General features: G+C 57.7%; 100 protein-coding genes (2 of these 100 running past the window's edge). 49 read left to right on the plus strand and 51 right to left on the minus strand.

The window, feature by feature from the left end; translation table 11 throughout:
- The 5 genes from JJO78_RS14855 to JJO78_RS14875 form a co-directional block, all read right to left on the minus strand.
- Positions 1–1,108 carry the 5' portion of a DUF945 family protein gene (locus tag JJO78_RS14855; protein ID WP_226909981.1) on the minus strand. It extends 185 nt beyond the left edge of the window, so the window shows 1,108 of its 1,293 coding nt (coding positions 1–1,108); it begins with the start codon at positions 1,106–1,108; the stop codon falls past the left edge of the window.
- A 63-nt stretch (positions 1,109–1,171) separates the two neighbouring features.
- Positions 1,172–3,310: a polyphosphate kinase 1 gene (ppk1, locus tag JJO78_RS14860; RefSeq protein ID WP_036210827.1), complete on the minus strand. Its 2,139-nt coding sequence runs from the start codon at positions 3,308–3,310 to the stop codon at positions 1,172–1,174.
- 58 nt (positions 3,311–3,368) lie between these two features.
- On the minus strand, positions 3,369–4,364 hold the full coding sequence (gene hemB, locus JJO78_RS14865) for a porphobilinogen synthase (protein WP_036211905.1): 996 nt from the start codon (positions 4,362–4,364) through the stop codon (positions 3,369–3,371).
- A gap of 138 nt (positions 4,365–4,502) precedes the next feature.
- A complete protein-coding gene (locus tag JJO78_RS14870; protein WP_075194204.1) occupies positions 4,503–5,534 on the minus strand; it encodes a lipase secretion chaperone in 1,032 nt (343 codons plus the stop codon).
- Positions 5,535–5,713: 179 nt separating this feature from the next.
- Positions 5,714–5,935: a hypothetical protein gene (locus JJO78_RS14875; RefSeq protein ID WP_075194203.1), complete on the minus strand. Its 222-nt coding sequence runs from the start codon at positions 5,933–5,935 to the stop codon at positions 5,714–5,716.
- Positions 5,936–6,205: 270 nt separating this feature from the next.
- On the opposite strand from JJO78_RS14875, the gene JJO78_RS14880 reads away from it, so the two are divergent.
- The 4 genes from JJO78_RS14880 (at position 6,206) to panP (ending at position 10,886) form a co-directional block, all read left to right on the plus strand.
- Positions 6,206–6,838 (plus strand): TetR/AcrR family transcriptional regulator, encoded by a 633-nt coding sequence (locus JJO78_RS14880; RefSeq protein ID WP_041332505.1) that lies wholly within the window; start codon positions 6,206–6,208, stop codon positions 6,836–6,838.
- Between the two features lie 2 nt (positions 6,839–6,840).
- Positions 6,841–8,544: an acyl-CoA dehydrogenase family protein gene (locus JJO78_RS14885; protein WP_273623980.1), complete on the plus strand. Its 1,704-nt coding sequence runs from the start codon at positions 6,841–6,843 to the stop codon at positions 8,542–8,544.
- A 104-nt stretch (positions 8,545–8,648) separates the two neighbouring features.
- Complete coding sequence (locus JJO78_RS14890; RefSeq protein ID WP_273623981.1) at positions 8,649–9,083, plus strand: DUF503 domain-containing protein; 435 nt, start codon at positions 8,649–8,651, stop codon at positions 9,081–9,083.
- A 126-nt stretch (positions 9,084–9,209) separates the two neighbouring features.
- Positions 9,210–10,886, plus strand: coding sequence for a pyridoxal-dependent aspartate 1-decarboxylase PanP (gene panP / locus JJO78_RS14895; RefSeq protein WP_036210812.1), 1,677 nt, complete (start codon positions 9,210–9,212; stop codon positions 10,884–10,886).
- 6 nt (positions 10,887–10,892) lie between these two features.
- Here panP and JJO78_RS14900 read toward each other — a convergent pair whose 3' ends face one another.
- Both JJO78_RS14900 and JJO78_RS14905 read right to left on the minus strand, forming a co-directional pair.
- Positions 10,893–11,159, minus strand: coding sequence for a hypothetical protein (locus JJO78_RS14900; RefSeq protein WP_007154996.1), 267 nt, complete (start codon positions 11,157–11,159; stop codon positions 10,893–10,895).
- 105 nt (positions 11,160–11,264) lie between these two features.
- Positions 11,265–12,824, minus strand: coding sequence for an inorganic phosphate transporter (locus JJO78_RS14905; protein WP_075194201.1), 1,560 nt, complete (start codon positions 12,822–12,824; stop codon positions 11,265–11,267).
- Between the two features lie 229 nt (positions 12,825–13,053).
- On the opposite strand from JJO78_RS14905, the gene JJO78_RS14910 reads away from it, so the two are divergent.
- The 3 genes from JJO78_RS14910 (at position 13,054) to JJO78_RS14920 (ending at position 17,360) form a co-directional block, all read left to right on the plus strand.
- Positions 13,054–14,160 carry a GGDEF domain-containing protein gene (locus JJO78_RS14910; protein ID WP_075194200.1) on the plus strand — a complete coding sequence of 369 codons (1,107 nt, stop codon included), beginning with the start codon at positions 13,054–13,056 and terminating at the stop codon, positions 14,158–14,160.
- A gap of 86 nt (positions 14,161–14,246) precedes the next feature.
- The gene (locus JJO78_RS14915) at positions 14,247–14,693 is read left to right on the plus strand and encodes a flavodoxin (RefSeq protein WP_075194199.1); all 447 of its coding nucleotides are present in this window, start codon (positions 14,247–14,249) and stop codon (positions 14,691–14,693) included.
- Positions 14,694–14,795: 102 nt separating this feature from the next.
- On the plus strand, positions 14,796–17,360 hold the full coding sequence (locus tag JJO78_RS14920) for an EAL domain-containing protein (protein ID WP_075194198.1): 2,565 nt from the start codon (positions 14,796–14,798) through the stop codon (positions 17,358–17,360).
- Between the two features lie 14 nt (positions 17,361–17,374).
- Here JJO78_RS14920 and tesB read toward each other — a convergent pair whose 3' ends face one another.
- The 3 genes from tesB to JJO78_RS14935 form a co-directional block, all read right to left on the minus strand.
- Entirely contained in the window at positions 17,375–18,232 is an 858-nt protein-coding gene (tesB, locus tag JJO78_RS14925) for an acyl-CoA thioesterase II (protein ID WP_075194197.1), read from the minus strand.
- An 80-nt stretch (positions 18,233–18,312) separates the two neighbouring features.
- Positions 18,313–19,467, minus strand: coding sequence for an NAD(P)/FAD-dependent oxidoreductase (locus tag JJO78_RS14930; protein WP_075194196.1), 1,155 nt, complete (start codon positions 19,465–19,467; stop codon positions 18,313–18,315).
- Positions 19,468–19,503: 36 nt separating this feature from the next.
- The gene (locus JJO78_RS14935; RefSeq protein ID WP_007154989.1) at positions 19,504–19,671 is read right to left on the minus strand and encodes a rubredoxin; all 168 of its coding nucleotides are present in this window, start codon (positions 19,669–19,671) and stop codon (positions 19,504–19,506) included.
- Between the two features lie 264 nt (positions 19,672–19,935).
- Here JJO78_RS14935 and JJO78_RS14940 point away from each other — a divergent pair, with 264 nt between their 5' ends.
- From JJO78_RS14940 to phoR, 5 genes are all read left to right on the plus strand, one after another.
- Positions 19,936–20,493: a hypoxanthine-guanine phosphoribosyltransferase gene (locus JJO78_RS14940; RefSeq protein WP_036210787.1), complete on the plus strand. Its 558-nt coding sequence runs from the start codon at positions 19,936–19,938 to the stop codon at positions 20,491–20,493.
- Positions 20,494–20,509: 16 nt separating this feature from the next.
- Entirely contained in the window at positions 20,510–21,049 is a 540-nt protein-coding gene (locus JJO78_RS14945; protein WP_036210785.1) for a chorismate--pyruvate lyase family protein, read from the plus strand.
- Between the two features lie 84 nt (positions 21,050–21,133).
- A complete protein-coding gene (ubiA, locus tag JJO78_RS14950) occupies positions 21,134–22,021 on the plus strand; it encodes a 4-hydroxybenzoate octaprenyltransferase (RefSeq protein ID WP_075194195.1) in 888 nt (295 codons plus the stop codon).
- A gap of 101 nt (positions 22,022–22,122) precedes the next feature.
- Positions 22,123–22,815 carry a phosphate regulon transcriptional regulator PhoB gene (gene phoB / locus JJO78_RS14955; RefSeq protein WP_007154985.1) on the plus strand — a complete coding sequence of 231 codons (693 nt, stop codon included), beginning with the start codon at positions 22,123–22,125 and terminating at the stop codon, positions 22,813–22,815.
- Between the two features lie 58 nt (positions 22,816–22,873).
- On the plus strand, positions 22,874–24,190 hold the full coding sequence (gene phoR / locus JJO78_RS14960; RefSeq protein ID WP_036210779.1) for a phosphate regulon sensor histidine kinase PhoR: 1,317 nt from the start codon (positions 22,874–22,876) through the stop codon (positions 24,188–24,190).
- 18 nt (positions 24,191–24,208) lie between these two features.
- Here the strand turns inward: phoR and JJO78_RS14965 are convergent, their stop codons facing one another.
- Entirely contained in the window at positions 24,209–25,066 is an 858-nt protein-coding gene (locus tag JJO78_RS14965; protein WP_075194194.1) for a response regulator, read from the minus strand.
- A 287-nt stretch (positions 25,067–25,353) separates the two neighbouring features.
- Between JJO78_RS14965 and JJO78_RS14970 the strand changes: the two genes are divergently transcribed.
- The 3 genes from JJO78_RS14970 to JJO78_RS14980 all read left to right on the plus strand — a co-directional run bounded on the left by JJO78_RS14970 (position 25,354) and on the right by JJO78_RS14980 (position 28,371).
- Positions 25,354–26,556 carry a lytic murein transglycosylase gene (locus JJO78_RS14970; protein ID WP_227664841.1) on the plus strand — a complete coding sequence of 401 codons (1,203 nt, stop codon included), beginning with the start codon at positions 25,354–25,356 and terminating at the stop codon, positions 26,554–26,556.
- Between the two features lie 88 nt (positions 26,557–26,644).
- Positions 26,645–27,676, plus strand: a complete 1,032-nt coding sequence (locus tag JJO78_RS14975; RefSeq protein ID WP_075194193.1) for a metal-dependent hydrolase — start codon at positions 26,645–26,647, stop codon at positions 27,674–27,676.
- A 2-nt stretch (positions 27,677–27,678) separates the two neighbouring features.
- Positions 27,679–28,371, plus strand: coding sequence for a pseudouridine synthase (locus JJO78_RS14980; protein ID WP_075194192.1), 693 nt, complete (start codon positions 27,679–27,681; stop codon positions 28,369–28,371).
- Here the strand turns inward: JJO78_RS14980 and JJO78_RS14985 are convergent, their stop codons facing one another.
- Both JJO78_RS14985 and pbpG read right to left on the minus strand, forming a co-directional pair.
- The gene (locus JJO78_RS14985) at positions 28,372–28,851 is read right to left on the minus strand and encodes an asparaginase domain-containing protein (RefSeq protein ID WP_036210766.1); all 480 of its coding nucleotides are present in this window, start codon (positions 28,849–28,851) and stop codon (positions 28,372–28,374) included. It lies immediately after the preceding gene.
- Positions 28,852–28,877: 26 nt separating this feature from the next.
- Entirely contained in the window at positions 28,878–29,792 is a 915-nt protein-coding gene (pbpG, locus tag JJO78_RS14990; RefSeq protein WP_126811353.1) for a D-alanyl-D-alanine endopeptidase, read from the minus strand.
- A gap of 255 nt (positions 29,793–30,047) precedes the next feature.
- Between pbpG and JJO78_RS14995 the strand changes: the two genes are divergently transcribed.
- On the plus strand, positions 30,048–31,682 hold the full coding sequence (locus tag JJO78_RS14995) for an EAL domain-containing protein (RefSeq protein ID WP_075194191.1): 1,635 nt from the start codon (positions 30,048–30,050) through the stop codon (positions 31,680–31,682).
- 5 nt (positions 31,683–31,687) lie between these two features.
- On the opposite strand, the gene ilvD is transcribed toward JJO78_RS14995, so the two are convergent.
- Positions 31,688–33,364: a dihydroxy-acid dehydratase gene (gene ilvD, locus JJO78_RS15000; RefSeq protein WP_041332496.1), complete on the minus strand. Its 1,677-nt coding sequence runs from the start codon at positions 33,362–33,364 to the stop codon at positions 31,688–31,690.
- A gap of 246 nt (positions 33,365–33,610) precedes the next feature.
- Between ilvD and JJO78_RS15005 the strand changes: the two genes are divergently transcribed.
- Together JJO78_RS15005 and JJO78_RS15010 are read left to right on the plus strand one after the other, a co-directional pair.
- Positions 33,611–34,237 (plus strand): HPP family protein, encoded by a 627-nt coding sequence (locus tag JJO78_RS15005; protein WP_007154975.1) that lies wholly within the window; start codon positions 33,611–33,613, stop codon positions 34,235–34,237.
- Positions 34,234–34,629 carry a glutaredoxin family protein gene (locus JJO78_RS15010; RefSeq protein ID WP_036210756.1) on the plus strand — a complete coding sequence of 132 codons (396 nt, stop codon included), beginning with the start codon at positions 34,234–34,236 and terminating at the stop codon, positions 34,627–34,629. The genes JJO78_RS15005 and JJO78_RS15010 overlap by 4 nt, the downstream gene beginning before the upstream one ends.
- A 29-nt stretch (positions 34,630–34,658) precedes the next feature.
- Here JJO78_RS15010 and JJO78_RS15015 read toward each other — a convergent pair whose 3' ends face one another.
- The 4 genes from JJO78_RS15015 to ald all read right to left on the minus strand — a co-directional run bounded on the left by JJO78_RS15015 (position 34,659) and on the right by ald (position 38,991).
- Positions 34,659–36,398, minus strand: coding sequence for an alkaline phosphatase D family protein (locus JJO78_RS15015; protein ID WP_075194190.1), 1,740 nt, complete (start codon positions 36,396–36,398; stop codon positions 34,659–34,661).
- Between the two features lie 113 nt (positions 36,399–36,511).
- The gene (locus tag JJO78_RS15020) at positions 36,512–37,123 is read right to left on the minus strand and encodes a Yip1 family protein (RefSeq protein ID WP_036210751.1); all 612 of its coding nucleotides are present in this window, start codon (positions 37,121–37,123) and stop codon (positions 36,512–36,514) included.
- A gap of 153 nt (positions 37,124–37,276) precedes the next feature.
- Complete coding sequence (locus JJO78_RS15025; protein WP_075194189.1) at positions 37,277–37,849, minus strand: glutathione S-transferase family protein; 573 nt, start codon at positions 37,847–37,849, stop codon at positions 37,277–37,279.
- A gap of 29 nt (positions 37,850–37,878) precedes the next feature.
- Positions 37,879–38,991 (minus strand): alanine dehydrogenase, encoded by a 1,113-nt coding sequence (ald, locus tag JJO78_RS15030; RefSeq protein WP_075194188.1) that lies wholly within the window; start codon positions 38,989–38,991, stop codon positions 37,879–37,881.
- Positions 38,992–39,150: 159 nt separating this feature from the next.
- On the opposite strand from ald, the gene JJO78_RS15035 reads away from it, so the two are divergent.
- The gene (locus JJO78_RS15035) at positions 39,151–39,966 is read left to right on the plus strand and encodes a dienelactone hydrolase family protein (RefSeq protein ID WP_036210742.1); all 816 of its coding nucleotides are present in this window, start codon (positions 39,151–39,153) and stop codon (positions 39,964–39,966) included.
- Between the two features lie 10 nt (positions 39,967–39,976).
- Here the strand turns inward: JJO78_RS15035 and JJO78_RS15040 are convergent, their stop codons facing one another.
- The 6 genes from JJO78_RS15040 to cysZ form a co-directional block, all read right to left on the minus strand.
- Positions 39,977–40,672, minus strand: coding sequence for a lysophospholipid acyltransferase family protein (locus JJO78_RS15040; RefSeq protein ID WP_075194187.1), 696 nt, complete (start codon positions 40,670–40,672; stop codon positions 39,977–39,979).
- Positions 40,673–40,811: 139 nt separating this feature from the next.
- On the minus strand, positions 40,812–41,018 hold the full coding sequence (locus tag JJO78_RS15045; protein ID WP_007154967.1) for a cold-shock protein: 207 nt from the start codon (positions 41,016–41,018) through the stop codon (positions 40,812–40,814).
- 239 nt (positions 41,019–41,257) lie between these two features.
- Entirely contained in the window at positions 41,258–41,638 is a 381-nt protein-coding gene (gene crcB, locus JJO78_RS15050; protein ID WP_036210736.1) for a fluoride efflux transporter CrcB, read from the minus strand.
- 77 nt (positions 41,639–41,715) lie between these two features.
- Complete coding sequence (locus tag JJO78_RS15055) at positions 41,716–44,169, minus strand: acyl-CoA dehydrogenase (protein WP_198324923.1); 2,454 nt, start codon at positions 44,167–44,169, stop codon at positions 41,716–41,718.
- A gap of 103 nt (positions 44,170–44,272) precedes the next feature.
- Positions 44,273–47,137, minus strand: a complete 2,865-nt coding sequence (gene rapA, locus JJO78_RS15060; RefSeq protein ID WP_273623992.1) for an RNA polymerase-associated protein RapA — start codon at positions 47,135–47,137, stop codon at positions 44,273–44,275.
- 35 nt (positions 47,138–47,172) lie between these two features.
- Positions 47,173–47,928, minus strand: a complete 756-nt coding sequence (cysZ, locus tag JJO78_RS15065) for a sulfate transporter CysZ (protein WP_036211891.1) — start codon at positions 47,926–47,928, stop codon at positions 47,173–47,175.
- An 84-nt stretch (positions 47,929–48,012) separates the two neighbouring features.
- On the opposite strand from cysZ, the gene JJO78_RS15070 reads away from it, so the two are divergent.
- Positions 48,013–48,426: a VanZ family protein gene (locus JJO78_RS15070; protein ID WP_085678658.1), complete on the plus strand. Its 414-nt coding sequence runs from the start codon at positions 48,013–48,015 to the stop codon at positions 48,424–48,426.
- 464 nt (positions 48,427–48,890) lie between these two features.
- On the opposite strand, the gene JJO78_RS15075 is transcribed toward JJO78_RS15070, so the two are convergent.
- Positions 48,891–49,556 carry a class I SAM-dependent methyltransferase gene (locus JJO78_RS15075; protein ID WP_036210725.1) on the minus strand — a complete coding sequence of 222 codons (666 nt, stop codon included), beginning with the start codon at positions 49,554–49,556 and terminating at the stop codon, positions 48,891–48,893.
- Between the two features lie 134 nt (positions 49,557–49,690).
- Between JJO78_RS15075 and mnmH the strand changes: the two genes are divergently transcribed.
- The 5 genes from mnmH (at position 49,691) to JJO78_RS15100 (ending at position 54,279) form a co-directional block, all read left to right on the plus strand.
- Positions 49,691–50,782 (plus strand): tRNA 2-selenouridine(34) synthase MnmH, encoded by a 1,092-nt coding sequence (gene mnmH / locus JJO78_RS15080; protein WP_151983160.1) that lies wholly within the window; start codon positions 49,691–49,693, stop codon positions 50,780–50,782.
- A 158-nt stretch (positions 50,783–50,940) separates the two neighbouring features.
- On the plus strand, positions 50,941–51,774 hold the full coding sequence (locus JJO78_RS15085; protein ID WP_036210722.1) for a mechanosensitive ion channel family protein: 834 nt from the start codon (positions 50,941–50,943) through the stop codon (positions 51,772–51,774).
- A gap of 169 nt (positions 51,775–51,943) precedes the next feature.
- Positions 51,944–52,501 (plus strand): aminoacyl-tRNA deacylase, encoded by a 558-nt coding sequence (locus tag JJO78_RS15090; protein WP_036210719.1) that lies wholly within the window; start codon positions 51,944–51,946, stop codon positions 52,499–52,501.
- 86 nt (positions 52,502–52,587) lie between these two features.
- The gene (locus JJO78_RS15095; protein ID WP_269399782.1) at positions 52,588–53,874 is read left to right on the plus strand and encodes an FAD-dependent monooxygenase; all 1,287 of its coding nucleotides are present in this window, start codon (positions 52,588–52,590) and stop codon (positions 53,872–53,874) included.
- Between the two features lie 39 nt (positions 53,875–53,913).
- On the plus strand, positions 53,914–54,279 hold the full coding sequence (locus JJO78_RS15100; protein ID WP_036210713.1) for a histidine triad nucleotide-binding protein: 366 nt from the start codon (positions 53,914–53,916) through the stop codon (positions 54,277–54,279).
- A 174-nt stretch (positions 54,280–54,453) separates the two neighbouring features.
- Here JJO78_RS15100 and phoU read toward each other — a convergent pair whose 3' ends face one another.
- From phoU to JJO78_RS15125, 5 genes are all read right to left on the minus strand, one after another.
- A complete protein-coding gene (gene phoU, locus JJO78_RS15105; RefSeq protein ID WP_075194180.1) occupies positions 54,454–55,176 on the minus strand; it encodes a phosphate signaling complex protein PhoU in 723 nt (240 codons plus the stop codon).
- Between the two features lie 33 nt (positions 55,177–55,209).
- Positions 55,210–56,097, minus strand: a complete 888-nt coding sequence (pstB, locus tag JJO78_RS15110) for a phosphate ABC transporter ATP-binding protein PstB (protein WP_036210707.1) — start codon at positions 56,095–56,097, stop codon at positions 55,210–55,212.
- A gap of 11 nt (positions 56,098–56,108) precedes the next feature.
- Positions 56,109–57,383 (minus strand): phosphate ABC transporter permease PstA, encoded by a 1,275-nt coding sequence (gene pstA / locus JJO78_RS15115; protein WP_036210703.1) that lies wholly within the window; start codon positions 57,381–57,383, stop codon positions 56,109–56,111.
- A complete protein-coding gene (pstC, locus tag JJO78_RS15120) occupies positions 57,376–58,764 on the minus strand; it encodes a phosphate ABC transporter permease subunit PstC (RefSeq protein WP_036210700.1) in 1,389 nt (462 codons plus the stop codon). Before pstC ends, pstA begins: the two co-directional genes overlap by 8 nt.
- 142 nt (positions 58,765–58,906) lie before the next feature.
- On the minus strand, positions 58,907–59,959 hold the full coding sequence (locus JJO78_RS15125; RefSeq protein WP_036210697.1) for a substrate-binding domain-containing protein: 1,053 nt from the start codon (positions 59,957–59,959) through the stop codon (positions 58,907–58,909).
- Positions 59,960–60,154: 195 nt separating this feature from the next.
- Here JJO78_RS15125 and JJO78_RS15130 point away from each other — a divergent pair, with 195 nt between their 5' ends.
- Positions 60,155–60,559 carry an acyl-CoA thioesterase gene (locus JJO78_RS15130; RefSeq protein ID WP_036210694.1) on the plus strand — a complete coding sequence of 135 codons (405 nt, stop codon included), beginning with the start codon at positions 60,155–60,157 and terminating at the stop codon, positions 60,557–60,559.
- Here the strand turns inward: JJO78_RS15130 and arsJ are convergent, their stop codons facing one another.
- From arsJ to JJO78_RS15145, 3 genes are read right to left on the minus strand one after another with little or no spacing between them, the layout of a single operon-like run.
- Positions 60,560–61,756: an organoarsenical effux MFS transporter ArsJ gene (gene arsJ / locus JJO78_RS15135; RefSeq protein ID WP_091644630.1), complete on the minus strand. Its 1,197-nt coding sequence runs from the start codon at positions 61,754–61,756 to the stop codon at positions 60,560–60,562. It abuts the gene before it with no gap.
- A 1-nt stretch (position 61,757) separates the two neighbouring features.
- Positions 61,758–62,762 carry an ArsJ-associated glyceraldehyde-3-phosphate dehydrogenase gene (locus tag JJO78_RS15140; protein WP_228210035.1) on the minus strand — a complete coding sequence of 335 codons (1,005 nt, stop codon included), beginning with the start codon at positions 62,760–62,762 and terminating at the stop codon, positions 61,758–61,760.
- 25 nt (positions 62,763–62,787) lie between these two features.
- Positions 62,788–63,552, minus strand: coding sequence for a metalloregulator ArsR/SmtB family transcription factor (locus tag JJO78_RS15145; protein ID WP_075194176.1), 765 nt, complete (start codon positions 63,550–63,552; stop codon positions 62,788–62,790).
- Between the two features lie 91 nt (positions 63,553–63,643).
- Between JJO78_RS15145 and arsH the strand changes: the two genes are divergently transcribed.
- The 8 genes from arsH (at position 63,644) to JJO78_RS15185 (ending at position 71,635) form a co-directional block, all read left to right on the plus strand.
- Positions 63,644–64,360 carry an arsenical resistance protein ArsH gene (gene arsH / locus JJO78_RS15150; RefSeq protein WP_075194175.1) on the plus strand — a complete coding sequence of 239 codons (717 nt, stop codon included), beginning with the start codon at positions 63,644–63,646 and terminating at the stop codon, positions 64,358–64,360.
- Between the two features lie 10 nt (positions 64,361–64,370).
- On the plus strand, positions 64,371–65,438 hold the full coding sequence (gene arsB / locus JJO78_RS15155) for an ACR3 family arsenite efflux transporter (protein ID WP_075194174.1): 1,068 nt from the start codon (positions 64,371–64,373) through the stop codon (positions 65,436–65,438).
- A gap of 293 nt (positions 65,439–65,731) precedes the next feature.
- Positions 65,732–66,889 carry an EAL domain-containing protein gene (locus JJO78_RS15160; RefSeq protein WP_075194173.1) on the plus strand — a complete coding sequence of 386 codons (1,158 nt, stop codon included), beginning with the start codon at positions 65,732–65,734 and terminating at the stop codon, positions 66,887–66,889.
- 436 nt (positions 66,890–67,325) lie between these two features.
- Positions 67,326–68,057: a hypothetical protein gene (locus tag JJO78_RS15165; protein ID WP_127401928.1), complete on the plus strand. Its 732-nt coding sequence runs from the start codon at positions 67,326–67,328 to the stop codon at positions 68,055–68,057.
- Positions 68,058–68,572: 515 nt separating this feature from the next.
- On the plus strand, positions 68,573–69,817 hold the full coding sequence (locus JJO78_RS15170; RefSeq protein ID WP_127401929.1) for a hypothetical protein: 1,245 nt from the start codon (positions 68,573–68,575) through the stop codon (positions 69,815–69,817).
- A gap of 90 nt (positions 69,818–69,907) precedes the next feature.
- On the plus strand, positions 69,908–70,726 hold the full coding sequence (locus JJO78_RS15175; RefSeq protein WP_075195645.1) for a pentapeptide repeat-containing protein: 819 nt from the start codon (positions 69,908–69,910) through the stop codon (positions 70,724–70,726).
- On the plus strand, positions 70,726–71,355 hold the full coding sequence (locus JJO78_RS15180; protein ID WP_075195644.1) for a nucleotidyltransferase domain-containing protein: 630 nt from the start codon (positions 70,726–70,728) through the stop codon (positions 71,353–71,355). Before JJO78_RS15175 ends, JJO78_RS15180 begins: the two co-directional genes overlap by 1 nt.
- On the plus strand, positions 71,348–71,635 hold the full coding sequence (locus JJO78_RS15185) for a hypothetical protein (protein ID WP_075195643.1): 288 nt from the start codon (positions 71,348–71,350) through the stop codon (positions 71,633–71,635). The genes JJO78_RS15180 and JJO78_RS15185 overlap by 8 nt, the downstream gene beginning before the upstream one ends.
- A 184-nt stretch (positions 71,636–71,819) precedes the next feature.
- On the opposite strand, the gene uvrD is transcribed toward JJO78_RS15185, so the two are convergent.
- Positions 71,820–73,985 (minus strand): DNA helicase II, encoded by a 2,166-nt coding sequence (gene uvrD / locus JJO78_RS15190; protein ID WP_075195642.1) that lies wholly within the window; start codon positions 73,983–73,985, stop codon positions 71,820–71,822.
- 313 nt (positions 73,986–74,298) lie between these two features.
- Here uvrD and JJO78_RS15195 point away from each other — a divergent pair, with 313 nt between their 5' ends.
- Together JJO78_RS15195 and JJO78_RS15200 are read left to right on the plus strand one after the other, a co-directional pair.
- On the plus strand, positions 74,299–75,495 hold the full coding sequence (locus JJO78_RS15195; protein WP_075195641.1) for a hypothetical protein: 1,197 nt from the start codon (positions 74,299–74,301) through the stop codon (positions 75,493–75,495).
- A gap of 14 nt (positions 75,496–75,509) precedes the next feature.
- The gene (locus tag JJO78_RS15200; protein ID WP_081899327.1) at positions 75,510–75,941 is read left to right on the plus strand and encodes a phosphate ABC transporter substrate-binding protein; all 432 of its coding nucleotides are present in this window, start codon (positions 75,510–75,512) and stop codon (positions 75,939–75,941) included.
- On the opposite strand, the gene JJO78_RS15205 is transcribed toward JJO78_RS15200, so the two are convergent.
- Complete coding sequence (locus tag JJO78_RS15205) at positions 75,938–77,392, minus strand: NAD-dependent succinate-semialdehyde dehydrogenase (protein WP_036211077.1); 1,455 nt, start codon at positions 77,390–77,392, stop codon at positions 75,938–75,940. The two genes, JJO78_RS15200 and JJO78_RS15205, sit on opposite strands and share 4 nt — an antisense overlap.
- A 171-nt stretch (positions 77,393–77,563) precedes the next feature.
- Between JJO78_RS15205 and JJO78_RS15210 the strand changes: the two genes are divergently transcribed.
- Positions 77,564–78,577, plus strand: a complete 1,014-nt coding sequence (locus tag JJO78_RS15210; RefSeq protein WP_036211081.1) for a histone deacetylase family protein — start codon at positions 77,564–77,566, stop codon at positions 78,575–78,577.
- Positions 78,578–78,582: 5 nt separating this feature from the next.
- Here JJO78_RS15210 and thiI read toward each other — a convergent pair whose 3' ends face one another.
- Entirely contained in the window at positions 78,583–80,037 is a 1,455-nt protein-coding gene (thiI, locus tag JJO78_RS15215; RefSeq protein WP_075195640.1) for a tRNA uracil 4-sulfurtransferase ThiI, read from the minus strand.
- A gap of 162 nt (positions 80,038–80,199) precedes the next feature.
- Between thiI and ppnN the strand changes: the two genes are divergently transcribed.
- Positions 80,200–81,594: a nucleotide 5'-monophosphate nucleosidase PpnN gene (ppnN, locus tag JJO78_RS15220; protein WP_075195639.1), complete on the plus strand. Its 1,395-nt coding sequence runs from the start codon at positions 80,200–80,202 to the stop codon at positions 81,592–81,594.
- A gap of 12 nt (positions 81,595–81,606) precedes the next feature.
- Here the strand turns inward: ppnN and JJO78_RS15225 are convergent, their stop codons facing one another.
- Positions 81,607–81,948, minus strand: a complete 342-nt coding sequence (locus tag JJO78_RS15225; protein ID WP_075195638.1) for a c-type cytochrome — start codon at positions 81,946–81,948, stop codon at positions 81,607–81,609.
- 136 nt (positions 81,949–82,084) lie between these two features.
- Here JJO78_RS15225 and JJO78_RS15230 point away from each other — a divergent pair, with 136 nt between their 5' ends.
- Entirely contained in the window at positions 82,085–83,188 is a 1,104-nt protein-coding gene (locus tag JJO78_RS15230) for an enoyl-CoA hydratase/isomerase family protein (RefSeq protein ID WP_075195637.1), read from the plus strand.
- Between the two features lie 41 nt (positions 83,189–83,229).
- Here the strand turns inward: JJO78_RS15230 and JJO78_RS15235 are convergent, their stop codons facing one another.
- The 3 genes from JJO78_RS15235 to JJO78_RS15245 form a co-directional block, all read right to left on the minus strand.
- Positions 83,230–83,925: an ankyrin repeat domain-containing protein gene (locus tag JJO78_RS15235; protein WP_036211096.1), complete on the minus strand. Its 696-nt coding sequence runs from the start codon at positions 83,923–83,925 to the stop codon at positions 83,230–83,232.
- Positions 83,926–83,998: 73 nt separating this feature from the next.
- The gene (locus JJO78_RS15240) at positions 83,999–86,149 is read right to left on the minus strand and encodes a tRNA(Met) cytidine acetyltransferase TmcA (protein ID WP_273623993.1); all 2,151 of its coding nucleotides are present in this window, start codon (positions 86,147–86,149) and stop codon (positions 83,999–84,001) included.
- 4 nt (positions 86,150–86,153) lie between these two features.
- Entirely contained in the window at positions 86,154–86,534 is a 381-nt protein-coding gene (locus JJO78_RS15245; protein WP_041336370.1) for a DUF2237 family protein, read from the minus strand.
- A gap of 188 nt (positions 86,535–86,722) precedes the next feature.
- Here JJO78_RS15245 and JJO78_RS15250 point away from each other — a divergent pair, with 188 nt between their 5' ends.
- The 3 genes from JJO78_RS15250 (at position 86,723) to JJO78_RS15260 (ending at position 91,014) form a co-directional block, all read left to right on the plus strand.
- Positions 86,723–89,053, plus strand: coding sequence for an ATP-dependent helicase (locus JJO78_RS15250; protein ID WP_075195635.1), 2,331 nt, complete (start codon positions 86,723–86,725; stop codon positions 89,051–89,053).
- 147 nt (positions 89,054–89,200) lie between these two features.
- Entirely contained in the window at positions 89,201–90,409 is a 1,209-nt protein-coding gene (locus JJO78_RS15255; protein WP_041332481.1) for an OmpA family protein, read from the plus strand.
- A 128-nt stretch (positions 90,410–90,537) separates the two neighbouring features.
- Positions 90,538–91,014, plus strand: a complete 477-nt coding sequence (locus JJO78_RS15260) for a DUF4124 domain-containing protein (RefSeq protein WP_075195634.1) — start codon at positions 90,538–90,540, stop codon at positions 91,012–91,014.
- Positions 91,015–91,019: 5 nt separating this feature from the next.
- Here the strand turns inward: JJO78_RS15260 and JJO78_RS15265 are convergent, their stop codons facing one another.
- Entirely contained in the window at positions 91,020–92,267 is a 1,248-nt protein-coding gene (locus JJO78_RS15265; RefSeq protein WP_075195633.1) for a methyltransferase, read from the minus strand.
- Positions 92,264–93,535, minus strand: coding sequence for a D-amino acid dehydrogenase (locus JJO78_RS15270; protein ID WP_075195632.1), 1,272 nt, complete (start codon positions 93,533–93,535; stop codon positions 92,264–92,266). Before JJO78_RS15270 ends, JJO78_RS15265 begins: the two co-directional genes overlap by 4 nt.
- Positions 93,536–93,653: 118 nt before the next feature.
- Between JJO78_RS15270 and JJO78_RS15275 the strand changes: the two genes are divergently transcribed.
- Both JJO78_RS15275 and JJO78_RS15280 read left to right on the plus strand, forming a co-directional pair.
- On the plus strand, positions 93,654–94,463 hold the full coding sequence (locus JJO78_RS15275) for a TatD family hydrolase (protein WP_036211116.1): 810 nt from the start codon (positions 93,654–93,656) through the stop codon (positions 94,461–94,463).
- A complete protein-coding gene (locus JJO78_RS15280) occupies positions 94,460–95,668 on the plus strand; it encodes an HD-GYP domain-containing protein (protein WP_041332477.1) in 1,209 nt (402 codons plus the stop codon). The genes JJO78_RS15275 and JJO78_RS15280 overlap by 4 nt, the downstream gene beginning before the upstream one ends.
- Positions 95,669–95,672: 4 nt before the next feature.
- On the opposite strand, the gene JJO78_RS15285 is transcribed toward JJO78_RS15280, so the two are convergent.
- From JJO78_RS15285 to JJO78_RS15310, 6 genes are read right to left on the minus strand one after another with little or no spacing between them, the layout of a single operon-like run.
- Entirely contained in the window at positions 95,673–96,584 is a 912-nt protein-coding gene (locus tag JJO78_RS15285; protein WP_041332476.1) for a lysine exporter LysO family protein, read from the minus strand.
- 36 nt (positions 96,585–96,620) lie between these two features.
- Positions 96,621–96,992, minus strand: a complete 372-nt coding sequence (locus tag JJO78_RS15290) for a PA4575 family protein (RefSeq protein ID WP_036211122.1) — start codon at positions 96,990–96,992, stop codon at positions 96,621–96,623.
- Between the two features lie 18 nt (positions 96,993–97,010).
- Positions 97,011–97,331, minus strand: a complete 321-nt coding sequence (locus JJO78_RS15295) for a DUF2288 domain-containing protein (protein WP_036211125.1) — start codon at positions 97,329–97,331, stop codon at positions 97,011–97,013.
- A 2-nt stretch (positions 97,332–97,333) separates the two neighbouring features.
- On the minus strand, positions 97,334–97,729 hold the full coding sequence (locus JJO78_RS15300; protein ID WP_075195631.1) for a response regulator: 396 nt from the start codon (positions 97,727–97,729) through the stop codon (positions 97,334–97,336).
- Positions 97,722–98,867: a response regulator gene (locus tag JJO78_RS15305; protein WP_075195648.1), complete on the minus strand. Its 1,146-nt coding sequence runs from the start codon at positions 98,865–98,867 to the stop codon at positions 97,722–97,724. Before JJO78_RS15305 ends, JJO78_RS15300 begins: the two co-directional genes overlap by 8 nt.
- An 11-nt stretch (positions 98,868–98,878) precedes the next feature.
- Positions 98,879–100,576, minus strand: coding sequence for a diguanylate cyclase (locus tag JJO78_RS15310; protein WP_199480345.1), 1,698 nt, complete (start codon positions 100,574–100,576; stop codon positions 98,879–98,881).
- A 106-nt stretch (positions 100,577–100,682) separates the two neighbouring features.
- Here JJO78_RS15310 and JJO78_RS15315 point away from each other — a divergent pair, with 106 nt between their 5' ends.
- From JJO78_RS15315 to JJO78_RS15325, 3 genes are read left to right on the plus strand one after another with little or no spacing between them, the layout of a single operon-like run.
- On the plus strand, positions 100,683–102,497 hold the full coding sequence (locus JJO78_RS15315) for a cache domain-containing sensor histidine kinase (protein ID WP_273623994.1): 1,815 nt from the start codon (positions 100,683–100,685) through the stop codon (positions 102,495–102,497).
- Positions 102,494–104,956 carry a PAS domain S-box protein gene (locus JJO78_RS15320; RefSeq protein WP_273623995.1) on the plus strand — a complete coding sequence of 821 codons (2,463 nt, stop codon included), beginning with the start codon at positions 102,494–102,496 and terminating at the stop codon, positions 104,954–104,956. Before JJO78_RS15315 ends, JJO78_RS15320 begins: the two co-directional genes overlap by 4 nt.
- Before the next feature lie 6 nt (positions 104,957–104,962).
- The gene (locus tag JJO78_RS15325; protein WP_273623996.1) at positions 104,963–106,882 is read left to right on the plus strand and encodes a sensor histidine kinase; all 1,920 of its coding nucleotides are present in this window, start codon (positions 104,963–104,965) and stop codon (positions 106,880–106,882) included.
- Between the two features lie 63 nt (positions 106,883–106,945).
- Here JJO78_RS15325 and acnA read toward each other — a convergent pair whose 3' ends face one another.
- Both acnA and JJO78_RS15335 read right to left on the minus strand, forming a co-directional pair.
- Complete coding sequence (gene acnA, locus JJO78_RS15330) at positions 106,946–109,705, minus strand: aconitate hydratase AcnA (RefSeq protein WP_228210017.1); 2,760 nt, start codon at positions 109,703–109,705, stop codon at positions 106,946–106,948.
- A gap of 201 nt (positions 109,706–109,906) precedes the next feature.
- Positions 109,907–111,736 carry an ABC transporter ATP-binding protein gene (locus tag JJO78_RS15335; RefSeq protein ID WP_228210016.1) on the minus strand — a complete coding sequence of 610 codons (1,830 nt, stop codon included), beginning with the start codon at positions 111,734–111,736 and terminating at the stop codon, positions 109,907–109,909.
- Positions 111,737–111,854: 118 nt separating this feature from the next.
- Between JJO78_RS15335 and JJO78_RS15340 the strand changes: the two genes are divergently transcribed.
- Positions 111,855–113,309, plus strand: coding sequence for a hypothetical protein (locus JJO78_RS15340; protein WP_036211148.1), 1,455 nt, complete (start codon positions 111,855–111,857; stop codon positions 113,307–113,309).
- Between the two features lie 134 nt (positions 113,310–113,443).
- Here JJO78_RS15340 and JJO78_RS15345 read toward each other — a convergent pair whose 3' ends face one another.
- Positions 113,444–114,892, minus strand: coding sequence for a rhomboid family intramembrane serine protease (locus JJO78_RS15345; RefSeq protein ID WP_036211151.1), 1,449 nt, complete (start codon positions 114,890–114,892; stop codon positions 113,444–113,446).
- 334 nt (positions 114,893–115,226) lie between these two features.
- On the opposite strand from JJO78_RS15345, the gene JJO78_RS15350 reads away from it, so the two are divergent.
- Positions 115,227–115,343, plus strand: the start of a protein-coding gene (locus JJO78_RS15350) for an OmpA family protein (RefSeq protein ID WP_041335485.1). Its footprint extends 330 nt past the window's final position; the window shows 117 of its 447 coding nt (coding positions 1–117); the start codon lies at positions 115,227–115,229; its stop codon lies off the right edge, out of view.

The following is a 115,343-nucleotide window of genomic DNA, read 5'->3' on the forward strand; positions in this document are numbered from 1 at the left end:
TGCCGGTCAGCTGCTGCATCACCATCATCATCTGGTCTTTCTCGTCGTCAGACAGCGACGGGTGCTGCACCATGATCTCGCCATTGACCGGGCCATAAGGCGTGGCAAAGGACAGCTCCGGAAACCCGAACGAGAAACCGTTGGCCGCAAGGCCCAGCATGGCCTGATTGATGCGATTCATGGATTCCATCTGCTGCTGCATCATGGCACTCGAATCGCCGCCTGCGGTGTTCAGGGCAGCCGCCTGCATGTCCGTCATTGCCGTTGTCAGGTCACTCCAGCTTTGCACGTCCAGGCCACTTAACACCATTTCCATACGGTGAGGGCCGAAGCTCTCGTCGTCCGCCGTTACCTTTTCCAAAGTAACGACAGCCTCGGAATCAATGCTCTTGCCGTCATCGTCGGTGGTAGTCTCACCACTCATCGAAAAGTCATCAAAGCGAAGGGTCGGCTCGCCCCGTGCCGCCACTTCAAGTCGCGCCAGCGACATGTCCCCGTCACCCAGCCAGACGTCGCCTGTCAGGTGTTCCATGGTCTGTTCAAGGCGAAAATCCTCGATACTGATGCGCAGGTCTGGCCCCCGAATCACGGCGCCCGGCCAAAGCATGAGGATATCAGCCTGTGAACCGTTGCCACTGATTTCTGCTCGGCTAAAGCTTTCCGACATATCAAAGGACTCGCCGGTTTCCTCGTCGATCACACTCACAGCCGGCACGGAAAGCTCGGCGATCGCCGTTCCCCACAGGCGGGTCTCCAGGGTCAACCGGGGCTTTTCGTCGGGGAAGATCTTCTCAACTTCAGCGCCAAGCTCAGGAGGCGGGGTAAAATCAATCAGGCTGCCGGTAACCCCATGGCTTACCCGGGCCTGATAGTCGAATGAGTGCTCGTCACCGGTGTCCGGATCCTGGATCGTGATGGTGCCGGCGAACTCGGCTCCCATGTAGCCCCTGTTATAATCGCGGGTTTGCAGCTTGAACAGGGGCTGCGCCTGATTAACGTCCGCAGTGACCCTCTGCCACTGCTGTTCGGTTACATATCCAACGGCCCAGGGCGCAGCCACACCAACCGCCAGTACGGCTGCACCGGCAACCATCCATTGTTTCTTCAACAGCCTTTACTCCATTACAGCGCCCACATCGCCTCCACTGGGGCAGGCGCATGCGGGTTATCGTTATTTCCCGGTCAGGCGTTCAAGCAGGACCAGTTGCGACGCCAGGCGATCCTCGCCCTCGGCTGCCTGATTCTGAATGTAACTACCGTCCGGCTGCAAGACCCAGGACTGGCAATTGTCCGCCAGATAGGTGTCCAGGTCTTCGCGGACGCGGGCAATCAACGCCGGATCCTCAATCGGAAACGCCGTTTCCACGCGGCTAAGCAGGTTCCGTTCCATGCCGTCGGCGCTGGACCCATAGACTTCCGGCCGGCCGTTGTTGCCGAAATAGTAAACCCGGGTGTGCTCGAGGAAACGGCCAATGATGGAGCGCACCCGGATGTTGTCCGACAGCCCCGGCACTTCCGGCCTCAGGCAGCAGATACCGCGGATGATCAGGTCGATTTTCACGCCTGCCTGGGACGCACGATACAACGCCTTGATCAACTCTCGCTCAGTGAGGGCGTTAAACTTGAAAATAATCCGGCCTTTGGGCCCCAGTTCCGCTTCACGGTCCACCAGGCCCAGAAGACGGGTATGGAGTGTGAAGGGTGAGTGAAACAGTTTCTTTATTTTCAAGGCCTTGCCCATGCCCGTCAGCTGTTGGAACAGCTTGTTGACGTCATCACCGATGGATTCGTCGCTGGTCATGTAGCTGTAATCGGTATACAGGCGGGCGTTACCGGCATGGTAGTTCCCGGTACCCAGGTGTACGTAACGCCTCAGTTTTCCTTCCTCACGGCGCACGATCAGGATCATCTTGGCGTGGGTCTTGTAACCCACCACCCCGTAGACCACGATCACACCCGCTTCCTGCAGCCGGCTGGCCAGCTCCAGGTTTTCCGCCTCGCTGAACCGGGCCCGCAGTTCGATGATCGCAGTCACCTCCTTGCCACGCCGGGCTGCATCCATCAGCGCTTCGACAATTTCCGAGTCGGCACCGGTGCGATACAGGGTCTGACGGATAGCCAGGACCTGTGGGTCTTTTGCAGCCTGCCGCAACAGGTCGGTCACGGGACTGAAGTTTTCATAGGGATGCAGCAACAGCAGCGGGCGCTTGCGGATGGCATCGAACATGGATTCCTTGGCACGGATCTGCCTGGGAATCGACGGCGAAAAACCCGAATAGGTGAGGTCCTGGCGATCCACCAGCCCACCGACGGCCATCAAACGTGTCAGGTTGACCGGGCCGTGAACCTGATAAAGGTCACGATCCGTCAGTCCAAACTCGCGCAGCAGAAAATGCACCAGTTCTTCCGGGCAGTTGTCCGCCACTTCCAGCCGCACGCCGTCACCGAAGCGCCGGCTCAGCAACTCGCCGCGCAGGGCGGAGGCCAGATCTTCAAGGTCGTCTTCCAGTTCAAGGTCGGCGTTGCGGGTCAGGCGGAACTGATAGCAGCCTTTCACCTCCATGCCTGGGAAGAGCTCATCGGCATGGGCGTGAATCATGGAGGACAGGAACACCAGGTTGTCGCCACCGTTACAAACGTCATCCGGAAGCCGGACCAGACGCGGCAGCGAACGTGGCGCAGGCACGATGGCCATCCCGGTTTCGCGACCGAAGGCATCCTTACCGTCCAGCTCAACAATGAAGTTCAGGCTTTTGTTGACCAGGCGCGGGAACGGGTGGGAAGGGTCCAGCCCGATGGGGCTGACCACCGGCAGGATTTCCTCTTCGAAGTAACGGCGCACCCAGTCGGCCTGAGCTTCCGTCCATTCACGACGCCGGACGAAGTGAATGTTTTCCTGCTCCATCTCGGGGATCAGCACGTTGTTCAGGATGTCGTACTGTTCCCGGATGTACTCATGGGCCACCCGGCTGATTTCGCCCAACACCTGCTCCGGCATCATGCCGTCGGAGCCCAGGGTTTCACGGCCATACTTGATCTGCTGGCGCAGGCCCGCCACCCGGATCTCGAAGAACTCGTCCATGTTGCTGCTGAAAATGCAGCAGAACATCAGCCGGTTAATCAACGGATGCGTGGTATCCAGAGCCTGTTTGAGCACCCGGTAGTTGAACTGAAGCTGGCTCAGTTCGCGGTTGAAATAATTTTCCTGGGCGGCGACATCAACTTCCACGCCGGGGGATGGTGCTTCCACGGGAGCCGGCACGTCCGGAACATCGACAGCCTTTAGCTTGTTTGCAGATTCAGTAGTCATTGCTTACTGCTTCCATTTATCAGAGGCCTTAAGGCACCCTGCTGTTGACTGTAACCTGTCAGGTGCGGTTATCACGCATCAGCCGTGCAGCCCTGACGGCAAAATAGGTAAGGATGGCGTCTGCACCGGCACGGCGCATGGCCATCAGACTCTCCATCATCACGGCGTCGCCATCCAGCCATCCGTTCTCGGCAGCGGCCATGTGCATGGCGTACTCGCCACTGACCTGATAGACGAACGTTGGCACCTGCAGTTCCTGTTTTACCCGGTGAACGATATCCAGATACGGCATGCCGGGTTTGATCATCACCATGTCGGCCCCCTCGGCGATGTCCATCGCCACTTCCTGGAGCGCCTCATCACTATTGGCCGGGTCCATCTGATAGGTGGCCTTGTTGCCCTTGCCCAGGTTGCCCGCTGAGCCGACCGCATCGCGGAACGGCCCGTAATAACTGGAAGCATACTTGGCAGAGTAGGCCAGAATACGCGTGTTCACATAGCCAGCGGACTCCAGGGCGTCGCGGATGGCAGCGACCCGGCCGTCCATCATGTCGGACGGCGCCACAATATCCGCACCCGCGTCGGCATGGGACAACGCCTGATTAACCAGCGCTTCCACGGTCACGTCGTTCAGCACATAGCCGTCGTTGTCGATAATGCCGTCCTGGCCATGGGTGGTGAATGGGTCCAGTGCCACATCGGTAATAACACCCAACTCAGGGTAGGCGTCCTTCAGCGCACGCACCGCACGCTGGGCCAGACCATCGGAATCCCACGCGCCAGATCCGGACAGGTTCTTGTGCTCCGCAGGCACCACGGGAAACAGCGCCACGGCCGGAATCCCAAGCGCCACCAGTTCCGCCGCCTGTTCCACCAGAAGATCAACGCTCAGGCGCTCGACGCCGGGCATGGAGGGTACCGCCTCCCGCTGACCCTCGCCTTCCAGTACGAACACCGGAAAAATCAGGTTGTCGGCACTGAGCTGATTCTCCCGAACCAGACGCCGGGAAAAACCGTCAACCCGGTTACGACGCAGACGAGTGGCTGGGAACATGCGATTGGCCGAAAAGCTCACGGAATACCTCCTGTGGAAAATGGGGCTACCGCCCCATCATACACGCCCATAAGCGGCGGTGGCAGGGCCTACAGCCGAGCCACACCATCAGGCTACTACGTTCAGATGAAAGGACTGTTACCGGATGGAATCCAGGGCCTCGGCACGCAGCTTTTCAGCGCCCTCGAAATAATCATCCCTGAGCGCGTCAATGGCGGCTTTGCGCTCCGGGCCGGCAAGCCCCATGTCGTCAAGCTCCGCCAGGTCCTGGCTATAGGCCTGCCACTTGGCTTCCCATACCTTTTGTTCAGCTTCCACCTTCTCCAGCTCACGGGCAGCCTCGGCACCAAAGCGTTCCTCCCTCCAGGCGCGCAAGGCGTCGGGATCATCCGCGAATTCCGACTGCGCACGCTGATAGTCGGCGAATTTGCGGGTTTCCCGGCGTGCCTGACGAAGCGGTTCCGGGAGCGCCTTCTCGGCTTCTGCCAGCGCCTGCTCCCGCTCCTTTTCAGACAGAGACGGATCGGTTCGGATACGCAGTTGCTCAACCTGGAACTGGTCTACGGCCTCGTCCGTTGCAAAAAAGGCGTCGGCGGTTTGCGCATCCATCCAGGTGCGTCGCAGGGCGCGTATTTCTGCCATTCGCCGTTGCATGTCCTCTGCATTCGTCGTGGCGTCATGACCATAAGTGGCTTCCAGGTCGCCCAACGCCAGCTTGTAGTCCAGATAGTCCCCCAAAGTGTCGAGAGCTTCCGATCGGGCCGGCTCTTCAAGCCGGGCCAACGCCTGCTCTATCCGGGCAACCAGTTGGGGTAACGTCTCCTCGCCCAGAGCCGCCAGGTAATATTCAAACAACTGGCGCAACTGCGGCGTGGGGACCAGGGAGCCATTAGCATCGGTTTCGGCCCAGCCACCGGGCACGCTGGTTCCCGCCAACGACGCTGGCATTGTATCCGGCACCGCAACCGCGGTTTCGCCGACCAGTGTTGAAGGCACTCCACGTCCTGACGTGGAATCCAACATTGGCACAACGCTGCTTTCTGTATCGGCGGTTGTATCAACTGTCTCCTGGGCGGGGGTCGGGGTATCACCAAAGAAAATGACCATGCCTGCCGCGATCAGCGCCATGACGACGAGCGCCGTGGTTGCAAAACGAAGGAATCCTCTCATGAACGCGGCCTGTTTAAGGGTCGAATGTGGGGTGAGTAACGGTCATGGTGCACGGAACACGCTATCCTGCAGAACGCAGCATAGAGGAATACGGGATACAGCGGTGAGACCGGCGTCAAAACAACCGTAAGCCACGAACGCAAACAGGCCGCAGCCTCAGAGGCTGCGGCTTCATGAATTCAGAGGGAGCGATTATTGAAACCGACATCCACCTTGCGGGAAGGGTCCGAACGGAATGCTGTATCCACTTCCTGAATTCTGCCGCCCTGGCTCAGAAACGATTCAATATCCTGCTGAAGCTGAGCGCGGATTCGCGCACGGCCGGCAATGGAATGTGTATCGTCGCTGTCATGTGTCCAGCTACCGGATTGCTCCAGATTGCTTTCGTCGAATTCACTCATGATTTTCTCCATCAACGAAAACAGTACAACGAGCGCGCCAAGCCTGTTATGGCACGGCCGCCCCATCTCGGCGGATGCGTCTTACTACCTGCCTTGGCGTCTTTATAATCCGCTTTCAGTTGCAACGCTATTTACTGACAACGGTTTTTTTGTAAATTTTTGTAAGCAACTCCACGATATTGTTTTTAAAGAATAATATGAACCAAGCTATACTGGTCTATTGATTGACACAAAGAATGAATAATGATTCACTACTTATAAGGAACCCGCATGGCATATCGGGAAACGGAAAAGATGCGCAATCGCAAGGCAGAGGCCCGTAAGCGCATTATCGAATGCACATACGGATGCGTTGCCGACGGCGGCTTCCGCAGCGCCCAGATAACGCGCATCGCAGCGTGCGCCGGCGTTGCTACGGGAACCATCTACCGACACTTTGAGTCCAAAGAAGACCTGTTTGCAGAGATCTTCAGGATTGCGACACAACGGGAAGTCGACAAAGTCGCTGAGGCACTGGCCGCCGAAGATAACGCCGTTTCCCGTCTGGAAGTGGCCCTTCGCCAGTTTGCGGAGAGAGCCCTGAGAGGTCCGGTGATGGCCTGGTCGCTGATCGCAGAGCCGGTAGACCCGAAAGTTGAGGAAGAGCGCCTCAAGTTCCGCCGCGCCTACGCTCAACTTTTCGAGCAGGCCATCCGGGACGGCATCAAGGAGGGCTGCCTCCCGGATCAGGATGCCAGGCAAAGCAGTACCTGCCTTGTAGGTGCCATTGCCGAAAGCCTTGTGGGGCCTCTGTCCCCGGCACAGGCTGATACCACGGAGCAGGCAGAGACCAACGACCACGATCCGCTGGTCAACTCCATTATTTGCTTTTGCATGCAGGGGTTGACTGGCACCAGGAGATAAACATGAAGGCCCGCCAGCCCCTGCAGCAGGAAACCGCAACCCCCTCCAGTGACGACCGCTATCTGGCGGTTACCCACGAGGTCTTCAATCAGCCACCTGCTCTGGAGGATTACAACCTCTTCGAACAGGACAAGGCCCTGCAGGAGGCGATCGCCCGGGAGGGCGCCGCAGCAGCGACCAGCGACCTTAAGCAGTTTGGTGCTTTCGCCGGCGCGGCGGACACCATCGCGCTCGGCTTCCATGCCAACGAGAACAAACCGGCGTTCAATACCCATGATCGCTTTGGCCATCGCACGGATCAGGTGGACTTCCACCCCGCCTACCACCAGCTGATGTCCACAGCGATGGAAAACGGCCTCCACAGCAGCCCGTGGACCAATCCCGGCGCAGGCGCCCATGTCGCGAGAACGGCCAAGTACTACATGCACTCCCAAATTGAGGCCGCCCACTGCTGCCCCATTACCATGACCTTTGCCGCCGTTCCATCAATCCGCAAACAACCGGAACTGGCCGCGGTCTGGGAAAACAAAATCCTCGCCAATAGCTACGACCCCCGAAACCTGCCGGACAGCGAAAAACAATCCGTCACCATCGGCATGGCAATGACGGAAAAACAGGGTGGCAGCGACGTCCGGGCCAACACGACCCGTGCCCACGCTGTCGGTGCCGAAGGCCCGGGGCAACCCTATGAACTGGTGGGACACAAGTGGTTTGTGTCCGCCCCCATGTGCGACGCCTTCCTGGTGCTTGCCCAGACCAGAAGCGGCCTGTCCTGCTTCCTGATGCCACGCTGGCGGCCGGACGGCAGCAAGAACCCCTGGCAGATCCAGCGCCTGAAGAACAAGATGGGCAACGTCGCCAACGCCTCCAGCGAAGCCGAACTGCGCGGCGCCCTGGCGTGGATGGTGGGCGAGGAAGGCAGAGGTGTACCGACGATCATTGAAATGGTCGCCATGACCCGCTTCGACTGCATGATCGGCAGCTCCGCCGGCATGCGCCAGGCACTGGCCCAGGCGTCCCACCATTGCCGCCACCGCAGCGCCTTCGGTGGGCGACTCAGCGAACAGCCGCTGATGCAGAACGTCCTCGCCGATCTTGCACTGGAAAGCGAAGCCGCCCTGGCCTACACCATGCGAATCGCAAAATCCCTGGACAGCCAACATCTGGAGCACGAGCGCCTGCTGGCACGACTGGCAACACCGGTTGGCAAGTACTGGATCTGCAAACGCACCCCCAACCACGCCTACGAAGCCATGGAATGCATCGGCGGCAGCGGCGTGATGGAAGACTGCATCATGCCCCGACTGCTGCGGGAATCCCCGGTCAACGCCATCTGGGAAGGCAGCGGCAACGTCCAGTGCCTGGACACCCTGCGCGCACTGCAGAAAGAACCAGACACCCTCGACGCCTTCTTCAGCGAAGCCGCCGAAGCCCGCGGCGCCGACGCCCGCTTCGACCGCTTCCTGGCCCAGTTGCAGAACGACTTCGCCGACATCAGCGACTTCGAATACCGCGCCCGCAACCTGGTGGATCGCCTGGCCCTGTTGATGCAGTCGTCACTGCTGCTGAGAAACTCCGACCCTGCGGTCGCCGACGCCTTCTGCGCCTCCCGCCTGGAACACAACGGCGGCCTGAACTACGGCAACCTGCCCTCCGGCACCGACCCGGCCGCCATTATCAAACGGGCGACGCCTGTAGTAGGCTAATTTGGACGTTCATCAGTCTGTCGTGATGGTAGACTTAAGGGACTCCACCTGAATAGTTGGCGAACCGGTGGGGAAGGACTCTCCAAAACTGTGCGGAGCCATGGATGGCGGAGCTCAAGCGCCCCAAGGATGGGCCGAAGGAGCGTGTTTTGGAGAGTCCTTTCTCACCGGTTCCAGCACCAAAGCCGGAAGCAACCATGTCCGAAGCCCTGAAAAAGCTCCTGAACCAAAACAACCCCCAGCAACCAGTGATCACGCCCCACGTGGGCATCCTGACCCTGCACTTCCAGCTCTACGGCTGCGAAGACCTCAAAGCCAAACGCAAAGTCTTCACCGCCCTGAAAGCCGTCTGGGGCAAAGAACCCGACCTGGCCGTCGCCGAAACCGCCGACCAGGACGCCCTCGACTGCGCCACCTGGACCATCGCCGCCCTCGGAGGCTCATCGCAACAGATCGCCCAGCGCCTCGACCAGATCGAAAAAGCCATACAGGAACGCATCGACGCTGCCATACTGGACGTACACCGAGAGATACTTTGACCCTCCCGCCATGCAGGGCCCATGCTGTAGCGTATGGTTTCACGACACCGTATACTACGCCCCCTCAGGGAGAACGGAACGCCCGGGACAGGCTTTGCGAATGACCACTGATAGTGTGTGGCACCTATGACCGGAAAGAAAAAATCCGCCCAGGCCTCGGTAGAGGCCATGTATCGTGTATTCACCGTGCCCGAGGCACCTGAATCCACCTTGAGCAGGATTGACCAGAACATATCCCGCAACCTTGCCGGATTCCTCCAGGAACACATCGTTGCGGTCGAGCGGGATCTTTCCGAAGTCGAGAAAGACTTCTCGGACTACGCCATTCCGGAAAAGCCCATCTTCGTCTCCGAACAGGCCCAGTTCCTGCTCGACAAGCTGGTGGCCAACTCGGTACACACGGCGTCTCCCAGCTTTATCGGCCACATGACCTCGGCACTGCCCTATTTCATGCTGCCGCTGTCCAAGATCATGATTGCCCTCAACCAGAACCTGGTTAAAACCGAAACCTCCAAGGCCTTCACGCCCATGGAACGCCAGGTACTGGGCATGATCCACCGGCTGGTGTATGAGCAGGACGGTGCCTTCTACCGCAAGTGGATGCACGATCCCCGCTACGCCCTCGGTGCCATGTGCTCCGGCGGCACCGTGGCCAACCTGACCGCACTCTGGGTGGCACGCAACAACGCGTTCCCCGCCGAAGGCAGCTTCCGCGGTATCCATCAGGAAGGCCTGTTCCGGGCACTACGCTATTACGGCTGCGAGGGTGCCGCCATTCTGGTCTCCCGCCGCGGCCACTACTCACTGCGCAAAGCCGCCGATGTACTGGGTCTGGGCCGGGACTTCCTGGTGCCTGTCGACACCGATGACGACAACCGCATCAACACCGATGCACTGCGGGAGAAATGCCTGGAGTTGCACCGCCAGAAAATCCGGGTCATGGCCATCTGCGGCATTGCCGGCACCACCGAGACCGGCAACGTCGACCCGCTGGACGCCATGGCAGACATCGCCCGGGAGTTCAACGCCCATTTTCATGTGGACGCGGCCTGGGGTGGGCCGACACTGTTTTCCCGCACCCACAGGCACCTGCTCAGGGGCATCGAAAAGGCCGACTCGGTGACCTTCGACGCCCACAAGCAACTCTATGTTCCCATGGGGGCTGGGCTGGTGGTGTTCCGCGACCCGGGCCTGGCAAGCGCTGTCGAGCATCACGCCCAGTACATTATCCGTAAAGGCTCGCGGGATCTGGGTAGTACCACCCTGGAAGGTTCGCGGCCGGGCATGTCAATGCTGATCCAGTCGGGGTTGAGAATCCTGGCGCGGGAAGGCTATGAGATCCTCATCGACCAGGGCATCGACAAGGCACAAACCTTTGCGGAAATGATCAACGCAGAAACGGATTTCGAGCTCATCACCAAACCAGAGCTCAATATCCTGACTTATCGCTATTGCCCGGAGAAAGTGCAGCAGGCACTGGCAATCGCGGACTCGCTACAGGCCGAACGACTCAACACCTGCCTGAACCGCATCACCAAGTTCATTCAGAAAACCCAACGTGAACGGGGTAAAGCCTTCGTTTCCCGTACCCGGCTCGAACCGTCGCGTTATTATCACTTCCCCTGCATCGTGTTCCGGGTGGTATTGGCCAACCCGTTGACCACGAAAGAAATCCTCGCGGACATACTGAAGGAACAGCGGGATTTGTCATCGGACGAGGGCATCCAGGACGAAATCACCATCCTGGACCAGATGGCCGATGCCGTGTTGAAGCAGCATCAGCCCGGCGTTCGGCAGGCCTGACAAAGATCAGTAAAGCGCCTCTTCGTCATCCAGGACTTCGTCCAGGATATCGAGAAACATGTGATCCGCCCGACTCCAGCTCTCCGGAATACGGATCGTTGTGTTGGCGCTGATCTCACGGGCAATCAACTCATTGGCATTGGGCTGATTGCGATATTTGCGGGCAATTTCCACCGATTTCACCGCAATGGTCGGATCACTGAGGACCTTCTTGATAAACACCCTGAGCTCGTCAATGACCTTCGCCTGACGGCTTTCTTCTGCTGAACTCATGAATCAATCCCCGGACAGAGTGGCAACTTATTGGGAGGCAAACGCCTCCCGTATTGAAGAATAGTATGGGCCAAACAGGCACCTGACAACCAGCGCGACAATCCCTTACAGCATCAGCCCGCGCAGGGTGAAGAACAGAACGGCCGCCATGCAGGCCGACGCGGGCACCGTAATGATCCAGGCAGCAACGATACGAGTCAGGTGCGAACGCTTGACCATCTCCTCGCGGTAGATCTTTTTAAGGCGTTTGCGCTCCTTCTTGGAGAGCGGTACCTGTTTCTTTTTCTTGGCCTGTTGGAGCAGGTTTTCCATCTGCTCAACCGAGGCGTTACGGAAATCTTCCAGGAACGGGCGCAGACGCTCACGCTCCTCTTCCTCATGGCTGTCCATGATGTTGTGGAGCTGGGTGGCGTAGTTTGACTTCAGATACTCCCTCAGGAAACCAACACCAAACACACCACCGATGGCAATGTGGGTGGAACTGACCGGGAGCCCCAACTGGGAGGCGATGATGACGGTAAGCGCCGCCGACAGGGCGATACAGAACGCCCGGGTTTTATCCAGTTCAGTGATCTCAGTCCCCACGGTCTTGATCAGGCGTGGGCCGAACAGCATCAGACCAACGGCCAGACCAAGGGCACCAACCAGCATTACCCACAAAGGAATGGACGCTGCGGTGACCACTGCACCAGCCGACAGTGCATCGTTAATGGCCGCCAGCGGGCCGATGGCATTGGCCACATCGTTCGCCCCATGGGCGAAACTGAGTAATGCCGCGGCAAATATAAGCGGCCAGGTAAACAGGGTATTCACTCCGGCAGAGCTGTTTTCCATGGTTGCGGCACGGCGGCCGACCAGAACCCGCATCAGGAAGAAAATGACTGCGGCGAGCCCCAGACCAACCAGAGAGGCCCCCAGGAAGTCTACTTCAACGACCTTCTTGACCCCCTTCACCATCAAATAGGTGCCAAAGGCCCAGGCCATGATCGCCACCAGCCAGGGCACGAAGATTCTTGCCGCCGGCACCACGTTCTTGCGATACAGCACGGTCTTCTTGATGGCATACAGGAACAGCGCCGCCAGCACGCCACCCATTACGGGGGAAATCACCCAACTGGCGACAATTTTGGCCATGACGGCCCAGTCGGCAATGCCCCAGCCGCCGGCGGCAATTCCGGCCCCAAGAACGCCCCCGACAATGGAGTGGGTAGTGGACACCGGAGCACCCATCCAGGTGGCCAGGTTCAGCCACAGGGCGCCGGCAAGAAGTGCGGCTGTCATCAGCCACACGAAGGCGCTGACATCATCGAGCCTTTCAGCGGCAATAATGCCCCCTTTAATGGTCGAAACCACGTCACCACCGGCGATGATGGCACCGCCGGCCTCAAACACGGCGGCGATCAGAACCGCGCCACCCAGCGACAGCGCCCCGGACCCCACCGCCGGGCCGACGTTGTTGGCGACGTCATTCGCGCCGATATTGATGGCCATGTAGCCACCGATGACCGCAGCTGCCATCAGCAGCATGTTGTTGGGCATGCCGTCGCTGATCTGTCCCACGGCTATAAATATGCAGAGCAGGAACAGGAAGCTGAAGCCAACGCGATAACGCTCGGTCGATGGGCTGGTCAGGAGAGTATCGAGGAATCCGTTTTTGCCGGCCATAATACGTCAGGTCTCGCAACAGGGAGGATACGGGAAGCTACAGTTTCACAGTACTTACGGCGGCAACTATAAATTTTTTGCCATGAAATTGAAACATAACGGTCATAATGGTAATTGCTTGACCAAAGTCGCTGTACAGATTTCCCGCTTCGACTAATCTGATTCACTATCCCGGCTCACGCAGTCTGGACAAAGCACCAACAACAAATCGACAACAACAAAAAGTGTCATGACCAGACTCCCCGATACCAGCCAACAAGTAGCCGACGAAGGCGAGGAGGAACGCGTCTCCCGCCTGCTGACCGGTCTGTCAGCCATGGCCATCCTCTTCCTGCTGGGCATTGGCGCCAAGGCGTGGTTTGCAACCCACACTCACCACGCCTTCTCGCTCTGGTTCTTTGCGGGACTGGTGGCAATGAACATGCTGTCCTTTGCCCGTTCCCGCAACCGCCGCCATCAGAAGGCTGGCATGATCTCCATTGTCGGCCTGCTGTTCGGATACCTGATCATCACCGGTGGCGAGAGCAACACCGGCCCACTCTGGTTCTACGTGTTCCCGCCGCTGCTGTTTTACCTGACCGATCTGAAAACCGGCACAGCGGTATTGTTATTCTGCTGCCTGCTGGCGGTTGTGGTTTTCCAGTTCCCTGAACTACCGTTGGTGACCGCCGAATACAGCACAGACTTCAAGATCCGTTTTTTCGCCACGCTGACGTTCGAATCCATCTTCTGTTTCGTGCTGGAAGCCAGTCGCCTGAAGGCACGCAATGAGTTGATGGATATGGCCCGCACCCACCAACATGCAGCCCGTACTGACGAACTGACGGGCCTGTCCAACCGCAGGGACATGCAGCATCGGCTGAACGAGGAGTATTCAAGGTACCGGCGTTCCGGCCACCATTTCTCCATCGTTCTCATCGACCTGGATCTCTTCAAGCGTATCAACGACGACTACGGACACGACGCCGGTGACCACGTACTGCGGGCCTTCTCGGAATTGATGCAAACCGTTATCCGCCAAACGGATGTGGCCGCACGCTGGGGCGGAGAGGAGTTCCTGATCCTGTTGCCGGACACGTCACTGCTACAGGCTCTCACTCTCGCAGAACGGCTACGCTCCGAGGTCGCCAGTGCCGAGTTCTCCTTTACCGGCCAGCGCATGCCCGTCACCATCAGCGCCGGCATCTGCTCCATTGCCAAGACCGGCTCAGTGGATGAATTACTGAAACAGGCTGACGTCCACCTATACAGCGCCAAGGAAGACGGGCGCAATCGCGTTGCTCCCAGAGTACGAACCTCCCCCAGGGAAACCAGCCCTTCCGGAGCCGGATCTTGAGCGTTACCGCATCACCGGCTATGATCGGGCCCCAACGCAGACAGCCGTCAAAGGACGGTTGTCGTTACGAATCAACAGGACCATTCATGGCTTCAATCCGGATTCTGGTCGGCAGCGTTTATGGTGGCGCCCTGCTGACAGCACGTACCTTGAAGAAAACCCTGGAACCGGAAGGGCATCGGATCACGATCCTTGAGGAGCCCGACCTGGAGGACATCACCGGGAACGACGAACCGCTTTTGGTGTGTACATCAACCACCGGCCAGGGAGAGCTACCCCCCAACCTGCTACCGTTTTATTTGCGGCTGCGCGAGCAACTGCCCCAACAACCCGCGCGTCCGTTTGGCGTAATTGTGCTTGGCGACAGCTCCTACGGTGACACCTTTTGTGGTGCCGGTGAGCTGATGGAAGAGGCTTTATACGAAACTTCAGCCCGGAAAGTGGGGGATACCTTGAGGATTGATGCCCTGGAAACCACCGAGCCGGAGATGGAAGCCGTTCCCTGGGTACGGGAGTGGCTTGAACAGCTGTAACACCTGACACAAGTGACGTTCGAAAACCGGCATTATCAGCCTTGAGCCCCCCGGCAGATAACGCCATACTGAGCCAGACAATCACAACAAGATCGGTACTACGTGCGCCATATTGCTCAGTTTTTCGCCCTGGCGGGCGCATTGATCATGATGGCTTTCGGAACCCAGGCAAACGCGGCTTCGCCCGGCTTTGCAGAACCGGATATGGACTATATTCGGGTGGCACCTTCGGAACAGATGGATCTCAGGGAAGCCCTTGCTTCCGACCGATGGCAGTCACTGGAAGGCGAAAGCCCCAACTTCGGCTACATTCGCGACACCGTGTGGCTCCGCGTTCCTGTATCCGCCATACCCAGTGACCGTAAGCTACTGGAGATACGCTACCCCCAGCTCGACGATATCACCTTCTACCTGATAGAGAATGGCGTCGTCAGGCAACGCATCTCAACGGGCGACCACCTTCCCTTTGCGCAGCGCCAGATTCAACACCGCAACTTTCTGTTTTCCTTCGAAACCGATCCGCTAAGCGATTACCAGGTGTTTTTGCGTGTTCGGACTCAGGGCGCCATGCAGATCCCCATCAGACTGTGGGACCCTCGAACCTACTTCGAAGCCACGTCCATCGAAGACCAGATGCACGCGATCTATTACGGCATCCTGATCATGGTGATCTTTTTCAATCTGTTTATCTTCCTGGCACTGAGAGAGCGCATGTACCTGCTGTACGTGCTCTCCACCCTCAGCTATCTGATGTTTATTGGCAGCCTGAATGGCAGCACCTACCAATTGCTCTGGCCAGAGTCGCCCTGGCTGCACAACCAGACCATGGTTCTCACCGTGCCGGTGGCATTAATATTCACCCTGTTGTTCTCACGTGCCTTCCTCAACCTGCGCGTCACCAGCCCGCGCATGGACAAGCTGGTGTGGTATATGGTGTTGGTGAACGTCGTGGTGGCGGTGGCAACGTTCGTTACCGACTACAGCGTTGCCAGCCGGCTCACGGTTGCCCTGGCAATCCCCAGCTGCCTGCTGTTGACCGTTATGGGGCCGATACAATGGATTCGGGGCAACCCCCAAGCCGGCTACTACACCATAGCCTGGGGCCTGCTCACCCTGGGCAGCGCCATCACCGCAGCCAATAAATACGGCTTCGTGCCCAACAGCTTCGTGACGGCCTACGGCATCGAAATCGGCTCCGCGCTCGAAGCCGTCCTGCTGACCATCGCCCTGGCCGCCCGGCTCTACCAGGAACGCGAAGACAAGGTTCGCGCCCGCGAAGCAGAGATCACCGCCATGGCGGCACGGCGCTCGGCAGAGCTGCGACTGATCGAACAGGCCCTCCACAACCCGCTAACGGGGTTGCCCAATCGCGCCTGCCTGGAAATGACCATCAACGAACTGATCAACCGAGAGCCGGAAAAGCGCCTCTCCATTGCGGTGATCCACCTAAGCAACCTTCCAGCCATCACCAAAACCCTGGGGCATCGCAACACCGACCGGCTGCTCGAGCTCGCCGCCCGGCGTTTCAACAGCATCGTCAGCGAACTGCCCGGCATCTGTGCGGTCGAGACCAATGATCGGAAGAGTTTCTACCTGGCCTCACTGGAGTCGGCCACCTTCGGGTTTATCGTGGAAGCAGATGTTATTTCGGAAACACCCCGTGCCATTGTTCGTGCCCTTGAGGAAATCCGTGCACCGCTGGACTATCTGGGCATGCAATTGCCGCTGGCCCCCCACACTGGCTCGGCGATCTACCCGGATCACGCCACCGACACCAATACCCTGATCCGGCGCGCCTTTATTGCGCAGGGCTCGGACGACGCCCGAGACCGTGGGCTGGCCTATTATCAGCCGTCGCGGGACTCCTACAGCGCGGACCGCCTTACCCTGGTGTCCGAACTGCAACAGGCCCTTCAACACGGTGAACTCTCCCTATACCTGCAGCCAAAGCTGTCACTGAGAACCAGGGAGGTGGTCGGCCTTGAAGCGCTGATTCGCTGGCCCGGCCGGAAAAAGCCCATACCCGCCGACGAGCTGATTGCCCTGGCCGAGCAGACCGGACTGATCAAACCATTGACACGCTGGGTACTGGAACAGTCACTGGCACTGAGAGGGCAATTGCTGGAGAACGGCTACCCGCTCAATATCTCGGTGAACATCTCCCCCAACAATCTGCGGGAACCGGACTTCCCGCTGTACGTCCAGCGCCTGATGGGCAGTCATCACACGCATCGCGGAACCATCATCCTGGAAGTCACCGAGACCTCAATGATGCAGGATCCGGTCAACTCACTGCGCGCTCTCGACTCCCTTCACACCACAGGTATCCCGCTGTCCATTGACGACTTTGGCTCCGGCTACTCTTCGCTGTCGTATATCAAGCGATTGCCCGCCAGCGAGATCAAGATCGACCGCTCACTGATTACAGACCTGGCTTCCCAGGCTGGTGACCGCGTCATCGTTCAGACCACGATCGAAATGTGCCACAGCCTGGGTTACGCCGTTGTGGCCGAGGGCGTGGAAAGCGCAGAGACGATGGAACTGTTGGAAAGGATGGGCTGCGACATGATCCAGGGCTATATTCTGACGCCACCACTGCCGTTCGACGACATCATCGTTTGGCTGGGCGACTACAAGCATCATGAAAGAAACCGCAAGCTTGGCTAACTATCTCCGCTGACCTATCCCCGCTCACGGATGAGGGCTTCCTGGGTGGTTGATGCCACCAGCCGGCCCTGGCGGTCGAAAAAGTTGCCGCGATTAAAGCCGCGGCCGCCAGAAGCGCTGGGGCTGTCCTTGTCGTAGAGCAACCACTCGTCCATACGGAACTCACGATGAAACCAGATGGAATGATCCAGGCTTGCGACCTGCATCTTCCTGTTCATAAACGACACGCCATGGGGGTTCAGTGACGTCCCCAGGAAAGAAAAGTCTGATGCGTAAGTCAGCAGGCAACGGTGCAACACCGGGTCATCCGGCAGGTGCCCCTGGGTACGCAACCAGCTCTGCCGGTATGGCGGACGCGGTTCCGGCTTCAATGGGTTGACCGGGTCTACAGGCCGGATTTCGATGGGGCGATCCCGGGTCAGAGTATCACGGAGATGTTCAGGAACATGAGGCGCCAGCAGTTCGCCGTACTCCTGCTCGGATTTCAGGCTTTCCGGATCAGGCGCCGAGGGCATGTCGAGCTGGTGCTCGAAGCCTTCCTCGGCCACCTGAAACGACATGGAGCCGGTCAGGATCTCCTTGCCACCCTGGCGCGCGATCACACGCCGGACAGAAAAGCTGCCCCCGTCCCGAACCCGCTGAACCTCGTAGTCAATGGGCATGCTGTGATTGCCGGGGCGCAGGAAGTAGGCATGGAGCGAGTGTGGCAGGCGACCTTCCACCGTGCGGCTGGCGGCCATCAGCGCCTGCCCCAGAACCTGGCCGCCAAACACATTGGGAAAGCCGAGATCTTCACTGTCCCCCTGGAAATGGTCGTCACCGATGGGGGAAAGATCCAGCAGATCCACCAGTTTTCTGGTTACTTCAAGCATGCCAGCTCCTGTCAATATCGTTAGCTCACGAATGAGTTTCTACCGCAAGCCGGGGATTTTCGCAATCCTGATATCGCCCATCAATCATGAATCGGAGGCACTTCCTTCGACAGGGCCTGCTTTTCCATCGCATAACCACCGGTTACCGCAAAGCCCAGAACCTCGCCAGACTCACTCTTGAACAGGGCACGGACGTCCTGACCGTCCGCATCCACTTCCCAGCTGCCCGACGCATTCGCCGGGGGCGGACACACCGCCGTTGGGCAACAGGGGGTCTTTACCATGACCGGCATGGTGCCGTACTTCACTTCCGTGCGTTCACTCACCAGCGTCTTTGCCAACGCACGGGCGCACGCCATCAGCGGCAGCACATACAGCAGCACGTGACCGTCGACTTCAGCGCAGTCACCCAGTGCGTAGACGTCGGGCACCGATGTCTCCAGGGCGCGGTTGACCACAATGCCACGCTGGGTCTCCAGGCCCGCTGCTGCAGCCAGCTCCGTGCGTGGACGCAGCCCGACCGCGGAAATAACCAGGTCGGACTCCAGTTCCTCACCATTGGCCAGGGTCAGGCGAACACCATCCCCGCTATTGGCAATATGCTCCACCACCGTTTCCAGATGAAAACGGACGCCCAACCCTTCCAGTCCATCGCGCACCGCTGCCGCAGCGGCCGGTGGTAAAAGTCCCGGCATCAGGGCATCAGAAGGAGCAATCACATCCACGTCGACATCGCCGTTGCGAAGGTCGTTGGCAAACTCACAACCGATCAGGCCCGCACCCATGATGGCCACCCGCTTCTTGCCCTTCAGAGCTTTGCGAAAAGCACGGTAGTCCATCAGGTCGTTGATGGAAAAGACACGCTCATGGCCGTCACCGGCAATGGACAGGCGAATCACATCGGCACCCCAGGCCAACACCAGTTTGCTGTACCCTAGCCGTTCGTCCCCCAGCACAAGTTCGTGGGCATCCGGATCAATGCCGGTCACGGTGGTGTAAGTACGCAGCTGAAGGTTCAGTTGCTCCACCATTGCCTCCGCCGACGCCTGCGCCAGTTCATCGGCCTCTTTGCCCTTGGTAAAGCCAGTGGAAAGCATGGGCTTGGAGTAACTATAGCCATCGTCCGCCGTTACCATGACGATTGGTGTGTCCTTGTCCTGCTTACGGATTTCCTTAGCCAGCGAATAGCCTGACATTCCGGTACCCACAATCACGATAGGGGCGTCTGCGCTCATTACTGCTCTCCAAACCTGTTCAGCGGTACCGGCGTGTCAGCCGATTTCAATCATCTCGAAGTCTTCCTTACCCACGCCGCAGTCCGGGCACTCCCAATCTTCCGGTACGTCTTCCCAGGCGGTTCCGGGCTCAATACCGTCTTCCGGCCAGCCTTCCGCCTCATCGTAAATAAATCCACAGACAACGCACTGCCACTTCTTCATGTCATTCCTCCGAAACTCATTGGGGCGCGATGATAATTGTCAGACAATTATGCGCGCAAGTCTTTCATGCACCGAGTTGGCACCATTCACACTGGGAAACCATCATACCCACCGCTGCGGCATTGACCAATGCCGTCGCCGACGGCTATTCAACGGGTTTTCTGCCAATCGCCAGAATTTCCATCAGGCGAACCGGGAAACGCCCCTCCCTTCAGCGTGCCACCTCCGGTATAATCGGCCGTTTTACGATAGGACCCCAGTGCTATGACCGACACCGTCGCCGAACTGAATCAGGTAATGGCCGAAGCCGACTGCCTGGTGAGCGAACAGCAGGTACAGGCTGCCATCCAGTCTCTTGCAGAAGAGATCACCGGGCGCCTCAAGGACACCAACCCGCTGTTGTTCTGTGTGATGAATGGCGGCCTTATCCTCACCGGCCACCTACTGCCAAGGCTGACGTTTCCCGTGCAGGCGGAGTACCTTCACGCCACTCGCTACCGCCAGGAAACCACCGGTGGCATCCTGGAGTGGAAACTGCAGCCGGAAGCCAATATGAATGGCCGCACGGTACTGATCGTTGACGACATCCTTGACGAGGGTACGACACTCTGCGCCATTGCAGATTACTGCCTCGCCCATGGCGCCAGCGAGGTTCTGACGGCCGTATTGGTCGACAAACAACACGATCGCAAGGCAAAGCCAAACCTGAAGGCAGACTTTACCGGCCTGGAAGTTGAGGACCGTTTCCTGTTTGGCTACGGCATGGATTACAAAGGTTACTGGCGCAACGCCCCGGGAATTTATGCCGTCAAGGGACTTTGACCGGTACGCACCCAGCATGTTTGAGGGTGAAAACGCCATCTCCACCCCCGCTACGGACTGGTACCGCTCTTTTTCAGCAGCTGCGCTGAAGAACCCGGCCATCCACGGGCCGCTCAGCCACTGGCTGACGCTGGAGGGCTCACTGACCCGGGCGCTTCAACTCCGATGCCGCGAGCACTTTCACGTGGATATCCTCCAGGAAGGTTTTGCCCGCCCCACTGTGGAGGAGGCCCATACCCTGGGTATTCCGGTGCGCCAGAATGCGTGGATCCGCGAGGTTTGCCTGAACGGCGACAACACCCCCTGGGTGCTCGCCCGTACGATCATTCCATTGGCAACCCTCTCAGGGCGTGGACGCCGCCTGCGCAACCTGGGGCGCCGCCCTCTCGGCGCCTATCTGTTCAGCAACCCACAGTGGCAACGGGGGCCGTTCGAGACCGGTCTTTGCCATCGGGCTAACCGCCATCAACCCATGGCGGCCCGCCGCTCCCGTTTTTTCAGCGGTCATCATAGCCTCTTGGTCGGCGAGTATTTCCTGCCCACGCTCTGCCCCTGACGCAGCGGCTCTTTTAACCGAACCTCACCGCTGGCTATAATCCCCGCTCAGCCTCAGCAACATCATCCCGGACGGACCAGACCTATGCTGCCCAATGCCGTGCCAGATCACATCCAGGCCCGCCTTGCAGAATACGCCCGACTGCTGCGAGTCGATCGCCCCATCGGCAGCCTGCTCCTCCTATGGCCAACCTACTGGGCACTTTGGCTGGCCGCAGACGGCTTCCCCAGCGTTGGCAACTTTATCGTCTTTACCCTCGGCGTATTCATGATGCGAGCTGCCGGTTGCGCCATCAACGATTTTGCCGACCGCAAGGTGGATCGACACGTCAAACGCACCAAAGACCGCCCACTGACCTCCGGTCGCATTGAAGCCTGGGAAGCTGTCGCCCTGTTCGCGGGCCTCTGCGTGACAGCCTTCCTGATGGTGGTGCTGTTCACCAACACGCTGACTCTCTATCTGTCGTTCGGGGGTGCAGTACTGGCGTTCATCTACCCGTTCATGAAGCGTTACACCCATCTGCCGCAACTGTTTCTTGGGGCCGCCTTTTCCTGGGCCATTCCCATGGCCTGGGCCGCCGAGGCCGGTGAGGTCACAAAACTGGCCTGGCTGCTGTTTACCGCCAACGTGCTCTGGACCGTTGCCTACGACACCCTGTACGCCATGGTGGATCGTGATGACGACATCCGGATTGGCATCAAATCCACGGCCATTCTGTTCGGAGACGCCGACCGGGCGGTTATCGCAATCCTGCAGGCCCTGGTGGTGCTGATTCTCATCCTCGTGGGACAGCAGGCCGAGCTCGGCGTTTTCTATTACCTCGGGCTCGTCGCCATGGCGTGCCTGTTTGTCTTCCAGCAGCACTTGGCCCGCTTCCGCGAACGCGACGGATGCTTCAAGGCCTTTCTCAACAATAACTGGGCGGGCTTTGCAGTTTTCACCGGTCTGTTGATTGACCGGATCATCAGTTAGTCGAACAAATCCAGTCACAGCCTGCTACTGTCATATACTTGTAACACTACCCGGTTGTAATGAGGCAGCAACAATACTCGGTATGACACAGGTTAATGCTCATGACTGGAAAAACTGTCCTGATCGTCGATGACGAGGCACCCATCCGCGAAATGATCGCTGTGGCCCTCGAAATGGCCGACTACGACTACCTTGAGGCAGCGGATGCCCGCGAAGCGCATGCCCTGATCGTTGACAAACAGCCCGACTTGATACTCCTTGACTGGATGCTGCCAGGCACCAGCGGCGTGGAACTGGCCAGGCGCCTGAAAAAAGAAGAGGCAACGGCTGAAATCCCCATCATCATGCTGACGGCCAAGGTCGAGGAAGACAATAAGATCCAGGGCCTGGAAGTGGGTGCGGATGACTACATCACCAAGCCCTTCTCGCCGAGGGAGCTGGTGGCCAGGCTGAAAGCCGTATTGCGCCGCACCACGCCGCCCGGCGTGGAAACTCCGATCGAAGTGGATGGCCTGACCCTGGACCCGGTCGGCCACCGGGTCACCACGGAAACCGGCGCACTGAACATCGGCCCCACGGAATATCGGTTACTGCAGTTCTTCATGACACACCAGGAACGGGTTTATACTCGCTCCCAGCTGCTTGATCAGGTGTGGGGTGGGAACGTCTATGTTGAAGAGCGAACCGTCGACGTTCACATACGCCGTTTGCGCAAAGCCCTTGGCGACCAATATGATCACCTGATCCAGACAGTGCGTGGCACCGGCTACCGGTTCTCAACCAGAGCAGCATAACCACAACCGGCGCCCTTTACCCCGAAAAGGGCCCGGAACTGATTCAGGGGCAGCTGTAATGCAACACAACTGGTCAAAGTACCTGCGATGGATTATCACGCTCCTGATAGCCTGCACGGCCGTCGGGCTTTTCTTTGGCGAGCCCCTCTACGGGCTGACGGCAGGGCTGCTGGCTTACCTGTGGTGGACTCTGGCCCAGGCCAAACGTCTGTACCATTGGCTCGGCAATCCCAGCGGCAGTGACGAAGCCCCTCAGAGTGTTGGTCTCTGGGGCGACATCTTCGACGGCCTACACAGGCTTCACCAGAACCACCTACGCACCCAGGACAAACTTCGCGCCCAAATCAACCGGGTCCAGGAGTCCACCAACGCCATGCGGGATGGTGTGATCATGACCGACTCGCGGGGCGCCATGGAGTGGTGGAACGGCTCAGCGGAGCATCTTCTGGGCTTTCGTCGCAGTTCGGACCGCGGGCAGTTTATTCACAACCTGATCCGCAACCCCGCGTTCAAGGCCTACTTCGACTCCCGCGACTACCGGGAACCATTGGAACTGAACTCACCCGCAAAACCGCACATTCACCTGCAAATCCAGATCAGCCTGTTTGGCGACGACGACCGCCTGATTGTGGCCAAGGACGTAACCCGCCTGTACCAGCTTGAACAGATGCGACGGGATTTCGTTGGCAACGTCTCCCATGAGATGAGAACACCCCTGACGGTGATCAGCGGCTACCTGGAAACCCTGGTGGACAACGCCGACGACCTGCCGCCCAAATGGCGGCGCGCCATCAACACCATGGCGCAGCAGTCCTCGCGCATGGAAGCGTTGATTACCGACCTGATATTGCTGTCCAGAATTGAAACCGGCGAGCAAACCATCAACGATGCGGTCACGGATTTACAGGCGATGATCCAGCAGATCTGCCACGACGCCAAGGCCCTCAGCGGCGAACAGGGCCACGAATTCAACGTCAGCATTGGCGATCGCCATCTGCTGAGGGGCGACGAAAGCCAACTGCGCAGCGCCTTCTCCAACCTGATTTTCAACGCCGTGAAGTACACACCTGCCGGTGGACTCATCACCATCATCTGGAAAACAGACCGCGACGGCGGGCATCTGTCAGTGAAAGATACCGGTATCGGTATAGACCCGGTTCATATCCCACGGCTTACCGAGCGGTTCTATCGCGCCGACCCCAGCCGACACAAGGAGACCGGTGGCACCGGCCTGGGGCTGGCGATCGTCAAGCATGTATTGCTCAACCATGACGGTAACCTGGAAATTCGAAGCCGGATTGGCGACGGCAGCGAATTCATCTGCCACTTCCCCCGGGAACGATTGGCGGAAAGGCTTCCTGAGACCGCGTCCTGATTGGGATAGCTTTCGTGGCTAACCGCCGCTGCGGAAACGGGCGATAAAACGGGACAGGTCTTCCAGCTTTTTCGGGTCTTCGTCCACAAATCGGATGGTCACGCCCACAAAATCCGTGTCCTGGCGTTTGTCCACCGCCTGCAACTGGTGGACGTAACCATTAAGCCGCGCTACCTGCCCTTCGGACACTTCGATATCCACCACAGCCTGATCAAGGATGCCCGGAAACTGCTGGTCCCGCTTGGCGATCACCCGCACTTCCGTGAGGGTGATGTCCTTGACGACTGAGCGCAGAGTGCTGTCTGAAAAACGCACCGACGCCACGCTCATTGGCGGCCTGGCTGTCGACCCGGAGGCAGAGGACGTGGACGACTTGCTGGCACGGACTGGTGCCGGAGAAGCAGCTTCCCGCTTCTGGGTCAGCAGGCTGGCGGATTCGCGAAACGCTTCCGCCGGCCCGGCCATGGACTTCCCGCCGCGATCCATGGCGTCCTTGAGGCGGCGCCCCATCACCTTGATGATCTTATTGCTCAGGCCCTCAGGGCTGAAGGGTTTCCCCAGATACTCAGAGACTCCCCCCTTGACGGCTTCAACCACATGATCCTTGTCACCACGGCTGGTGATCATGATGAAGGGCGTTTTTTCATACTGTGGCTGTTGGCGCATCCACTGCAACAGCTCCAGACCCGACATCTCCGGCATTTCCCAGTCACAGAGGATGAGATCAAACGTTGTGCGCGACATCAGTGATTGCGCCCGGCGGCCGTTCTGGGCATCCGTGGTGTCAATCACTGGAAAACGCTGACGCACCGTTCGCTTGACCAGATCCCTCACAAAGCTGGCGTCATCCACCACCAGCGCCTTCAGCGTTGCCATTTTCGGACCTTTTGTCTTTCAGAAAGTTGTCGTATCGTTCTGCAAACTATAGAACAAGCCGATGGTGGGGAATAGCAGGACTACAAAAAGACGACACATCCGATGCGGTGTGGAACACCAGGTTAAAGAATTGTCACCGGAATCCGGTAACAACAGTGTTTCAGGGCCACAAAAACAGGCTACCATGAGCCAGAAACATCCACTCCAGACCGAGGTTTAGCGTGCCGAGCATATTCACAGGGACATCAAAGAGCCAACGGACGATTCGACACCTTTCACTCAGCGGATTGTTCGTCCTGAGCAGTGCGTCCGTGTCCGCGGCCGCTGACGCCGACCTGGAAAACCGTTTCCCCCAGTGCATCGAACACCTGGAAAGCCAGGCCATCGAGGCGGGTGTGTCATCACAAACGGCGGGCGAAGTGCTGGCAGGCGCAGAATACCTGGAGCGAGTGATAGAGCTCGACCGCCGCCAGCCCGAATTCACCACCACCTTTGCGGACTACCTTAACCGCAGGGTCAACTCCGACCGGGTAAGCCGCGGGCGGGAGTTGCTGGACCAACACGAAGCACTGCTTGAACGCGTCACCCGGAAAACCGGCGTGCCCGCCCCCTATCTCGTGGCGTTCTGGGGCCTGGAAACCAACTTCGGTTCCTACTTTGGCAAGATGTCGGTGCCCAGCTCCCTCGCCACCCTGGCGTGCGACGAACGGCGCAGCCAATTCTTTACCGAACAGTTGATTGCAGCCCTGAGAATCATTGACGAGGGCGCGATACCCGCCGAGCAGATGGAGGGCTCCTGGGCAGGCGCCATGGGGCATGTGCAGTTCATGCCAACCGTCTTCCTGCGCCATGCGGTGGATGGCGACGGCGATGGCAAGCGCGACCTGTGGAACAGCTTGCCGGACGCGATGATGTCAGCTGGCCACTTTCTACAGGATCTCGGCTGGGATGGCGACTACCGCTGGGGGCGGGAGGTTCTTCTGCCCCAGGGGTTCGATTACAGCATGGCGGACGGCCGCCGACTACCCCTGGAAAAATGGCGCACCCTGGGCGTAACCGACGCCTTCGGCAATAAACTGGCGAACGAGCCCATCGAAGCCGCGCTGGTGGTCCCGGCCGGGCACCGGGGGCCTGCATTCCTGGCCTACAAGAATTTTAATGTGATCATGGGCTGGAACCGCTCTGAATTCTACGCTATCGCGGTTGGACATCTGGCGGACCGCATCGCCGGTGCCGGTAAACTGCAGAACCCGCCACCGGAGGATATGCCAGCGTTGTCACGGAACAACATCCTTACCCTGCAAAAAGCGTTGAACGAGCAGGGATTTGATACCGGGAAACCGGACGGCATCCTTGGCCCCAACACGCGGTCGGCTATTCGCGGCTACCAGTCAGAAAATGGCCTCGTTGCCGACGGCTATCCCGGCGACACGGTTCTCAATGCCTTGGGGGTAGACCTGACGTCTGAAACGTCCGGGAGTGATACCTGACAGCCATCTGCCGACCATCTGGGGCGTGATCCGACAACCGATTCCGCGCATAATACCTGCCGGACTTAAATGACAAGGTGTTATCCCGATGGATTCGATTACCCAGGCGGCACTGGGCGCCTCGCTGGCCGGTGCCGTTGCCGGAAAAACCCTTGGCCGTTCAGCCCTGCTGGTCGGTGCCGTTCTCGGCACCCTTCCCGATCTGGACGTCATCATTGATTACGGCACGGCGGTCGCCAACTTTACCCAGCACCGCGGATTCAGCCACTCGCTGTTTGTCCTGCTGCCGCTGTCCGTATTGCTGGCTTTTGCACTCCATCAGTGGCGCCCCCATCTCGGCTACGGGCGTTGGTTTGCGCTCACCGCGCTTGTGCTTATGACGCACCCTCTGCTCGATGCCTTTACCACCTACGGAACCCAGTTGTTCTGGCCTATAGGGCCACCTGTGGCCATCAGCAGCATTTTCATCATCGACCCGCTTTATACCCTGCCGTTACTGATCGGCATCACGGCGTTCCTCATCCGCGGGCCACAAACCAGCGCCATCATGGCCGGCCTGCTCCTTTCAACGCTTTATCTCGGGTGGAGCGCAACGGCGCAACAAATCATCCAGGAACGGGTTGGCCCCACGCTGGCCAAGGAAGGCCTGGAAGAGGCCCCACGGCTGGTTCAGCCGATGCCTTTCAATACCGTGCTGTGGCGAGTGACCGTTGTGGGTGAGGAAAAACGGGTGGAAATCGTGACCGGATTCCTGGATGGCGACGGCCCCGTTACGGTGGAACACTTTCCCCGCGAACCCCGCCTGGCAAAGGCCGCCACGTCATTACCAGAAGGCCAGCGACTGGACTGGTTTACGCGTGGTTTCCTGCACTACGACATGGACGGCGACCAGCTCACGGCCACCGATATCCGCCTGGGTATCCCCGGGGCGCATCCCTTCACCTTCATACTCGCCAAGTACCATGGCGACAGTCTTGAGCCAGAGCCCAGTTCACAGCTGGAGCGTCCGGCGATTGGCGGGGAACTCCTCGGCGTGCTCTGGTCGCGAATGACGGGTTCTGCGGAGGTACTGTGCCTTGCCAGCCTAACGCTGCCGCCGCCAGGAGAAGGGTGTACCTGAGCATGCGCCTGGATTATTTCATTGCCAACGCGACCACGCTGTCGCGCCGCGATGCGAAAAAAACCATCAGTTCAGGCCGAATCCGGGTGGACGGGCAGATCTGTCGCAAATCCGCTTCTCCGGTGGCCGCAGACACCCGGGTTTCCCTCGATGACCAGCCGCTGTCACTGCCAGGAGAGCGGTACCTGATGCTGCACAAGCCTGCCGGGGTCATCAGTGCCACCACCGACAGTCAGCAGCCCACGGCGCTGGACCTGCTGCCCGCAGATGTCCGCCACGGGCTCCACATCGCCGGGCGGCTGGACGCCGACACCACCGGGCTCCTGCTGCTGACCACCGATGGCCAATGGTCACACCGCATCACATCGCCCCGGGTGAAATGCCCCAAGACCTACCGGGTGACGCTCGCCGAACCCATTGATGACCTCGCCATCACGCAACTGCAACAGGGTGTATTACTGCACGGTGAGTCGCGGCCAACCAGACCTGCCGATGTCCATTTACTCAATGCCGGGGAAATTGACCTGACGTTGTCGGAAGGGCGTTACCACCAGGTCAAACGAATGCTGGCGGCGGTGGGTAACCATGTGACGGGATTGCACCGATGGCGTGTCGGCCCCCTCGTACTCGACAACTCACTGGCGCCGGGAGAATACCGGGAACTAACCACGGAGGAAGTGAACAGCCTGGGCTGATCAGGTGCGTTCGAAGCGCTGGGCCTTCAGGTTTTTGCGCACGGAACCTGCCTCGAACACCTCGCCGTTCATGGCGATATAAACCCCGTGAGGCAATAGCTGGACCGCCGCCCATGCATAGCCGATATTGAAAACCGCGTCACTCCGGCGCATACGTGCCGGCTGCATGGCGCCAAACAACACAATGGTTTTCCCTTTCACCGACAGCAGCTCTCTGGCGGTTTCCGGCATGGTATCGGTACCGTGGGTGATCAGTATGCGCTCGGCGTTACACTGACTGACGGCGGTTCTGATGACCTCCCGGTCGCCGTCCGTGATTTCCAGACTGTCCTTGCGCAGTAACCCGTGCAGGGTATAGCCGTCATGGATGTTGGACTCCGCCAACAGCTCCGCAATCAGACTATCGCCAATCTCAAACTCGCTGTTGGCATCGAAATACACCTTGTCGATGGTGCCACCGGTGGTGAATATCTCAATCATACGCTGCGTTCCCGATTCGCCAGAGGTCAGTTCACGCTCACGGATGCACCATCCGAAGCGGCATAAGCTGCGTTCTTTTTCCGCTCATACGCACGCGCGGCCGCAGCAACACTGCCACCGGCGCCGGTGGTCAGCCATCGTTTGATCCGGCCCGCATCCCCCATCGGTGAACGGGTGCCCAGAGAATCAAGCAGCACCGTTACCAACGGCTTGCCATCCAGTTCAAACAGCATAACGAGGCAACGGCCAGCTTCGGACAGATAGCCCGTTTTACTGATCCCCACGCCCCAACTGTCACGATGAACCAGGACATTGGTATTCCCGAACGCCAGTCGATATCTGGGTTGGCGGAACTGGGCGGTGAAATAGCGGGTGGTGGAATACTCCCGTATCTGTGGGTATTGGCTGGCCGCCCTGACCAGGCGAACCAGATCCGCCGCGGTGGAACGATTGTCAACCGACAACCCAGTGGGATCCACGAAGGTTGTTTTCAGCATTCCCAACTCAACGGCCTTGGCATTCATCGCTTCGATAAAGGCGTCATACCCACCGGGATGGTGTCTTGCCAGGGTATGGGCCGCAAAATTCTCTGACGACATCAGTGCAATACGCAGTACGTCAGAGCGTCTGAGCTCGGAGCTCACACGAATACGGGTATAGGCATTCGCCGGAGCGGGAATATGGCGCTCCCGGAAGTCCAGCCATTCGGTCAGGGGCTCGCCGGACTCCATCACCACCAGCGCAGTCATCAATTTGGTGATGGACGCGATGGGCACCCGTCGATCCGCATTCTTGCCGTAAACCAGCCCCTCATCGTCGGCATAGGCCACAGCTGCGTTAACGGATGCCAATTGCAACTCGGACCTCTCGATCGCCATCGCCCGGGAAACGTTGAGCAAACACAGGACTGTCAGCGCCAGGACAATGGCCGTTCGGATCATTGGTCAAACCTTGTTATGTGTCATTACGGTGTCAGCCTTTCACTATACCAGCCAAATTGGCGGCTGGCTCCGGGTAGGCCAGGGTAAAAGTATTAACGGGATCGGACACAGAATTCATTCAGGCGTTTAAAACATCAAATGCAAAACCGTATAAAATCGCGTAAAATTACATTGAAATCATATTGTTACACAATATTTCACAAGGTAACCATAGTGTAACAAGCCCTCCGGGAAACGAGCAGGACAACCAAGCGAATGGATTCAACCGGACCCGAAACGACGCAGAAAATCGCCAGTACGCCCCTGCCCTTTGATGCGAGCAATGGCTTCTACCGCTGGCTACCCCTGATCGTGTTGATCTTTGCCATTGCCTACGGATGGCTGCTTGCGTTGCTGACTCCCCAGGCACTGGGCAGCGTCCACTGGTTATCGAGCCTGGAAACGGGTTTGCCTCAGGACCTGATGGCGTTGGTACGGCAAGTATTTATCGGCGGGATTCTGGCGTTTGCACTGCTGTTCAACCTGGCAGTTGTGTTTATGCTACAGCGGCCCGGCCTCGCGTGGCTCAGTGTGTTCATGGCCGGTGTCCTGCACTGCCAATTGGTTCTGGAACAGTTTGGCCTTTGGTTTATCTGGCCCGACCAGCCGCAGTACAACGCATTGCTGCACATCAGTCTGCCGCTGTGCCTGATCGCACTGTGTGAATTCACGCCGCACTTCCTGCCGCTGGGCCGTCGTTCCCGGCGAATCATTCACGTCATCAGTCTGCTGGCTTTCCTGCATCTACTGGCGACGCCGGTGAACATTCCGGGTGTTGGCGAAGCGTCTTTCCTCGGCCTGGCCCTCGCTGGTGGCGCGTTTATCCTGCTGGTGGTTCTGAGCCAGATTCGTCAGCACGTCCTTGCACGCTATTATGGGCTTGCCTTCCTCGCCATACTGGTCGGGGCCGTGATCTCTTTTTTACATACAACGGGTTGGGCGCCGAGCACCAGCTTTGCGGAGTCCGCGTTCTTCCTTGGCGCTGCCGCAGGCTCGGTCATCCTGACAACCGGAGCCGCCAGCCTGCTCTCTTCCGCGGGGGCCGCATCAGCGAACGACAGCCGGGGACTCCCTGGGTACGACCCGGCCCTAACCGAGCGGCAAGACCAGCAACAACGGTTAATGCTGGAGGTGGAAAACGGACTCGCCCGCAACAGTATGTGGCTGGAATACCAGCCCAAAGTGCGCATTCGAGACGCCAAAGTTCGTTCGGTGGAAGCCCTGATACGCTGGCATCACCCGGAGTTCGGGTATGTACCACCAGACCAGTGGATTCCCCAGGCCGAACAGGTGGGGGTGATCTATCCTGTGACGCTTTGGGTCATTGAACGGGCCTGCAGCGAATACCCCCACCTGACAGCCCGCTACGGCGACGAGCTGGCCATCGCCGTCAACATTTCCGCCACGGACCTGACTCATGCTGGCTTCGAGGAGAAGGTAACCAACATCATCACCCGTCACAACATTCAGGCGAAAGACCTGATACTGGAGATTACGGAAACCGCGATGATGACCGATCCAGAGGCTTCCCGCCGTATGATTCACACCCTGAACCGAAAAGGGTTCCGAATTGCCATGGACGATTTCGGGACCGGCCATTCATCACTGGGCACACTGGCGAGCTTTGAACTGGATGAGCTCAAGATAGATCGCAGTTTCCTGAAAGACATTCTCGACCACCCTACGCGCCAGCGAATCTTCCGTGCGACCCTGGAGCTGGGTGAAGCACTGGACCTGGATGTGGTGGTTGAAGGTGTTGAAGATGAGGCCGTGGTGCGCTGGTTACAGCAATTCCCGGACCTCTACGGGCAGGGCTTTTTTTGGGGCAAGCCTGAACCGGCCTGCCCCTGACGCACTCAGGGCTTGTCCGTCACTGCGCCTTCCGAGGCGGAGCTTACGGTACGCGCGTACTTGGCCAGCACCCCGCGGGTAAACCTGGGAGCCGGTGCCGTCCATGCCTGTCGGCGGCGTTCCATTTCCTGCTCCGAAACATCCAGCTCAATACGGTTAGCCACCGCATCAATGGTGATGGTGTCACCATTTTCCACCAGCGCAATCGGGCCCCCTTCGGCGGCTTCCGGTGTAATATGACCAACCACGAAACCGTGGCTGCCACCGGAAAAACGCCCATCGGTAATCAACGCCACATCGCTGCCCAGGCCCTTGCCCATGATGGCCGAGGTAGGCGTCAGCATTTCCCGCATGCCCGGGCCGCCTTTGGGCCCCTCAAACCGGATCACCAACACATCCCCGGCCACAACAGTGCCGTCCATGATCCGCTCCTGGGCCTCTTCCTCAGACTGGAACACCCGTGCACGACCAGTGAAATGAGTGCCCTCCTTGCCGGTGATCTTGGCCACCGCACCAGTGGGCGCCAGGTTGCCGTAAAGGATACGCAGATGACTATCCGCCTTGATGGGGTCATCAAAGGCATGAATGATGTCCTGGCTTGCCGGGTACGGAGCCACGTCTTTCAGGTTGTCCGCCAGTGTCTGGCCGGTGACCGTCATGCAGTCGCCATGGAGCATGCCACGGTCGAGCAACATCTTCATCAATGGCTGGATACCACCAATGGCCACCAGTTCTGACATCATGTAGTGACCGCTGGGGCGCAGGTCCGCCAGCACAGGAACCCGCTTGCCGATTTCCACGAAGTCATCCAGCGACAAGTCAACGCCAACGGTACTGGCCATGGCAATAAGGTGCAGCACCGCGTTGGTGGAGCCACCCAGGGCAATCACCACGGTGATGGCATTCTCGAACGCCTCACGGGTCATGATGTCCGATGGCTTCAGGTCTTTCTCCAGCAGGTTGAGCACCGCCGCGCCCGCCGCCCTGCAGTCTGCCGCCTTGGTCTCGGAAATAGCGTTCTGGGCAGAACTGCCCGGCAGGCTCATGCCCATGGCTTCGATCGCCGAGGCCATGGTGTTGGCGGTGTACATCCCGCCGCAGGAGCCTGGGCCCGGAATCGCGGTTTCCTCGATCTGTTTGACCTCAATCAGGTCCAGATCACCTCGGGCATGGGCACCCACCGCCTCGAACACAGAGATGATGTCGGTGTGATTCTCGCCGGGCATGATGGTGCCGCCATAGACAAATACCGACGGCCGGTTCAGCCGCGCCAGACCCATCATGCAGCCGGGCATGTTCTTGTCGCAGCCGCCGATGGCAACCAGGCCATCAAAACCTTCACAACCAGCCACGGTTTCAATGGAGTCGGCAATGACTTCCCGCGACACCAGAGAGTACTTCATACCCTCGGTGCCGTTGGCGATGCCGTCCGATACCGTGATGGTGTTGAACGTCAGGCTCTTGCCCCCGGCCTCGTCGGCACCAGCAGCGGATTCCTCCGCCAGTTGGTTGATGTGCATATTGCAGGGCGTCAGGTTGCTCCAGGTCGAGGCAATACCGATCTGGGGTTTGCGAAAATCTTCATCGGTAAACCCCACGGCCCGCAACATGGCGCGGCTTGCCGACTTGCCCAGGCCGTCGACCACGGGCGCGGAATAACGGCGGCGTTTGTCTTCTGTCATTACTGTGCTCTCCTGAATGTCCGGTTAGCCCGGCCTTGTTTCTGTCATTAACAAAAGACTGTCAGAAACGCCCGGCGACAGCAATACAACGCCCCAGGCAATACCTTACGCCCTTCTGCTCAGAAGCATCAGTGAACCTTTGCCAGTCGCTCACGGTTATCGGAAATAGCGATTTGCCTTGTGCAGGGTCAGGGCTTACTATCACGCACCTTTTTGGTGCAAATAATTCAGGTTAACGAGAGAGCAATGGGACGCAGAAACGAACGACTGCGCTGGCAGTTAGCCAGTGGTCTGCTAAAGGTGTTTCATCTTGAACAGCTGACGAACCGATACAGCCGCCGAACTGTAATGGCGGGGTTTAGCCTGATCAACGGCACACTGAGTATCGCGCTTGTTTCCTTTATCGCACTGGTTACTCAGGAAGCCTTCATATTCCCGTCGCTGGGCGCCACGGCGTTTATACTGTTCCACGTTCCGCTCGCGGAACCGGCCTCTCCGCGCAATACCTTTTGCGGCCACCTCATCGGTGCGTTGATGGGGCTGTTCAGTCTTCATATTTTTGGTCTACAGGACCAGGCCTCCGCATTTTTACACGGAGTCGATCTGCCAAGGGTCGGCGCTTCGGCTTTATCCCTCGGCCTGACCGGCTGCCTGATGGTACTATTCCGTGTCGTGCATCCGCCGGCCGGAGCCACTGCGCTTATCGTATCACTCGGCCTGATGCCTGATCCGGCACAACTGCCCGTCCTGATGGCTGGCGTTTGCCTGCTTCTGGCACACGCTTATTGCATGAACAGGCTGTCGGGCATTCCCTATCCGGTTTGGTCTGCAACGAAATCCACCCCATCGACTGGAGCAGTATCGAGTCCATGAGAATCATCATCCGCTATTTTTTCCGTACCCTTCGGCTGATCCTGACCCCCTTCATGCTGATCAGCGAGAAGTTGAGCACACCCAAGGGCATCACGCGCACGCCTGACGCACAGGCAAAGGTGGACAGTGCCTGCGAAGACCTCGCGCTTTACCAGTTTACGGCTTGCCCGTTCTGCATCAAGGTCCGTAAGGAAATTGCGCGCCTGGGCCTCAACATCGAAACCCGTGACGCACAGCATGACGGCGAACGCCGCTCAGAGCTGGAAGCCGGCGGCGGTCACGTCAAGGTGCCCTGCCTGCGAATTCGGCAGGATGACGGCAAGGATCAGTGGCTGTACGAATCCGACGACATCAAACTGTGGTTGCAACGGCAGTTCGAACCCGCCGCCTGAATCATTCGGCAGCGGGTTTACAGATGCCGTCAACCGGGCGTTACCAGTGAACGGTTGCCCGGCCCCGGCAAGGTCTGCCGTGCAGCATTGCGACCACTGACAATCTCGTAGTTACGGTCTTTGACGGTGCTGACGAAGCGCCAGTCCGCCCTCGCCTCGTCGGGTGTAAATGTCACCAGCATATAGCCCCGCTGGTTCACGTTCAGGTAGTCGAGATCGTCCACCAGAAGCTCAATAGCCGCCTCGGCATCGGGTATGGTCGCTTCAGGCAACTGGAGATAGTCTTCAAGACCGGGGGAAGAAACCCCCGGCGTGGCGAACTCCACACCCACCTGGTCACCATTGCCGGTTTTCAGGTTGCTGGCCCAGGCGTTGTGGGTATCCCCGGCCAGTACCACGAGGTTCTTTTGTAGTTGCCTCGCCGTTTCCAGGATCACCTCTCGTTCCACGTAGTAGCCGTCCCAGGCGTCCAGGTTGTAGGGCAGCACGGTTTCAATCCGGGCAATTTCCTCGTCGGTCAACGAGGGATCTCCAGCCAGGTAGCGACCCTTGAGGCCAGCCAGCTCCGCGAACAGGGGCAGCAACACAGATGGGTCAGGGTTGATGATGCCGGCCAGCAGCTCCGCGGGCAGCGTCATCCGTCCCATCAACACCTGCTGCCCCAGCACCTGCCAGGTGGCGGTTGAAGTTGCCAGCGCATTCTCAAGCCAAAGCCGCTGCTCCGCACCCAGCATGGTACGGTTCGGGTCGCCTACATCTGCAGCAAACCGGGCCGCGTCAATGCCATCCTGGGTCAGGTAATCAGTGTAAGCCAGTTGCTCGTCGCGGCCGATGATCCGTGTATCCAGCATGTGCAGGTCCACCAGGTCGCCAAAGCGGAAGCTGCGGGAGATGGTTTCCTGGTCTCCGTCCGTGACCGGCCGGATCGGCATCCATTCAAAGTAGGCCCGCAGGGCATCGAGTTTACGGTCACTGAAATCACCCTCATCGGCGTTGTGGTTCTCAGCCCCGTTCCTCCAGGTGTCGTTGGCTACTTCGTGGTCATCCCAGACCGTGATGAACGGCACCTTGCGGTGCAACTCCCTCAAATGATCATCGCCCCGGTAAATCGCGTAGCGATGGCGGTAATCCTCCAGAGTAATGAGCTCACGGTTATTCGACGCAGGGAACGTACGGTCCATGGCTTCTGCCTGCGCCGCGCCATAGCTATCCGGGTCGCTGTCATACTCATAGAGATAATCCCCCAGATGCAACACGGCATCCAGGTTATCCAGGCCCGCGATTTCCCGATACACGTTGAAGTAGCCGGCGGGGTAATTGGAGCAGGACACCACCGCGAACCTCACCTGGCTCACCGAGCCTTCAGGAAGGGTCTGCGTCATACCGGTCGGGGAGGTGCTTCTGGCGGTGCGGAAACGATAGTAATAGCGCTGACCTGGCATCAGGCCCCGAACATCCACCTTGAAGGTGTAGTCGTGCTGAGCCGAGGCGCGCGAGCGACCGGAATGAGTCATGCTCCGGAAGTCAGCGTCGGTAGAAACTTCCCAGGCGATGTCCACGTCCCGCCCGGAATCGTCGTCCGGTACGGCACGAGTCCAGAGGATCACGCCATCCTGCAGGGGGTCGCCACTGGCAACACCCTGGGAGAAGCGGATATCACGTTTGTCGCTGCTGTCGAGTATGCATCCGGCCAGCCCTGTGGATATGGCAACAGCGCCCATGCCCATAGCGGATGCTTTCAGGAAGTCCCTGCGGCTCAATCGTTTCATACCTTTCCCTGCCCTAGTTTAGTGGTCAGGTAAAAGGTAGCGCCAAAGTGTAACGACAGGATGACGGATGGCGACATCCTGAATAGCAAATCACGACAGGCCGGGCAAAGCCGCTACCCTTCGACGAAGACCGGCCCCAGGCCATAGTTCCAGAGGATGACGGAACCCACGCGGGTTGACACCAGAATGACCAGCGCCACGGTCAACAGGGCACCGGCGTACATCACCGCCTGGTCCTTGGGAATGCCCATGACAATCGGCAGGCCATCGTACATCAGCCAGGCGCCATAACAGGCCGCCGCCAGGAAGACCAGGGCATTGAACCAGGGCACCGGATAGAGCAACGCAAAACCGGCGAGGAACAGCGGCGTACAGGAATAAGCCGCCAACGCAATGCCATTGGAAGGAACGGTTTCTTCATGGGCGCCATATGTCCGAGCCATCCAGTTGATGGCGAACCCCAGGGCAAACACCCCCACCAGCATGGCCAGATAGGTCAGAACGCTTAGCTGTATCGCACTGACTTCCGTGAGCTTTATGACGCGCTCACCGCTCACCGTCCAACCGATGTGAGCCGTGGAAATGTAGGCACAGATCGGCGCTATCGCGCCAAGCAACAGCACATAGGCAACATAGAGCCGCCGGGGAGGTGCGTGTTCCTTGCGGATCTCGGCCCACTCGGCATCGGGATGGGTGAACAGACCAAATGCGTGATTCAGGAGCATGGCTTTACCCCCTTGAGGTAATTTTATTATTGGTTGAATGGATACGCCTCACGGGCCTGGAAAGATCAGGCCACGCTACCCTCAACTATAGCCTAGAAACGCAAGTGTTAAAGCCACCTTGTCTTTTATTGCCAATCACTTCCCGACAAAACCTTACGCTTTTCTCGGGTCAGTAGCGGCGACAAGCGGCTGATCACGATGCTGATCCCTGAACCCGAGCAGACTCTCAATGCCGGCAAAATCCACCAGGTCCCGGAACTCGATCCAGTCCACCAGACAATAGAGGCAGATGGCGGGGTAGTTCCATTGGGCGAATTGGCCATCGTCCACCATGGCCGCCAGGGTTCTGAACGTCATCATGATGCGTTCACGCTGGAGGTTGAAAAACATCAGGTCTTCGTTGGTATCGATGCCCGAACGGGCCGACAGCAGCAGGATCACCGCAGAATCGTTGGCAGCGTCAATCAGCGTCAGCTGGTTTTCCTGGTCCCAGGTCAACGGCACCATGCCCTGCTTTTCGCTGAGGTAGCGGGCAATTACCCGGGAATCGTACACCTCCTGATTGTCGTCGATCAGCATGGGAATCTTCAGCGCCGGGTTGTTGCGCCGGAGCTCATCCCTGCCCTGACCATAGATGTCGAGGTTCACGAATTCATGGTCACTATCATCCAGTAGCAGCCTGATACGGCGAACATAGGGGGAAGTGGTGGAACCGATCAGTTTCATGAAATCTCCTTGTTTGAATGACGTTGCTATCAGAGCAGGTTGTCAGGATCTGCAAATTCATAGCCGGTGGATTCCGCCACCTCGCGGAAAGTGACCTTGCCCTGAAACACGTTGAGGCCGTTGCGCAGATGGGGGTCGTCCTTCATCGCCCTTTCCGGTCCCTTGTTGGCCAGGGCGACGATAAACGGCAGTGTTACATTATTCAGCGCCAGAGTGGAGGTTCTTGCCACCGCGCCCGGCATATTGGCGACACAGTAGTGCACCACCCCATCCACAACGTAGGTAGGCGCATCGTGCGTGGTGGGTTTCGAAGTTTCAGTACAACCGCCCTGATCAATGGCTACATCCACGATAACACTGCCTTCGGGCATACGGCTGACCATATCACGGGTCACCAGCTTGGGTGCGGACGCTCCGGGAATCAGCACGCCGCCAATGACCAGATCCGACTCGATCACCGCTTCCTCCAGGGTCGCGGCGGTTGAGAACAACGTGCTGATGCGGTTGCCATAGAGATGGTCAAGATTTCTCAGTACGTCCATATTGCGGTCGAGGACCGTTACATGGGCCCCCAGGCCAATGGCCATAGCGACAGCGTTCTGACCCACCACACCACCGCCAACCACAGTTACCCGCGCAGGGCTCACACCCGGCACACCGCCCAGCAGCACACCTCGACCGCCGAGGGATTTTTCCAGGCAGTGGGCACCAGCCTGAATCGACATCCGCCCCGCCACTTCCGACATAGGGGCCAGTAGCGGCAGCCGCCCGTGGCTGTCGGTGACTGTTTCATAGGCAATACAGGTTGCCCCTGACGCTACCAGGTCATCGGTCTGGGCCTGATCCGGCGCAAGGTGCAGGTAGGTAAAGAGGGTCTGGCCGGACTTCAACAAGGCTCGCTCTTCCGCCTGGGGTTCCTTGACCTTGACGATCATGTCGGCTGCCTCGAATACCGCCGTTCCGTTTTCCAGAATCTCGGCCCCGGCCTTCACATAATCATCGTCCGTGAAGCCGATGGCAGCACCAGCATTCGTCTCAACGCAAACACTGTGGCCGTGGCCACACAGCTCATGGACCGCCGCCGGTGTCATTCCCACCCGGTACTCGTGATTCTTGATCTCCTTCGGTACGCCTATCTTCATGCCTGACCCCTTGAATCCGTCGGGTAAACGATGTCTCATCGGGTAAAGTGTAGTAAAAAGGTCTGACACCGGCAGTAGCAATTGAATGCATCGGTTTAATGGGCCTCGGCGTAAAACCCGAAGCAATCCACGCAATCGACCCAAACGGAGCAGGAACCAATGAACAGATACAGGCATGCCCTGGCGGCAGCGCCGCTCTCACTCGCAGTAGCCCTTACCCTGGCAAGTGGACAGGTGACAGCCGACATGCAGACAGAAACCGTGGAGTACACCGTAAACGGCAAAACGTTTACCGGCTACATGGCCTACGACGACGAAGCCGAAGGCAAGCGCCCAGGCGTTCTGGTGGTTCACGAATGGTGGGGGCACAATGAGTTTGCCCGTGAGCAGGCGGAAAAGTTGGCAGCGGCCGGCTACACGGCGTTTGCGCTGGATATGTATGGCTCCGGCAAACTCGCCGAACATCCCGAAGATGCGCAGGCCTTTATGAAGGAGGCGACCAAGGATATTGATCAGGTTAAGGCTCGCTTCATGGCCGCCAAGGAGTTGCTCGCGAAGCACAACAGTGTCGACGGCAGCAGGATTGCCGCCCAGGGTTATTGCTTTGGCGGTGCCGTGGTACTGAACATGGCACGCCTGGGTGTGGATCTGGATGCCGTAGTCAGCTATCACGGCGCGCTGGGCAGCCCCATCAAAGCCGAAGCCGGCAAGGTTCAGCCCAGGATTCACGTCTACACCGGTGGTGCGGACAAGATGGTGCCCTCGGATCAGGTGTCCGGTCTGGTGAAAGAAATGCAGGATGCCGGGGCCGATCTAACGCTGGTCAGTTTTCCCGGTGTCATGCACTCGTTCACCAATCCGGGAGCGGATAAGGTCGCCGAGGAATTCAATATGCCCATCGCCTACGACGAGCAGGCTGCAAAACGTTCCTGGGAGGGCACCCTGCGGCTCTACGAAGACGTTTTCGGCGACTGATCGTTGCCCTTCAGAGGGCACCTTCTATGGTGCCCTTCACTTCTTCCTGAACTTCCCTCACCTCACGTCCGGCGGTGGCTACCGGCGGATGAACAATAATCTCGATCAAACCTGGCGAGAATACCGCGGTTCCCTTGGGGAGTCGGTCATGGGAGCCCCGGATCGTCACCGGTAGAACGGGTAGTTCGCCGTCGCGGGCAATGACGAACCCGCCTTTCTTGAAGGGCAGCAGTTTGCCATCCCAGGATCGGGTGCCTTCGGGAAACATCAGGATGCTGGTGCCTTCGGGCAACTGGGCGACGCCGCGCTTGATACTTTCCAGCGCATCACTGCCTTTTGATCGGTCAATGAAAAGGTTACGCGAGGTCTCCAGCGCCAGGCCAAACAGTGGCACCTTACGCAGCTCTTTCTTGATCACCCAGCGGTATTGCAGCCCCAATGCCAGCACCAGGGCCGGGGGATCAAAATAGGACGCATGGTTGCTGAGGATAACGTAGCGCTGGGCCGGGTCGATGTGCTCGCGTCCGCTGACTTCAAGGCGGATTCCGGTGAGTCTAAGCATGCACCAGGCGTATACCTGGGTGCCGTGAAAGGCGGCGTTGCCATTGCGGCCGGCAAGTGCGGCGATAACAATAGGCAGGAACAGGATCAGCGTGAGCAGTGCAGCCCAAAACAGGATCCAGACAGCTTTGAGGGTGTTCAACATAGCAGGCCCTGAGCAAACTAAGGTTGGGCGATCGCCCGACGGCAGGGGATAAAAGATGTCACATTCGGGTGGGAATCACAAAATCCACCCACAAAAAAAGGCAGCCGAGGCTGCCTTTCTGGCGGTGCCCTACTATCCGTTAGATAGCAGTAACGTTTTCCGCCTGAGGACCTTTCTGGCCCTGGGTAACGGTGAACTCAACCTGCTGGCCTTCTGCCAGGGTCTTGAAGCCGCTGCCCTGAATTGCGCTGTAGTGAACGAATACGTCCGGGCCGCCTTCACGAGTGATAAAGCCAAAGCCTTTTGCTTCGTTGAAGAACTTAACAGTGCCGGTAGTAGTAGACATACTTAAACTTCCTGAAATCAATCATTTTATCTTGCCGCCAGGCCATCGTCGTGATGCCTGATCAGCGTTTACGGAAATACAGAATTCGCGGAATCAAAAACAGGACGGTCACTACTAACTGCGGAGGTACGTCTTATTCATGAAAGCTTTACTGAATCTTTCCTACGTAAATAACTCTACTCTTTGTTTTTGGGATTGCCAAGCGTATTTTTCATTTATTCCGTACGTAGTGTTACCCATCATCCCCGGACCAGCCCGAAGGTGTAAATTCCCAGTGCTGTCATGAGGATAGAGCCAACAACATGGGCCAGAATTCCAGCCAGAGCCATGCTCCATTTGCCTTCCTGGATAGCGGAAAGCATTTCCAGGGAGAAGGTGGAGAAGGTGGTCAGGGCGCCGCAAAGGCCGGTAATGGCAAACAGGCGCCACTCCGGTGCCAACGAGGTGCCATGAACGAAATAGCCAATAAGCAGGCCAACAAGCCAGCCGCCGGAGAGGTTGGCGGCGAGGGTGCCGTAGGGAATGGCGTGGTAGCTGCTGTTGAGCCAAAGGCCCAGTGCCCATCTCAGGTTAGCGCCGATGACGGCTCCGGCGCTTACGGCCAGGATTGATAGCCACATTCCCAAATTACCTCATGATTTGGTGTCTGCCGGATGTTGCCATCCGGCATCCTCAATCCAAACCCCTATACCCTCTGTCAGGCCGGGTTGTGGTCGATCAGCGTGTCTTTGTTACGAGCAAACTCGTCGAACGGGAAGTCGTCGACGGTCAGCATTTCCAGGACCACGGCTTCGTACTCGCGCATAAACTCGGCCTCTTCCTTGGTGAAGATGTCCGCTTCCAGTGCGGCTTCGAAGCGTTCTTCCGGATGCAGCGCGTCCATCGGCAACTGGCCCTTGGCATACGCCTTGGTGACTTTGCGATACAGCTGTTCGGCCTTGTCGTAATCCTTCAGCAAATAGTTGTACTGAGCAATGGGATTCTCAACCGCACCCTTGCCTTCGCCAGCCGTCGTCCAGGCTCCGGCCAACAGCTTCTCCCGCACGGGGGTATCGGTGGAGATGGCTTTTGCCAGTTTGCGGGCCAGATCATCATGGGGCTGGTCCCAACGACGGCCGAGGGGCATGGTGATGGCACGCAAGGCCATAGCGACCGGGCGGTTAGGAAGGTTCTGGAGGAATTCTTCCATGGCGGTTTCCGCTCGGTTCAGCAACAGCGCCATGCTGTACTCCATCAGGTCGCGCTCACCGTCAACCGGCTGGGTTTCATGCCAGTTCTTGAGCACCATGGAGGCCAGGTAAAGATTGGCCAGCACATCACCAAGGCGGGCGGAAATCAGCTCACGCATTTTCAGTTCCGACCCCAGCGTGGTCATCGCGGCGTCGGCACACAGGCCGAAGGCGGCGCTAAAGCGGGCCACACCCTGGGCGTATTTGCGTGCATTGTGGTCAAACGGCACGTCGGGTTTGCCGATACCCAGAGCCTGGGTGAACGCACGAGCAGCGTTGCCGAAGATCAGGCCAGCGTGGCCGAAAAAGGCATCGTCAAACGCGTCGATGTCATCGTTGTCTTTGGCCGCCAGTTCCTTCAGTACATAGGGATGACAGCGTATTGCACCCTGACCGAAGATCATCAGGCTGCGGGTCATGATGTTGGCGCCTTCCACAGTGATGGAAACCGCCGCACCACTGAAGCCGATACCCAGGTAGTTGCGGGGGCCAAGGGTGACCGTCTTACCACCATGCACATCCATAGCGTCGGTCAGGACACCGCGCTGGAATTCGGTCAGGTGGTACTTGAGAATCGCCGACGGTACCGCCGGTTTTTCGCCTTTGTCGATCATGTTCGCGGTGTGATTCACTGCCGACTGGGCGATGTAGGTCTTGGCAGCAATGCGGGCCAGAGGCTCCTGCACGCCTTCCATGTCTGCCACCGGGGTATTGAACTGGCGACGGATGCGGGTGAAGCCGCCAGCGGTGCCCACTGAGTAGGCAGCCGCTCCGGCCGCGCCGGATGGCAAGGTGATGCAGCGTCCGACGGACAGACACTCAACCAGCATGCGCCAGCCCTGCCCGGCCATTTCCTGGCCACCGATGATGTAATCCAGCGGAATGAACACGTCGGTGCCCTTGATGGGGCCGTTCATGAATGGTGTGCCGATGGGACAATGCCGGCGGCCGATTTCCATGCCCTTGGTATTGCGGGGAATCAGCGCACAGGTAATCCCATAGTCCTTGGTGTCACCGAGCAGCCCGTCGGGGTCGAACATGCGGAAGGCGAGACCAACCACAGTCGCAACCGGCGCCAGGGTAATCCAGCGTTTCTCGAAGTTGAGACGCAGGCCCAGCACTTCCTTGCCCTCGAACTCGCCCTTGCAGACCACACCGGTGTCCGGCAGCGAGGTGGCGTCGGAACCGGCGCGGGGGCCAGTCAGGCCGAAGCAGGGAATTTCGCGACCATCCGCCAACCGGGGCAGATAGTGGTTCTTCTGTTCGTCGGTGCCGTACTTGACCAGTAGCTCACCAGGGCCGAGGGAGTTGGGCACGCCCACGGTGACCATCAGCATTTCGTTGGCCGCCAGCTTCTGCAACACCGCTGTCTGGGCCTTGGCGGAGAAGTGCAGGCCGCCGTATTCCTCGGGAATGATCATGCCGAAGAATTTCTCTTTCTTGAGGAACTCCCACAAATCCGCCGGCAGATCAGCACGTTCAACGGCCAGGTCCCAGGCGTTACACATGGAAATGGCCTGGGTACACTGGTTGTCCACAAAGGCCTGCTCTTTCTCAGACAGGCCCGTGTTGCGGTTGATCAGCAGGCTGTGCCAGTCGGGACGCCCGGTAAACAGCTCGCCATCCCAACTGACGGTCCCCGCTTCCAGGGCCACCTTTTCGGTCTCGGACACCTTGGGAGCCACTTTCTTGAACATGGCGAATACCCGCGGGGTCAGCCAGCTCCGGCGAAATCCCGGCAGACCTGCAGCGGCGGTAACGGCGGCGCCGATAAACAGTATGAGCGCGAGCAATCCCGACGCCAGGAAAAGCGAAAGCACGCCTGTTACCACCATCACCCCGATAGCGGGTTTGGCACCGGATTCCTTGCGCATCACAACAAGAAGGCCGGTAACAGCAGCAAGAAACAGTATGAAAGTCATCATGGATACTCTCTGTCGTCCGTGGTTTTGAATGTCAAAAACTACATTCTGTTACGTTCAACCTACCTGATCAGATGAATCCTGACCAGCAACTGGTTCACCATCAGGCAGTTACAATAACGCGAATGCCTTCCAGGGACAGGCTGGCCTGCCCCAGTAACGTCTCTGCGGCGTCCAACTGTTTACGGAAGAAGTCGATTTCGTCGTTACGAATGGTCGGATTGACCTTCTCCATCGCCTCAAGACGCTGGATTTCCGGGCCGAACACGTCTCTGACCCGGGCCAGGGCCGACGCTCTCAGGGGCTCCAGGTGCGGCTCGGAAAGGCGTTCGGCATGATCGACCATGGTTTCCACCTGCGGGCGAATCTGCGGCACGATGGCCTGAGCGGTGCGCCTGCGGATGTTCGAGCACATGTCGTTGAGCCGGTCATGAGGCAGGGTTGCCGACAAGTCACGTCCGTTCACATCCACCAGCAGCCTCAACGGCGAGACCGGCAGGTACCGGGACAACTGCAGCGATTCAGGCGCCGGGCAATGCACGGTATACAGGGCCTCCAGCAACAGAGTGCCGGGTGGCAGCGCCTTGACCGTCATACTGGCCAAAGCCGCCTTGCCCAGCCCGGAACTGGTGACCGATTCCATGATACCGGTCACCAGCGGATGCTCCCAACTCATGAAGGCCATGTCTTCGCGCTCAAGAGCCTGCTGACGACTCCAGGTAACGGTCAGGCCGTCTTCCGGCAGCTCGGTCACGTGTCCGGCCTGGTATTGCTCGCCCGGCCTCAGCACGTCGGCATGCTCGGAATGATCCTCGACATCAACGCCGAGGATATCGCAGGCCTCGATCATATAGTCACGTACCTGGGCGGATTCTTCCTCGGATTCGATCTGGCTGATCAACGCCTCCGCCACGTCCGGACGGCAGGAGTTAAGCTCGATGAGCGCGTCGCGGCCGTTGCGCAGCAACGTACGCAGGCGCTCGGCCTCGGCCCGCGAAGCATCCACCAGCGCCGGCAGGTCGTCCGTCGCACCATCAATGACGGCCTGCCACTGCACGGCCACATGATCGTGGACAGCGACACCCACAGAGCAACTTTCATTGAACGCGTTCACGCCGTCCTCAAACCAACGGTACTGGACCTCCTGGGCCGTTCCCTGCAGGTAGGGGATATGGATGTCGATGGTGTCGGTCTGGCCAATCCGGTCGAGCCGGCCGATGCGCTGTTCCAGCAAGTCGGGGTTGGCGGGCAGATCGAACAGGATCAGGTGATGGGCGAACTGGAAATTGCGCCCCTCACTGCCGATTTCCGAGCAGATCAGTGCCTGGGCGCCCTGTTCAGTATCAGCGAAGTAAGCTGCGGCGCGATCCCGCTCGATCAGGCTCAGATGTTCATGGAAGGCAGCGCTGCGGATACCGGCACGCAGTTGCAGGTAGTGCTCCAGAGCCATGGCGGTCGAGGCGTGGGCACAGATCACCACCACCTTGGCCGGCTTCAGGCCGGTCAGGGTCTTCTCCAGCCAGGCGACACGGGGATCTTCCGCCAGCCATTGTTCTTCGTCCACGGCCGTTTCGGGCGTTAACCCGGCTACCCCCTGACAAACATCTCCCTGCTGGTAGAGTTCCGGGCAGGGTAACGCAACCGGTAGCGGATGGCGCTCCGGGAACCCCTTGATGGCGGCGCGGGTGTTCCGGAACAGCACGCGACCGGTACCGTGACGGTCCAGCAATGCATCAACCACGGCCTGTGCCGGCTCCTGGGACGCCATCAAACCTTCCAGCTCATCACCCAGCCAGCCCTCGAGGGCTTTCCGATCCGTGTCGGAGACAGCGGTTATGCCTTGCTCTCGGATATGGGAAACCACCCCATTGATCACTTCGTACTGCTTTTCCTCTTCCCGGAAAGTCTCCAGATCGTGAAAGCGTGCCGGGTCCAGTAACCGCAAGCGAGCGAAGTGGCTGGCCACCCCCACCTGCTCCGGGGTTGCGGTCAACAGCAACAAGCCATTGCTGGCTTCTGAAAGCTGCTCAATCAGCCGATATTCAGGGCTCGCCACCTCCGGGCTCCAGGCCAGGTGATGGGCCTCATCCACCACCATCAGGTCCCAACCGGCGGCAATGGCATCCGCCTGGGCCTGTTCGCTGGTCATCAGGAAATCCAGGCTGCACAGTGCAAGCTGTTCACTCTCAAACGGGTTTTCATCGGCATCGGTCAGGTCGTCATCCTCTTCCGACAACCCCTCCAGATCCTCCATGGCCTCATACCGGCTGCGATCAATGATCGAGAATCGCAGGTTGAACCGCCGCAGCATTTCCACCAACCACTGATGCATCAATGAATCCGGCACCACGATAAGCACCCGACGGGCACGACTGGTGTGCAGCTGATAGTGAAGAATCAGGCCGGCCTCAATGGTTTTGCCCAACCCCACTTCGTCCGCCAGCAGAACCCGGGGGGCGTATCGTGTTGCCACTTCGTGGGCAATGTAAATCTGGTGTGGCAAGTGCTGCGTGCGCGCACCGATCAGGCCCTGAGCCGAGGATGCACGTAACCGGTCAAGGTGTTGCGCGGTGGCCATCCGCAGGCGAAACGCACCATTGCGATCAAACTGGCCGGCAAACAGCCGTTGGTGGGGGGCGGAAAAGTCCACGGAACTGCTGAGTTTTACCTCGGAAACATGGATCAGGTTCTCTCCGCCGTCATCGGCGTGGTACATCAGCACACCGCCGATATCCTCCACGGCCCTCACGATGTAACGTTCGCCATCGAAGGTTTCGATAGCCTCGCCAATCTGGTAGATGATCCTCGACAGCGGAGCATTGTCGATGGCGTAGGTGCGCTCCTCATCCGCCGCCGGGAAACCCAGCGTTACACGGCGGCCTGAGATGTCCGTGACAATACCAAGGCCGAGCGCGGTATCGCTGTGGCTGACCCAGCGCTGACCAATTACAAATTCCGATGTATCCAAGAAACCTCCGACAGATTTAAATCACCGTAACTGCTTTATACGTCTGTGTTCGAGGGACCGTTCTCACGCACCCAATAGGCGGTGGCACCACAAACCGCGGCAGGCACCACCACCAGGTTCAGCACCGGCACCATGGCCGCCAATGCCACCGGCAGGCCAAACCCGAGGGCCGACAGGCGAGTGTCACCCAGTAGCCGCCGCAAGGCCGGGAAACTGACCCGATGGTTGTCCGCCGGGTAGTCCACGTACTGCAGCGACATCATCCAGCAATTGAAGACGAACCACAGCACGGCCGCCACCAGATTGACCACCGGGATAACACCGATGATGAAAAGGCCAATGGCCCTGGGCAGGTAGTAGAGGATTTTCTGCACCTCCCGCCAGAGAGAGCGGGGAATATCCCGTATGATCTGGCTCCAGCCATCATCGGTGCTGACCTCCTGACCGGTCAGGTGCTTTTCCGTCAGTTCCGCGAGGTAACCGTAGAAGGGCGAGCCGATGAGGTTCGCCAGGATCACGAACCCGTAAGCCAACATCAACAGGATGACGGCGCCGTAGAGAATCCAGAACAACCAGTCGAGGCTTTGTAGCCACGCCCAATCCGGTAACCAGCTCATGGCTGTGGCAATCATCGCTGCAAAGAGTTCAGCCAGAAAGTAGAACAGTAGGCCGAATAACAGAATATTAATAACCAGGGGGATAACAACGAACAATCTCAGTCCAGGCTGCCGTATCAGCCGGAACCCTTCTCCAAGGTAACCCAGGCCGCGGAAAAAATTACCTTTCAACATACCTCGCAGCACCTCAGCTTCGATGACAGTGACGGGGCGCAAAGCATATCATGTTGCAAACTCCACCACAGCCCGACGGTGACCATGGCATTCCTGAGGCAACGCATTCTGATTCTGCTCGCGTATCAGCCTTTTTGGCGGGCAATACTGGTTCTTTCGGCCGCCGCCATCATTTACCTTGCAACCACCAGCCAACCCTACCCGATTCCCTCGGCAGCCAGCGACAAAGTCAATCACCTGCTGGCATTCTTGCAGTTGGCGGTGGTTACCCGGCTGGCCTGGCCGGGCTTGAGGAAACTGTGGATTGTCATCGGCCTGCTGGCGTTCGGGCTGGGCATTGAGCTTGTCCAGGCCCAGCTACCCTACCGCACCTTTGCCATTGCCGATATTCTCGCCGACGCTGCAGGCATTGCTATCGGGTTACTACCGTGTCCCGGATTTATAAGGCCACACACGCAAAACGACCGGCCCATCGTTCACGCCAACAGCCGTCAATAAAGCACCACCCACCGGACTTGAGACATCAACCCGGACTTGTGTGAGATATATCCTACAAACTCGTAAGATCTTGCTGCGACATAGCGTAGGTTTCCCCGACAGGAATACCCGCCGATATCTCAATTAACTGATATTAAAGAACTTATAACAAAACCACTACCAGCACAGCTGCTCTGGCGTGCACAGTTCACATGTTTGTAAAACTGCGGTTGGTATAGTGTTTACATCAAGGATGACAGGGAAATGGACGACGCACTGGATGCACCCCGGCAATTGGATGCAGGGAGAAGCAGGGACACAGGGATGGCTCGCTTAAGGGAGACCTCTTCGGATCGCCGGCTCGGACGCCGGCACCAGGGACTGGCAAGGGAAATCGGCAACAAGGTAGTTGCCAACAGCGCAGGGACGCGACACCTGTTCCGAAAAAGGGTAACCGAAAGGTTGCCCTTTTTTTTCGCCCGCTCTCAGGTCATCGAGCTCTGGCCTGCCAGGTACACCCGCACCCGATTAAACTCCTCAAACTCATTCAGGTCTGGCCAGGTGCGGCCTTCGATTACGTCCTGCTGCCGGTAGTGGTCGTCACCCAGATTCCGCAAGCGAGAATCCGCCAGTATCACCAAAGGCGCGGCTCGCCTGAACTCGGACAGCAGCGGGCGATTTTCCGGGTCATACAACACGTCCGCCGCGGTCACAACGTCCACATCGCTCGGCCGCGTTGCCCAATCGGCGCTCAGGGTCACCGACACGCCATTTAACCTGGCGTTCGCCGCTGCCGCATCCAGTGCAGCCTGGTCAATATCACAGGCGATGGCCTCCCTCGCCCCGGCCATTGCGGCAGCAATAGCCACCACCCCGGAACCGGATCCAAAATCCAACACCTTTTTGCCTTTCACCAGATGTGGATGTGCGAGGATATAGGCCGCCAATACCTGTCCACTGGCCCAGCAAAACGACCAGTACGCCGGCTCAGCAACCACCGCCTGCGCCTCTTCATGGCTTAGTGGGCCTTCCAGTACTCCTGGGTCGAACAGGTAGAGGACGATGTCGGGGCAACCCGCCGGGGCTGTAACGGCAACCTGCCCCCGGCTGAGGGTTTTCCCAAGATGCTGATCTAGAATGTCGGGGGTCATGGTTACTCCGGAACACAGGCATGGCAAGGCACGCATTGTAGCGGCAGCGGCGCGGCGGCACACCCGCAGGCGAGCAAAAAACCAGCATGTTCGTTATACTGCTGCCTCATTTCCCGTACGAACCCAAACCTGCCATGCCGTCCAGACCTGATACCAGCGACTATCTCTCCCTGTTCCTGAACGACGTTCCGCTCATGGACGTAAGGGCCCCGATCGAGTTCAGCAAGGGCAGCTTCCCGAATGCTATCAATGCGCCCCTGATGAACGACGAGGAACGCCACAGGGTCGGTATCTGCTACAAGGAAAAAGGTCAGGACAAGGCCATTGAACTGGGCCACCAACTGGTTTCCGGGGATCTCAAGGCGCAACGCATCGAAGCCTGGAAGCGATTTACCGCCACAAACCCGAACGGCTACCTGTTCTGCTTCCGCGGCGGCCTGCGTTCGCGGCTGACCCAGCAGTGGATCAAAGACTCTGGCATCGAGTTTCCGCTCATCCAGGGTGGCTACAAGGCCATGCGCCGCTTCCTGATCGACAGCCTGGAAGCCCTCACGGCATCGTCCGAGTTCGTTATTCTCAGCGGCCGCACCGGCACCGGCAAAACCCGCGTGCTGAATCAATTGCCCAATCCTGTTGACCTTGAAAGGTTGGCAAACCATCGTGGCTCCAGCTTCGGTCGTCAGGTAACGTCCCAACCGTCACAGATTGATTTCGAAAACCGCCTGGCCGTGGCCATGCTCAAGGCCCATCATCACGTCGGCGGGACGGTGTATTTGGAAGATGAAAGCAGACTGGTGGGCCGATGCGCCCTGCCGGAAAGCCTCAGAAACCGAATGGCAGCAGCACCCCTGATGGTGCTGGATCAACCGATCGAGGAGCGAGTACGAATCATCCGCGAAGACTATGTTGACCAGATGACGGCCGACTACGTGGAACGCGACGGCACAGAAGCAGGCTGGCTCAACTTTCGCGACTACCTTCTCAGCGCCCTCGACAGAATCCGGAAACGCCTCGGCGGTGAACGCCATAGCCGACTACGGCAGATGATGGAGGATGCCCTCGACCGCCAGCACCGAACCGGTGAGACCGGTGCGCACCATGAATGGATCGAGGCACTGTTGCAGGACTACTACGACCCCATGTATGACTACCAGCTCAGCCAGAAGGAAGGCCGCATTGTCGTGAAGGGCGGGCCGGAAACCATCATCGGGTGGGCCAGTCGTTGATTTACAACGTACAACGCTCCCACCCAAACTGGACGCGCATGTTGTACGTTTGCCACAAACCTCTGCTATAACAAAACACAGGCAAATATCAATTGAACAGCCGTTGTCCCTGTCATATTAAAGCAATAAGCCACTACTACCGAACAAGGAGTCACTGAATGGAAGATCTTCTGGGAACCGACATTAATGCCTCGGAGCTATGGGACCAGGCACTCTCGTTGATCATGACCTACGCCCCAAAGGTCGTCCTGGCCATCATCACGCTGGTACTCGGCCTCTGGCTGATCAATCGTTGCATCGGGGTTCTCGATAAAAAGCTGGGCGCAAAAGACCCGACACTCAACAAATTTCTGTGTGGGCTGATAAGCGCCATCCTCAAGGTGATGCTGCTGATCTCCGTCGCGTCGATGATCGGCATCGCTACGACGTCCTTTATCGCTGTTATTGGTGCTGCTGGCCTCGCCATCGGCCTTGCGCTGCAGGGCAGCCTGGCCAACTTTGCCGGCGGCGTACTGATTCTGATCTTCAAGCCATTCAAAGTCGGTGACACCATCGAAGCTCAGGGCTACCTGGGTGCCGTCGCGGAGATTCAGATTCTTTACACGGTGGTAAATACCTTCGATAACCGCCGCATCGTCATTCCCAACGGCAGCCTGTCCAACGCCACCCTGGTGAACGTCAGCATCTACGACAAGCGCCGCTGTGACATGACTTTCGGTATTCACTACGACGACGACATCGACAAGGCCAAGGCCATTCTGAAGCGCCTGTTCGACGAGGACGAACGTTCACTGAAGGATCCGGAACCCCGTATCTGCGTGGGCAGTCTTGGCGACAACTCCGTTAACCTGATGTTCCGGGCCTGGGTCGCCACCGATGACCTCTGGCCGTACTACTGGGACATGCACGAGAAAGTGAAGAAGGCGTTCGACGCCGAGGGCATTACCATTCCGTTCCCACAGCGGGATGTGCATGTCTACAAATCCGAGTGATTGGTATCTCATTAACACACACTGTTACTCGCATTCTGTACAGCCTCAACTAAGCTGACCAGTAATGGCGGTGCAGTCGCATTAGCGGCGTCACCGCCAGTCACCGGAACCGGGTCAGGAATATCACCGGTTCCAGTACCGCTGTCATTGCTGGTAGGAGGTTGTCACTATGCCGGTACAGCAGTTGAAGGAATACCTTGATCAGGCAGGCGTGGAATACATGTGCCTGTCTCACCCCCCTGCGTTTACCGCCCAGCAACTCGCCCATCACGTCAAAATCGCCGGCGACCGGGTGGTGAAAACCGTCATTATTGAACTGGATGGCAAAATGGCCATGCTGGTCATGCCCGCTACCTGGCGTATCCGTTGGGACCGACTGACCCATATCCTGGATACCGATTTTGTCGATCTTGCGGACGAACAGGAATTTCAGGACCGCTTCCCCGAGTGCGAAGTGGGCGCCATGCCGCCATTCGGCAACCTGTTTGATATGTCCGTGTATTGCGCAGAGGCTCTGACCCGGCAACCGGAACTCGCCTTTGCCGCTGGCAGCCACACCGAATCCATCCACATGAAAACGTCAGATTTCCTGGAACTCGTGCATCCGATGGTGCTGGAGCAGGGATTTGTAAAACCAGGCGCGCAAAAGCCAGCCTGGCTCAAGGGCCGCGCCCGCAGGGCTGAGTCCCTGACCGGCAGCCCCACCGCCAACCTGGCCGGTTACTGACACCAAAAACCGGCCCAGGCTTGATCCGGACGGCTTGTCTGGATGCGCCCATCGCGTAAACTGGGCGTACCAGACAGGAACCCGTTATGACTCAAGCCTTTGATATTGTGATTGTCGGTGCCGGCATGGTCGGTGCCGCCCTCGCGACCGGACTTGGCCGCAGTGGCTTCCGCGTGGCCCTGGTTGACCGTGGCTCCGCCCCCGAATTCGATCCCTCGCTGCCTCCAGACATCCGCGTGTCAGCCCTGAGCGCCGGCAGTGAGCGCTACCTCAACGATCTTGACGTCTGGCCCAGCATGCTCGCCATGCGTGCCACACCCTACGCCCGCCTGGCAGTATGGGACGAGACCCGCCACCCACTCAGCAACCTGCTGCCCCGCAAGGTCGCCGATGTGGTATTTGACGCCGGCAACCTGTCCGCCCGACACCTGGGGCATATCGTGGAGAATCGCATTACCCAGCAGGCATTGTGGAACAGCGCCGCGGCTCTGAACTCGGTCTCCCTGTTTCCCGACAACGCCGTCAGTCACCTAGAAAACGGCAACAACCACGCTGCTGTGACCCTGGAGGACGGCACCGAACTCGAGTGCCAATTGGTGGTGGGCGCCGATGGCGAGGCCTCCGGCGTCCGGGAGCTGGCAGGCATCGGCGTAACCCGGGACCAGTACCAGCAACAGGCAATGGTCATTTCGGTTCGCTACCAGGGCGCGGTTGAGGACATCACCTGGCAGAGCTTCTACCCTTCCGGCCCACGGGCTTTCCTCCCGCTGCATTCCGCGGGCAATGGCGAAAGCTGGGCGTCTCTGGTGTGGTACGACTCGCCGGAGCAAATAGCGCGCCTGAAATCGCTGGACGACCGTGCGTTGATGGCGGAAATACAGAACGCCTTCCCACCGGAATTACCTCTGCTGACGCACATTGAAGCCAAAGCCAGCTTCCCGATTGCCCGCCAGCACGCCAAAACCTATGTGAACCATCGTGTCGTGCTGGCAGGTGACGCCGCCCACACGATCAACCCGCTGGCTGGCCAGGGCGTCAACCTGGGCTTCCAGGACGCCCTCTGCCTGCAGACCGTCATCCGCGAGGCCAAACGCGCAGGCTGCGACCTGGCCGATCCGGCGTGGCTGACCAAATACGAGCGACAACGCCGCCCGGCCAACCGCCGTATGATGATGGCGATGGACGTGTTCTACCACCTGTTCAGCAACCGCACGCCGCCTCTGCACTTGTTGCGCAATCTGGGCCTGGGCGCCACGAAAGCAATGCCATTTGCCAGAAACCGGGTGGCCAAATACGCTATGGGCATCGACGACGAACTGCCCCCGCTGATTCGCCAACTGGCGGAGCGGCTGCCGGGGATGAAGCAACTGTAAAGCGTTTCACAAGCCTCAACTCATCAACAGGGAATCATCATGGCAGAAACCATTTTCACCAAGATTATGAACCGGGAAATCCCGGCGGACATCGTTTACGAAGACGACATCAGCCTGGCGTTCAAGGACATTAACCCACAGGCACCGGTGCACCTGCTGATTATCCCGAAAAAGGAAATCGCAACAATCAACGATATTGAGGAAGGAGACCGGGAGTTGGTGGGCCACTTGTACTGGGTTGCCGCCAAGCTGGCGAAGGAGATGGGCTTCGCCGACGATGGCTATCGGGTCGTCATGAACTGCGGCGAAAATTCAGGCCAGACGGTATTCCACATCCACCTGCACCTGCTGGCCGGCAAGCCCCTCGGTTGGCCGCCGTATACCGATAAATTGAAACAAGGCTGATCGCCTTGAGCGCCGGCGATATCTGAGATATTTACGAAGCCGGGCGGGAGGCACTGTTCAGGACCGTGGAGCGCCAGGGATGGCGCGACCGAGCCCTACATGGACGTATTCACGGGGGTGTCCTGAACGGTGCCTCCTGCCCTGCGGGAACACCCGCACCAGAAGGCTACGAACTCAGCGCCCGACGACCTTCTCAGCTTCCTCCACCGGCGTATGCCGAACATCCTCACCCTTGACCATGAAGATCACATTCTCGGCAATGTTGCAGGCGTGATCCCCCACCCGCTCCAGGGCGCGGAGAATCCACATCACCGACATACAGCGGGAAATGTTACGGGTATCTTCCATCATGAACGTCAGCAACGTCCGCGTGGCCGCCTGGTATTCCTCGTCTACCCGCTTGTCTTCCTTCATGATCCGCAGCGCCTGCTCAGAATCGAGACGGGCAAAGGCGTCCAGGGCATCGTGCAACATACTAAGAACATGATTGCCAATGTGGCGCACTTCCACGTACCCACGAGGCGCCTGACCTTCCTCTGACAGCTTGATGGCAAACTTGGCGATTTTCTTGGCCTCGTCACCAACCCGCTCCAGGTCCGCCACCATCTTGATCACCGAAATCACCAACCGCAGATCACGCGCGGTGGGCTGGCGACGGGCGATAATCAGGGTTGCTTCCTCGTCGAGGTCGATTTCCATCTGATCGACTTTCTTGTCCGTGGCACGGACCTCGTCCGCCAGGTGGCCATCATTTTCCACCAGTGAGGTAATCGCACGGTCGACCTGGGACTCCACCAGGCCGCCCATCTCAAGAAACTCGCTCTTCAGGGCCATCAGTTCGTCATTGAACTTGTGCGAAATGTGATCGCCGTAAACATCGTCCTTTTTATCTGGCATGACTGTGTTCTCCAGTGTTCAACAATACCGGCGTTAACCGAAACGGCCGGTGATATAGGATTCGGTGAGTTCGTGCTCGGGCGACGTAAACACCTTGTTGGTTTCGTTTACTTCCACCAGATGCCCCAGGTGGAAGTACGCCGTTCGATTCGATACACGGGCTGCCTGTTGCATCGAGTGGGTCACGATCACGATGGTGTAACTCTCCGACATTTCCGCCATCAGCTCTTCCACCCTCGCGGTTGCAATGGGGTCCAGTGCAGAGCAAGGCTCGTCCATCAGAATAACCTCCGGGCTCACCGCGATAGCGCGCGCAATGCACAGACGCTGCTGCTGGCCGCCCGACATTCCGGTGGCTGTCGCATCCAGACGGTCCTTGACCTCGCCCCACAGCCCCGCCTTGCGCAGGCTGTTCTCGACGATGTCATCAAGATCGGATTTTCGATTGGCCAGGCCATGAATCCGGGGGCCATAGGCCACATTGTCATAAATGGACTTGGGGAACGGGTTTGGCTTCTGGAAAACCATGCCCACCCGCGCACGCAATTCGACAACGTCGCGGCGACGGTCATAGATGTCCTGATCGTCCAACTGAAGTGACCCCGTCACCTTGCAGATTTCGATGCTGTCATTCATCCGGTTGAGACACCTCAGGAACGTGGACTTGCCGCACCCTGAAGGTCCAATAAAGGCAATGACCTCGTTCTTCGCCACATCCAGGCTGATGTTCTTGATCGCCCGGGTATCACCGTAGGAAACATTGACATCGCGAAGCTTGAATTTGGCATTGTCGGCAAAAGGCTCTCCCACCGTTTTGCCTTCCTCAATGATCGTTTCCTCGGGCTGCTCCCGCACCGGAGCAACCGCCTCAACCTCTTGATGATCGGCTTCTTTGGTAATCGTTGGGTTCATCGTATTCATCGCTTATCTCCTTACCACCGACGCTCAAGGCGCTTGCGAAGCCAAATGGCCAGTGCGTTCATGCTAACCAGGAATGCCAGCAATACCATGATGGCTGCTGACGCACGTTCTATAAAGGCGAGCTCCGGGCTGCCCGCCCACAGGAAGACCTGAACCGGGAGTACCGTCGCCGAATCGAAAAAGCCGTCCGGAACATCAACGATGAACGCCACCATCCCGATCAGCAACAGGGGGGCGGTCTCGCCCAGTGCCTGCGCCATGCCGATAATGGAACCGGTCAGCATTCCCGGCATGGCCAGCGGCAATACATGGTGTAACACCACCTGCATTTTGGAGGCACCAATACCTTCGGCAGCCTCCCGGATTGACGGCGGTACGCTTTTAATGGCCGCCCGGCTGGAAATGATGATGGTTGGCAGGGTCATCAGCGTCAGTACGAGACCGCCCACCACCGGCACCGATCTAGGCATGCCGAACAGGTTGATGAACACCGCCAGGCCCAGCAAACCGAAGATAATCGACGGCACCGCAGCCAGGTTATTGATGTTCACTTCAATGAAATCCGTGAGCCTGTTCTGGGGTGCAAACTCTTCCAGGTAAATGGCAGCCGCAACCCCGATGGGGAACGAGAGCACCAGTGTCACCAGCATGGTCAGCAAGGACCCGACGATCGCTCCAAGAATACCGGCGCGGGACGGATCACGGGAATCGCCGCTGCTGAAGAACACATCGTTGAAGGACGTCTGCACAACCTCATTTTCCACCAACTGATCCACCCAGCGCTGTTGCCGGTCACTGAGCTTGATGGAATAGGCGTCGTCACCTGCATGCTTCACGTAGACATCCACGTCGGTGTGAGCCAGAACAGTCAGTGTTTGGGTGGTTCCAAGCCACTCGGGGTTCTGCTCGAGCATGTCACGCAGCTCATTGGACGCGTAGGGGTTAAGCAGATCACGGACGGCATCCCTGTTCTCTTCCGTTGCACCCGGCACCTGTTTGATCATCGCCTGCACCAATGGCTCCACAAAATCAGCCATCTTGATCTGCTTTTTGTCCGTGGCGTCGTCCAGGTACATCATTTCACCATCGAGCTCGACTTCCATGGTGATCGTGGTTTTGGTGAAGCCGGTGTAGCCTTTACCAATAATGTCGACGAACAGCACCACCAGGGCGGAAAGCGCAATCGCAATCGCCAGTATGCCGTAGGCCCGGAACCGGCGCTCCTTGCGGTAACGCCGTTTGAGTGACTGGCGGACGAGCTCCGCCTGTGAACGTTGATCAGTCATACTGTTCCCGATATTTGCGAACGATTTTCAGGGCCACCACATTCAGCAACAGGGTAGCGAGGAAGAGCATCGCGCCGAGGGCGAAGGCCGCCAGGGTCTTGGCGCTGTCGAATTCCTGGTCGCCGGTCAGCAGGGTGACAATCTGTACGGTAACCGTAGTGACGGTTTCCAGTGGATTGGCCGTCAGATTCGCCGCGAGGCCCGCGGCCATGACTACGATCATGGTTTCACCAATGGCACGGGAGACCGCCAGCAGCACCCCGCCCATAATGCCGGGCAGTGCCGCCGGGAAAATCACCTTCTTCATGGTTTCCGACTGGGTAGCGCCCAGAGCCAGGGAGCCGTCACGCAGGGTTTGCGGTACCGCGTTGATAACGTCGTCCGACAGCGAAGACACAAACGGAATGATCATGATGCCCATGACCCCGCCAGCGGCGAGCGCACTCTGGGACGACGCATCGATACCCAGAGAGGCCGCGAAGTTACTGATGAACGGCGCGACGGTAAGTGCTGCAAAGAAGCCGTAGACCACCGTCGGGATACCCGCCAGCATCTCAAGCAATGGCTTGACCACACCGCGTACTTTCTTGTTGGCGTACTCCGAGAGGTAAATCGCCGACAGCAATCCCACCGGCACCGCAACCAGCATCGCAATCGCCGAAATCAGCAGCGTGCCGGTGAACAGCGGGATCATGCCAAAGGCGCCCTGGGCTGCCACCTGATCTGCTCGTAATGCGGTTTGCGGGCTCCACTGGGAGCCGAAGATAAACTCGGTGAACGGAATCTTCTGAAAGAACCGGAAGGTTTCAAACGCCACGGAGAAAATAATCCCGATGGTGGTCAGAATCGCCAGCGCGGCACAGGCGAAAAACAGCCACTTCAGGATCGACTCCACTTGTGTCCGGGCGTTCAGTGCCGGGCGAACCCGGAGCCAGCCCAAAAATCCCGCCAGCACAGAGACAGACACCACCAGGGTGGTCATGAACATCCGGCTCTGTTCCCTCAGCGCCTTCAGTCGCTCTGCAGCTTCAACAATGGGTGCTTCCGCAAACCCCGGAGGCAGGCTACCACTGGCCACGTTGCTGATCTTGCTCAACAGAAGACTCGCCTCGCCCTCGGACGCCGGCAACATTTCCTGTGGCAGGGAGCCAATAACCAGGGTCTGGATAACTTTTCCCTGGAACGCTGCCCAGAGCCCAAGCACCAGCAGCGCGGGAATGCCGCACCACAAAGCCGCTCGTGCCCCGTAATAAAAGGGCAGGGACTTGAGATGACGAATGCCCCCCATCGGCATCGCCAGTGACCGCGATCGGGCATAGCCCAAGCCGTAGGCAACCATCGACAGCACGATGGTCAATAAAAGCAGATTGGCCGGTTGCATGAAAATTCCCGTAACAAGCTAAAAAGGACCACAAGTGTAATCATTCGGAAAACAGGACGCACATGCCGCTTTCCAGACGTGCAAAAGGGCGCGAGCCTTTCAAAGACCCGCACCCTTGTCAGTCAACACCTTGTCGACTGGCTTACATCAGTTCTTCCTTGGCCAGGTTAGGCATGTCAGATGCCTTGTCCTGCAGCTTCATCAGCGCGTCGCGCGGAGGAACGATCAGGCCAACGTCCTTCAGGTAGCCATTCTTGCCCATGGCGCTCGGGCTCGCAAAGAACTCGGCGTATTCCGCGATGCCCGGAACCACACCAACGTGGGCTTTCTTGACGTAGAAGAACAGTGAACGGGCAACCGGGTATTCGTCTGCCGCAATGGCTTCAGCCGTCGGTACCTTGCCGTTCAGCGTCGCAGCCTGCAGACGGTCAGCGTTCTCTTCCAGGAAGCTGTAACCGAACACACCGTAAAGGCCTTTGTCGTCGATCAACTTCTGAACGATCAGGTTATCGTTCTCGCCGGCTTCGATGAACGCGCCATCTTCACGAACGCTCTGACACACGCCTTCCATGTCGTCTTCGCTCATGTCGGCAACCGCTGGCAGATCTTCACAGCCGCCCTGCAGGGCCAGCTCGTTGAAAGAATCACGGGTACCGGAGGTGGGAGGCGGTCCCATCACACGAATGGCAACGTTTGGCAGGCTGGAGTCAATGTCGCTCCACTTTTCGTAGGGGTTATCAACCAGCTTGGTCTCATCGTCCGGTGAAGGAACCTGCTTGCCCAGGGCCAGGAAAAGCTGCTCAAGGGTGATGTCCAGGTTATCGGCTTTCTGCGAGCTGGCAATCACGATGCCGTCAGAACCGATGCGGAATTCGGTGATGTCTTTTACACCGTTTTTCTGGCAAAGATCGTACTCAGACGTCTTCATGCGACGTGACGCATTGGTGATGTCCGGATGCTGGGTGCCGATACCGGCGCAGAACAACTTCAGGCCGCCACCAGAACCGGTTGACTCAAGCTTCGGAGTCGGGAAGTCAGTTGAAGAACCAAAGCGCTCAGCCACAACCGTCGCGAACGGATAAACAGTAGAGGAACCGACGATGCTGATGGTGTCGCGCGCCATGGCAGGAGTCGACACGGCGGCAATGCTACCGGCCAGTGCCACAGTTGAAAGGGCTGTTCTAAGTTTGATCACGTTGAGTCTCCATTTGTCACGTTGACTTTATTTACGGGTTTGCTTCACCGATGTGTGAACAATAAAGGCACTCTATGACAACTTTGTTACAGCCATTGAAATATAGAACAGGACGTTCAATTTTTCTTGCAGACGCGGCGCAGGCCGCTAACATGCGGGGTACTAAAACAATTCCGAACTCATAAGGTTGAATCCATGACGGCGCTTGATGACGACAAACCCACGCCCCGGGGCGAACTGGTAATCCAGGTAATCCCTCTTCCCTCAGACACCAACCCCAACGGCGATGTGTTCGCCGGCTGGCTGGTTAAACAGATGGATATTGCTGCGGCAACGCTCGCGGGGCGAATTTCACAGGGCCGCAACGCCACTGTGGCCATGGACAGGATGGAGTTTCTTTCGCCGTTGCGGGTGGGATCCCAGGTTGGCTGTTACGGTGAGTTGGTGGAAGTGGGGCGCAGCTCGATGAAAATCAACATTGAAGTCTGGACCCTGGACCGCACCGCCAAGGCCCCGCGCAAGGTAACCGAAGGTCTCTTCATTTATGTTGCCATCGACGAGCATGGCCGCATCCGGGAAGTTCCCGACCAGGCCACCTGATCAGGTGGCAGGAACTGGCCGCTTCTCCGGTAAGAACATCGAGAGTATCGCCGCTGCTGCCACCAGACCCGCGGATATCCACAAACAGGCTTGCAGCCCGTAGGCCTGATAAACCCAGCCGGACAGGATCGTTCCCAGCAAGCGGCCGGCGGCATTCGACATATAATAGAACCCCACATCCAGCGAGACACCATCCCCTCGCGCATAGCTAACAATCAGGTAGCTGTGCAGCGAGGAGTTGATGGCAAACAGAACGCCAAACAGCATCAGACCGCCGATAACCACCACCTGGGGCGTCCACCCCACCGTCAGACCAATCGCGATCGCCGCGGGTATAAGGGCCAGAAGCATCGCCCAGAGCACCGCGGGTTGCTTGCCGTCCATATTCCCGGTAATACGCGGCGCAAGGGTCTGGATAAAGCCGTAGCCAATCACCCAGGTGGCCATGAAGCCACCCACTTTCCAGAAATCCCAGCCAAACACAGTGTGCAGATAAACCGGCAGAGCCACTACAAACCACACATCCCGGGCGCCAAACAGAAACATTCGGGCAGCAGATAGCACGTTGATGGCCCGACTCTTGGACAGAATTTCGCGAAACTTCGGCTTTGCCTTGCTCTTGCCCAGGTCCTGCCCCAACAGGAAAAGGCTGGCCAGCCACACCACACTCAGGGCTACCGCCATGATAACGACCGCGCCTTGGAACCCAGCAGCCATCAACAGCACACCACCGAGGAAAAAGCCCACGCCCTTCAGGGTGTTCTTCGATCCAGTGAGGATGGCCACCCATTTGTACAGAGTGCCCTGCTGCTCATCTGGCACCAGAAGCTTAATGCCGCTCTTGGCGGACATCTTGTTCAGGTCTTTGGCGATACCGGAGATGGCCTGCGCCGCCATCACCCAAGGCACCGTCAGCATGGCCGCCGGCACCGCCAGCATGGCAAGAGCGGCAATCTGAAGGAACAGCCCGATATTCATGGTGCGGTTCAGCCCCATGCGAGCGCCCAAATAGCCACCCACCAGGTTGGTCACCACCCCGAAGAACTCATAGAAAATGAACAGCAGGGCAATTTCCAGCGGTGAATAGCCGAGCTGATGGAAATGCAACACCACCAGCATCCGCAAGGCCCCGTCCGTCAGGGTGAAGGCCCAGTAATTACCGGTGATGACCAGGTACTGTCGGATGGCAGCAGTCATATCAGACGGAACCTACCCGGCGCGCCAGTTCTGCGGTGCGGTTGGCGTAGCCCCATTCGTTGTCGTACCAGGCGTAGATTTTCACCTGGGTACCATTCACCACCATGGTGGAGAGGGCATCAATAATGGAGGAACGAGGGTCGGTTTGGTAATCGATGGACACCAGCGGGCGCTCTTCGTAGCCCAGAATGTTTTTCAGATCGCCCTCAGCAGCCTCTTTTAACAACTGATTTACGGTATCGCGATCCGTGGGTGTTTCCACCTCGAATACGCAGTCAGTCAGCGAGGCATTCGTCAGTGGCACCCGAACGGCATGGCCATCCAGACGGCCCTTCAGCTCCGGAAAAATTTCGATAATCGCGGTGGCGGAACCGGTGCTGGTCGGAATCAGGGAACTGCCACAGGCGCGGGCCCGCCGCAGGTCCTTATGAGGCGCATCGATGATGGTTTGAGTGTTGGTCAGGCTATGGATCGTCGTGATGGAACCATGCTTGATACCCAGCTTCTCGTGGATGACCTTCACCACCGGCGCCAGGCAGTTGGTGGTGCAGGAAGCAGCAGTGACAATGCGGTCATTGGCCGGATCAAAAATGCCGTCGTTCACGCCCACCACAATGTTTTTGGCCCCAGCCTCTTTCACAGGAGCGGTCACCACCACGCGCTTGACGCCCTGATCGAGATACGCCTGGAGCACGTCCACTTTTTTCATTTTGCCGCTGGCTTCAATCACCAGATCGCAGCCGGACCAGTCGGTCTCCCCAATGGTTTTATTGCGGGTGACGCGAACCGATTTACCCTCGATAACGATACTGTCGCCGTCCACACCCGCTTCGCGGTCCCAGCGGCCATGAATGCTGTCGAAGTTCAGCAGATGTGCCAGCGTCTCGGCATCGGCGCCCGGATCGTTGATCGCTACGAATTCCATCTCCGGCCACTGCCACGCTGCCCGCAGGGCCAGGCGACCGATTCGACCGAATCCATTTATTCCGACTTTGATCTTGCTCATGATGTGCTCCAGAAAGCGTTATCCATTAAATACACCGCACAACCGGCCTGTCTGGCATGACAGAAAGGCGCTCAAGTTCCTCAGTGATCAGGGCGGGATTGCTATCGGCAGTTTCATCCAGAACCCGCGACAGCCACTGGGGCATCCGGGGATTCAGGGAATAGTACATCCATTGCCCCTGACGCTCTGCATCCAGTAGGCCCGCCTCCCGCAGGGTGGCCAGGTGCCGGCTGGCCTTGGGCTGGGAAATATCAAGGGCGGCGGTGAGTTCACACACACACAGTTTCGTTTCCTGCCGAACCAGCATCAGCGCAGCCAGGCGAAGCTCGTCACCCAACGCTTTGAATACCTTCACCGGGTCAAAGTTCACCGGCTTCATACCGGTTTCTTTCCTGTGCACCAGAGTAAACAGGCCAATGCGCTCGCGGATTTCCTTGAGGGTCAGTGCGAAGGTGGCATGGCGCCCGCTTGGCACCGGGTCCGGGAAGTCCCAGGCGATTTGCTGGGCGGGCTGACAGACGTTGCCACACTCGTTGGCAGCTTTTTCACAAAGGGTAATCACATAATCCCAATGCTCACTTTCAACGCCTGCCAGCGATTTACTCTGCAAACCATCGACGGAAAAGCCCGACTCTGAGAGCACCTGCAACGCCATTGGGTGGGGTTTGTCAGGCTCGGTTCCGGCACTCGCCACTTCAAACTGGTCACCGGCCAGTTCCCTTAGCAAGGCTTCCGCCATCAATGACCGGGCACTATTGGCGGTACAGACGAACAAAACGCGGCGCTTCATATGCAAATTCCCATATATTCGTTTTCATGCATATCTATTTTATTGCATAATATCCGGAAGATTTTAACGAGTAAAGGACCCTTTCATTACAATGAGCACCCGTGACCTCCCCAATATCGACCCTGACCAGTTCCGCAAACCAACTGAGGAACAGGTTTTTGCAACTCCGCCTTCTTCACATCGTCCAAGGATACTGTTGCTGTACGGCTCACTGCGGGAGCGGTCATTCAGCCGGTTAGCTGTTGAGGAAGCTGCCCGGCTGCTGGAGGCCATGGGTTCGGAAACCCGCGTATTCGACCCCCGCGGTCTACCCCTTGCCGATGCTGAAGACGCCTCGCACCCAAAAGTTCAGGAATTGCGGGAACTGGCCCAGTGGTCGGAAGGCATGGTGTGGTGCTCGCCGGAACGCCACGGCGCTATGACTGGCATTATGAAAACCCAGATCGACTGGATTCCCCTATCCATCGGCGGCGTACGCCCTACCCAGGGCAAGACCCTGGCGGTGATGCAGGTGTGTGGTGGTTCCCAGTCGTTCAATGCGGTGAATCAGTTGCGCGTGTTGGGGCGCTGGATGCGGATGGTGACAATTCCCAACCAGTCGTCGGTACCCAAGGCGTACCTGGAGTTCGATGCTCATGACCGGATGAAACCGTCCCCGTTTTACAACCGCATCGTGGATGTCATGGAAGAGCTGGTGAAATTCACCCTGCTGATACGGGACCGCAGCGACTACCTGACGGACCGCTATTCCGAACGGGTGGAAAGCGCCGCTGAAGTCTCAAAACGCGTCAATCAACGGTCCATGTAAGAGAGAAGTCATGAGTAGCAACGCAGAAACCACAACCGAAGACTCCGGCGGAGGCATGGATCTGTTCGGGAAGTACCTGTCGGTCTGGGTGGCGCTGGCGATCATCGCTGGCGTGACCCTTGGGCAACTGGCACCTACGGTTCCCGAAACCCTGTCCCGATTCGAATACGCTCAGGTGTCGATCCCTATTGCCATTCTGATCTGGGCCATGATCTTCCCAATGATGGCCCAGATCGATTTCAGCGCAGTGGTGGGCGTGCGCAAGGAGCCAAAAGGCCTGGCCATCACCACCATCGTGAACTGGCTGATCAAGCCCTTCACCATGTTCGCCATCGCCTGGTCTTTCCTGATGGTGGTGTTTGAGCCACTGATTGCGCCAGAGCTGGCCAGCGAATATCTCGCCGGCGCCATCCTGCTGGGGGCGGCGCCCTGCACCGCCATGGTGTTTGTATGGAGTTATCTCACCAAAGGCGATGCCGCCTATACCCTGGTGCAGGTGTCCCTGAACGACATCATCATGCTCTTCGCCTTCGCGCCCGTTGTGGTGTTCCTGCTGGGCATTTCCGACATTCAGGTACCCTGGAACACGGTTATCCTCTCCGTGGTGCTGTACATTGTCATTCCCCTGACCGCCGGCTACCTTACTCGCCGCGCCCTGATCGCAAAGCGCGGGCAAGGCTGGTACGACGAGGTGTTCATGAAACGCCTGGGGCCGGTCACCCCGGCAGCGCTGATCGTTACCCTGGTACTGCTGTTTGCGTTCCAGGGCGAAGTTATCCTGAACAACCCGCTGCATATCGTGCTGATTGCCGTGCCGCTGATTGTGCAGACTTTCCTGATTTTCTTCCTGGCCTACGGCTGGGCCCGCTTATGGAAGGTCCGTCACTGCATCGCTGCGCCCGGGGCCATGATTGGTGCCAGTAATTTCTTTGAGCTGGCAGTCGCGGCGGCCATTGCGCTGTTCGGCCTGCAATCGGGCGCGGCACTAGCGACTGTGGTTGGCGTTCTGGTTGAGGTTCCGTTGATGCTAGTTCTCGTTCGAATTGCCAATCAAACCCGGGGGCGGTTTCCGGCCTAGTTTTGGGCCGCTCAATAGGTCCACTTTTAAACAAAAGCGAACATTTGAGTCAGGGCTTCCCTCCAGAGGCTCCAAGCTAAGAAAAAGCGATGTCATCGAGCATCATTGACGGAGCCATTGCAGACGGTCAATGATTTTATGGCGAAGGTGGCCATGCTCGACTAAGCTTTTGTTTTATCAATCTTTGTGCAGCGCGATTGATGGTCCAAAGTCGGGAATAATGACGCTGTCCAGTTTCTGCAATGATAAAGCGCGCGGCCTAACTGCTATTGAGCTATCAAAGAAAGGATATCGTGAGTATTCAACAGAAAGACATTTTTATTTGTCATGCTAGTGAAGACAAGCCCGATGTTGTCCGACCTCTCTACGAGAAGCTGGAGTCAGAAGGCTTTAACATATGGTATGACGAAGCAGAAATTAAATGGGGTGATAGCATCACTGAGCGTGTGAATTGGGGCCTAATTCACTCAAAATACGTTGTGGTTGTTTTAAGTGAGAGCTTTCTGGAAAAACGGTGGCCTAACAGAGAGTTCAACTCTGTTGTTAATACGGAATCATCAAGTGGCGTTGTCAAAGTGCTGCCGTTGGTCGTTGGTGATGGTGTTATAGAGAGAAAAATAATAGAGGCTTATCCACTAATTAACGATAAGAGATATTTGAAGTGGTCAAACAATCAAACTGAAATCGTAGAAGAGCTATACAAAATATTTCCAGAAAAAAGTAAAAGAAACTTTGAAACAGATGCTAAAAAAATCAATCAAAAAAATTTTAGCGATCAAGATGTACTTTGCCGCTCTAACGTAAGCGTTAACGTACAAAAAGTAAGCTGCTTGTCTGGAAACGATGAAGGACTATTCATTACTCCTAATGCTGTGAATGGAATTCCTTTTTCTTCCGTTCTAAATTCCCTTATAGAGAATGATAAAGGGGAAACTCTGCTAGTAAAATACCTAGACAAAGCAGTGTGGAAGAAAATAGGAATGCCAAATGATAGTGGTCAAAAGTTATTCATCGAAATACCTTATTTATATCACAAGACGCTCTTTGTTCCGCAATTTCTCACGGCGCTGACTAGAGATGTCGAAATATCACCCGGTAATTTAGTTATTTTACTTCCTGAAACAGTTATCACATATAATCATGAAGGTATTTATCGTACGGCTGCTTCCCTTCGAGATTTAGGGTTTAGTATAGGTATTTCTCAATTTGGCACTGGCTATAGTAGCCTTTCATATATACAGCGTTTAAATTTTAGCTATTTGTTCATAGATAGGTCTTTTTCGAAAGGTGCAGGTTATGAAAGCGACGAATATACAATCTTGCGTGCAATATGCAGTCTTACCGATAGTCTAAATATAGTTTCGGGTATTGATTGTGCAGAGCATAAAACTGAAATTGATCTATTAAAAAGCGTTGGCTGTCAACTAATGGCATCGCCAGTTGATAGCTAATAAGTGACTGTTGTCGGCCTTGGATTCCCCTCGCCTAAATAGACACGTTCGGATAACTAAGGATTGAGAGCTTGACCGATACTATCTAATAAACATCTAAAAAGGCGGTGAACCGTGTGCCTAAACCGTAATGCTTTTGCTTCTATTCAGTATTGCCTGGGCGAAGGCTTACTCGGACATTGACCATAATCCGAAAGTGCGCTTTGCGACCAGGTCCAGCTAAACAAAAGTGGACCTTTTTCTGGGCCGCGTGAGCCCATTACCCTCCTCCGAAATTTCACTAGAAAACCCAACACCATGGGAATACGGCGAAATCCAAACGGGAAGAAAGATCAAATCAGTGGTGCAACTAGAACACGGATGTTTACACTATGAGGCGGGGTGAGCTGAACTATCTCAACTCTGAATATATTCAAATATAGCTCCTAGGAAATCGGTGAACGACATGGACCTCACTAGGCAAATTCTTCTAGCGTTAGTGATTCTCGTCGCCACGACGCACGTAATTGCGGCTGAGTGCTCCGCTGATGAAGCTCAACAACTCCGCGAAGCATGCCAACAAAGCTTACAGGACATCAGAGGCACTCGACAAAATGGTAGCCAAGCTGAAGAACGAGGTTGGGAGGCAAGTAAAAAAGGGATCGTTGAAGGCGGCTCATGTGCCGCTAGAGGAAGTCGGCTGATCACTTCGTGCTCTTCAGGCTTGTTGTCGTGTTTTGTCCAGATTGCCAGGATTCAGGGCACCATCGAAAAATGCAAGATCGCAGTTGATTATATCGACACCGCAATAAACCACTTTCGACAGGCGTCATTCTACTTTGGAACTGCAAGCATCGCCTTTAGCGATCAAGGCGGTGAATCCTTATTGCGCAGACTTTCAGGGTGCAGTAACCCGACGTGCCATGAGGTTCTGAGGCTGACTGATCTGTCACGTCAGGACCAGGAGCGTGTTCAGCGGAACATTGAGCGTCTGGTCAGGTACAAAAGCCAACTCGAAGAAGCTAAGTCACGAATCGAGGCATGCGAAAACAAAGGTAGCAGTTGCGATCCAGAGTTTCCTCACATTATAGATATCGAAGACTTAGAACCACCAATGAGAGATCTAGATCCCCCAGAAGCACCGTTGCATCTTGACATATCGACTCGTGAAATCCATCGAACTCCATGAGCGCACCGTTAGTGTTCCTATGGGCTCCTTTCCAGGCGGCGGCTTAATCGACAGGTAAAGCGAACACTGTGATCTTTGCAGCACTATCGAGGCCACCCTAAGTAACCCATCTCAGCCCGTTAAAAAGGTTCGCTCCAATGAGGCTGCAATTTTATGGCTTCACGACCAGTTCTTATGCATCAAAAGAGACTGCCTCTGGCCAATTATCGAATGTCTGCTTTTGGACCAAGCCGAGCTTCCCAAGCTCCAAACAAAAGCGAACATTCGAGCCAGGGCTCTTCTCCGGAGCCTAGAAGCTAATCTGATCCATTTCATCCAGTATGATTGGCGGAGCATATTGCAAACGCCGAATGATTGCATGGCGAAGATGGTCACGCTCGGCTAAGCTATTGTTTTATCATTCGTGCTCAGCGCGATTGATGGTTCAAAGTCAGTGATAATGACGTAGTCAAAATTCTGCAATGATAAAGTACTTGGCCTAGTCGCTGTTACGCACATACTTGTATCGGGTCGATATGGGAATAGTAAAAAAGAAAAGAAGGACAAAAGCGCTGCGGGAAATTCTAGCGCTCGCTATTGGAAGAAGTCGTCGTGTTCCGATTTTCGACAATATTCAGCGAACTGATAGCTCCCCGAAAAAAAATCTTGAAACTGATTTTGCTTTTTACAATCGATCCTCTCGGCCTGCAATGGAACAAGTCAGAGGCTTATTGGAATGTTTCGCTTCAAGATATCCTGCTAAAGAACTGAATGACTTGGCTAGTCGACTGCGGTCAGGTGACGATGTTCACTTTAGATCAGCATCATTTGAGCTTTTTTTGCATGAAGCACTAATAAGTCAGGGCTTTGAGCTTACTCCCCACCCTAAACTACCGAATGGTAGCTCTTTTAGACCTGATTTTTTGGTGAAAGACAAAACAGGTCGCGAATTTTACTTAGAGGCCAGATTGGCATCAGAGAATAATGAGCTGGATAGAGGTGGTGAAGCCCGTAGAGGAGCTGTCCTAGACACGTTATCAGCTTGTCCTCATCAAAATTTCATGATCGTAATTACTGACGATGGGAGTCCTAAAAGTCCACCTAGTGGAAAGAAGCTAGTAAAGGCAATTCACAACTGGCTCGATAGGCTTGATCCGGATGTAGTCGCGCAAGAAATTTCAGAGAGCGGATTCGATTCGCTAGAGCCCTTTACTTGGAGTCATGATGGGTGGGACCTACAAGTTCGGCCCAATCCAATCTCTCCTGAGCGTCGGGGCATGAGCGGTAATTTGGTTGGCTGTAGTGGAATTGGGGGAGGTTGGGTTGATGCGTGGAGTCCAATTAGAGATGCCGTGAGGGCCAAAGGAAGCAAATACGGTCAGCTAGAAAAGCCATTGGTCGTTGCAATCAATCTGGATTCTTTTGACTTGGACCGTATCGACGAGCTCCAGGCTCTTTTTGGACAAGAGCAATACATAGTCAAACCCGGATCAAAAGCAGAGCCTGAGATGAGGAGAGCGCCCAACGGTGTCTGGCTGGGTAAAAGTGGTCCCATCTACACGCGTGTAAGCGCGGTTTGGATATTCAATGACTTACATGCCTCTGCTTTGGCAAACAGGAGCAGTACATTGTATTTCAATCCATGGGCAGTTCATTGCGCACCTGCTTCTTTGAAATGCTTCCCTCATGCCTGCGTCGAGGAAGACCAAATTAAATGGTACGAGGGGCTCTCCATGAGGGAAGCCTTTCAGCTAAATGAAGGCTGGCCAGCCGATGCGTAACAAGTCGCTGGTTAGGACGCAAACTACGCTGCGCTTCGTCTGCGCTGCACAGTTCCAACGTTACACCGTATGAAGGATGAGTCTTACGGCATGAATGATCACTTTCGCCCAACGGGCAGGGAAATTATCTCAGACCAAGCTATCGCCCATGACCTTAAAGGCGTAAACCTGAAAAATAAACAATTTGAACGTTTGGTTGCCAAGAAGAAACGCTTCACAGATTGTGATTTTAGCTACTCGCAGTTTGACTCAGCATACTTGCATAAGTGTATTTTTGATTCTTGCAAATTTGTTGGGTGCAAGTTCACTAATTCAAACCTAAGAGGTAGCAAATTTGAGGGCTGCGTGTTTGATTACGCAGAGTTTTCCCAAACGCAAGTAGAGCCCGAGATTCTTGATACAGGATGCCCCGGACAGGAAAACCTTCAGCAGAAATTTGCCAGAATGCTTAGGGTGAATTTTCATCAAATTGGAAATTCAGTTGCTGCAAACAAGGCAATTAGAATTGAGCTCGAGGCCGGCCGTGTTCATTTGTATAAAGCTTGGCGGTCTCGTGAGGCCTATTACCGAAAGCATTATCCAGGTGTAACGCGAATTAAGGCTTTCTTAGAATGGTTTGATTTTGTATTGCTTGATGCGTTTTGGGGGAATGGTGAAAGCTTCATAAAGCTGCTTAGAACATTGCTTTTGGTAATATTAGCTATTGCACTAGGCGAGGTTTATTTCTTAAAGGATCCAGCCTCACTGAACAGTTACGTTGAGGCAGTAAAAAATGCTCCGCAAGTATTCCTTGGCGTCGCTAGGCCAGATGGGTTTTCAGGCCTGCTATTAGCAGGTATCGCGGCTTTGAGGTATGTAATGCTTGCCTGCTTGGTGTCGATTCTAGTTAAACGTTTTAGTCGTCGATAATGCATATCTACGCTTTTGGCTCAATCTGTCGCGGTGATATTTCTGTTGACTCAGATGTCGACCTGCTGGCGCTTGTGGAAGGCCGGGATTCTCGCCTTGATCCTGAGAAGTTTTCGATTTATTCGTATGCGAGAATGCTTGAACTCTGGGAAGCGGGTAATGCATTCGCCTGGCATCTGTCTCTTGAGAGCCGCCTGATTTACGCCGCTGACGGGACTGACTTTCTTAGAAGCTTGGGGTCGCCGTCTAGATACTCGGGAGCGGTAGCCGATTGCTTGAAATTTCGAGATGTATTTGAGTCCTCATTCCAGTCTGTCCAGAAAGGCACGCCGAGTCTCGTGTTTGAACTTTCAACGATTTTTCTAGCTTTGCGAAATATCGCAACCTGTTATTCGCTTTCGAGGACGGACAGCCCAACCTTCGGAAGGGATTCGGCGAGAAGGCTTGGCCCAAGAAGTCTGGATATTGATGAGAATGTTTACTCTTTGCTAATGCAGGCCCGACTGCTTTCCACGAGAGGTGCCGGGGACAGTATTGGTGATATCGATCTGGCGATTCTATTGCCGGAGTTGAAGCGCTGCCGATCTTGGATCGAAGAACTATGCCATGAGGTAAATTTAAATGGATGAGTTTGTTAGCCGAATGGCGACTCAAAGACATGTTCTGGACATGGTCAACTCAAGACTGGATCTTGATGAAAAGCTCTTCGGACTGTCCTCCAGTGCGATTGACCGTTGGGCGGTGAATAACCGACTTGGGCCATCTTCTAGCGTGGTTAACTTACTGAAGAATATCTCATCGGAGCTTTTTTTTATGGCTACTCGTAGCCAAGAGCCAGTGAGTAGTGAATACGAGCTGAGAAGGGATAAAATTATTGCAGCCGTTGCCGCACTTGCGGATGCGGTATAACCAGTGGCTGTTGTCGGACGCACCTACGTTGCGCTTCGGTAAGCCGCAATTCCAGCCGTCATCGCATCATCTGAATGTTCGCTTTGCGACCAAAAATGGCTCGAGCGCTTTTCTGAAAAGGCCGCCCCATGCCTGGGCCAACTCCCGAACTATCAGCTTTGTCAAACAACGCCGACTCCCGATCTCAGCAGGCCTCCAACGGCGCATAGGCCAAAACCAACCACTTGGCCCCCTCATCAAAGTTCACCTGCACCCGGGTATGGTGACCAGAACCCTCGGAGTTCATCACGATACCTTCACCAAACTTGGGATGGCGTACCCGCTGGCCCAGGCTGAAACCCGTGCCAACGTCAGGTTCCTGGCTGAACAGGCCCTCATTGGGCCGGGCCATCATGGCCGGGCGGCTGACCGTATTCCGCAGCCGCACTTCCTGGATGCAGTCACCGGGAATCTCACGAACAAACCGCGACAACGCGTGGAATTTTTCCTGGCCGTACAAGCGGCGGGACTCCGCGTAAGTGAGCACCAGCTTTTGCATGGCCCGGGTAATGCCCACATAGGCCAGGCGCCGCTCTTCTTCCATCCGCCCCGGTTCTTCCAACGACATACTGTGGGGAAACAGGCCTTCCTCCACACCGGCCAGGAATACCAGCGGAAACTCCAGGCCCTTGGCGGAATGAAGGGTCATAAGCTGCACGCAGTCCTCATTCGCTTCCGCCTGAGCCTCGCCGGCGTCCAGCGCTGCCTGGGCGATGAATTCCGACAGCGGATCAACGCCCTCTTCCACCTCATAATCCGACAGGGCATTCACCAGTTCTTCCAGGTTCTCCACCCGCGCCTGCCCCTTCTCACCCTTTTCGCTGGCGTGGTAATCCTTGAGACCACTTAGCTCCAGGGTTGTCTTCATCAGACCATGCAATGATGCATCGTCCACCATCTCCGTCAGGCGTTCGATGATGCCCATGAAGGATTGCAGACCGGTTTTGGCGCGGCCCTTGACCTGGCCGGCTTCCAGCAAACGCTCGGCAGACTCCCACAAGGAGACACTGCGTTCAGTGGCGAACGCGCGCATGTCCGCCAGGCTCTTGGCGCCGATACCGCGAGCGGGAATGTTCACCACGCGCTCGAAGGCTGCATCATCCCGACGATAATGCACCAGTCGCAGGTAGGCGATGGCGTTGCGGATTTCCTGGCGGTCGTAGAATCGCAGACCGCCGTAGACCCGGTAGGGAATGCCCTGACGGATCAGGGATTCTTCCAGCACCCGGGACTGGGCATTGGATCGGTAAAGAATGGCCGACTCGCTGCGCAGGTTGCCCTCGTTGACCCAGCTACCAATGGTGTCGGCGATGTAGTTGGCTTCGTCCTGCTCGTTGAAGGCCGCATACAAACTGATGGGCTCGCCATCCGGGCCGTCGGTCCAGAGTTCCTTGCCCAACCGGCCCTGGTTGTTGGCAATCACCGCGTTGGCGGCTTTCAGGATCAGTTGAGTGGAGCGGTAATTCTGTTCCAATCGCACCATCCGGGCGTTGGGAAAGTCCCGCTGGTACTGCTGGATGTTTTCGATTTTCGCGCCTCGCCAGCCGTAGATGGACTGGTCGTCGTCGCCCACCACCGTTAGCGGCACCCGGTTCCCGGCCAGGATCTGCAGCCAGGCGTACTGGATGGTATTGGTGTCCTGAAATTCGTCCACCAGAATCTGCTGGAAACGGCTCTGATAATGGCTCAGTAGTTCCGGACGGTACAGCCAGAGTTCGTGGGAGCGTAGCAACAGCTCGCCAAAATCCACCAAGCCGCTTAGGTTGCAGAGCTTTTCGTACTGGCGGTAAACCGTCAGCATTGTGGCCGTGAAATGATCGCCCGGATTTTCCTGGATGTGTTCCGCCCGTAACCCTTCGTCTTTCTGGCCGTTGATAAACCACTGGGCCTGCTTCGGCGGCCAGCGGCTTTCATCAATCTGCAGCTCACGCATCACGCGCTTGATCAGCCGCAGCTGGTCGTCGCTGTCCAGCACCTGGAAGTTCTCTGGCAGGCCGGCGTCCTGGTAATGGGCCCGGAGCAACCGGTGGGCAATGCCGTGAAAGGTGCCAAACCAGAGGCCCCGAGCCGGAATATTCATCATCTGCTCAATGCGGTAGCGCATTTCCTTCGCCGCTTTGTTGGTGAAGGTCACCGCCAGGATGCCCGTCGGCGGTACTTTGTCCACCTGCATGAGCCAGGCAATCCGGTGCACGAGCACCCGGGTTTTGCCACTGCCCGCACCTGCCAGCACCAGCAAATGATCATTCTGGGCCGTTACAGCCTCGCGCTGGGCGTCGTTCAGGGCGTCGATAATGTGGGAGACATCCATAGAGATCCGGTCGCTACTGGTTAAATGAACAGGTGCGGAATTATAACAGGAGAAAGGAGGGTTTGCCGGATGCGGGTGAGCTGGGATTATCCGCACACATGTAAGGTACCGATACAGAAAATGTGAACACTTTTTATGAAACTGGCGTCAACTTGGGTATACTCGCCACCGCGGGTTGCCCGGAAGAACTTCCTGTTCCTCTGCTGGTCACCGTTTTCCCGCACCAGACAAATTGCAGGGGCAAGACATAAGTCCCCTGAAGCCAGGAAGGCGCCCGCATCTTGCGACCAGACATCAAAGGAGATGATGTACGATGTACTCCGTATACCGAAGCACTGCCCGTTTTACCCCCCGTTTTGCCTTTTCCGCCCTTGCACTGACCGCCACCCTGTCGTTTCCCACTATGGCCGATGACAGCCAGCGAATTGACCAGCTGGAACAACGGCTGGATTCCATGCAGAAGCAGATGACCGAATCGAGCCTGGAAAAGGTTCGCCTTAACGGTTTTTTCAGCACCGGCTATACCCGCGCCAATAATGACGCCGGCTACGACGAGGCAACGGAACAATCCGACCTTGAAACCCTCAGCCTGTTCGGCCTGCAGAGCACCTTTTCACTGAGCCGCAACACCGACGCGGTATTGCAACTGGTGTCCCGTGGTAGCGAAGACTGGGACACGGAACTGGAATGGGGCTACCTGCGACAACAATTCAGCAATGGCTCTGAACTGCGGGCCGGTAAAATGCGCCTGCCGCTGTTTATGGAATCCGAGACCCTGGAGATTGGCTATGGTCAGCCCTGGGCGCGACCACCCGAAGCAGTCTACGACCCGGTGCCGGTTCGCAGCTATCTGGGCGCCGATGCGGCCTATACCATCAACCTCTCTGGCTCATCCATTCAGACACGCGCCTTTGCAGGACACCTTGACGATGATGCCGCCTCCCTTGGCCAGACCGTCAATGTGGAACTACGCAACATAACCGGCCTGACCGCCAACTGGACCAATTACCTCTGGACCTTCCGTGGCGTGTACGCCCATGCAGAAGCCACCATCGGCGGAACACCACCGCTTGGTGACGAAGAAAAAACCGAGTTCATGGGATTGGGCCTGTCCTACGACGATGGCAGCTGGCTGCTGATGTCGGAACTGACACGGGTTGAGGTGGACGGATTTTACCAGGACACCGACTCCGCCTACATCACGCTTGGCTACCGGGTAAAGGAAGTCACGCCCTATGTAACGGCTTCCTGGGTCGAAAGCCAGGACAACTACGAGCGTGACGGCACGCCACTGGAGGTACTGGACGTGCGCCGCCAGGCCTATAGCCTGGGCTTCCGCTGGGACATGACCACCTCGGTTGCCATGAAGGTGGACTGGACCCACGCCCGGGGCTTTGGCAAAACCACTGGGGGCCTGATTGGCAACCAACTGGATGCCCTGGCCGGCAATCCCGGCGGTCGATTCGACAGCACTGACGTATACACTGTCCGGCTTGATGCCGCATTTTGATCAGGAGGGACACCATGGCGATTCGACGCGTATCCGTGCCTGCATTGCTCATTGCGTTGTGCCTGTTGAGCAGTGTCTCGCGGGCGGAATTGGTGATCATCGGCCACCACGGTGGCCCGGATTCCATCACCGTGCAACAGGTGAAGGACATCTACCTGAACCGCAGCTCACGAATGCCTGACGGCCAGCGCGTGGTCGCGTTCCAGCTTCCAGCGGGCAACAGCATGCGGGATGAGTTCAATGACCTGATCACCGAGCGCAATGACGCCTGGCTGAAGTCGTTCTGGTCGCGGCAGGTTCTGACCGGAAAGGGCCATCCGCCAAGGGAGGTATCCTCGGCGAACAGCATGAAGAGTGTGGTGTCATCCACCCTGGGCAGTATCGGTTATCTCGATTCCACCCTGGTGGATGATTCCGTTAAGGTCCTGTTGACGCCGGAACCTTAAAACCCGCGCGGAACGGTCTGGGCCTCGACGAATTCGAACAGGCCTTCCAGGCCGCCTTCGCGACCAGTGCCGGACGCCTTCATGCCCCCGAACGGCGCTTCCGGCGTGGGTCCGGTACCGGTGTTCCAGCCGCAATGACCAAAACGCAGCCCGGCGGCCACCCGCTGGGCGCGCTCCGCGTCGGCCGTGAACACGTATGACGCCAGGCCAAATTCGGTGTCGTTACCGGCATCGATAACCTCGTCCTCAGTGCGGAAAGTGGCCATGGGCACCAGCGGCCCGAAGGTTTCCTCGCGGGAGCAGCACATGTCCCGGGTCACCCCGGAAATGACCGTCGGCGGGAAGAACAGGTGGCCATCCCCAAGGTCTGCCGGCATTTTGCCTGCCACCAGTTCACCACCCCGCTCAAGGGCGTCTTCCACGTGGCGCTTCACCTTATCAAACCCGGCTTTGTTGATCAGCGGGCCGAGGTCAACGTCTTCCGTCAAACCATTACCCACGGTCATGCGATTGACCCGGTCGGCAAGTTTCTGACCGAATTCATCCACCACTTTCTCGTGAACGAAAATCCGGTTGGCGCAGACACAGGTCTGGCCGCCGCCCCGGAACTTGTTGGCGATCAGGTTATCAGCAGCGGCATCCAGGTCCGCATCGTCAAAGACAATAAACGGTGCGTTGCCACCCAATTCCAGGGCCAGTTTCTTCACCTGATCTGCCGTATCCAGTATCAGCTTGCGGCCCACTTCGGTAGAGCCGGTGAAGCTGAGCATGGGCACGTCGGGGCTTTCGCAAAGCACCTTGCCGATCACACTGGCCTTGCCCATAACCAGGTTGACCATGCCGTCTGGCAGGTCGACGTGTTTGTCCATCAGCGCGAACAGCGCAATCATCGTCAGCGGCGTCTCACTGGCCGGCTTGATCACCGACGGGCACCCGGCCGCCAGGGCGGCAGACAACTTCTTGGCGATCATGCCAATGGGAAAGTTCCAGGGCGTGATCAGGCCGGTAACACCAACCGGGCGGTAGTGCACTGTCCAGGTACAGTCTTTCGGCTTTTCGGGAATGGTATGGGCGTCCAGCGCCTGAATGTGTTTGGAGCAGTAATCGAAGAACCCGGCGGCGTAATCGACCTCACCCTGAGCTTCCTTCAACGGCTTGCCGTGCTCCATGCACAGAATGCGGCCCACTTCCTCTTTATTGGCCCTGAGTGCATCACGAATATCTTCCAGCCACTTGCGACGGGTTTCGATGGAATAGGGACTGGTTAAACGAAGCGCAGACTTGCCCGCTTCAACGGCCTTGTACACTTCACTTTCGGACATCGATGCCACACTGGCAACCACCTCACCCGTGGCCGGGTTATAGACATCGAAGGTGTTACCGTCCGGCGATTCAGACCAGCGACCGCCGATGTAGCCAGTCAGCTTGGGAAGCAGTGGTGACTCGATCATCTCGGCTCCTTTTCACAATGTTCTCGGATTGTATAAATTGGGGTTTGCGTCAGTGTGATATGTCTCTCATAGTGGATGCAGAAACCGCCACTGTAAAGTCAGACCATGGTGTTTTGACCAGCGCCGGCGGGGGCCTATACTCGAACCATGTCATTATCAGGAGGCAGGAACATGAAGGCGTTTTTTCATCCCGCGCAGGACCAACATCTTCCCAAGACCTACTTCACCCGCGGCCAGATGCGTCAGCCCCAGGAAGTTCCTGATCGCACCGCTCAAATGCTGGAAGGCCTGAAGGCCATGGGCATTCCGGTGTTGCAGCCGGCAGACCAGGGTGCCGGTGCAATTTCAAAGGTCCACGATCTGGGCTATCTGCGCTTTTTGGAGTCTGCCCACCGGCGCTGGGCAAAGATGGAAGACTGGGGTGACGAAGTGATTTCCAACATCTTCGTCCGATCACCAAACGCCCTCAAAGGCATCCTGGCGGAAGCTGCACGCTACCAGGCCGATGGCAGCTGCCCCATCGGAGCCAACACCTGGGATGCCGCCTACTGGTCGGCCCAGACAGCGCTCGGCGCCGCTGACGCCCTGGTTGCCGGCGAGCGCCATGCCTATGCGGTGTGTCGCCCACCGGGCCACCACGCCCGAAAGGACGCCGCCGGCGGCTTCTGCTACCTCAACAATGCCGCGATTGCCGCAGAACATTTGAAACCCCGTTATCCCAGGATCGCCATACTGGACACCGACATGCACCACGGCCAGGGCATCCAGGAAATCTTCTATGACCGCAGCGATGTTCTCTATGTCTCGATTCATGGCGACCCCACCAATTTCTACCCGGTGGTCAGTGGCTATGAGGACGAGCGCGGTGAAGGCGAGGGACTTGGCTACAACATCAACCTACCGATGCCCCACGGCTCCTCGGAGGAAGATTTCTTCGCCAAACTGGATGAGGCACTGGCCGCCATTCGACTGTTCCAGCCAGACGTGCTGATACTTACCCTGGGATTCGACATCTACCACAACGACCCCCAGGCCAAGGTATCAGTGTCTTCGGAAGGCTTCTGTCGCCTCGGTTCCGACATCCGTCGCACCGGTCTTCCCACACTGGTTGTGCAGGAAGGCGGCTATGACCTGGAAGCCCTGAGTGCCAACGTGCAGCAGTTCTTCAAGGGGCTGGAAGGGTAACCACCTCAGTTCGCCGGGGCATACACCTTGATATTGGTGTGGCCCTCGGCTTTCAGGTGGCAGGCATGCATGCGGCTCATGGTGCCGCGGTCACAGTACAGCAGGTACTGCTTGTCGTCCGGCATCGATTGGATTCGCTCATTCAGTTCGTAGAACGGTATCTCCACCACCTGATTGCTGGTGAGCTGCAGGGGTGACTGCTCCCCTTCTGACGGGTGGCGCACGTCAATAATCACATCGTTCACAGCCGGTGTATGTACAAGCTCAACCTCTTCTGGCGTCCGGGTGGTTTCCAGAAGGCGGTTGACCGGCGTGTCCTGACGGCTGGCGATGGCCTGCTCCAAAACCCGGGTGTCCATAGCGGCTTCATCTTCCTCCACCCGATGCAGCTTGGCGCGGGTGGCCGGCTTACGGGAAATCACACCGCAGTACTCCGGCATGGTACGAGCAAATGGCTCAGTACCGATGTCCCGGGCGATGTTGATAATGGTTTCCTTGTCCATGGAAATCAGCGGCCGCAGTACCACCTCGTTACTGGCCCGGTCCACCACGTTGAGGTTTGACAGGGTCTGGCTGGACACCTGCGCCACGGCATCACCGGTCACCAGCCCCGCGGCGTTATTGGCGGCTGCAATGTCTGAGGCAGCTTTCAGCATCTGGCGCTTGAGCACCACCCCCCAATGTCGCTGGTTGACTGAACGCATGATTTCAGCGACCACGCCTTCAAAGGGTACGGAAATGAACTTGGCACCATGGGAAGCGCCGTAACGATCCCACAGGTAATGCACCACCTGGCGCACGCCAATTTCATGGGCGGGACCGCCCAGGCTGAAAAACAGGAAGTGGGAGCGAAGCCCCCGACGCATCATCAGGTAGGCCGCCACCGAGGAGTCATAACCACCGGACACCAATGTCATCACCGTTTCCACCGCGCCCAATGGGTAGCCGCCGGCACCACGATGTTTGCGATGCGCAATGTGATAGTGATCCTCATGGACCTCAATACGCACTTCAATATCCGGGTTGCGAAGGTTTACGCCCTCGGGCTCGGAAGCCTCAAACAGGGCGGAGCCGACAAAGCGCTCCAAATCAATCGAGCGAAACCCGTGATTACCGTGGCGGCGAACCCGAACCGCAAAGGTTTTTCCGCGGATACGGTCTGCGTAGGCTGCTACTGCCTGCTCCGCCACGTCGTCCATACTTATCCAGGGAAATACACCTATCTCCTGGATGGTCGAAATGCCCGGAATACGGCCCAACTCATCAATCACCGGGCCCGCAAGGCCGCGCCCATCCGGGATGGCCACATCAACCCTGTCCCAGGAACCCTCAACGTGGATATCGTCGTCCAGGCGTGCCAGCAGTTTGCGAATATTCTGCCGCAGGTGCCGCATCTGTTGCCGGCGAACGGGTTTGCTCTTGATGGCCACTTCGGCGGCGGGGCGTATAAGGAGTTTCATAAATCGGACGTCTGTCGGGTAGCGTAATTACAGTAAAGCGCTTAGTGTAACGGTTTCGCCGTTTGCCTCAAAATCAGGCATTCCCGATACTCGCTATACTCATATAAAAAGGCATCGCCCTGACGCCAGGGGCCCGCAGAACATTCAGGAGCTTTTGCGTTCATGACCGAATCCACCATCAATGCCCTGGTATCTCCAGAAGGCAGCCTGGAAATCCTCTCCAACTTTGAAGTCAACCGGCTCAAGGACCGAAGCGAAGGAGGGCTGTATCGGCTTTTCCGGCAATGCGCCCTGGCCGTGCTCAATACCGGTGTTGAAACCGACGACTGTAAAACCCTGATGGAAGCCCATGCGGATTTTGACGTTCGCCTGGTGCCACAGCCACGGGGTCTGAAACTGGAGCTGGTCAATGCACCCGCCCACGCCTTCGTGGACGGGCAAATGCTGCGCGCCATCCGCGAACACCTGTTTTCGGTATTGCGGGATATTATCTATTCCTACTCAATCCCCCAGTCCGCGGTCGGTCTTCGCCGGGACGACCCGGAAGGCATCACCAACCTGATTTTTCACATCCTCCGTAACGCCCGTGTATTACAGGCAGGGCGTCATCCGGACCTGGTGGTGTGCTGGGGTGGCCACTCCATCAACGAGCGCGAATATCAGTACAGCAAGGAAGTGGGCCACCAGCTTGGTTTGCGAGGATTGAGCATTTGCACCGGTTGCGGCCCCGGCGCCATGAAAGGCCCGATGAAAGGCGCCACCATTGGCCATGCCAAACAGCGGGTGAAGAACGGCCGTTACATTGGCCTGACGGAACCGGGCATCATCGGTGCCGAAGCGCCAAACCCGATCGTCAACGAGCTGGTGATCATGCCGGATATCGAGAAACGCCTCGAAGCCTTCGTTCGGACGGGCCACGGCGTGATTGTGTTCCCCGGTGGTGTGGGTACCGCCGAGGAAATACTCTATCTGCTCGGCATCCTGCTGCACCCGGACAACGCCGACCTGCCCTTCCCGGTCGTCTTTACCGGCCAGCAGGAAAACGCGGAATACTTCGAGATGATCGACCAGTTCATTCGCAACGCGCTGGGCGATGAAGCCGCCAGCAAGTACGAAATCATCATCGACGACCCGGACAAAGTCGCCCGCACGATGAAACAGGGCATGAAGGACGTGGAAACCTTCCGCCGGGCCATGCAGGACGCCTACTATTTCAACTGGATGCTGAAGATCGACCCGGTGTTCCAGATGCCGTTCGAGCCCACCCATAAAAGCATGCGGGCACTGGCGCTACACCGTCACCAGCCGGTTCACCTGATTGCCGCGAATCTGCGCAAGGCGTTCAGTGGCATCGTTGCCGGCAACGTCAAGGAAAGCGGCATACGCCACGTGCAAGCCAAGGGGCCATTTGAAATTTCCGGCGATCCGGAGCTACTGGCACCCCTGGAAGCGATGCTGAAAGAGTTCGTCGCCCAGGACCGGATGAAACTGCCCGGTTCCGGTGCTTACGAACCCAGTTACCGGATTATCAGCGAAGCAACGCCCGCCACACCCTGACGATGATGGGGATTATTCCCCACCATCCGCCGGAAGGCTGGCGTAATAAGCGGCCAGGTTGGCAATGTCCTCATCGCTGAGGCCCGCCGCCTGGCCCTGCATGATGGCGGCCTGGCCACCGTTGCGCTGCTTGTTCTTGTACGCCTTGAGCGAAGACACGAGGTATTGTTCGTTCTGTCCTGCCAGGTTGGGGTAACCCGGAATGGCCGCGATGCCATTCTTGCCATGGCAGGCTGCGCACACGGCGGCCTTGGCTTTACCGGCCTCAGCATCACCAGCGGCTATGGTAACGGCGGGAGCGGCAGCCCCCAACACGAACACGGCAGCAGCCAGGGTGTGGTATTTCAGTCTCATTGGTTTTACCCTCTCATCGTTTTATAGCCCGACAGGATTCTGCCGGTGCGCAAGTTGCACGAATTTATAGCACAGCAAGAACAAAGCTCAAATGTGATGGATCAATAATCACCCCATTCGATGCGGAGAAGTCGACATGCCCATTCAGGTTCAGGAAATCGCGTGCAGGGAAGGCAACATCGGCCTGATCACCCTGGATTCACCGGCCACTCTGAACGCCCTGTCCGCGTCGATGATCCACGAAACCCAGGCCGTACTGGATCAGTGGGCCGAAGCTGACCACATCAGCCTGGTTATATTCCGCGGCGCCGGTGAACGTGCCTTCTGCGCAGGCGGTAATATCCGCGAACTTTATGGCGCCCTGTCCGGCGACGAAGATCCGGACGCACCGGCCGAGTTCTTTGCCAGCGAGTATCGCCTGGACTATACCATTCACTGCTTCCCCAAACCGGTGATCGCCATTGGCCACGGCGTGGTGATGGGCGGGGGGCTTGGCATTTTCTCCGCTTGCCGCTACCGCCTGGTAACGCCCGATGTCACATTGGCCATGCCGGAGATCACCATCGGCCTGTTTCCCGATGTTGGTGCAAGCTGGTTCCTCAATCGGCTGCCAGGCCGCATCGGTCTGTTCATGGGGCTGACCGGAGCGCGGCTGAACGTCTCTGACGCGTTGAGGGTTGGCCTGGCCGATATGGCCATCCTGCCAGATCAGGTGGAATCATTGATAGAGCGGTTGAAGGAGGAGCGCTGGACCGGTGAATCAGCGGCTGATGACAACCGCCTGTTCCGGCTCGTCAAGCAACTTGAGCATCCGGACTACAGGGCGCTGCCAACCAGTGAACTGGCGCGCCATGAACAGGACATCGCCAGGCTGAGCGCAGGCGATGAACTCCCGGCCATTGTTGAAAATCTCCTGGCGGCGGAGATCGACAGCGACTGGTGGCAAGGCTGTGTGAAAAACCTGCGCGGCGGCTGCCCGGTTACCGCCTGGCTGGTCTGGACCCAGCTAAAGAAGGCACAGCAAATGTCACTGAAGGACGTCTTCCGGATGGAATACACCATGGCCGCCCGCTGCACCCAGCGGCCAGATTTGCGGGAGGGTATCAGAGCCAGGCTGATCGACAAGGATCACAAGCCCACCTGGTCATTCCCGAGCGTCAGCGACGTGCCCGACACAGTGGTTGAAGAACACTTCGAGCCGGAACTGGACGACAGCAACGACCCCATGGCACTGAGCTGAACGGGCCGCAAGCCCGCATCATAGCTCGGCGCCGGCCTGGATCATAGCTCGGCGCCGGCCTGGATCAGCAACATCTCGATATCCCGGTTGTTGCTGGCACGCGCCAGATCCAGAGCCGTTCGCCCATCGCTACCGCGATAGTTGACGTCTGCACCCGCCGCCAGCAGCATCTCGGCGGTCAGTAAATCCCCGCCTTCGACAATGTGCATCAGCAGCGAGTGGCCACCCTGATTCACATTGACGTTCGCCCCGGCGGCCAACAGTACTTTCACCACGGAAAGATGACCGTTACGGGCTGCGCGGATCACCGGCGTTGTACCCTCGCCGTCAGATGCATTTACGCTGGCGCCGGCCGACAACAACAGTTGCACGATCCGCCGATGGCCATCCCCTGAGGCGATCATCAGTGGCGTGACACCACTTGCCGTGGCCAGGTCCGGCGCTGCACCTTCGCTGAGCAGGAACCAGACAATTCGGTCCTCGCCTGCCCTGACCGCCGCCGAGAGCGGCGTGCCGGCCTCAGTCAGTGTGTTCAAAGACATGCCAGAGGCTGCAAGCGACTTGGTTTGTTCAAGGTTTCCGTTGCTGACCGCCGCCATCAAGGGCGTATCCGCCACCGACGCACGACGCTGCTCAAGGTTGGATGGATCTGTGCTCGTCGCACACGCTGTCATCAGCGCGCTTGCGACCAGGACGGCCAGAAATCTCACGAGGATGGTGCCGGTTCCCTGGGCCATGGTGATTCAGTCTCTGTTGATTTATTTTTGCGGATATTCTGGTCAGTCGTCGGCGGCAATGAAAGCGAGCGGTTCACAAGTCCGGCCGGTTCTGCAAAATATCGCCCACCAGAGAGCGCAATTCCGCTTCGCCTGCCTCCCGGCCCACGCATTCACCGTTCGCCTGCAACTCGAGCCACGACCAACCCTGTAGCACCGCCCTGGCCCAGAGGGAGCGCGAACGTTCGTCAGCCATCCCGTTGACGACGCCTGCTTGCAATGACAGCCGTCTCAGTACCGGCAAGGCCAGATCGAAGCCCCGATAGCCATGGGCAAAACTGTGCAGGTCCCTGAAATCATCCTCATTGAGCGGTCTGTCAGCGGGAAGGCCGCAGGTTATCCGCAGAATCAACTCCGGCTCTGCGTCTATCCAGTTGCGCGGCACGAGGGTGAGCCAGTGCTCCGTCAACCTGCCACGCAAATGATCTGTCAGCGCCTTACCTTGCGCAGACACCCCGGCCAGCAACTGCAGGGGATACTCGCCGCTGCTGGCTTCGCGCTTCAGCCCGAGACGAACCGGCTCCAACCCGCACCGCTGCCAGAACGACAACAACCCGGCGTTACCGCCGAAACTGGTACCGATACCGTCCAGCCCCTGCTTGCACGCATAATCATTTGCAGCCGCCACCAGTGTCTGCCCCAGCCCCTCACCGCGAACCTCGGCACTCACGGCAATCCGCACGATGCGCAACAGACTCTGGCAGGCTGCTTTGGCAAATCCACTGTGGGTCGCCAGGGACTGGGGCAAGAGATGCCCCCGCAAGCGGCGCTTGCCCAACATGACCTGCTCTGCAAGCTCGCTGTCCAGCCCCCCTTCCACCGTTGCCCATAGCACGCCGACCAGAACACCACCCCGGGTCAGACGCCAACTCACCGCGGCCGGATCGTCCATCCACTGGCGCAAGTCACCGGGTGAGGTTCGGTAGTGGGCATCCACCAGCAAACCGAAGGCCTCCTCCAATTCATTGTCTTCTGCGGTACCCGGGTTCCAGCGTTCAACGGCGATATTCACTTCGTCATCACTGACGGGTGGTGCCTGGGCATCCAGCAAAAACATCCGACGCGTCAACGGCTCCAGGGGGTCAGAGGCAGACCATCGTATGGGCGCCGTAAGCGATGTGTTGCGCCAGTGAGGCGTTTCGGCATCCAGCACCGAGCGAAAACGGATGGCAAAGCCTCTACCGGAACCTTCATAACCGTGCACCGTGGAAGCGTAAATCACCCTGGGCCAACCCAGCAGTATCCGCTTGAGCAGATCTGCCGGTACGGCGGCGGCTTCATCCACCATCACCACTTCGGCCTCCGGCTTTTCAGCAAGCAGCCGGTCCAGGGGCCAGTATTCCAGCCGCCCCTGATCGCCCACCGCAACATCGCCCGTGCCCATGTCAGGATCAGAGGCCTGCCCGCTGGCCAGGCGGGCGTGGTGAAACAACGTTTTCACCGCATCCGGCCCGGGCGCCGTCACAACCACGCGCCGCCGCCCTTCATTCAGAAGACGAACCGCCGACAGGCCCAGTGCCGCAGACTTACCCCGCCCCCGGTCCGCCGTCACCACCAGCGGTCGCCGACGCCGCCCCAGCCCCGTTTGAACAACTTCTTCCACAAGCGCACGCTGGTCATCGGTGGCGCCTACCCGGAAGGCATCGCGGGGTGGTTCAGCCGTTGGCAGTGGCGGCTGAGGGTCAACAGACGGGGTGATACGAATACTATCGGGATTACCGGCCACAACTCCGGCCAGACGAGCCGCAAACGAATGCTGACCGGCTCCGTCCAATCCGGTGCGCCGGTAATCCGGATCGTCGAAATCGCCCCATTCTTCCAGCTTCGGCATCAGCCAGAAAAACAGACCACCGGCCGCGAGGGTTCCCGACAACGCCGCAAAACCGTCTGGTGGATTCCCCCGCCAGCCATCCCAGACCACGCAAGCCAGCTCCTGTCCCAGCCAGCGACGTCCCTCGACCGGTTTGATCGAAGTCAGCGAGGATTCCGGCTGATCCTCAACCGGCCCGGTCCAGACGCCGGGCGCTATCGACAATACTGGAAGAAGTTCCCGCAGCCACGTAAGAGAGGCTGCCCGATCGCCTTCCAGAACCACCAACCGCCGATGTCCGGAAGCCCGCAACCCGGCTTGCAGCTCCTGCCACCCGGCCAGATCAGGCCCGTTCAACCCGGTTTGATCAACCATTCACTCAGCTCAAATCCACGGAGTGACGCTTGAGATCTTCCAGCTTCGAATACTTCAGCGCCGAACGATGCGTCGCACGCAGCTTCACACGCGGCGCACTATCGGCCTCAAACGCCTCCTGCCAGCGGGATGCACACAGGCACCAGGAATCCCCTTCTTTCAAACCGGGGAAACCAAATTCAGGTCTTGGTGTACTCAGATCGTTACCCTGAGCACTTGAATATTCCAGAAAATCATCTGTGACGACTGCACAGACAACGTGGGCCCCCAGGTCATCCGGGCCAGTGTTGCAACACCCATCCCGATAAAACCCGGTTTCCGGATCTGTACCACAAATTTCCAACTTCTCACCCAGCACGTTCACCGGTTCTGCAGTTGTAGCCATAACATCATTCTCCAAATTCAGAGGGAGGGTTTGGGGGTTCTCTTCCAAAACTGTGCGGAGCCATGGATGGCGGAGCCCAAGCGCCACATGGACGTGCTTGAGCGTGTTTTGGAAGAGAACCCCCAAACCCTCCTGCACCCAATATGCGGTCAATCCCGACGAGCAGAAAAGCAAAAGTTATCAGGATTATGCGGCACCAGTATCAGCACTACCAGTCGCCGGGTACAATACACAGCATGTCGCCCCCACCCCAAATACCTGAAACCTCCAATCTGCCCGATTACCTCACTGATGAGCAAAGGGCCATCATCACCGCAGGTTTTGAACATGCGGTAATCACCGCCGTGGCGGGCAGTGGAAAAACGTCCACTCTGGCCTGGCGCATCCGCTATCTGCTAGAACAGGGACATGATCCGAACCGTATGCTGGTGTTGATGTTCAACCGCGCTGCGCGGGTGGACTTCGAGCACAAACTTCAGGACGTAACACGTAACTTGGGCCTGGCGACACCTGAAATTCGCACCTACCACGCCATGGGGCTACGGCTTTACAAGCGGTTCGTGCGGGAGGGTTTCCTGCCCGGGTTTTCCGACAAGATCCTCACCGACCAGGAAATCAGCTATCAGGCCTGGCAGCTTACACGGCGATTGGCGCCCGAGGACCTAGCCGACGAGATCCGCCGTAACAAGAAAGACTTTGTCGAAACCGCCGTTAACTTCATCGACCTGGTGAAAACCACCCTGTCCCCGGTGGACATCGTCTTTGAGGAACTCGGCTATTCCGACAAACACCGCTACCTGATCGACCTGTTCCACAGCTTTGAACAGTGGCGCAAATCCCAGAGCCGCATCAGCTACGCCGACATGCTCTACGAACCGGTGATGGCCATTCACCAGAACCCGCCCTTACAGCGCCTGGTCGGCAACAAAATGGACCTGGTACTGGTGGATGAGTATCAGGACACCAACGAAATCCAGCATCTACTGCTCAGATACGTGGCCGGTGACCGGGCACGGGTGACTGTCGTGGGCGATCCGGATCAGACGATTTACGAATTCCGGGGCGCCAGACCCGATTTTATACTCAGGCGTTTCAGCGAAGAGTTTGAAAGCCCACTGGAGCAGACCCTGAGCTATACCTTCCGGTATGGCCATCAGGTGGCTCTGCTGGCCAATCACCTGATCTGTCACAACACCGGTCGCAAGGATGTGCTCTGCCATTCCCATCCAACCACACCTGAGACCGGCATCACCCTGCACCAGCAGGAAAACGACAGTGATCTCGTCCTGAAACTACTGCAACCCATGGACGACGAAGCACTTGCCAACACGGCGATCCTGTTCAGGGTGTGGAGCCAGAGTGTTCCTATCGAATTGAAATTGCTCGCGCGACAAGTGCCCTACCGTATCGACGCCGGAAAGGGAGCCCTGTTCAGTCGCGAGGTTCAGGCCATCACCAGCCTGTTGATGGTGGTGTCGGGCCGGATTCGCAATCTGCCTGATGAAGACCGGCTTGATATTGCCCGGCAATTGCTGCGTTTCCCCCATGTGGGCCTCAAGGAGCCCGAGCTCGAACAGCTGGCACGCTTTCTGGCTGGGTTCGGCGAGGGCTGGCACGAGCGGCTGCTGGCCATGGACTTTGACGCACTGGCCCCCATGGCGGCCAAAAAGCTCCGCAAGCTGGGGGAAACACTGGCACAGCTGGAGCGCTTCAAAGGCTCAGTGGCAGATCTGATATCCCGCTATGCGGAGGAAACCGAACTCTACGAGGGCATTCGCAGCCTGGCACTGACCCATGAAACCGCGGACGAACGCATCGAGACCATCCGGGGCTTCCGGCTGTACCTCTCGGGACTCGATGTCAGCATTGACGGCGCGCTGGAACACCTCAAGGCTCTGAAGAAACAGGCGGGTGAAAATCGCCATGGCGGCGCCTTGCTCTCCACCATCCACCGAACCAAGGGCCTGGAATGGTCGACCGTTATACTGCCGGGACTGCAGGAGAAGTACCTGCCCTACAGCCCCCGAGCCCAGGACGACCCCAAGGCCTTCCTGGAAAGTGAACGCCGCCTGCTCTATGTGGCCATGACCCGAACCCGGGAGCAGCTACACCTGATCACCCGGCCATTCGGAGAAAAAAGACACCTTGACGGCGACCAGGGCCCAAGCCGGTTTGTCGATGAGTTGTGCTTTCCACTGTCCCAAGAGTTTGGCCAGTGGCTGGGCGGGCGTTCCTGCGACAGCGCTGACGCACTGACAGCCACCGTACCACTGACGTCGACCGGTCTTCGCTATGCGCACCTTCAAGGCGTCACATTGCAGACAAGTACGGAAGCAACGGCCGAGGAGACGACACCGCTCTGGGCAAGAAACCGTCTCAGCCATGCCATCTTCGGGCCGGGCTCAGTGACGGGGGAGGACGAACGGTCCTTCGAAGTCGCTTTCGACAACGGTGACACCCTGAATTTCAGCAAAAAAAGTGCCCACCTGTATTTTACCGCCATGTCATCAAGGGCCTGAGTACAATTGCGGACGTAACACTGGCCCTCTTTTTTTGTTTTTTTGAATCCCCTGACTTAAATTTCACGTAAGTACGCTGCAGCAATGCTTTATGCGAAAGTACGACATGAGTACTTTTTACAACGATAATTGAACAGGAGGTTCTGCATGAATATCATGCGCCCACTGGCCATTGCGGCCCTGACGACATCCCTTGCGACCCCCGCACTCGCCGAACGCGAGCAAACCATTTACCTGAACCCGTTTGCCGGCTTCCAGCTGTTTGACGACAAGCGCGACCTCAGTGAAACCGGCACCCTGGGCATTGGCGCGGAATTTCGCTTCCACCCCAACTGGGCCGTGGAAGGCGTCTATTCCAAGGCGGATGCCGATCGTAAGTACGTCAATGGCAGTAGCGACTTTGAAGAATATCGACTGGACGGCCTCTATTACTTTGCCGGCCAGGATGAAGCCTGGAATCCGTATGTCTCGGCTGGTGCCGGCCACGCGGACTTCGGCGACGATGTGCTGAGCTACCAGACAGCCGGTTCCAATCATGACGAAACCCGCGTCAACGTCGGGGCGGGCTTCCGTTACAACGTCAGTGACAGCGTTTCCATTCGCGCGGACCTGCGCGAGTTCCATGGCATTGACGAAAGCACCTTCGATACCCAGGCAACCCTTGGCCTGAGCTTTGCCTTCTCTCGCACCGTCGCGGACTCAAAGCCCTCACCACGCAAAGCCGCAGACAGCGACAACGATGGCGTGCCGGATAACCGCGATCAGTGCGCCGGAACACCTGCAGGTGTGAACGTTGACAGCAATGGTTGTGAGCGTGACAACGACGGTGACGGCGTCGCCAACAGCATGGACCAGTGCCCCAACACACCGGCGGGCGCCAGCGTCAACAGCCGTGGTTGTGAACTGGACAGCGACAACGATGGCGTGGTGAACAGCGCGGACCAGTGCCCCGGCACGACTGCAGGCGCAGACGTGGATGCCATGGGTTGTGAAGGCGTGACAGAAACCGTCGAAACCATCGAGCTGAACGTACAGTTCCCGACCAACAGTTCGGTGATCGGCAATGCCTTCGACAATGAAATTCGCCGCGTCGCCAATTTCATGCTCGAGTATCCGGAAACCAACGTGGAAATCGCCGGTCACAGTGACAGCATTGGCGAGGCGGAATACAACCGCTTCCTGTCCCAGCGCCGTGCCGAGGCAGTTGCCACCCGGCTGACCGATGCCCTGGGCATCAGTGAGGACCGTGTGAATGCCGTTGGTTACGGTGAGTCCGAGCCGGTTGCCAGTAACGAGACCGCTGCTGGCCGCGCGGAGAACCGTCGGGTTGAGGCTCGCATTCAGGTTCGCCGTTAAGCGTCGACGTTGATCCTGTACAGACATCCTGTGCAGATCAGCTCAACGAAAAGGCGCCTTCGGGCGCCTTTTTTATTGGCGGGCAGGCGCCCTTAATTTCATGCTCGCGAGAGAATGCCGTGAAGCGAATGTTGTTCGTCTTTATTCTCACATGGGGTATACCCGCTGCTGCGTGGCCCCAGGTTTACCGGTGCGATGCCGGTGGTGATACTCGCTTTTCGGACCAGCCCTGCGGGGAAGACTCCGAGGAAATCACCATCCGTGACAACCGGATTGGCGGCAATTTTGGCCAGAACCTCCCGCCGTCACCCAAGCGTGATGAAACAGTGGAAGAACCGGAAAAAAGCACACAGGAGGCGATCAGTGAAGACACCTGCCGCTTTATTAACTCCACCGACCTGCGGCGCTATCTGGTGCGGGAACAGGTGGTGAAAGGCATGACCAAAGAGCATGTTCTAGAAGCCTTTGGCCGACCTCCGGAAACCTACCCCACACCCCAGGAAACCTGGGTATACCAGACGAAATACTATGGCGCCCTTTATGAACTGACCTACGTGTATTTTCGGGACGGCTGCGTGGAAGATGTAGTGTACCGAAAGCCCTGAGCCATTTAGCAGTCCACAGACCTTTTTTCGGCGTCGATCAGCAGATTGCGGGGCGTCAGCTGGCGCTCGCAGAAGGTCCCCAGCCGAACGTCATACCCCTGTTCCTCAAGAAACATTGAATAATCCAGCACCACCCAAAGCTCCAGTGGCCGCCGAAACAGGTGGCGCACCAGCTCGTGGCGGCGCACTTCCTGCCGTCGCCGCTCGCCATAACGTTCCCAGACACCAAAGTCTGTGTCCCCGGGTAGTTCCAGCCCCCTATTGCCGGCTGCCCAGCGACAGAAGGTGGCAAAATCGCCGTTCGTCAGCCGCGTCGGGTGCGACGGCACCGGCAGGTAGGCATCCACGCCGCGAAGCTGCCGTTGAAGACCATCGAACCCGAGACGCCAACGACTGATCCTGCGGGTTTGCTCACGCACACGCTTCGGTGCGGTCACGGTTTCCCTGACGGCCAGTCGCAGCTCGTTGCGGGTCAGCTCCAAGCCATTTTTTGAAGCCCGGACGCGCCTGGAAAGAGGCTGGTAGTCCAACGCTTCCGTCAGGTGGTAGCAGCAAGGTGAAACGCTCACCCTTGGCAGGCCCTCGCCAGCCACCTTACGCATCAGCCTGCGATGAAGGTCACCACAAGCGTGAAGGGCAACACCGTGAGCGTCGGGCGGCATCGTCAGGTTCTCGGCCATGACATCCTGGCACTGCAGGGTAACCGCATCCCCGAACTTTCCGGCCAGGAGGTTGCCATCGTCCACCAGGGTCGCGTTCCATTCAAACCCGGTTACGTCACCCCCGCACAGGGGTGCCAGGGTTCTGGCCAGGTGGCCCTTGCCGCAACACCAGTCCAGTACGCTGTGCTTCAAGGGTTGGATAGCGCTTGCAAAGGCACCGGCCTGAAGCCGCTTACGCCCGGGCATATCCGTTGCCCGGACCTCAGGCAAGGTGTTCTGATCGGCGGATTCGATGGCAAGTGGCTGAATGTCGGTCAGCTCACCGAACTCCCGGAAAGAAGGCAGCTCCACGGCCACCCATTCAGCCAGCGCGACAGGATCATCGTCCCATTGCACACAGTCGCTGTCAGAGAGCCGGGCAACCCGGTCCGCCAATGCCGGCCAGTTCTTCGTCCAGGCCGGGCTCGGGTCAGCGAATGGCGCCGGTTGCCAGAACTCACGATGCTGCGCCAGCCAATCGTTCAAGCGCTGCCAGCGCCGATAAAAAGCGTCAGCGCGGTGATGTGAACTCGCCGCCGAAGGTAACGTCACTCGGAAAATCGCCCAGGCCGAAAAGCATCCAGGCACACCGACGGCGCCTCCCCATCAATCAACTGGGAAATCACCGAAGCGCTGCCCGCCGACAGGGTCCAGCCAAAGGTGCCGTGCCCGGTGTTGAGGAACAGGTTCTCCCGGGGGCCTCGACCGATGATGGCAGGACCGTCCGGAGTCATGGGGCGAAAACCGGTCCAGGTCTCGGCGGCCTCCAGATCGGCGCAACCGGGAAAACGGGATTCCACGGACTTTCGAATGGTCGCCAGCCGGGCTTCCGGAATGTCGCGGTTGAAGTCGTCCAATTCCACAAAGCCGGAGGCGCGTAGTCTCTCTCCCAGACGGGTCGAGACCACTTTGTAGTTGTCATCGTGGATGGTCGACACCGGCGCGCGGCCAGGGTCTTTCAAGGGCACCGTAAAGCTGTAGCCCTTCACCGGGTAGATCGGCAACTCAAGCCCCAGGGGACGGGTAAGATGCCCCGACCAGCAACCGGCACTGACAACCACAGCGTCTGCCTCAAGGGTTTCCGATGTGCCATCGTCCTTGCGGATGGTCACCCCCGTTACCCGCCGATCATCAGCCACCAAATGTTCGGTTTCCGTGTTGTAGCGGAACTGCACCCCCTTCGTTTCGCAGGCCTTGGCCAGTTCACGGGAGAACAGATGACAATCACCGGTGCCATCCGTGTCATAGCTCAGGGCGCCGTAGAGTGGGCCATCCCCGATCATGCCGGGCTCTGCTTCGCGAACCTGTTCAGGAGTGAGCAATCGGGAGGGGATACCCAGTTCGTCGAGCAACCGCTGGGTTTCGCGGTAGTTTTCCAGGGTTTCCGGGGTGCTGGCAAGGTGAAGCAGGCCCTGGTGGCCGCCGTCGAACGGCAGATCAAGCTCCTTTTCAAGGGCCAGGAAGCGTTCACGGCTATGAATACCAAGGCGTATCATGGCGCGCTTGTTCAGGCCAAACAGGCCAGGCGACCAGGCGTAGCGCAGCGTTGCGAACATAAACCGCAAGGTTTCCATGGATGGCGGCACCGACATTTTCAGCGGGCCGTCCTTCTTGAATAACCAGGGGATGGCCTTCAACACCATGGATGGGTCTGCCCATGGATAGACCACCCCGTAGGAGCGCTGGGCGGCGTTGCCTTTGCTGGTTTCATTCCCAGCCGCGCTGTGACGTTCCAGCACGGTTACCTGATGGCCCCGGCTTTGCAGCTCATACGCCGTGGTTACGCCAACCACGCCGGCACCAACAACAATGATGTGCATGCACTTCTCCCTATGACAGCAATGTAGGTCAACAATCGAACAAGCTGATAAACTACTGTGACAAAGTTCTCAGGATAGCAGCCAACGCTTTGGTTGCGATGGAGTGAAGTAACCGCCAATGAGCAAGAAACGTCGCGACATTCCCGTTTTCGATCAACCGATTATCGAAACCCACTGCCATCTGGATTACCTCAAGGATCGCCCCCTGGCGGAAACCCTGGCCGAAGCGCAGCGGGTCAATATCGAACGTGTGATCACCATCGCTGTGTCACCGGACAATCTGGCTACCGTGCGTGAACTGAGCCAAACAGCCCCCTGGGTGTATGGCACGCAAGGGGTACACCCCCACGATGCCGAACAGTATTCCGATGCCGCCGAGGCGGAAATCCGCGCGCACGCTGGCGACGACAAGATCGTGGCAGTGGGCGAAATTGGCCTGGACTACTTTTACGACAACGCAGACCGGGACGTTCAGCGTGACGTGTTCCGCCGCCAGTTGCAGATCGCCTGTGACACCGACCGGCCCGTGGTCATCCACAGCCGCGAGGCCGATGACGACACCATCGACATCCTGAAGGAGTTCGAAGGTACTCTTAAGCGCCGCGGCGTCATCCACAGTTTCACGTCAGGCCCGGGGCTGGCGCAATACGCATTGGACGAAGGCTGGTGCCTGGGCTTTAACGGCATCACCACCTTCAACAAAGCCGAAAACGTGCGTGACATTGTGCGTATGGCACCCATCGAGCAGATCCTGCTGGAGACGGATTCACCGTTCCTGACCCCGGTTCCCTATCGCGGCAAGGAAAATGCACCTTTCTACATACCATTTGTTGCCGAGAAAATCGCCGAGGTGAAACAACTACCGCTGGAGAACGTACTGGCTACAACCTATGACAACAGCCTGAGAACGTTCTTCCAGCCGCGATGATCAAACGCATCCCCGTCTCCGCGCTCAAGGTCGGCATGTACATCACCGACCTGAACAACGACTGGATTCCTCACAACACCCAGCGCCGTCGCGGCGTGATCAAAAAAGAGGACACCGTTGAAAAAATCCGCCGGATGGGGGTGGACTACGTCTACATCGATGTCTCCAAGGGCCTGGATTCCCAGGATTCGGAACCAGCCCACGAAGTCGATCGCCGCAACGAGTCCGCGCTGCAGCGCGCCGGCGAACAGACTCCCGGCGTTTTCAAACGGGTAGCAGTGGCCGAGGAAATGGTGTTCGCCCAGCAGGTGCACAACCAGGCTCAGGGGCTGGTCGGCAACCTGATGAACAGCGTGAAGCTTGAAGGGGCCATCGACATAGCCCCCATTCACCAACTGGCTGACGAGCTCCAGAGCTCTATCTTGCGCAACGCCAATGCCCTCAGTTGCCTGGGCCGTATCCGTGAGAAGGATAACTATCTGCTGGAGCATTCGGTCAATCTCAGCGTGCTGATGTCCCTGTTTGGCAACTACCGCAAGCTGCCTTCGGAGGCGCTACACCAAACCATTGTTGGTGCACTGCTCCATGACATCGGCAAAATCCTGACGCCGGACGACATTCTCCACAAGCCGGGACGGCTAACGCCAGAAGAGTTTGAGGTCATGAAAGCCCATGCGAGGCATTCGCGGGATATTCTCAAGGCAACAGAGGGTATTGGCGAACTGGCCATCGTTACTGCCGCAGAGCACCATGAGCGCCTGGACGGCAGTGGCTACCCCGAGGGTCTGAAAGGCGAGGAAATCTCCGTGTACGGTCGTATGGTGGCCATTACCGATGTGTACGACGCCATTACCTCAGACCGCGTCTATCACAAGGGCATGACCCCGACCCAGGGCCTGAAGAAACTGCTGGAGTGGAGCGGCAGCCATCTGGACGCCGCCCTGGTGAAAGAGTTTATTCGTTGTGTGGGGCTCTACCCCATTGGCTCACTAGTGCTTCTGGAAAGCGGCCGGCTCGGTGTCGTCATCGAGACCAACGACGAGGACCAGCGATTGCCCGTGCTGCGCGTGATGTATGACACCCGTTTTCGCATGCCCATCACCGTTGACACCCTGAACCTGGCGAAACCGGGTACCCAGGACCGGATTCTGCGTTCCGTGGACCCGGAAGACTACAAGATCGACGTCAGAAAGTTCCTGCTCTGAAACATCACCCTCCCATGGACAGGAACACGGCCATCAGGATGGGAGACAGGAACGACAGGATAAACCCCGACGCAATCGCCACGGGCACGCAGTCCAGGCCGCCACTGCTGCGAATCACAGGCAGGGTGAAGTCCATGGCAGTCGCCCCCCCATAGCCGATGGCCATGGCCGGTCGCTGGCCAATTAACAGCGGAATAATCGCAAGCGCAATAATCTCCCGGATCACATCATTGAGAAAGGCGACACCGCCCCAGGACGGCCCCAGGGCATCGCCAATCACAATACCGGACAGGGAATACCAGCCAAACCCGGACGCCAGTGCCAACGACTCATGCCAGGCGGCGTCCAGCAAAGGCACCATTGCGAAACCAGCGAGCAGAGAGCTCCCGGCCAGCGCTAACGCAATGCCCAACCCCTGTCGGTTGAGCAGCAGCCGACGAAGGGACAGGCCGGCATTGCGCAGTTGCAGGCCAATCAGAAACAGCAGCAACATTAGCGACCAGGTCGCCACGTCTTCGGCCATGGGCATATCCGGCAGCCAGTAGAAACCGGCCAAACCACCCACCACAACCGCCAACAGTGGCTTCAACCCCGCCAGGAAAAGGCGACGATAGCCACGAGGCTGGTCCACATGATCCTCCCGCGCTGCCATCGGCTGCCAACGGTGAAACAGCCACAGCCCCGCCATGTTGGCCACAAACAGTACCACCACGAGCACGGCAACCTGGGACGCCATATTGGCCAACTGGCCACCAACGCCTTCCATCTGCCCGAGGCTCAGCCCCAAGAGTGCCAGGATAAAGTACACCAGCCCTTCAACGCCGTAGTGAATGGCCGTCATCAGATGGCGGTTCTCAAGTGCCAGGGCAAAACCCAGGAAAAGCGGTGCCAGGATCAGCAGTGCGCCGGTCAGCATGAAGTCCTCGAAAAAAGTGTATTGGGGAGGAGAAGATCAGCCGATAGGTTCGTACTGATCGGGATCAAAATGAAACTTGCCTGCACTGGCATCGCGATCGGTTCGAATGGTGCGCGCTAGGCGCTGGGCCATCACCGACCAGACCACATAGTCGTTGGGTTGGGGCTGGTAATCCTGCCCCATCAGCGCGCCCGCAACACTGCGCAACACCGCTTCCGCCTGGGAAATGGAACGATAGGGGCCCTGGCAGCGATGTTTTTCTGGTTGGCCGTCCACCGAACCACTGAGTGCCACCAACGCCCAGATGTCCTCACCGACGGGTTTGATGAACAATTCAACCCGGCGCTGTTCCCGGACCATAACCAATGCCCGTAGCGGGCCACGCCCATGAAAGTAATGCAGTTTCACGGCCTTATTCCAGGAGTTTCAGTGAAGTACATGCCCGGACCTGTCCTGCACCAGCACCCAGGGCGCAATCACCACTGCCCAGAGTTCCGTGTTCTCGTCATACCAGTGGCGGGCAAGATCCGGAGCGACATCGCCCACTTTGTTATCGGCCAACCAACGCTCAAACTGGGCCTTGTTGTCCGCTGACAGTTCTGCCGCCACATCCAGCAGGTCCAGTTCCGGGACCACTTTCACGACATGACCACGGGCATAATACACCTGCAGGTCATGCCAATTAATCCGGGACGTTTCCAGATTCAGCTTGTGTTTCAGTTCCTCTGGCGATTCTTTCGCAACCATGTTCACACCTTGGACGTCCATATTTCACGTATCTGATCGGCAAGAGTCATGGGGTCGAACGGTTTGGGTATCACGTCAACCGCTCCCAATTCCCTGTAGAACGCCACCTCTTCAGTTTGCACCTTAGCGGTCATGAACACCACAGGTGTCGCGCTCAATGCCGGAATTTCCCGTAACGCCTGAAACGTAGTCGGGCCATCCATACCCGGCATCATAACATCCAGCAGGATCAGTTCGGGGTCAAAATCCGGACCCTCAACAAGCGCCTCCTGACCGGAGCTGCAGCTCTTTACTGAAAACCCCCCAACGGTTTCCAGTGCCAGCTCCGCCACGGCCCTGATGTCGGCATCGTCCTCCACATAAAGAATTCGCTGAAGCTCTCCGACCGGGCTAGCCATCGTCTGTACCTCTCTCATGGTTATCCACCCCCAGTCTGCGCAGCAAGCGCAAACATTCCTCGCCCTGATTCTGCCCATCCGCTATCAAGGCGGAGGCACGCATAACCAGTTTTGAATCGCTCGTGGCATCACGCGGCAGAAAATGAACTGCGCCAATCAGCTCTCTCAACTGCAAAGGCAGATGCCACTGCACTTTGAGACGATTCCCATAACTCTGAGCCCAGGCCGTTAACCCGCTTTCAATCTGTTCATCAGAAACCTGGCCTTTGCGATCCAGGCATTGCTGCATCACCTTGAGCACCGCCAGTTCGCCGACCCGGCTGAGCAGGGCCGCCGTGTGCACATCGGATTGATCGATTCCGATACGTAACGCAATTCGTACGGCTTCCTGGGCTACCTTCTCGGCGGTTTCGAGAAAGACAGTCGCTCTTTCCGCCAAACGGGTATCGCGCAACTGGCCGCATATATCCAGCGACATGGCCATCGCGTGCCGCAAGGCCATATCCACACCCATGGTGGCAATCCCGTCACGCAGACTGCGGACCGGCTCACCGGTTTTCTGGAACGAGGCGCTGTTGGCCACGTCAAGCAGACGGGTTGTCAACGCAACCTCGCCATGCCACCGCTCCGCGAGCTGCGATGGGGAGATATCCTGTTTTCGCGCCATCAATTCGAGAACCCGAGCCGTATCAATGGCGGAGGGCAGCTGAATAACGGACTCCACCGACGTCTGCAGCAGGTGCTCCAGATCAGGTTGAGACTCCCGATCAAAGTCTGCCGGGTCCACCAGTGCTGTCAGCCTTTCGTGCACCATCTCCACACTGAACGGTTTGCTGATATAGCCATTGATGCCGTAGCGTGCGGCTTTCAGAACCGAATCCCTGTCAGCCCGGCCGGAGATCATGACAATGGCGGTCTTGCTGCTCTTCTCACGGGCAGCGCGAATAACCTCAAGGCCCGAGCCATCCGGCAGATTCCAGTCGATGATCATCAGGTCAGAACCGTGTTGGGACCAATGTGCCAGAGCCCCCCTGACCGACGCCGTTACGAAAATATCAATACCCGGGTAAAGCCCGCCGACCACCGTTTCCAGCAGATCCGCCAGCAATGTGTCATCTTCCAGAATAAGTGCCTTCATAACGTTATGCTTCATCCCTGATGGAAAGTCGTCACGCCGTTACGGCCCCCTTTCTTTCGCTCATAAAGGGCCTGATCCGCTGCGTTGAGCGCATCACTACCGGACTCAAAAGCATCCAGCGCGGCAATACCCACGCTGAGGGTAACCGACAGGCTAGCACCATCATTGTTGAACGACAGGTCAGAGAATGCCTCGCAGATCTGAGTCATCACCAACCGCCCTTCCTGTATCGAGCACTCCGGCAAAACCACCACAAACTCCTCCCCGCCATACCGGCCGATCATGTCGGTGGAACGCAATCGTTGCCTGAGGAGGCTGGCAAGTGCCTTAATGACAATATCGCCCATTCTGTGCCCGTACTGATCATTCACTTTCTTGAAATGATCCAGGTCCAGCATGGCGACAACCGAAGACTGCGACAGTCGCTTGCAGCGGGCCTGTTCCTTATCAATTTCCTGCTTTATATACGAATGTTTCAACAGGCCCGTAAGGCTGTCCCGTATCAGCAGCTCGTTCAGTTGGCGGGCGCGATAGCAGCGGATCTGGGCGGCGCGTACAAGATAGCTGTCGGACACGGGCTTGGTCAGGAACTCATCCGCCCCTTTTGCCATGGCTTCGAGCTGAACCTGCTTATCCTGCTCAGACGACAGGTAGATGATCGGCAGGCTTACCCATTCGGGATCAAAACGAACCAGCTTTGCCACCGTCGGCCCGGAGTAATCTCCCATGCGAACGTCCAGCAGCATTATGTCAGGTGAGAATTCCGAAAGTTCCGACAACACCGTCTCGGGATTACTGATGGCGCGGACATTAAAGCCCGCTCCTTCCAGCACCGCCCGGTAGTGCCCAGCAAGATCTTCATCGTCATCCAGAATCAGGATTTTCCCGGAAACCGTCCGGCTCTGCTCACTGACCAAACGCTCGATGCTTTCCGTCAGTACGGTTGCATCAACCGGTTCCGTAATAAGTGCATCTGCCCCGGCATCCGCCAGGGCATACCGGTTTCGGAAATCATCCCTGCGTCCGATACAAATGAGCGGTGGTTTCAGTAAGCTGGCGCTCCCTGTCTTCTTATCGAGCGCCGCGGACACCTCAGAAAGCGCGTCCTCACCGGTCACCACAAGGGTCACTCCCGACATTCCGCTAAGGGAGAGGGTGGAGACCGCCTGGCGCGATATCGAAAAACCGTAATTTGAGAGTGCGTACTCCAGAAAAACCTGCGAACCTTCCGATAATCCACACAGGACAACCTGAATATCTGCGGCCGTCAGACTGTAATGATCATTTAAGTGCTCAGGATCGTTGGTACTGCGGGTTGTCGACACCGACGTTTCATCCAACAAAGAACGCAAGTGCCCTGCCTGCGTCAGAGTATCGATAACCTGTGGAGTTTCCTCGCCGGGAACCTCTGGGTCACCGTCGGCTTGCACCGGGTATTTTTCCACCAATGGCTTAAGGCGTTGTTCCAGCCTTCGTGCCTCCGCCCCCAATACCGCATACCCGAAGGTTCCGGCAGAACCGGCCAGACGATGAAGCAGTTGGTAGGCCGACATCACATCTTCACGCCGCAGTCGCTGCCCCTGAGCCCCCCCGGTTACCCTCGCAGCGACTTCGCTCAACTGATCGAGTTCCCCCTCCGCCTTACCACGGAAGCTGAGTCGCAATTGTGCGAGTTTATCCGCGATATCCGCTTTTGGATCTTTTCCCATAAAAGGTCTGAGGCCTCGATTTTTTACTAATATAACCGGTTCAACTAGGCTAATCTTCTTTCATCACAGAACATTATCCGGAAAAACGCAACAGAGAGGCACTTCATTGCGATCAGGCAAATCGCTCTCCCTTAGTAGTCGCGTAGCGATCATTATTGGCGGAGGCAGTCTTGTAACCGTCCTGGCCATTATTGCGATCGCCTATCAGGCCGTGGTACAGGACTTTGAAGACCTGCTCACCCACCGCCAGATTCTCGAAGCTGCAAGAACATCGGAGCAGGTCGACCAGAAGCTTCAGCTTCGACTGAATTCTCTGTCAGCGTTCGCCTCGCAATTTGCCGACGACGACCTTCCGGACCAGGCTGCCTTGGAGATAGCGCTGAATCGCCAAACGGCAATCCAGGATCTGTTTCCGGCGGCGCTTCTCATTTTTGATGAGAACGGATGTGCCGTGGCAGAAAATGTCTACGTCCCAAATCGTATTGGCACCTGCTATCTGGATCGCCCTCACTTCCAGGAAGCCCTGGAGAAACGAAAGCCTATTGTCAGCAAGCCTATTATCGGGCGAACCACTGGCAGGCCCCTGCTCTCCTTTCTGGCACCCATCGAAACGGATGAAGGGGACTTGCTTGGATTCGCAGGCGGCACCCTGGATCTGGGCAAGACCACTCTATTACCCGAAAAACGCAACATGGGTTTGTATGGATCCCAGGGTATCGAGAAAATCATCGACACGGAAAACTTTCTGTACGTGGATTCCGGCAAGGGCTCCCAGAACATCGAACCCCTGCCGCCTCCTGGCGCAGATGCGCTGACAGACGCAGCGCTATCCGGCATCACGTTCGGACAGGTCAACGGCCAGGATGGTCAGCCCCTGATATACGCCACCAATCACCTGCAACGGCTGGGGTGGGTCTTCGTCCGCGCTGTTCCCTATGATCAGGCAACAACACCCGCCCGACAATCCTTTCTCCAGTTCTTCAGCATCAGCCTGCTGATCACACTGGTGATCGCCGCGTTAAGCTACCTGCTGGTCAAGAGCACCATGTCGCCACTGGACCGAATGACGACGCGTATAAAGCACATGGCTGAACAACCGGATTCTGCCATGCGGTTGGGCGAGTCCGGCATTCCGGAGGTCAGCAACCTGGCCGTGGCCTTCAATCGACTTCTGGAGGAACGTGACGGCCTGGACAGGCTCAAAGATCATTTCATGTCCTCGGTCAGCCACGAACTTCGTACGCCCCTGACGTCACTGACTGGCGCTCTGAAGCTGCTCTCTTCCGGCACCACCGGACCACTCAGCGAAAAAAGCCAGAGCATGGCAAACCTCGCCCTGAGAAATGGCGAGCGCCTGCAACTGCTGGTGGCGGATTTGCTCGACTTCAACAAACTGTCCGATGGCAGTCTCAAAGTGCGAATTCAAAGCGAAGCGATCCAACCGATACTTTACGGCACCGTTGAGGACAACAACACTATGGCTGCTGAACATCAGGTCCGGTTGATGTCAGACAGCGGTGAGCTACCACATCTACTCTGTGACAAGCACCGGCTGAGGCAGATTCTGGACAACTACGTCAGCAACGCCATCAAGTTCTCGCCCAAGAACGGAGTGGTCAGGATAAAAGCCCAGCTCCACTCACCGGAATACGTGAGAATCACCGTTAGTGATCAGGGCTCTGGAGTACCGGATTCTTTTGCCGACAGCGTGTTCAAACGATTCGCACAAGCCGAAACCGGTACTACTCGTTCGGTAAAGGGTACGGGGCTGGGGCTTGCCATTTGTGCCGAACTGGCAACGCTGATGCATGCAGAGGTTGGCTACTACAATGATCAGGGCGCGCATTTCTGGGTCGATATGCCCACATCCGGATCCGGTGAGGCATTGTCGACCGTCGCTGATGAGGAAACAGACTCGTGATAGCACCCGAAAGCCCATTGAATGAGGCGGTACGGCTTCTCGCGCTGAAGCGAACTCACCTGCTCGATACGTCACCAGAGGAGCGATTTGATCGCTTTACTCGCATGGCCAAACTGGCCTTCGACGTCCCCATTGCCCTGGTGTCACTGGTCGACGAAAAACGGCAATGGTTCAAATCCTGTCAGGGGCTGGAGGCCAGGGAGACCCCCAGGGACATCTCTTTCTGCGGCCACGCCATCCTCAGTGATCGTCTGTTCATTGTCGAGGACACCCACGAGGATTCACGATTTGCCGATAACCCGCTCGTTACCGGCCCGCCACACATTCGCTTCTACGCCGGTGCTCAACTCCGCAGCCATGAAGGTTATCGCCTGGGCACTCTCTGCATCATAGACACCCGGCCACGATCGCTCGACGGCGATCAACGCATGCTTTTGGAAGAGCTGGCCCGATGTGTCGATGAAGAGATCAATGACTTCGAAGCGAGTAAATCCCGCCAGGAACAGCTCGAGAAGACCCGGATTCTGAGTGCACTGAACAACCTGACGGTGGACGCCTCCGCGCCCCTGGAACAAAAAATAGACATGGCCCTGGATCTGGGGCGCCAACACCTTGAACTGGAAACCGGCATCGTCAGCGAAATCACCACCGATGTCTATACGGTTCGCTGGTTCAGAGCGCCGGACGACTCTCCACTGGAGGCCGGCCTGTCACTACCGGTGGAGCAAACCTATTGCGCACTGATGCTCGCAAAAGGCGACCATCTGGCGATCAGCCATATGGGCGACTCCCGCTATCGCCACCAGTCCTGCTATGCCCAAATGGGCCTTGAGAGCTATATTGCGGCGCCCATAGAGTTTGATGGCAAGCTCTTCGGCACGCTTAATTTTTCCTCGGTATCGCCAAGATCCAGACCGTTCACGGATCTGGATCGCCTGTTTATCGTGTGGCTGGCACAGTGGATGGCAGCCCTTCTCCAGCAACATTCCCATGAGGATACGCTGCGAAAGCTGTCCGAAAACGTGCCTGGAATGCTTTATCAGTATCAGGTACTCCAGGATGGTGAGTCGAGGTTCCTCTACAGCAGCGACGGCATACGTGATATTTACGGCGTTTCTCCGGAGGCTGTTATAGAGGATGCCAGCATTGCCTTTGATGCCATACACCCCGACGACATTGAATATGTAGCCGCTTCCATCGACCGTTCCCAGGAGGCACTGGCGGTTTGGGAGTCCGAGTTTCGGGTCAGAGCTCCGGATGGGAACTGGATTTGGGTCGAGGGCCGGGCCACGCCGGAACGGCGCCCGGACGGTAGCGTCATCTGGCATGGGTTTCTCGCCAACGTCGATGAAAAGAAGCGCTCGCAGCTTGCACTCGCGGAACGAGAGCAACTGCTGCGTACCTTATTCGAACTGTCACCGATTGGCATTCTTCTGACCAGTTTCAGAAGCGGACAGAACTTTGATGTTAACGCGGCACTGTTGGAGTACAGCGGTTACTCACACGCCGAGTTCCTGGCACTGAACTACTGGGACGTCACTCCCGAGGACTACGCCGAGCAAACGCAGCAGGCCATCACTGATTTGAAAGAACACGGGCGGTTCGGCCCCGTGGAGCAGGAGTTTATCCGCAAGGATGGCACCCGGTTCCCGATTCTCTTCCAGGGCGTTCTGGTGGAGCGTGCCGACAACGAACCACTGGTGTGGTCGCTGGTTGAGGATATATCAGAGCGCCGCAAGGTTGACCGAATGAAAAACGAGTTCATCTCCACCGTGAGCCATGAACTACGAACTCCCCTGACGTCCATATCAGGCTCCCTTGGGTTGATCGCGGGCGGGGTTTTTGGCCATCTACCTGAAAAAGTCAAAGCCATGGTGGCTATCGCAGCCCGCAACAGCGACCAACTAAAGCATCTGATTGATGATCTGCTGGATATGGAAAAGCTGGTCTCCGGAAAAATGGAACTGCGGATGCACAGCGAGAACATCAGCGCGATCATTCAGGACAGCCTGGATCGAACATCAACCTACGCGGTTGATCGGCAAATCTCACTTCGGTTCGAAAATCACCATCCCTGGGTCAAAGCCGCTATCGATGCCCGGCGCCTGGGCCAGGCACTCGACAACCTGCTGTCCAACGCCATCAAGTTTTCTCCGCCGGAGGCCGAGGTTGTCATACTGACACACCTTCATGACGGCCTTTTTCGCATCGAAGTCACGGACTATGGCACAGGCATACCGGAAGCCTTCCGAGCCAGGATATTCGAAAAGTTCGCCCAGGCTGACAGCTCCGATACCCGAGGCCGTGGCGGTACGGGCCTCGGGCTGGCCATTACCCGGGAGATCATGTCGCAAATGGGCGGCGGCGTGGGGTTCAAATCCACCGAGGGATACGGCTCGACGTTCTGGCTGGACATCAAACCCGATGAGAGTGACAAACCCGATGAGAGTGACGAGTAATCGATAGTGGCGGCACAAACGCGGGCTAACGTGTTTCATCGTTTGATCTGGGCTTCAAGGCTGGGCGTTCTGCTGTTGGTCATTGTAGTCGCGGTTTCCCTTGATGCATCCAGCTCTTCCAGCCACCGCAACGATGTCCGTCAGCAGTGGCAGGAAAAAACGGATGAGATAAGCCTCAAGCTGCAAAGTGCCATACTGCAGAACATCCAGACCGTGTGGGGACTGGCCGCCAACGTCGCGATACAACCCGATATCGACGGCCAACGCTTCCGGGAACTGGCTTCGGTCATCTTCAGCCTTGCACCGGAACTCCGAAACATCGGACTGGCTCCGGATTTCGTGATTCGCCATGTCTACCCACTGGCCGGCAATGAGGCTGCGATCGGTCTCGACCTGACCGCACAGAGCTTGTCGCAAGATCAGATCAAGATGCTGCTCAACACCCGTCGCGTGGTGTTCACCGGCCCTATTGATCTGGTTCAGGGCGGGCAGGGGCTGGCGGGGCGTGTTCCCATATTCGAACAGGCCTCGGGCGATTTCTGGGGGGTTATTTCAGTGATACTGGACCTTCAGAAACTGTACTCGTCGATAGGGCTGGATACGTTGCAAGACGACTTCAATGTAGCGATCTCGTCGTCGGCCGACGTTAATGACACTCAGTCGGTTTTTTTCTCCACACGCCCCTTTCAATGGGAAGATCCAGTCACCAGCACGATTCGCATGAGAGGCGCTACCTGGGTGGTGTTTGCCGAACCAGTCGGGGGCTGGCCAAACCACCCCAGTCAGCCCTGGATATTTCGTGGCAGCCTGTTCGCGATGCTGGTCATTGTCAGCGGTGCTGTTTTCTGGCTCACCAGCCTGATGTCACGGGATCGCGAAATGCAGCGGCGGCTCTGGGGACTCTTCGAACTGGCCCCCATGGGCATCGGGCTGTTCAGTGTCACCTCCAATCGACTGCTCCGGGCAAACCCAACGTTCGAAAACCAGTTTGGCAGATCCGTCCAGTCACTGGATTTCTTCGACCAACCGCTTGATGTCCATGGAGAGCCGCTGGCCAACAGGCCCGGGGTTCAGGAAACCCTTCGGGAACATGCCAGACTCAGCGGCCTCGAAGGCTACTTCATGACGCCAGGGCAGGAACTGGCCCCCGTCATGCTCCACGGGCTGCAACTGGACGATTACGGCAACGAACCCGTTGTCTGGCTGATCACCGAGGACATTTCAGAGCGGAAGAAAGTCGACCACCTGAAGAACGAGTTCATTTCCACTGTCAGCCACGAGCTTCGCACCCCACTGACCTCGATTTCCGGCTCCCTCGGGCTACTGGCCAACAATGCCGTCGGCGAGCTGCCGGAGAAGGCCTCGAAACTGGCGCACATCGCCTATCGGAACAGCCAACAGCTTACGTTCCTGATCAACGACTTACTCGATATGGAAAAGCTTGTGGCCGGCAAAATGCCCTTCCGTAGCGAACACCATGCTCTGCAAAATCTTGTTCACGAGAGTGTTGAAAACATCGCAACCTTTGCCCAACAGCGAGACATTCATCTTCAGGTGGCTGAACTGCCAGCCGTGACAGTTCATGTGGATCGTCAGCGCCTGAACCAGGCCATCACCAACCTGTTGTCCAACGCCATCAAGTTTTCTCCGGCAGGGTCCTCCGTCGACATTTTCGCCAGCCAGCGCGGAGAGTCGGTTCGGCTGTGTATCAGAGACCATGGTGAGGGCGTCGCCCCGCATTTTCGGGAGCATATTTTTAAGAAATTCTCACAAGCTGATTCGTCGGACCGAAGAGCCAGTGGCGGAACCGGGCTCGGTCTGGCCATCACACGGGAGCTGATGGCGCGTATGAAGGGCACGGTGGACTATGAATCCGTTCCGGGCGAGGGGGCTACGTTCTGGCTGGAACTGCCAGTGGCGGGGTAATGGGTAACTGAGTATTGAGAGGCCCGGCAGGTTGCCCTGCCAGACCAACGCCAGACCAAACAGTCACGCCGACTTGAGCATCTCCCGCACGACGTAGTGCAGGATACCGCCGTGGCGGTAATAAACCGCTTCGTTGGCGGTGTCGATCCGGGACAGTAGTTCACAGGTCTCGGTCTTGCCGTCCGGATAGGTCACCGTCATTTCGAGTGTCTGACCCGGCTTGATGTCACCGGACAGGCCCTTGATGCTGATGGTTTCCTCGCCCGTCAGCTTCAGGCTCTTGCGGTCGACCCCGTCCTTGAACTGCAGCGGCATCACGCCCATACCGATCAGGTTGGAGCGGTGGATACGCTCGTAGGACTCGGCAACCACGGCCTTCACGCCCAGCAAGCGGGTACCTTTCGCAGCCCAGTCACGGCTGGAGCCAGTGCCGTATTCCTTGCCGGCAATGACCACCAGGGGGGTGTCCTCTTCCTGATACTTCATGGCCGCATCGTAGATCGGCATCTGCTCGCCAGTGGGGATGTGTTTGGTGAATCCACCCTCAACGCCGTCCAGCATCTCGTTCCGGATGCGCACGTTGGCGAAGGTGCCACGCATCATCACTTCGTGGTTGCCCCGGCGCGAACCGTAGGAGTTGAAATCTTTCGGTTCCACACCCCGCTCCTGCAGGTATTTCCCCGCCGGGCTGTCGGCTTTGAACGACCCGGCCGGTGAAATATGGTCGGTGGTGACGGAGTCACCCAACAGCGCCAGAATGTTCGCGTCCTTGATATCATCGATGGCGTCCGGCTCTTCCTTCAGGCCTTGGAAGAACGGCGGGTGCTGGATGTAGGTGGACTTGTCGGACCACTCGTACACCTTGCTTTCCGGTACCTTGATGGCCTTCCAGGTGGCATCGCCGTCAAAGACTTCCGCATACTCCTTATGGAACATGTCGGTTTTCACCTTCTCGACCGCTTCGGCGATTTCCTGCTGGCTCGGCCACAGGTCCTTCAGGTACACAGGCTTCCCGTTTTTGTCTTCGCCCAGAGGATCCTTGGAAAGATCCAGGCGCACGTTGCCTGCCAGGGCATAGGCCACTACCAGCGGTGGTGAGGCCAACCAGTTGGTTTTCACCAGTGGGTGCACCCGACCCTCGAAGTTACGGTTACCGGAAAGCACCGAGGCCACGGTAAGATCACCATCGGCAATGGCCTTCTCAACGGCATCCGGCAACGGGCCGGAGTTACCGATACAGGTGGTGCAACCATAACCCACCAGGTTGAAACCAAGCTTGTTGAGGTCGTCCTGGAAACCACCCACCTTCAGGTAATCGGTCACCACCTTGGAGCCCGGTGCCAGGGAGGTTTTCACCCAGGGTTTGGTATCCAGCCCCCTTGCGACCGCTTTCTGGGCAATCAGGCCCGCAGCCATCATCACGCTGGGGTTGGACGTATTGGTGCAGGAGGTGATTGCTGCGATGACCACCGCGCCGGGGTCCAGCCGTGTCTTTTCACCGTTCATTTCCAGCGGCTGACTGGCGGCGTGTTCGTAGCTGTCCTGGACACCAACGGCGGTCTGCCCGCCTTCCGATTCCAGTTTGCCTTCGCGGGACTCTGACGGGCCTTCGGCGGTTTCCATCAGCAGTTCAAACGAGGCCTTCATGTTCTTCAGGGCAACCCGGTCCTGCGGGCGCTTGGGGCCGGCGAGGCTGGCCTCGACGTCACCCATATCAAGTTCCAGGGTGTCGGTGTACACCGGCTCCTGGCCGGGCTGGCGCCAGAGGCCCTGGGCTTTCGCATAGGCTTCCACCAGCTCAAGCTGGTCGTCTTCGCGGCCGGTCAGCTGCATGTATTTGATGGTTTGCTCGTCCACCGGGAAGAAACCACAGGTAGCCCCGTATTCCGGCGCCATGTTGGCAATGGTGGCACGGTCCGCGACGGGCATGTCTTTCAGGCCGTCACCGTAGAATTCCACGAATTTACCCACGACACCTTTCTTGCGCAGCATTTCGGTGACGGTCAGTACCAGATCCGTTGCGGTAATGCCTTCGCGCAGCTTGCCGGTAATCTTGAAGCCGACCACTTCCGGAATCAGCATGGACACAGGCTGGCCCAGCATGGCCGCTTCCGCTTCGATACCACCCACACCCCAGCCGAGGATGCCAAGGCCGTTGATCATGGTGGTGTGTGAGTCTGTTCCCACCAGGGTGTCCGGGTAGGCGATGGTTTTTCCGTCCTGGTCCTTGCTCCACACGGTCTTACCCAGATACTCCAGGTTCACCTGGTGACAGATACCGGTCCCAGGCGGCACCACGCGGAAATTGTCGAACGCCTGCTGGCCCCAACGCAGGAACTCATAGCGTTCCTGATTGCGTTCCATCTCGATGGTAACGTTGTCCTTGAAGGCTGATGGGTCACCGTACTTGTCCACCATCACCGAGTGGTCGATCACCAGATCCACCGGCGACAGCGGATTGATCATTGCCGGGTCCTTGCCGGCTGCCTTGACCGCTTCTCGCATGGCCGCCAGATCCACCACACCGGGGACACCGGTGAAGTCCTGCATCAGCACACGGGCAGGACGAAACTGGATTTCGGTATCGGATTTACGGTCTTTCATCCAATGAACCATCGCATCGATATGGCCCCGGTCCACGGTGGCGTCGTCTTCGTTGCGCAGCAGATTTTCCAGCAACACCTTCAGGGAAAACGGCAACTTGTCGATGTTGCCAAGGGTGTCGGCAGCCTTGGGCAGGCTGTAATAGTGATAGGTCTTGCCGCCAGCCTCCAGGCTGGAAAGGGTATTGAGACTGTCTTTACTCAGGCTTTGTTTCGACATGAGGTGCCTCCTTTTGATGATCCGAAGATTTCGGAAGGCTTAGCAGTAGCCTTTGCATCAGCGTACTGACCGCGGATGGCAATAGACTGATGCAAAGACCCTGATTTTGAAAGTCTCCTATAACTATTGCACCGATTGACCAGACTTCAACTGCGGTTCCGTGAATGTTCGATATTGCGGCGGTGAATACCCCTATCGCCCTCAGGCCTGACGATCCCCATAAAGCTGAGCATAGAGCCCCTGGCGGGCGATCAGCTCGTCATGATGCCCTTCCTCGGTGATGAAGCCGTCCTCGAAAACGTAAACACGGTCGGCCTGTTTCACGGCACTCAGACGATGGGCAATGATCAGGGTGGTGCGTTGACGCAGGAAAGCCTCCAGATCCTGATGCAGCTGAAACTCGGTTTCGGCGTCCAGGGCGGAGGTGGCCTCATCCAGGATCACCACGGAGGGATCCGACAACACCATACGGGCAATGGCCAGCCGCTGGCGCTGGCCACCGGACAAACGCACCCCCTGGCGGCCAATCATGGTATCCAGTTGCTGAGGCATGTCCGCCACGGTCCCGTCCAGTTGCGCGATGGCCAGGGCCTGCCACAGTTCGGCGTCGGTCTTGTCCCGGCCCAGGGTGAGGTTCTGTCGCACGGTGTCGTTGAACAGGGCCGGGTGCTGCAGCACGGTGGCCACGTTCTCCCGCAGACACGGGAGCCCGATGCGCTGGACCGGCACACCACCCAGCAGCACCTGCCCCTGCTGCGGTGTGTACATCCCCAGAATGACCTGTACCAGAGTGGATTTTCCGCCGCCACTGGCGCCCACAACCGCGACTTTCTCTCCCGGTTCAAGGTGAAGGTCAATGCCCTTGAGCACGGATTCCTCACCGTAGCTGAAGTGGATGTCCTTCAGAGTCAGGCCAACGGTGTGACGATCCCTGAAGGGGTTTTCCAGCGCCGGGTAACGGGGCTCCTCCTCCAGCTCCAGCAAGCGGTTGATTCGCCCCAACGCCGCATTGGCGGCGAACCAGGCGTACTGCATATTCAGCATTTCCTGTACCGGCGTGAGCATAAACCACAGGTAGCCGAAGATGGCGAACATCATGCCGATGCTCAGGTCGCTGAACAGGACCGTCACCATCGCCGCCGCGCGGAAGGTGTCGACACCAAACTGGAACAGCGCAAAGCTGGCGCGGGTGGCGGCGTCGCTGCGCCATTCAAACTGTATGGCGTGGTCGCGAACCGTGCGGGCGCGGCTGATCAGCTGGCGCAGGTAGTGCTGTTCCCGGTTAGCCGCCCTGAGCTGGTGGATCGCGTCCAGGGTTTCCGTCAGGTCGCCCTGAAAATCCTCGTAGGCGCTATTCTCCTGACGTTTGAGCTCCTTGACCCGCTTGCCAATGAGCATGGTGGCGAAGATCACCAGAGGATTGAACAGCAGGATCAGTAGCCCCAATTGCCAGTGAACCCACATCAGCACGATGGCGGTTCCGGTGACGGTCAGGCTCGCCACCAGGAAACGGCTGATGGTGGTACCCAGGAACTGATCGATGGTGTCCAGGTCGGTGATGAAATGACTGGTGATGCCGCCCGAGCCACGGGTTTCGTACTCCGACATGGCCACCCGCTGCAGCCGACCCAGCAGCCGGGAACGGATACGAAACACCACATCCTTGGAAATCTTGGAGAACTCACGGGACTGGAGCACGTTGAAGGTGAGCGACAACGACCTTAGCAGAAACGCTGCTACCACCATCAGGCCGATGTAAACCACTGGCAGGTGCCATGCTTCGGGCAGCATCGCCTGCATCACGGGCAGCACCGGGCCGGCCTCATCAAGCAGCACTTCGTCCACCAGTACCGGCAACAGCAGGGGAATAGGCACGCTGACCACCGTGGCCAGTATGGCGAGCATATTCGCTCTCACCAGCCGCGGCTTGTGTTTGAGGGCCAGGGACAGAATACCCCGCCAGGTGTACCGGTTGTCGTTGCGACCCGTGCTGTCCGGCCCGACTGCGTTCAGATCCGCCGCCTGCTCCAAGAAACCTCCGTTAATGCGATGCCACCCACACTGGTACGCTGCAAATTCGGTGACAGTCTACCCGACCTTCTGCCATCATTGCCTCTCAAACCCTCGATGTACCAGAACCGGGCCCATTGTGAAACACGACTGCCATTACCACCCCGGCGAACCCGCAAAATGGCATTGCGGTGACTGCCAGATACACTACTGCACCCGTTGCATGCCGGATGCGGACACCCGAAAACAACACGCCTTGTGCCCCCACTGCAGCCGTGCCATGCGCTATCTCGGTGCCGCCACGGAGGCCGTGCCATTCTGGAACCGGATCGGTGCTTTCTTCCGCTACCCGTTCCACACCGATCCGCTGATGGTTATTGCCATTTGTACGCTGGTGCCCTTGGTCGTCAGCGGCAATCTCATCGGCCTGATCATCACGCTGGTGCTGGCCCTGGCACTGCTGAAGTATACCTATGCCGTTATCAGCCACACCGCCGAGGGTCATATGAAACCGCCTCCGGTAGCAGTGGCATTTACCGGCAGCGGGTTTGACATTGTGATCCTGCAGCTACTGGTGTTTGCGCTTATGGGCGGCATGGTAGCGGCCGCTGCCATGGTTGGCGGGCCGCTGTTGATGTTCCTGGCCGTGGCCTTCGTGATACTGGCCCTGCCCGCCAGCATCATGGTGCTGGCCATGGAGCGCTCGGTCATGGCCGCGGTGAACCCCATGAACCTGGCGGTGCTGATCTCGCGCATCGGCACGCCCTATTTCCTGCTGTATGGCTACCTGATCCTGCTGACCCTGGCGTCCGGGGCAGCCCAGGATTTCGCCCTCACCCACTTCGCTCCGGGTGTTGCCCGTACACTGGCGGGTTTTCTCAACAGCACCTTTACGCTGATCCTGTTTCACATGCTGGGTTACCTGCTGTTCCAGTACCAGGAGGAGCTGGGCTTTGCCAGCGATCTGCAGGATGACGAAAACGCCGGCGAAATGCAGAACCGCGACCGCACCCATCGGTTTGACGCCGACATTGACATGAATCTGAAGGACGGCAACTACGACCGGGTCCAGTCGATGCTCAAGGAAGCCCTGAAACGGGATTCCCAGAACGCCTTTCGGTTAGGGCAGTTGCATCAGCTGCTGACCGCCCGTAATGATATTCCGGAGCTGTATCGGTATCACCCCCGATTGCTGAACATGCTGGCGGAACGGAACGACGGCGAGGGTATAGCGGCGTTGTTGGCGGCTATAGAAACTGTGGAGCCAGGGTTCCGGCTGGAGGACCCCGAGCTGTCAGTGCGCTGCGCCCGTTGCCTGTATCAGCGCGGGCATTTCAAACCGGCGCTGAAGTTACTGCAGGACTTCCACAAGCGTTTCCCGGACAGCGAGGAACTGGCACCGGCCTATCTGCTGGTCGCTCAGGCGCTGGCGAATGGTCTGGGGCAGTGGGAAAAAGCGTCGGCGTTCCTGAATTTCGTCAAGAAACGCTGTCTGAACCATCCTTTGCACGAGCAGGTCGATGTGTACCTGCAGCAGGTTGAGAACCGGGAGCCATTGAAAGGCCCGAAGGCTTCTTTCGCAGTTCAGGAGTAAGGGAGTCAGGCTGATTGTTGGGGAGGCTTTTCCAAAACCGTGCGTAGCCATGGATGGCGGAGCCGAGCGTACATGGATGTATTCACAGCGTGTTTTGGAAAAGTCTCCCCAACAATCGGCCGTCCAACCGTGAGCTAGCCTTCTTGTAACAACTGCCTGTAGTGGCGAGCCTTGGGCGTCATCTCGCGCTTTTCGAACTCCTCGGCCAGCAAGCGGCAGGCTTCGCTGGCCAGGAGCTGATCACCGGCACTGCGCAGGCGTTCGAAGGCTTTCTCCGCGGCTTTCAGGTCGTCATTACGAAGGCAGGTGAACAACACCCGGTTGTGGTCCTCTGCGTCGAGCGGGGCATGGCCCTCGCCTTTGCCCAGGTACTCCTGCCAGATTTCGACCATCCGCTCGGGCTGGCGCCGGCTAAGGGACTCGTTCATCAATTCCTGCGTCCGCTCGCGATATTGCGGCAGGTCCGGGCGCAGTTTCGCCAGCTGATATAAGTGCTCCAACAGGATAGTGCGGTCCGGGTAGTGCTCTCTCAGCGCCTCGAACTGGCGCCGGGCCAGGTCGAAATCCATGCGGCCGAGGCTGGCCATGGCCTGACTGTAGCCGGTGGTGAAACGCTCGTCCTGCTCATCTTCCTCTGGTTCGAAAAACTCTTCCTTCACCTGCAACCAGCTCTTGCCCAGCAGCCAGACCATACCCGCGCCGGCCACCAGGCCACCCGCGTGGGCCATGTAGGCAATGCCCGTGGCTCCGGCGAACCAGTAATCGTAGATTTCCTTGCCCAACCACACGGGCAGGATCGCCAACGCCGGGGCGCGAAAATAATTGAAGTACACACCAACGAAATAGAAGAAGCGGATTCTCTGCAACCCGTAGATGGCCACGTACATGCCCATGAGCCCGGAGATAGACCCGGATGCACCCACCAGGGGTATGTGACTGCCCATGGAAAACGCGGTGAACACCACACCCGACAGAGCGCCACACAACAGGTATGCCAGCAGGAAACGCCCTGCCCCCAGGGCCTTCTCGACGGTGAACCCCAGCAGGAACAGGAACACCAGGTTGCCAATAATATGGCCCCAGCCGCCGTGGAGGAATTGGTAGGTAATCAGCGTGTAGAGGGAAAATTCCGCTGGCACCAGCCCCAGCTGATTGGCGCTGAGCCTGTCCATCAGTTGGGTCTGAATGTCCCCCCGCTGCTTCAGCCATAGGCGGCGCTCGGCCGGCGCCCAGAGCCTGTCCCGGTTCTGCAGCATGTACTGGTAAAACTCATGGTCCGCCAGCAGGCTGTAGGCAACCCACAAGTCCCCGCCCTCTTCTTGCAGTTGCTGGAAGTTCTGCAGGTCGTAGACCCGATTCTGATTGTCTTCAAACTCAATCTGGCGCTCGAGGTAGTCCTCGTATACCGGGGCTTCCAAAGACTTCAGGTCCGATTCCAGATACTGCTCAACCGCTTCTTCAATCAGCCGGTTGTCGTCGCCCTGGTAAAAGAAGAATACCAGCAGGCAAGTCGTGATCAGCCCGAGGGTAACCCAGGGCGGGCGCTTCCAGTTCACGGTGTTTTCGGCGGGGATAATCAGCATGGGCCGTCACAATTCATCATAATTTGTCTCTTGAGAGGTGCTTTTTACCACAGCATGGCCAGTTTTTCGCGTTGTAATGAATCCTGAAGCGGTTTAGCCGGCCACGGGCAAAACAAACTGTGCGCGGCACCACAAACAGGCTACTCTGCGGTTGTCACACGATGGTCATACAAATGACATTCAATCAGGGCAGCCGCAAAGGGGCGAATCGCACGATGCTCGAAACGAGCACGGAGTATGGGTTTCGACCAATCGCCAATTGCCGTTGTCCCGGCCACAGCCAATAGTTGCCGGGACAACAAGAAAAACAGGACGTGCAACCAAGGAAACTGCCATGACTGTACTCATACTGGACAATCCGGATCTACTTGCCAGAGCGGCCATCGAATCAGGCCTGCCAATGCCCTCACTGGCATCGGACGGCACACCCCGCAAACCTCATCGGCTGCGG

Source organism: Marinobacter sp. DS40M6, from assembly GCF_028581595.1.
GTDB classification, from domain to species: Bacteria; Pseudomonadota; Gammaproteobacteria; order Pseudomonadales; family Oleiphilaceae; genus Marinobacter; species Marinobacter salarius.

Excerpts from the sequence above, each read along its gene's own strand:
- JJO78_RS15195 (WP_075195641.1), top strand. The coding sequence starts at position 74,299 with ATGTACTCCGTATACCGAAGCACTGCCCGTTTTACCCCCCGTTTTGCC.
- pbpG (WP_126811353.1), bottom strand. The coding sequence starts at position 29,792 with ATGATCCGAACGGCCATTGTCCTGGCGCTGACAGTCCTGTGTTTGCTC.
- JJO78_RS15005 (WP_007154975.1), top strand. The coding sequence starts at position 33,611 with ATGGGACGCAGAAACGAACGACTGCGCTGGCAGTTAGCCAGTGGTCTG.
- JJO78_RS15185 (WP_075195643.1), top strand. The coding sequence starts at position 71,348 with ATGGATGAGTTTGTTAGCCGAATGGCGACTCAAAGACATGTTCTGGAC.
- cysZ (WP_036211891.1), bottom strand. The coding sequence starts at position 47,928 with ATGTTGAAAGGTAATTTTTTCCGCGGCCTGGGTTACCTTGGAGAAGGG.
- JJO78_RS15260 (WP_075195634.1), top strand. The coding sequence starts at position 90,538 with ATGTTGTTCGTCTTTATTCTCACATGGGGTATACCCGCTGCTGCGTGG.
- JJO78_RS15200 (WP_081899327.1), top strand. The coding sequence starts at position 75,510 with ATGGCGATTCGACGCGTATCCGTGCCTGCATTGCTCATTGCGTTGTGC.
- JJO78_RS15045 (WP_007154967.1), bottom strand. The coding sequence starts at position 41,018 with ATGTCTACTACTACCGGCACTGTTAAGTTCTTCAACGAAGCAAAAGGC.
- JJO78_RS14945 (WP_036210785.1), top strand. The coding sequence starts at position 20,510 with ATGTTTGAGGGTGAAAACGCCATCTCCACCCCCGCTACGGACTGGTAC.
- arsH (WP_075194175.1), top strand. The coding sequence starts at position 63,644 with ATGAGCACCCGTGACCTCCCCAATATCGACCCTGACCAGTTCCGCAAA.
- arsB (WP_075194174.1), top strand. The coding sequence starts at position 64,371 with ATGAGTAGCAACGCAGAAACCACAACCGAAGACTCCGGCGGAGGCATG.
- JJO78_RS15175 (WP_075195645.1), top strand. The coding sequence starts at position 69,908 with ATGAATGATCACTTTCGCCCAACGGGCAGGGAAATTATCTCAGACCAA.
- ppnN (WP_075195639.1), top strand. The coding sequence starts at position 80,200 with ATGACCGAATCCACCATCAATGCCCTGGTATCTCCAGAAGGCAGCCTG.
- JJO78_RS15090 (WP_036210719.1), top strand. The coding sequence starts at position 51,944 with ATGCCGGTACAGCAGTTGAAGGAATACCTTGATCAGGCAGGCGTGGAA.
- JJO78_RS15250 (WP_075195635.1), top strand. The coding sequence starts at position 86,723 with ATGCGGCACCAGTATCAGCACTACCAGTCGCCGGGTACAATACACAGC.
- ald (WP_075194188.1), bottom strand. The coding sequence starts at position 38,991 with ATGAAGATAGGCGTACCGAAGGAGATCAAGAATCACGAGTACCGGGTG.
- JJO78_RS15230 (WP_075195637.1), top strand. The coding sequence starts at position 82,085 with ATGCCCATTCAGGTTCAGGAAATCGCGTGCAGGGAAGGCAACATCGGC.
- JJO78_RS15270 (WP_075195632.1), bottom strand. The coding sequence starts at position 93,535 with ATGCACATCATTGTTGTTGGTGCCGGCGTGGTTGGCGTAACCACGGCG.
- phoR (WP_036210779.1), top strand. The coding sequence starts at position 22,874 with ATGCAACACAACTGGTCAAAGTACCTGCGATGGATTATCACGCTCCTG.
- JJO78_RS14910 (WP_075194200.1), top strand. The coding sequence starts at position 13,054 with ATGACCAGACTCCCCGATACCAGCCAACAAGTAGCCGACGAAGGCGAG.
- JJO78_RS15130 (WP_036210694.1), top strand. The coding sequence starts at position 60,155 with ATGACGGCGCTTGATGACGACAAACCCACGCCCCGGGGCGAACTGGTA.
- crcB (WP_036210736.1), bottom strand. The coding sequence starts at position 41,638 with ATGTGGCTATCAATCCTGGCCGTAAGCGCCGGAGCCGTCATCGGCGCT.
- JJO78_RS15210 (WP_036211081.1), top strand. The coding sequence starts at position 77,564 with ATGAAGGCGTTTTTTCATCCCGCGCAGGACCAACATCTTCCCAAGACC.
- tesB (WP_075194197.1), bottom strand. The coding sequence starts at position 18,232 with ATGCTTGAAGTAACCAGAAAACTGGTGGATCTGCTGGATCTTTCCCCC.
- JJO78_RS15295 (WP_036211125.1), bottom strand. The coding sequence starts at position 97,331 with ATGGTTGCGAAAGAATCGCCAGAGGAACTGAAACACAAGCTGAATCTG.
- JJO78_RS14980 (WP_075194192.1), top strand. The coding sequence starts at position 27,679 with ATGCGCCTGGATTATTTCATTGCCAACGCGACCACGCTGTCGCGCCGC.
- JJO78_RS15140 (WP_228210035.1), bottom strand. The coding sequence starts at position 62,762 with ATGAGCAAGATCAAAGTCGGAATAAATGGATTCGGTCGAATCGGTCGC.
- JJO78_RS15020 (WP_036210751.1), bottom strand. The coding sequence starts at position 37,123 with ATGCTCCTGAATCACGCATTTGGTCTGTTCACCCATCCCGATGCCGAG.
- ubiA (WP_075194195.1), top strand. The coding sequence starts at position 21,134 with ATGCTGCCCAATGCCGTGCCAGATCACATCCAGGCCCGCCTTGCAGAA.
- JJO78_RS15075 (WP_036210725.1), bottom strand. The coding sequence starts at position 49,556 with ATGACCCCCGACATTCTAGATCAGCATCTTGGGAAAACCCTCAGCCGG.
- JJO78_RS15245 (WP_041336370.1), bottom strand. The coding sequence starts at position 86,534 with ATGGCTACAACTGCAGAACCGGTGAACGTGCTGGGTGAGAAGTTGGAA.
- JJO78_RS15055 (WP_198324923.1), bottom strand. The coding sequence starts at position 44,169 with ATGACTTTCATACTGTTTCTTGCTGCTGTTACCGGCCTTCTTGTTGTG.
- JJO78_RS15285 (WP_041332476.1), bottom strand. The coding sequence starts at position 96,584 with ATGCTGACCGGCGCACTGCTGATCCTGGCACCGCTTTTCCTGGGTTTT.
- JJO78_RS15240 (WP_273623993.1), bottom strand. The coding sequence starts at position 86,149 with ATGGTTGATCAAACCGGGTTGAACGGGCCTGATCTGGCCGGGTGGCAG.
- ilvD (WP_041332496.1), bottom strand. The coding sequence starts at position 33,364 with ATGACAGAAGACAAACGCCGCCGTTATTCCGCGCCCGTGGTCGACGGC.
- JJO78_RS15010 (WP_036210756.1), top strand. The coding sequence starts at position 34,234 with ATGAGAATCATCATCCGCTATTTTTTCCGTACCCTTCGGCTGATCCTG.
- JJO78_RS14870 (WP_075194204.1), bottom strand. The coding sequence starts at position 5,534 with ATGAGAGGATTCCTTCGTTTTGCAACCACGGCGCTCGTCGTCATGGCG.
- uvrD (WP_075195642.1), bottom strand. The coding sequence starts at position 73,985 with ATGGATGTCTCCCACATTATCGACGCCCTGAACGACGCCCAGCGCGAG.
- JJO78_RS14890 (WP_273623981.1), top strand. The coding sequence starts at position 8,649 with ATGGCGGAGCTCAAGCGCCCCAAGGATGGGCCGAAGGAGCGTGTTTTG.
- JJO78_RS15170 (WP_127401929.1), top strand. The coding sequence starts at position 68,573 with ATGGGAATAGTAAAAAAGAAAAGAAGGACAAAAGCGCTGCGGGAAATT.
- JJO78_RS15280 (WP_041332477.1), top strand. The coding sequence starts at position 94,460 with ATGATCAAACGCATCCCCGTCTCCGCGCTCAAGGTCGGCATGTACATC.
- pstB (WP_036210707.1), bottom strand. The coding sequence starts at position 56,097 with ATGAATACGATGAACCCAACGATTACCAAAGAAGCCGATCATCAAGAG.
- JJO78_RS15345 (WP_036211151.1), bottom strand. The coding sequence starts at position 114,892 with ATGCTGATTATCCCCGCCGAAAACACCGTGAACTGGAAGCGCCCGCCC.
- JJO78_RS14975 (WP_075194193.1), top strand. The coding sequence starts at position 26,645 with ATGGATTCGATTACCCAGGCGGCACTGGGCGCCTCGCTGGCCGGTGCC.
- JJO78_RS14905 (WP_075194201.1), bottom strand. The coding sequence starts at position 12,824 with ATGGCCGGCAAAAACGGATTCCTCGATACTCTCCTGACCAGCCCATCG.
- thiI (WP_075195640.1), bottom strand. The coding sequence starts at position 80,037 with ATGAAACTCCTTATACGCCCCGCCGCCGAAGTGGCCATCAAGAGCAAA.
- JJO78_RS15255 (WP_041332481.1), top strand. The coding sequence starts at position 89,201 with ATGAATATCATGCGCCCACTGGCCATTGCGGCCCTGACGACATCCCTT.
- pstC (WP_036210700.1), bottom strand. The coding sequence starts at position 58,764 with ATGCAACCGGCCAATCTGCTTTTATTGACCATCGTGCTGTCGATGGTT.
- JJO78_RS14965 (WP_075194194.1), bottom strand. The coding sequence starts at position 25,066 with ATGGCAACGCTGAAGGCGCTGGTGGTGGATGACGCCAGCTTTGTGAGG.
- ppk1 (WP_036210827.1), bottom strand. The coding sequence starts at position 3,310 with ATGACTACTGAATCTGCAAACAAGCTAAAGGCTGTCGATGTTCCGGAC.
- JJO78_RS14935 (WP_007154989.1), bottom strand. The coding sequence starts at position 19,671 with ATGAAGAAGTGGCAGTGCGTTGTCTGTGGATTTATTTACGATGAGGCG.
- JJO78_RS15095 (WP_269399782.1), top strand. The coding sequence starts at position 52,588 with ATGACTCAAGCCTTTGATATTGTGATTGTCGGTGCCGGCATGGTCGGT.
- JJO78_RS15015 (WP_075194190.1), bottom strand. The coding sequence starts at position 36,398 with ATGAAACGATTGAGCCGCAGGGACTTCCTGAAAGCATCCGCTATGGGC.
- JJO78_RS14940 (WP_036210787.1), top strand. The coding sequence starts at position 19,936 with ATGACCGACACCGTCGCCGAACTGAATCAGGTAATGGCCGAAGCCGAC.
- JJO78_RS15070 (WP_085678658.1), top strand. The coding sequence starts at position 48,013 with ATGGCATTCCTGAGGCAACGCATTCTGATTCTGCTCGCGTATCAGCCT.
- JJO78_RS15275 (WP_036211116.1), top strand. The coding sequence starts at position 93,654 with ATGAGCAAGAAACGTCGCGACATTCCCGTTTTCGATCAACCGATTATC.
- JJO78_RS15040 (WP_075194187.1), bottom strand. The coding sequence starts at position 40,672 with ATGTTGAACACCCTCAAAGCTGTCTGGATCCTGTTTTGGGCTGCACTG.
- JJO78_RS14930 (WP_075194196.1), bottom strand. The coding sequence starts at position 19,467 with ATGAGCGCAGACGCCCCTATCGTGATTGTGGGTACCGGAATGTCAGGC.
- phoU (WP_075194180.1), bottom strand. The coding sequence starts at position 55,176 with ATGCCAGATAAAAAGGACGATGTTTACGGCGATCACATTTCGCACAAG.
- JJO78_RS14995 (WP_075194191.1), top strand. The coding sequence starts at position 30,048 with ATGGATTCAACCGGACCCGAAACGACGCAGAAAATCGCCAGTACGCCC.
- JJO78_RS15225 (WP_075195638.1), bottom strand. The coding sequence starts at position 81,948 with ATGAGACTGAAATACCACACCCTGGCTGCTGCCGTGTTCGTGTTGGGG.
- JJO78_RS15205 (WP_036211077.1), bottom strand. The coding sequence starts at position 77,392 with ATGATCGAGTCACCACTGCTTCCCAAGCTGACTGGCTACATCGGCGGT.
- JJO78_RS14875 (WP_075194203.1), bottom strand. The coding sequence starts at position 5,935 with ATGAGTGAATTCGACGAAAGCAATCTGGAGCAATCCGGTAGCTGGACA.
- JJO78_RS14985 (WP_036210766.1), bottom strand. The coding sequence starts at position 28,851 with ATGATTGAGATATTCACCACCGGTGGCACCATCGACAAGGTGTATTTC.
- phoB (WP_007154985.1), top strand. The coding sequence starts at position 22,123 with ATGACTGGAAAAACTGTCCTGATCGTCGATGACGAGGCACCCATCCGC.
- hemB (WP_036211905.1), bottom strand. The coding sequence starts at position 4,364 with ATGTTCCCAGCCACTCGTCTGCGTCGTAACCGGGTTGACGGTTTTTCC.
- JJO78_RS14915 (WP_075194199.1), top strand. The coding sequence starts at position 14,247 with ATGGCTTCAATCCGGATTCTGGTCGGCAGCGTTTATGGTGGCGCCCTG.
- arsJ (WP_091644630.1), bottom strand. The coding sequence starts at position 61,756 with ATGACTGCTGCCATCCGACAGTACCTGGTCATCACCGGTAATTACTGG.
- JJO78_RS15235 (WP_036211096.1), bottom strand. The coding sequence starts at position 83,925 with ATGGCCCAGGGAACCGGCACCATCCTCGTGAGATTTCTGGCCGTCCTG.
- JJO78_RS15300 (WP_075195631.1), bottom strand. The coding sequence starts at position 97,729 with ATGGCTAGCCCGGTCGGAGAGCTTCAGCGAATTCTTTATGTGGAGGAC.
- mnmH (WP_151983160.1), top strand. The coding sequence starts at position 49,691 with ATGCCGTCCAGACCTGATACCAGCGACTATCTCTCCCTGTTCCTGAAC.
- JJO78_RS15310 (WP_199480345.1), bottom strand. The coding sequence starts at position 100,576 with ATGGGAAAAGATCCAAAAGCGGATATCGCGGATAAACTCGCACAATTG.
- JJO78_RS15085 (WP_036210722.1), top strand. The coding sequence starts at position 50,941 with ATGGAAGATCTTCTGGGAACCGACATTAATGCCTCGGAGCTATGGGAC.
- JJO78_RS15025 (WP_075194189.1), bottom strand. The coding sequence starts at position 37,849 with ATGAAACTGATCGGTTCCACCACTTCCCCCTATGTTCGCCGTATCAGG.
- JJO78_RS15145 (WP_075194176.1), bottom strand. The coding sequence starts at position 63,552 with ATGAAGCGCCGCGTTTTGTTCGTCTGTACCGCCAATAGTGCCCGGTCA.
- acnA (WP_228210017.1), bottom strand. The coding sequence starts at position 109,705 with ATGTCGAAACAAAGCCTGAGTAAAGACAGTCTCAATACCCTTTCCAGC.
- panP (WP_036210812.1), top strand. The coding sequence starts at position 9,210 with ATGACCGGAAAGAAAAAATCCGCCCAGGCCTCGGTAGAGGCCATGTAT.
- pstA (WP_036210703.1), bottom strand. The coding sequence starts at position 57,383 with ATGACTGATCAACGTTCACAGGCGGAGCTCGTCCGCCAGTCACTCAAA.
- JJO78_RS14880 (WP_041332505.1), top strand. The coding sequence starts at position 6,206 with ATGGCATATCGGGAAACGGAAAAGATGCGCAATCGCAAGGCAGAGGCC.
- JJO78_RS15180 (WP_075195644.1), top strand. The coding sequence starts at position 70,726 with ATGCATATCTACGCTTTTGGCTCAATCTGTCGCGGTGATATTTCTGTT.
- JJO78_RS14900 (WP_007154996.1), bottom strand. The coding sequence starts at position 11,159 with ATGAGTTCAGCAGAAGAAAGCCGTCAGGCGAAGGTCATTGACGAGCTC.
- JJO78_RS15100 (WP_036210713.1), top strand. The coding sequence starts at position 53,914 with ATGGCAGAAACCATTTTCACCAAGATTATGAACCGGGAAATCCCGGCG.
- JJO78_RS15035 (WP_036210742.1), top strand. The coding sequence starts at position 39,151 with ATGAACAGATACAGGCATGCCCTGGCGGCAGCGCCGCTCTCACTCGCA.
- JJO78_RS14885 (WP_273623980.1), top strand. The coding sequence starts at position 6,841 with ATGAAGGCCCGCCAGCCCCTGCAGCAGGAAACCGCAACCCCCTCCAGT.
- JJO78_RS15305 (WP_075195648.1), bottom strand. The coding sequence starts at position 98,867 with ATGAAGGCACTTATTCTGGAAGATGACACATTGCTGGCGGATCTGCTG.